Origin of the sequence: Variovorax boronicumulans (assembly GCF_009811375.1) — a bacterium.
Lineage (GTDB): Bacteria > Pseudomonadota > Gammaproteobacteria > Burkholderiales > Burkholderiaceae_C > Variovorax > Variovorax boronicumulans.
In genome coordinates, this window is the sequence record NZ_BKDH01000001.1 from 54,990 (window position 1) to 166,340 (window position 111,351).

A 111,351-nucleotide genomic window follows, 5' to 3' on the forward strand; every position below is an offset into this window, starting at 1 on the left:
TGGGCGACTACTACGGCCAGTGCCAGGAACTGTGCGGCAAGGAACACGCCTACATGCCGATCCACGTGAAGGTGCTGTCGGCTGCCGACTACACCGCCTGGGTCGCCACCAAGCGCAAGGAAGCCGCCGCCAAGCTCGACGACCCGACCAAGGTCTGGACGCTGCCCGACATGCTGGCACGCGGCGAGAAGGTCTACGCCGCCAACTGCGCGGCCTGCCACCAGGCCAACGGCAAGGGCGCAGGCCCGATCAAGCCGCTCGACGGCGCAGCCAAGGTGACCGATTCCGACCACAAGGTGCAGCTGCTGGTGCTGCTCAACGGCCAGAACAACGGTGCCATGCCTGCCTGGAAGCAGCTGAGCGACACCGACCTCGCGGCCGTGGCCACGTACACCAAGAACAGCTGGTCGAACAAGACGGGCCAGCTGGTGCAACCGGCTGAAGTGCTGGCCCTGCGCGGCAAGTGATCCGACGGCGCCCCGCGAAGAAGAAATTGCAAGGAACAACGACATGAGCGCAGTCCTCGACCCCCACGGTCACGCCCCCGGCGGCCACGCACACGACGACCATCACGATCACCACGCGCCCACCGGCTGGCGCCGCTGGGTGTTCGCGACCAACCACAAGGACATCGGCACGCTCTACCTGCTGTTCAGCTTCACGATGCTGATGATCGGCGGCGTGCTCGCCCTGCTGATCCGCGCCGAGCTGTTCCAGCCCGGCCTGCAGATGGTGAACCCCGAGCTGTTCAACCAGTTCACCACCATGCACGGCCTGATCATGGTGTTCGGCGCCATCATGCCGGCCTTCGTGGGCTTCGCGAACTGGATGATCCCGCTGCAGATCGGCGCATCCGACATGGCGTTCGCGCGCATGAACAACTTCAGCTTCTGGCTGCTGATCCCGGCGGCCATCATGCTGGCCGGTTCGTTCTTCATGCCCGGCGGCGCGCCCGCGGCCGGCTGGACGCTGTACGCCCCGCTCACGCTGCAGATGGGCCCCTCGATGGACGCCGGCATCTTCGCGATGCACATCATGGGCGCCTCGTCGATCATGGGCTCGATCAACATCATCGTCACCATCCTGAACATGCGCGCTCCCGGCATGACGCTGATGAAGATGCCGATGTTCTGCTGGACGTGGCTCATCACCGCCTACCTGCTGATCGCCGTGATGCCCGTGCTCGCAGGCGCCATCACGATGACGCTGACCGACCGCCACTTCGGCACCAGCTTCTTCAACCCCGCCGGCGGCGGCGACCCGGTGATGTACCAACACATCTTCTGGTTCTTCGGCCACCCCGAGGTCTACATCATGATCTTGCCGGCCTTCGGCATCATCAGCCAGGTCGTTCCGGCCTTCGCCCGCAAGAAGCTCTTCGGCTACGCATCGATGGTGTACGCCACCTCGTCGATCGCCATCCTGTCGTTCATCGTGTGGGCCCACCACATGTTCACGACCGGCATGCCGCTCACGGGCCAGCTGTTCTTCATGTACGCGACCATGCTGATCGCCGTGCCCACGGCCGTGAAGATCTTCAACTGGATCGCCACCATGTGGCAGGGCTCGATGACCTTCGAGACGCCCATGCTGTTCGCGGTCGGCTTCATCTTCGTGTTCACGATGGGCGGCTTCACCGGCCTCATCCTCGCGGTCGCGCCGATCGACACGCAGCTGCAGGACACCTACTACGTGGTGGCCCACTTCCACTACGTGCTGGTGGCCGGCTCGCTGTTCGCCATGTTCTCGGGCTTCTACTACTGGGCGCCCAAGTGGACCGGTGTGATGTACAACGAAACGCGCGGCAAGGTCCACTTCTGGTGGTCGCTGATCTCGTTCAACGTCACCTTCTTCCCGATGCACTTCCTGGGTCTGGCCGGCATGCCGCGTCGCTACGCCGACTACCCCATGCAGTTCGCCGACTTCAACGCCATCGCTTCGGTGGGTGCGTTCTTCTTCGGCTTCGCGCAGGTCTACTTCTTCCTGTTCATCGTGCTGCCTTCGATGCGCGGCAAGGGTGAAGCAGCAGCCCAGAAGCCCTGGGAAGCGGCCGAAGGCCTCGAGTGGGAAGTGCCGTCGCCGGCCCCGTTCCACACCTTCGAGAACCCGCCCAAGCTTGACGTGACCGCCACCAAGGTGATCGGCTGATCACCCGCGCACGCCGGACAAGCACCACGACCGCACGACGATGACGACGCCTGAACAAAGAAGGAACAACCGACGCATGGGGCTCACGCTGGCCTCCATCGCGGTGATCTTCTTCATCGGCTTCATCGTCCGCATGGTCTGGTTCAGCGGTCGCTGACCGCGCCGCATCGCACTCCCGAACGGAAGCAACAGCATGAGCCTCGGTCAACGCATCCGCCGCGCCAACGTCCGCATGGTCGGCAAGCTGGCCGTCGTGACCTGCGGCATGTTCGCCTTCGGCTACGCGCTGGTGCCGATGTACCGCGCCATCTGCGAGATGACCGGCATCAACATCCTCGCGCTCTCCGAGCTCCAGGTGCCGGGCGGCGCCAGTGGCGCCAAGAACGTGCGCGTGCCGGACAACACGCAGGTCGACATGACCCGCACGATCAAGGTCGAGTTCGACTCCAACGTGCGCGGTGGTCTCTGGGACTTCAAGCCGGCCGAGCGCTTCATCGAAGTGCACCCGGGCCAGCTGAACACGGTGATGTACGAGTTCCAGAACACGCAGAACCGCCGCATGGCCGCACAGGCCATCCCGAGCTACGCGCCGCAGCAGGCCGCGGCGCATTTCAACAAGCTCGAGTGCTTCTGTTTCAACCAGTACACGCTTGATGCGGGCGAGAAGAAGCAGTGGCCGGTCGCCTTCGTGATCGATCCGAAGATCTCGAAGGACGTCAAGACCATCACGCTGTCGTACACCTTCTTCGAGGTGGGCGGCAAGACGCCTCCGGCCCCGGTGGCCGCCGTTTCGCATGTTGTCGCCGATGAGCCGCGCTCGTGACCTCGCCGTTGCCGCCCGAAGCTCCGCGCCGCAAGCCCACGCTGTGGGACACGATGAAGGCGGTGGGCTGGTCGTTCTTCGGGGTGCGCCGCAACAGCGCCTACAAGGAAGACTTGGGCAAGCTCAATCCGCTGCACGTCATCGTGGTGGCGTTTGCCGCAGTGATCGTCTTCGTGGTCGGGCTGGTGCTGCTGGTGCGGCATGTGGTCGCGGCCGCCTGAGCGTTGCCTGTTGAGCCAAAGACAAAAAACCACGATCTCCAGAATCATTGAATCGAGAGAAGAAAGAAAGCCAGGAGCTGATATGAGTTCAACCACCCACGGCACCACGCCCTACTACTTCGTGCCCGGACCCTCGGCCTACCCGGTCGTGTCCGCGATCGGCTTGTTCTTCGTGATCCTCGGCGCGGGGCAATGGATCAACAGCCACCAGTGGGGCGCCTGGTCGCTGCTGCTGGGCATGGTGATCTGGCTCGGCACGCTCTTCGTGTGGTTCCGCGCTGCCGTCGGCGAGAGCGAGAGCGGCCAGTACGGCCACAAGATCGATCTCTCGTACCGCTGGAGCATGAGCTGGTTCATCTTCTCGGAAGTGATGTTCTTCGGCGCCTTCTTCACGGCGCTGTGGTGGGCCCGCACCCACGCGCTGCCGACGCTCGGCAGCCTGGACAACGCGATCCTCTGGCCCGACTTCAAGGCCGTGTGGCCCAGCGTCGCGGCCGGTGTCACCGGTTCGCCGGCCGGCATCATCGAGCCCTTCCAGACCGTCGGCCCGTTCTGGCTGCCGACCATCAACACCGCGCTGCTGCTGAGTTCGGGCGTGACGCTGACCATCGCCCACCACGCGCTGCGCGCCGACCACCGCGCCCAGTGCATCCGCTTCATGTGGCTCACCGTGCTGCTGGGCGTGATCTTCCTGGGCGTGCAGGGCTACGAGTACTTCCACCTGTACACCGAACTGAACCTCAAGCTCAGCTCGGGCACCTACGGTTCGACCTTCTTCATGCTGACCGGCTTCCACGGCCTGCACGTGTTCATCGGCATGCTGATGCTGCTGTTCATCACGCTGCGCCTGCAGAAGGGCCACTTCACCGCCGAGCGTCACTTCGGCTTCGAAGGCGCCGCCTGGTACTGGCACTTCGTGGACGTGGTCTGGCTGGGCCTGTACGTGCTGGTCTATTGGCTTTGAGCGAAGAACCTCACGGCATTCCAGAAAAAAGGCGCCGTAAGGCGCCTTTTTCATGGTTCTCGTGGAACGAGCACCATCTGTTACTTCCCGAGCGGGAGCCCGGTGGGCTGGATGTAGCCGAGTTTCCAGGCCAGCAGCATGCACAGGAACAAAAAGACCGACAGGCCGATCCGAAAGGTGAGGGCGCGGGCCATGCCGCCGCGCTTGTTCTGCCCGTCGCGACCGTCCTTCAGCATGAAGTAGAGCGCGAAAGCGAGGCTCGCGAAGATGCCCAGAAAGATCAGGGCGACGAAGTATTTCATGACCCGCATTATCGGCCGCACGCCCCGTCCGCTCCAGTGACCCCCGAGCTTCCCGAGTCCGTTGTTTCCCCCGCCACGCCGCGCCGCCGCGCGGGCCGGGGCCGTTTCCTGGTCGTGACGCTGGCGGCCGTGTTGGCGCTGGCCGCCACCGTGTCGCTGGGCCGCTGGCAGCTGTCGCGCGCCGCGCAGAAAGAAGCGCTGCAAGCCCGCATCGACGCGCAAAAGCAGAAAGCCCCGCTGTCCCAGGCCGAGTTCCTGGCGCTGGGCGAAGCCGCCGGCGAAATGCACCGGCCAGTACACCTGCGCGGCCTGTGGCTCACGGCGCAGACGGTCTACCTGGACAACCGCCAGATGCACGGCACGCCGGGCTTCTACGTGCTGACGCCGTTCGCACTCGAAGGCAGCGAGCAGGCCGTGATGGTCCAGCGTGGCTGGGTGCAGCGCAATTTCGTCGACCGCACGCAGCTGGGCGCGGTCGAGACGCCGCCCGGCATCGTCGAGCTCACGGCGCTGATTGAGCCGCCGCCGAGCCATCTGTTCGAACTCGGCGCGAAGGCTGCGGTCGCACCGGCGCCTGCGGCATCGGCCGCTGCGCCGGCCCCTTCGGCTGCCGGCGCCAGCGCTCCGGCACCGGGCATTCAGGGGTCTTCCCCCATCCGGCAAAATCTCGACCTGGAGGCATTCCGCGGCGAGACCCAGCTGCCGCTGCGCACCGACGTGTCGCTGCAGCAGAGCGGGCCGGCGTCCGAGGGCCTGCAGCGCGACTGGCCGGCCCCGGCGTTGGGCCTCGAGAGGCACTACGGTTACGCATTCCAGTGGTTCGGCCTGTCGGCCCTCGTTGTCATCCTCTATGTCTGGTTCCAATTCATCTCCCCCTTCCGGCGCGCGCGGCGCCGCGCACGCGATGGCCGCGGCCTCTGACGAGCCGCTGGGCCTGACCGTGCACTCGATGCCGTCGCCGGGCCAGGCGCTGGACGAGGCCGAGAACCGCCGCACCGTCCACGGGCGCTGGAAGATGATCGCCGTGCTGCTGATGTGCGCGGCGCCCGTGATCGCCTCCTACTTCACCTACTACGTGATCCGCCCCGAGGGCCGCAGCGTGTACGGCGAGCTGATCGATCCGCAGCACGAGATGCCCCGCCTCACGGCAACCGACCGCAGCGGCGCGCCGGTCGAGCTGGCCACGCTCAAGGGCCAGTGGCTGCTGGTGGCAGTGGCCGACGCGGCCTGCGACGCGCTGTGCGAGCAGCAGCTGTACCTGCAGCGCCAGCTGCGCGAGAGCCTGGGCCGCGAGAAAGACCGCCTGGACCGCGTCTGGCTCGTGAGCGACGCGGCGCCCGTGCCCGAGCGCCTGACCAACGGCCTGCACGGCGCGACCGTGCTGCGCGTGCCGGCCGACCAGTTGGCACGCTGGCTCGCGCCCGTGCAAGGGCACGCGCTGTCCGAGCACCTCTACGTGGTTGATCCGATGGGCAACTGGATGATGCGTTTCCCGGCTCGCATGGACGCCGCCGGCGCGAGCCGCGCCAAGCGCGACATCGACCGCCTGCTGCGCGCCTCGTCGTCGTGGGACGAAGCGGGCCGCTGAGCCCGCGCGAACAACCACCGCCTCATGGACACGAGCTCCCTCTACGACCTCACGCCGATCGCCTGGATGATGGGCGCCGGCGTGCTGCTCGCGCTCGGACCGCTGGTCTGGGTGTGGCGCCGCAACGCCGGCTCTGGCCCTGCGCGGCGGCTGCATGCGCTGACCGTGCTCACGCTGTTCCTCACCTTCGACCTCACGCTGTTCGGCGCCTTCACGCGGCTCACCGATTCGGGCCTGGGCTGCCCCGACTGGCCCGGCTGCTACGGCAACGCCAGCCCGGCCGGCGCGCGCCACGAGATCGCGATGGCGCAGGCGGCCCAGCCGACCGGCCCGGTGACGCACAGCAAGGCCTGGATCGAGATGGTCCACCGCTACCTCGCGACCGGCGTTGGGGTGCTGATCCTCACGCTGGCCGGCGCCACCTGGATCGTGCGCCGCCGCCAGCGGCGCCAGCCCGCGCCGCCGGTCGACAGCGCGCACCACCACGTCGTGCTCAGTGCCTGGTGGCCCGCGGCCACGCTGGTCTGGGTCTGCCTGCAGGGCGCCTTCGGCGCCATGACCGTCACCTGGAAGCTGTTCCCCGCCATCGTCACGATGCACCTGATGGGCGCCATCGTGCTGCTCGCGCTGCTGTGCATCCAGGCCGTGCGCTACCGCCAGGTGGCGGCGCAGCGCCTGCCCACGGCCGTGTCGCCGGCCCTGCGCAACGGGCTGATCGCCACGGCGGTGCTGCTGGTGCTCCAGATCGCCCTGGGCGGCTGGGTCAGCACCAACTACGCGGTGCTGGCCTGCACGCAGTTCCCGACCTGCCAGGACAGCTGGTGGCCGCCGATGAACTTCGTGCAGGGCTTCGAGATCTGGCGCCACCTCGGCGTGACCGGCGAGGGCCAGCCGCTCGACTTTTCCGCGCTCACCGCCATCCACTACGCGCACCGCCTCATGGCGTACGCCGTGTTCGTGGCGCTCGGCCTGCTGGCCTGGCGTCTGCGCCGCCTCGAGGCGCTGCGCGCGCAGGCGCACTGGCTGGCCGGCCTGGCGCTGCTGCAGCTGGCCACGGGCCTGGGCAACGTGCTGCTCGGCTGGCCGCTGGCCGCCGCCGTGCTCCACACCGGCGGCGCCGCGGCGCTGGCCGTGGTCCTGACCTGGGCGTTGTGCGAGAGCCGGCGCGAAAGTGCCGCCGCTGCACCGATTCCGCGCGCCGTCGACAATGCGCGCGGCACCCCCCAACCGAAGAAAGCCACCGCGTGAGCACCCCGATTCCTGTTCAGCACGCCAGCACCGCCAACGTGCTGCGCCAGTTCTACGCGCTCACCAAGCCGCGCGTGGTGCAGCTGATCGTGTTCTGCGCGCTCATCGGCATGGTGCTGGCCGTGCCCGGCCTGCCGTCGTGGGCCGACGTGCAGCGCGGCGTGCTGGCTTGCATCGGCATCTGGCTGGTGGCTGGCGCCGCCGCCGCATTCAACTGCCTGGTCGAGAAGGGCATCGACGCCAAGATGAAGCGCACCGCCTGGCGCCCCACGGCGCGCGGGCAACTCAGCGACATGCAGGCGCTGGTGTTCTCGGCGCTGTTGTGCGCGGCCGGCTCGGCGCTGCTGTGGTTCACGGTCAACCCGCTGACCATGTGGCTCACGTTTGCCACCTTCGTCGGCTACGCGGTGATCTACACCGTCATCCTGAAGCCGCTGACGCCGCAGAACATCGTGATCGGCGGCGCCTCGGGCGCCATGCCGCCGGTGCTGGGCTGGTCGGCCATGACGGGCGACGTCGGCCCCGAGGCGCTGATCCTGTTCCTCATCATCTTCCTGTGGACCCCGCCGCACTTCTGGGCGCTGGCGCTGTACCGCGTCGAGGACTACCGCAAGGCCGGCCTGCCGATGCTGCCCGTGACGCACGGCAACGAGTTCACGCGGCTGCAGGTGCTGCTGTACACCTTCATCCTGTTCGCGGCGTGCCTGATGCCCTTCATCTACGGCATGAGCGGCTGGCTCTACCTCGTGGTCGCCATCGGCGTGAGCATCGGCTTCACCGGCTATGCCTTCGCGCTGTGGCGCAACTACTCCGACACGCTGGCGCGCAAGACCTTCCGGTTTTCGCTCATCCACCTGAGCGTGCTGTTCGCGGCGCTGCTCGTCGACCATTACCTCCGCTGACCGGACCGTCTGCCCATGAACAAGCGCAATGCCCTGAAATCGATCGCCGCCACGGCCGGCTGGGTGGCCGCCTCGGCCACGCTGGGGCTGGGCCTTTCGGCCTGCAGCGAGCAGCCGAAGCAGAGCTTCCAGGCGGTCGACATCACGGGCGCCGACTACGCCAAAGACTTCTCGCTCACCGACGCCGACGGCAAGGTGCGCACGCTGGCCGACTTCAAGGGCAAGGCGGTCGTGCTGTTCTTCGGCTACGTGCAGTGCCCCGACGTCTGCCCGACCACCATGACCGAGATGGCGCAGGTCAAGCAGCAGCTCGGCGCCGACGGCAGCAAGCTGCAGGTGCTGTTCGTCACCGTCGATCCGGCGCGCGACACGCCCGAGGTGCTTAAGGCCTACATGGGCGCGTTCGACCCGAGCTTCGTGGCGCTCATTCCCACGCCCGAGCAACTGGCCGCCGTCGCGAAAGACTTCAAGGTCTACTACAAGAAGGTCGACGGCAAGACGCCGACCAGCTACGCCATGGACCACTCGGCCGCCAGCTACATCTACGACCCGCAGGGCCGCCTGCGGCTCTACGCGCGCTACGGCGCGGGCGTGCCGGCGATGGTGTCGGACCTGAAGACGCTGCTCGCGTCCTGAGCCGGGCACCCCGGGGCATGGACGCCGCATCGGTCGCGCACCTGAAGTCGCGCAAGGGCGCGTTCCGCATCGCGCTCATTCCGCCCGAGGTGCTGGGTGCGCTGAACGGCGGGCTGCTCGAGACCGTCAACCTCAACGAATTCCTCGCGCTCGAACTGCCGCTGCTCGCGCGCAGCGTGGCGGGCCATGTCGGCCTCGATGCGGCGCACGAACGGCTGGACGACACGCTCGCCATGCTGGCCGCCTTCAAGCCCATGCAGCGTCACAGCCACATCGCGCGGGCGCTGTACGACATGACGGCCGAACACGCCGAGCGCGACGCCGTAGCACACCGGCTGGCCACGCACGCGAGCGACGTGGCGCGCTGCTGGGCGGTGCAGTGGATCACGCTGTCGGGCCTGCCGCTGGCGGCCCAACTCGACGCCGTGCGCCGCTTTGCCGCCGACCCGCATTTCGGCGTGCGCGAGTTCGCCTGGATGGCGGTGCGCGACAGCGTCATCGACTCGCTCGACGAGGCGCTGGCGCTGCTGCAGCCCTGGGTGACCGATGCCGACCCGAACGTGCGCCGCTTCGCCAGCGAACTCACGCGCCCGCGCGGCGTGTGGTGCGCGCAGATCGAAACATTGAAGGCCGAGCCCTGGCTGGCGCTGCCGCTGCTGGAGCCGCTGCGCGCCGACGCGCATCGCTACGTGCAGAACTCGGTCGCCAACTGGCTCAACGACGCCAGCAAGACGCAGCCCGAGTGGGTCGAGACGCTGTGCACGCGCTGGGTGGCCGAGTCGCCGGTCGCCGAGACCCGCTACATCGCGAAGCGGGCGCTGCGCACGCTGACCAAGTCGACGCCCTGAAGCGCCCCTGAACGAAAAAAGCCCGGCACTGCCGGGCTTTTTCGTGGAGGAGGGCGGTCGCGACGCTTACGCGTACTCGGCCAGCGCCTTCTTCATCTTCTTCATCGCCGCCACTTCGATCTGGCGGATGCGCTCGGCGCTCACGCCGTACACCGCGGCCAGGTCGTGCAGCGTCATGCCGCCCGAACCGTCGTCGTTCACCTTGAGCCAGCGCTCTTCGACGATGCGGCGGCTGCGGTCGTCCAGCGCCTCCAGGGCGGTGGCGATGCCGTCGCTCGACAGGCGGTCGCGCTGCTGCGATTCGAGCAAAGCGGTCGGTTCCTGCGTGGCGTCGGCCAGGTAGGCGATCGGGCCGAAGCCTTCGTCGCCGTCATCGGACGGACCCGGATCGAGCAGCACGTCGCCGCCCGACAGGCGGGTTTCCATCTCGAGCACTTCCTCGGGCTTCACGTTCAGGCGCGTGGCCATCTGCGAGACCTCGTCGGGGCTCAGCGTCTCGCGGTGCGTGCCGTTGTCGGCCGCGGCCGAGTCGGCCTTGAAACCCTGCTTCATCGAACGCAGATTGAAGAACAGCTTGCGCTGGGCCTTGGTCGTCGCGACCTTGACCATGCGCCAGTTCTTCAGGATGTACTCGTGGATCTCGGCCTTGATCCAGTGCATGGCGTAGCTCACCAGCCGCACGCCCTGGTCGGGGTCGAAACGCTTCACGGCCTTCATGAGACCGACGTTGCCTTCCTGGATCAGGTCGCCGTGCGGCAGCCCGTAGCCCAGGTACTGGCGGGAAATGGACACGACCAGGCGCAGGTGCGACAGGATCAGCGCACCGGCGGCTTCGAGGTCGTTCTGGTCGCGCAACTTGCGTGCGAAGCCCTGCTCTTCTTCGAGCGTGAGCAGCGGCAGGCGGTTGGCGGCCGAAATGTAGGCATCCAGGTTGCCCAGCGGGGGGACCATCGACCAGGGGTTGGCGACGGCCAGCTGGTTGGCAGAGACTCCAGACAGCGTTGTCATCAGGGGAAACTCCTTTGTGGCGGTCATATTAGCACTCGGTTAGAGGGAGTGCTAAGCCAAGGGTTCCCTTGGGTTTCTATCGTTGCGATAGCTTTTGTCGCGATTTGTTGGATATTTGTATGCCGTTTGGCGTTTTTCAAGTCCTGGACGCTTGCCTCAGCAACCAGTCCTGGAATGCCAGGATGCGCGGGTCCCCAGCGCTGCCTTCCGGGTAGACCAGGTGGTAGGCGTAGCCCGCCGCCATGGGCACGCCGATGTCGAACAGCTGCACCAGCCGGCCCTGGGCGAGGTCGGCGCCGATCATGTCCAGGTCGGCCAGGCCGACCATGCCGCTCTCGGTGACGGCGCGCACCACGTCGCTCGAGTCGGCGAAGCCGATGCAGCGGCTGTCGTCGAAGCCCTCGATGCCCGCCGCGGCCATCCACATCGGCCAGTTCGGCCAGACCATGCCGTCGGTCTTCCAGTCGACGTAGCACAGCGTGTGCTGGAGCAGGTCGCGCGGCGTTGCCAGCGGGGGGCCGCTGGCGAGCAGCCTGGGGCTGCAGACCGGCACGATCACGGTGTCGAACAGGCGCTGTGCGCGCGTGCCCGGGTCTTGTCCATTGCCGAAGCGGATCGCCACGTCGATGTCGTCGGCGTCGAAATCCCGCAGCGCGTCGGAAATATCGAAACCCAGTTCCAGCCCCGGGTTCGCGGCGCGGAACTGCGGCAGCCGGGGCAGCAGCCAGTTGGTCGCGAAACGGGCGCTGGTCGACAGCCGCAGCGTCGCCGCCCCGCGCGCCATGCGCCGGGCGCGGCCGGCGGCGCGGCGCAGGGTGTCGAGCGCGTCGGCGGTGGCCTCGAACCACACGGCGCCGGCCGGCGTGAGGCGGATGCTGCGGCTGGTGCGCGTGAACAGCAGCACGCCGAGCTGGTCCTCGATCTCCTTGACCTGGTGGCTCACGGCCGCCGGCGTCAGCCCGACTTCTTCGGCGGCCCGCGTGAAGTTCAGGTGCCGCCCGGCGGCCTCGAAGGTGCGCAGGGCGCGGGTGCCGGGGAGCAGTCTGGGGTGCATCGATCTTCAAATGGTTTTTGATGATTTTCCAAAAACTATTCGTTTCTCTTGAGGAAGTCAACGCGGGATAGTTCAGGAACTTGATGATCCATCCCCTCCAGGAGCCACGAAACCATGTCCGCCAGCGTCCCTTCTTCTTTCTTTGTCGTGCAGCGCAACGGCCAGCCGGTGCCCGCCGCGGACCTGGCGCCGCTCGCCTTCGCCGGCCACGCCCACTTCACGGCCATGCAGGTGCGCGACGGCCGGGTGCGGGGCCTCGACCTCCACCTGGCGCGGCTGCGCTTCGCCTCGCAGACCCTGTTCGGCCAGGCGCTGCCCGACGACACGGTGCGCGCCCACCTGCGGGCCGCGCTCGCGGCCGGCCCGGCGGACCTGTCGCTGACGGCCACCGTCTACTCCCCGGCCGGTGAGTTCACCGCGGTCGACGCGGTGCCCGAGGTGCTGATCCGCACCGGCCCACCTTCCAACGGCCCCGCCGGCCCGCTGACCCTGGCCGCGATCGAACACGAGCGCTTCCTGCCGGCCGTGAAGCACATCGGCGAAGGCGCCAAGACCCAGCTGCTGCGCCAGGCCGTCGCGCAGGGTTTCGGCGACGCGGCCTTTCTCGACCGGCACGGCCGGCTCGGCGAGGCGTCGATCTGGAACCTGGCCTTCTGGGACGGCCAGGCGGTGGTGTGGCCCGAAGCCGAGGTCCTGGCCGGCACCACGATGGGCATCGTGCGCCGGCAGCTCGAACGCCTCGGTGTCCCGCAGCGCAGCCAGGTGCTGCGGATGGCCGACCTGCCTGCGCTGGCCGGCGCCGTGGTCATGAACTCGTGGACGCCGGGCGCGGCGGTGCACCGCATCGGCGACGTGGTGTTGCCGGCAGCGCCGGCTTTCGTGGAACTGCTGCACCGGGCCTATGAGGCCGAACCGCTCATGTCGCCTTGAAGGAACCCTCGCGCGCGGACGCTGCGCGCCAGATCACCCACCGACTACCAGCGGATGCCGAGCTTGACGAACAGCTTGGACAGCACGAACAGCGGGCCGACCCAGAGGTACTGGATGTCCTCGAAGAACGAAGGCTTCTTGCCTTCGATCTTGTGGCCGACGAACTGGAAGATCCACGCCACCACGAAGATCGCCGCCGACACCGGCGCCACCGCGGTGCCCATCGCATGCACCGCCACCAGCGCCAGCACCGTGAGCGCCAGCATCGTGATGAGGAAGGCCGGCGAGCGCAGCAGGGCGTAGTACACGAGGCTGGCCGCCACGAAGGCGTAGGCCACCCACGGATGGATCGCGAACAGCAGCCCGACGATGCTCAGCATGATCGCGGGAATGGCCACGAAGTGGATCAGCTCGTTGGTCGGATGGCGGTGGCTCTCCTCGTAGTGGGCGAGCAGGCGGTCGACCTTGCGCTCGCTGGTGGCGAGCGGGGCGGCGGCAGTGTGGGTCATGGCAGGTCTCCGGGGCGCCGTGCGTTGCGGCAAGACGTCCATGGTGCCCACGGCGCCGCGCCGTGGCAAGTGGCGCCAGCCCGGGTCAGGGCGCCATGACTTAGGGCACTGTCGCGCGGGGCGTGCGCCGCTAAGATCAAATCCGTGGCCTCTTTCGACTCCCCCTCCGCACCCCTGCCGCCCACCACCGACACCGGTGTGCCTGCCGGCGTGTCCGGCGCGATCCTGGTGGTCGACGACCACGACCTGCTGCGCCTGGGCGTGAGCGCACTGGTGCAGGCCCAGGCCGCCACCTCGGGCGCGCGCATCGCGGTGTTCGAGGCCGGCAACATCGCCGACGCGCTCGCGCTTTACGCGGCGAACGAGGCGGCCATCGGCCTCGTGCTGCTCGACCTCGCGCTGCCCGACACACACGGGCTCAGCGGCCTGGCCGAGTTCCGCTTGCGCTTTCCAGCGGCGCGCGTCGTGGTGCTCTCGGGCACCGCCAACAGCACGCTGGCGCAGGGCGCGCTCGCGCTCGGGGCCAGCGCCTTCCTGCCCAAGTCCGCCGACCTGAAGGAGATGGTGGGCTTCATCCGTGCCTGCGGCCTGTTCGAGGCCGACGGCACGCCGCAGCAGCCGCTGCCGCCCGCGTCGCTGCCCAAGTCGCTGTCGGGGTATGCGGAGTTCGCGCACGCCAGCGCCTGGCAGGAGCTCACGCCGCGCCAGATGCAGGTGCTGCAGTGGGTGCTCGAAGGCAAGGCGAACAAGGAGATCGCGCAACTGGCCAACCTGAGCGAGGGCACGGTGAAGAACCATGTCTCGACCATCCTCCTGCTGTTCGGCATGCGCTCGCGCGCCCAGCTGATCAGCATGCTGCGTTGAGCGGCGCCACGCTGGCGGGCCGCGGCGATGCCGCCGCCGGCCAGCTGCTGGGCCAGCGCGTGCTGCGCGAGCATGTCGGCTCGGTCTACGACACCTACGGCATCTCCACGCTGACCCACCTGGGCTTCGTGATCGTGTTCGGCTGCATCATCTATTCGCAGCTCAGCGATGCGCGCCTGCTGTTCTGGATGGCGGCGCTGGTGGCGGTCGACATCTACGTCTTCTTCACGCCGCGCTGGACGCCCGACAAGCCGGCCTCCGAGAGCCCGTACTGGGCGCGCAAGATCTCGCGCATGGTCACGCTGGTCAGCATGATCACCGCGGTGGTGCCCTGGTTCATCGTGCCGCACGAGAACCTGCCCATGACCTCGCTGCTGATGGCCGTGATCGTCGGCAGCTGCGCGCGCGCCGCGCAGTCGCTGTGGCCGCTCAAGCCCGCGCTGTTCGGCTACACGCTGCCCATGTCGCTGGGCATGATCATCGCGCTGGCCTGGCAGGGCGACGGCCTGCACCTGTTCCTGGCCGCGGCCGGCTCGGCCTACCTGATGCTCACGCTGCACGCCGGCGTGCGCCAGCACCGACTGCTGACCGACTCGCTCATGCTGCGCTTCGAGAACGAGGCGCTGGCCGCGCGCCTGGGCGAGCAGATCGCCGCCACCGAGCGCGCCAGCGAAGAAAAGACCCGCTTCCTCGGCGCCGCCAGCCACGACCTGCGCCAGCCGCTGCACGCCATCGCGCTGTTCGGCGCCGCGCTCGAGAACGAACTGCGCGGCCGCCCCGAGAGCCGCAACGCCGAGCGCCTGATGCGTGCCGTGAACGCGCTGGGGGCCTCGCTCGACACCATGCTCGACGTGTCCCGGCTCGACGCCGGCGTCATCACGCCGTCGCCGCAGCCGGTGGAGCTCGATGCGCTGTTCCTGCCGCTCAACCACACCTTCTCGGCGCAGGCGGAGCAGAAGGAGCTGCAGCTGCGCGTGCGCGCCAGCGGCCTGTGGGTGCGCAGCGATCCGCAGCTGCTGCACCGCATGCTGTCCAACCTGATGGACAACGCCCTCAAGTACACCGTGCAAGGCGGTGTGACCGTGACGGCGCGCGACCGCGGCGACACCGTCTGGATCGAGGTGCGCGACACCGGCATCGGCATCGCGCCCGAGCAGTCGCACCGCATCTTCGAAGAGTTCTACCAGATCGATAACCCGGGCCGCGACCGCGCGCGCGGGCTGGGCATCGGCCTGTCGATCGTGCGTCGCCTGTCGCGCCTGCTGGGCCATCCGGTGCAGATGCATTCGCGCCCGGGCCGCGGCACGCACTTCCGTGTCGTGCTGCCGACCGTGCCGCCGCAGGTCAGCGCGCTCGTGGGACCGTTCCCGGCCGGCAGTGTCGAACTGGCTGCACGTCGGCGCGCGGCCACGCTGCCCGGTCGCGTGCTGCTGATGGACGACGAGCTCGAAATCCGCGAGGCCATGACCGGCCTGCTGCGCTCGCACGCGATCGACGCACACGCCGTCGCCGACGAGGCCGCCGCGGCCGATGCGCTGCACCAGGCCCGCGCCGAGGGCCGGCCCTTCGGCCTGCTGATGTGCGACTACCGCCTGGCCGACGGCGTCGACGGCCTCGACGTGGGCCTGCGCCTGAGTCGGCATGCCGGCGCCGAACTGCCGCTGCTGCTCATCACCGGCGAGACCTCGCCCGACCGCCTGCAGCGCGTGCGCGAGTCGGGCGTGCCCGTGCTGTTCAAGCCCGTGGCGCCCGATGCGCTGCTGCAGGCCATGGCGGGGCTCGCAGCGGCGTCGTAGCGTCCCGTACACAGCTTGCGGTCGAAAGTGAATACGTTGTAGTTCATTGCGTGCCGATCGATTCGGATGGGCACACATGCAATGACTTTTGGCACTGCCGGGAACATCGGCCCCGTCGTAATTTCGGGTTTCCACGGCGTCGACGGACTGCGGTCCGCGTTGCCCCCGAACAAGAATCGACAAGGGAGTGCCCATGAATTTCAAACCTGCTGCAGTGGCCGCCGCGACGGCCGCGCTGCTGGCCCTGACGGCGTGCGGAGGTGGGGGCAGCGGCGGCGGTGGTGGTGGTGGCTTCGTGTTGCCGCCGCCCGCGCCGGCGCCAGCCCCGGCGCCTGCGCCCACACCAGCACCGGCCCCGGCACCGGCACCGGCACCGGCGCCGGCGCCGAATCCGGGCGCGACCACTTTCCTGTACGAGGGCTTGCCGGCTGCGACCACCGCGTCGGCCTTCTTCGACAGCCTCGCTGCGCAGGGCGCGCGCGGGTTCCGTTTCCTGAGCGGTTTTTCTTTCATGGTCAGCCCGACCACTGTCGATCAGGTTGATGGTTTCGTGAAGACCATCGATGCGACCTACAGCTACGAGAAGAAGCCGCAGGCCACCTCCAACGCGGACCTGCTGAACCAGCTGAACGAAGCTGGTGCGCGGGGCTTCCAATGGGCGGGCGAGTGGATCGTCGGTGGCGAGACCTTCTACTTCTACCGCAAGAGCAGCGCCGACACTGCCACCTACAGCTACCGTGTCGAGCTTGCGCCTAAGAGCAAGGCGGACTACCTGACACAGGCGAACACTCAGGGTGCGAGCGGTTTCTTCAACCGGACAGCCGAGTTCGGAACCGGAGATCCGGCGGGCATGGTCACCGTCTATGAGAAAAGCTCGGTCGGCAACGCCACCTTCGCTTATGAAATGGGCGATCCCATCAACGACCACGCTGACTACCTTGCGCAGTTCAACGAGCGCGGCGCCCGTGGCTTCCGCTTTCGGGCGGAGCTGATCTTTGCGGGGGGCAACGGTGTGCTCTACGCCAAGGACCTGTCGCAGTCGACGACCTTCAACTTCTATTCGCTTGCACCAGCCACCAACACCACAGCCCTCATCCAGCAGGCGAACGCCGAAGGGGCCAAGAAGGCAGCGCTGCTCGGCCACCTTGCGCTGAGCACCGGCGAGCAGAAGGCCTACTACTTCACACCGACCGACTGCAACGCCAGCCCGGTGTGCGGTCCGACGTCACTGTTCGGTTTCTGATTCCCGAAGAGGCACACACGCAGGGGGAAATACAAAGGGAGAAAAAAGAAAGACAGGGAGCTGACGGTCCCCGGCGCGAGTCGGGGACCGTTTTTTTTGACCGAAGCGAACGGCGGCGAAAGCGCCGGTCAGCCCAGGAGCGCCTGCGCGAACTCGCGGGCGTTGAAGGTCTCGAGGTCTTCGAGCTTTTCGCCCACGCCGATGAAGTACACCGGAATCGGCCGCTCGCGCGCGATGGCGCACAGCACGCCGCCCTTGGCGGTGCCGTCGAGCTTGGTGACGATGAGGCCCGTGAGGCCCAGGGTCTCGTCGAAGGCCCTGACCTGCGCCAGCGCGTTCTGGCCGGTGTTGCCGTCGATTACCAGCAGCACCTCGTGCGGCGCGGTGGCGTCGGCCTTGGTGACGACGCGCTTGATCTTCTTGAGCTCGTCCATCAGGTGCAGCTGTGTGGGCAGGCGGCCGGCCGTGTCGACCAGCACCACGTCCTTGCCGCGCGCCTTGCCGGCGTTCACCGCGTCGAAGCTCACGGCCGACGGGTCGCCGCCTTCGTTGCTTACGATCTCGACGGTGTTGCGGTCGGCCCAGACCAGCAGCTGCTCGCGCGCCGCCGCCCGGAAGGTGTCGGCCGCGGCCAGCAGCACCGAGGCGCCTTCGGTGGCCAGGTGCTTGGTGAGCTTGCCGATGGAGGTGGTCTTGCCCGCGCCGTTGACGCCGGCCACCATGATCACGGTGGGCGTGTACTCGCCGATGACCAGCGGCTTCTCCAGCGGCTTGAGCAGGTCGGTGACGGCGTCGGCCAGCAGGCGCTTGACCTGCGATGCGTCGGTGGCCATCTGGCGCTTGACGCGCCCCTTCAGGTCGTCGAGCAGGAACTCGGTGGCCTTGACGCCGGTGTCGGCCATGAGCAGCGCCGATTCGAGTTCTTCATACAGCGCGTCGTCGATCTGCGCGTTGACGAACACCGCCTGGATGCCGGTGCCGGTCTTGCGCAGGCCGGTCTTGAGCTTGTCGAACCAGCTCTTGCGCTCGGTGGCGATGGGGGCCGGTTCGGCGACCACGGCGACGGGCGCGGGAGGCGGTGCGGGCACGGGCGCCGGAGGGGGCGGCGGTGGCGCAATGACGGGAGCGGGTGCAGGAACGGGAGCAGGCGCTGGCGCAGGGATCGGCGCAGGTGCGGCGACCGGAACTGGCGCGGGCGCTGGCGCCACCACGGGCGTGGCCGGTGCCGGCTCGGGGGCCGGCGCAGGTGTGGGTGCAGGTGCGGGTGCAGGTGGGGGAACAGGCGCTTCCGCTGCCGGCTTCGACCCGAACCAGCTCGACGGCGAGAACACCGAGCGTGCCGGTGCGGGTTCCGCGGCCGGGGGCGGCGCGGGTTCGGCGGTCGGCGGCGGGGCCGGTGTCACCGGGGCATCGGCAGGTGGTTTTTTCTTGAAGAAACTGAACATCGGGAGCTTTTTACAATCCGACCCATTCTATGAAACACCTCTCGCCACGCCGCGCTGCGTCTGGTGCGGTGCTGGCCCTGGCGCTTTCGGCGCTGTGGACCGTGCCCGCGCAGGCCCAGTCCACCCCCGCTTCCGCCGCGTCGACCCCTGCCGCCGCGGCCCCGGGCCCCCAGCAATTCACCCTCGCCAACGGCATGACCGTGATCGTGCAGACCGACCGGCGCTCGCCGACCGCGGTGCAGATGGTCTGGGTGCGGGTCGGCTCCATGGACGAGGTCGACGGCACCACGGGCGTGGCGCACGTGCTGGAACACATGCTGTTCAAGGGCACGAAGAGCGTGCCGGCCGGCGAGTTCTCGCGCCGCGTGGCGGCGCTGGGCGGCCAGGAAAACGCCTTCACCATGCGCGACGCCACGGGCTACTACCAGCAGATCCCGGTCGGCAGCCTCGAGCAGGTGATGAAGCTCGAATCGGACCGCTTCGCCAACAACCAGTGGCCCGACGACGAGTTCAAGCGCGAGATCGAGGTGGTCAAGGAAGAGCGCCGCCTGCGCACCGACGACCAGCCGCGCGCCCTGCTCGGCGAGCAGCAGAGCGCGGCCGTCTTCACCGCGTCGCCGTACCGTCGCCCGGTGGTGGGCTGGATGAGCGACCTCGAATCGATGACGCCCGCCGACGCGCGCGCCTTCTTCCAGCGCTGGTACGTGCCGGCCAATGCCGTGCTCGTGGTGGCCGGCGACGTCGACGTGGCGCGCGTGCGCGCGCTGGCAGAGAAGTACTACGGCAGCATCCCCGCGCGCGCCGTGCCGGAGCGCAAGCCGCGCACCGAGCCCGCGCAGCGCGGCATCCGCCGCCTCGAGTTCAAGGCCCCGGCCGAGCAGGCATACGTGTCGCTCGCCTTCCGCGTGCCGCAGCTCACCAACATCGACGACGCCAACAGCGACGCCTGGGCGCTGGTGGTGCTCTCGGCCGTGCTCGACGGCTACGCCGGCGCGCGGCTCGACCGCGCGCTCACGCAGGGCCCCGGCCGCGTGGCCGATTCGGCCGGCGCGTACGCGGGCTTCATCGGCCGCGGTCCGCAGCTGTTCATGCTCGACGGCGTGCCGGCCGCCGGCAAGACCGCCGAGACGGTCGAGGCCGCGCTGCGCGCCCAGGTGGCGCGCGTGGCGAAAGAGGGTGTCGGCGAGGCCGAGCTGGCCCGCGTCAAGACGCAGTGGGTGGCGAGCGAGACCTACAAGCGCGATTCGGTGATGGCGCAGGCGCGCGAACTCGGCAGCAACTGGATCCAGGGCCTGCCGCTGGACGCCAGCGAGCGCATCGTCGCCCGGCTGCAGGCCGTGACGGCGGCGCAGGTGCAGGCCGTGGCCGCCAAGTATTTCGGCGACGACCAGCTCACGGTCGCCACGCTGCGGCCCCTGCCGCCCGAACCCAAGCGCGGCCGTGGCTTCGCAGCCCCTGCTGGCGAGATGCGCTGAAAGGCACCGGATTCCTCCATGAAGAACCTCAAGAAATTTGCAAGCACCGCCCTGCTGGCGGGCATCACCGCGCTGTTCGGCATGGGCAGCGCGCAGGCCGCGCTGCCCATCCAGCACTGGACGCTGGCCAACGGCGCGAAGGTGTACCTGGTGTCGACCAACGCATTGCCGATCGTCGACGTGCAGATCGATTTCGACGCCGGCAGCCGGCGCGACCCGGCCGCGCAGGCCGGGCTGGCCAGCACCAGCGCCGCGATGGTCGAGAAGGGCGTGCGCGCCGGGCGCAACGGCGAGCCCGCGCTCGACCAGAATGCGCTGGGCGAGGCCTGGGCCGACCTGGGCGCCAGCTTCGACGTGAGCGCCGGCACCGACCGCACCAGCTACACGCTGCGCACGCTGTCCGATCCGGCGCTGCTGACCAAGGCCGTGGCCCTGGCCGCACGCGAGATCGGCGAACCCTCGTTCCCTGACGACATCTGGTCGCGCGAACGCGAGCGCATCAACGCCGCCATCAAGGAAGCCAACACCAAGCCCGCCACCGTCGTCGGCCGCGCCTTCGCGCAGGCCGTGTACGGCACGCACCCCTACGGCCAGGAAGTGACCGAAGAGACGCTCGCGCGCATCGACACCGCCGCCATGCGCCAGCGCTACGAGCAGCTGATCCTGCCGTGCCGCGCCAAGCTCAGCATCGTGGGCGCGGTCACGCGCGCCGAGGCCGAGGCGCTCGCGACCACGCTGCTGTCGCGCCTGCCCAGCCCCGCCGCCTGCGCACCGCTGCCGGCCGTCGCGCCGGTGGTGGCGCTCACGGCGCCGAAGGACGAGCGCATTGCGTTCGACTCGGCGCAGGCCCACGTCTTCATCGGCCAGCCCGGCTACCCGCGCCAGGACCCCGACCACTTCGCGCTCACGCTCGGCAACTACGTGCTCGGCGGCGGCGGCTTTGTTTCGCGGCTGACCGAAGAGGTGCGCGAGAAGCGCGGCCTGGCCTACAGCGTGTACAGCGGCTTTGCGCCGGGGCTCGACGCGGGCGCCTTCCGCATCGGCTTCCAGACCCGGCCCGACCAGGCCGAGGCGGCGACGAAGGTCTCGCGCGACGTGCTCGCGAAGTTCGTGGCCGAAGGCCCGACCGAGAAGGAGCTGAAAGCCGCCAAGGACAACCTGATCGGCGGCTTCCCGCTGCTCTTGGACAGCAACCGCAAGCTGATCGGCAACGTCGCCAATATCGCCTGGTACGGCCTGCCGTTGGACTACCTCGACACCTGGACCGCGCGCATGAACGCGGTCACGGCCGCCGACATCCAGGCCGCGTTCGCCCGCAAGCTGCAGCCGCAGCGCATGGTGACGGTGGTGGTGGGCGGCAAGCAGGCCGCCGCAGCGCAGTAAGAAAAGTTCAGGCCAGCGCGTGCGGCCCGCTGCGCGCGGCCTCGCGCACCGCGGCACCGAGCTGCGCCAGCAGGCGCGGCGCCGCGCGGGCGTGCTGCCAGTACAGCGGCACCGGCAGCGTCGCGCCGGGCACCAGTTCCACCAGCGTGCCGTCGCGCAGCGCATCGGCCACCATGCTGGTCGGGTGCATGCCCCAGCCGATGCCGCGGCAGGCCGCCTCGACGAAGGCGGCGGGCGAGGGCACCCAGTGGCGCGGCGTCTGCACGTTGCGGTGGCAGATGCGGCGCACCCAGCGCGCCTGCAGCCGGTCCTTGCGGTCGAACACCAGGTTCGGCGCGGCGGCCAGCGTGCGCGCGCCCACGCCCTTGGCGAAATACCGTTCCACGAAACCGGGGCTCGCGGCGGCCACGTAGTGCACCGTGCCCAGCGCCTCGCTGTTGCAGCCCGTGACCGGCTGGGCCAGCGCGGTCACGGCTGCCAGCACCGCGCCGCTGCGCAGCCGCTCGGCCGTGTGGTCCTGGTCGTCGGCCGTGAGGTCGAGCAGGGCGTCGGGCGCCTGCGCCGCGAAGGCCGCGGCGCCCGCCATGAACCAGGTCGCGAGGCTGTCGGCGTTGACCGCCACCCGCACCGTGACCCGCTCGTGTGCCTCGCCGCTGCCCATGCCGAGCGCGGGCAGGGCCTCGCGCAGCTCGTGCTCCAGCATGCCCACGCGCTCGACGTGCCGGCACAGCTGCAGGCCAGCCTCGGTCGCCACGCAGGGCTGGCCGCGCACCAGCAGCGCGCCGCCGGTGCGCTCCTCGAGCAGCTTCACGCGCTGCGACACCGCCGAGGGCGTGACATGCAGCGCGCGGGCGGCGCGCTCGAAACTGCCTTCGCGCACCACGGCGGCAAGGGCGTGCAGGGCGGCGTAGTCGAGCATGGTTGTGAATGAAGTAAAACTGAATCGGCGTTAGAAAGTTTAGTTTGATTGAATCGCATGCGGACGGCAAGCTCGGACCATGACCGCCGTTCACGCCTCCACCGCTTTTCTCAACGGGCTCTTCATGAGCCTGGTGCTCATCGTCGCCATCGGTGCCCAGAACGCCTACGTGCTGCGCCAGGGCCTGCGCCGCGAGCACGTGAGCGCGGTGGTGCTGTTCTGCGCCGTCTGCGACGCGGTGCTGGTCGCCGCGGGCGTGGCCGGCATGGCGCAGGCGCTGAAGGGGCGGCCGATGCTGGCGACGCTGCTCGCGGGCTTCGGCGCGGCCTTTCTCTGCGGCTACGGCCTGCGCGCGCTGTGGCGCTCGCGCCAGCCGGGCGCGCTGCAGACGGTGTCGCAGGGCGCCTCGCGCTCGCGCGCCGCGGTGGTCGCGCAGGCCGCCGGCTTCACGCTGCTGAACCCGCACGTCTACCTGGACACCGTGCTGCTTGTGGGCACGGCCGGGGCGCAGTACCCGGGCCTGCTCAAGGCCTGGTTCGTGGTCGGGTCGACGCTGGCCAGCGTGCTGTGGTTCACCGCGCTGGGCTTCGGCGCGCGGCTGCTGGCGCCGGTGTTCGCACGCCCGCGCGCCTGGCAGATGCTCGATGCGCTCATCGGCGGCACGATGCTCGTGCTGGCCGCACTGCTGGCCCGTCGCGCGTTCATGGGCTACTGAGTGAAGGGGGGCCAGCCGCGGCGTTAAGCTCGCCGCATGCCCCAGAAGCCCCCGAAGAAGAACGCCGCCGCGCCCGTCTCGCGCGCCCCCGCCGCCAAGCGCCCGTCGCGGCCCAGCGAGGTCCGCATCATCGGCGGCGAATGGAAGCGCACCCGCCTGGCCGTGGCCGACAAGCCCGGCCTGCGCCCCACGCCGGACCGCGTGCGCGAAACGCTGTTCAACTGGCTCGCCAGCCTGGCCGGCGTGGGCGGCGGTGCGCTGCCGGGCTGGCACTGCATCGACGCCTTCGCGGGCACCGGTGCGCTCGGCCTCGAAGCCGCCTCGCGCGGCGCGGCCCACGTGCTGCTGTGCGAGCAGGACGCCGCGCTGGTCGCCCAGCTGCAGGCCGCCAAGGCCAAGCTCTCGGCCGAGGCCGTGCGCGTGGAGCGCGGCAACGGCGTCACCGCGCTCGAACGCGCGGCGGCGGGCAGCCTGCAGGCGGTGTTTCTCGATCCGCCCTTCGACAACCTCGCGCTGTACGAGCCGGCCCTGCGCGCCGCCGCGCGCGCGCTGCACGCCGACGGCGCGATCTACCTCGAGGCGCCGCGCCGCTGGGCCGCCGAGGAGCTCGCCGCGCTGGGCCTGGCCGAATTCCGCTACCTGAAGGCCGGCGCCGTGCATGCCCATCTGCTGCGCCGCGCTGTGTCCGTGCCTGCATAATCCGCCGGACAAGCCGCACCGGCAGCATGAGGAAGAAGCAACCATGGCCAGCAACGTGATCGCGGTTTATCCCGGCACTTTCGACCCCATCACCCTCGGTCACGAGGACGTGGTGCGGCGTGCAACCCAACTCTTCTCCAAGGTGATCGTCGCCGTCGCGGCGGGCCACCACAAGAAGGCGCTGTTCACGCTCTCCGAGCGCATGGACATGGCCCGCGAGGCCGTGAAGCCCTACAGCGACCAGGTGACGGTCGAGAGCTTCTCGGGCCTGCTGCGCGACTTCGTCGTCGCGCGCGGCGGCAAGGCCATGGTGCGCGGCCTGCGCGCCGTGACCGACTTCGACTACGAGTTCCAGCTCGCCGGCATGAACCGCTCGCTGATGCCCGACGTCGAGACCGTGTTCCTGACCCCGAGCGACAAGTACCAGTTCATCTCCAGCACCTTCGTGCGCGAGATCGCCATGCTCGGCGGCGAGGTCAACAAGTTCGTCTCGCCGAACGTCGAGCAGCAGCTCACGGCCAAGGTTCGCAGCCTCGGCCGTGAATAAGCACTCCCCCAGTCTTCGCGCACTTCGTGTCGCTTCGCCAACCCCCTCGCCGGGGGCAACACCAGCGGCCCGGCAAAGCCGGTTCCGCGGTGTTCCGCGAAGCGACCTGCGGCTCGCCGCGGCGAGTGTCGTGAGGTGAACAGCACCCCCTTGCCCCGCCTGCATCCGCTGGGCGATGCGGCGCTGGTGTGCGACCTGCCCGCGCCTGCCACGCTGGCGCAGCAGCAGCGCATCTGGGCGCTGGCCGCCGAGGTGCTGGCCTGGCCCGGCGTCGGCGAAGCCTTGCCGGGCATGAACAACCTCACGCTGACCTTCGACCCGACCGCCGTGGCGTTCGAGGAACTCGCGGCGCGCGTGCTCCAGGCCTGGCCGGGGCTCGCGGCCCATGCCGCCGAAGGGCGACGCATCGAGATTCCCGTGGCCTACGGCGGCGAGCACGGCCCCGACCTGGCCGACGTGGCGGCCCACACCGGGCTCTCGGTAGCCGAGGTGGTGCGACGCCACAGCGGCGGCGACTACGTGGTCTACCTGCTCGGCTTCCTGCCGGGCTTCGCCTTCATGGGCGGGCTGGCGCCCGAACTCGCGACACCGCGCCGCGCCGAACCGCGCACCGCCGTGCCGGCGCGCTCGGTCGGCATCGGCGGCGAGCAGACCGGCATCTACCCGCTGGTGTCGCCGGGCGGCTGGCAGCTCATCGGGCGCACGCCGCTCGAACTGTTCGATCCCTCGGCGGAATCACCCACGCTGCTGCGCCCCGGCGACCGCGTGCGCTTCGTCGTCGAAAGCCTGCAGACATGATCCTCGTGCGCAAACCCGGCGTGCATGCCTCGGTGCAGGACCTCGGGCGGCCCGGCCTGCGCCAGCTCGGCATCTGCCCGGGCGGTGCGCTCGATATGCTCGCGCTCACGCTGGCGAACCGGCTGGCCGGCAACGCCGACGCGGCGGCAGGCATCGAATTCACCATGGGCGGCTGCGAGCTGCAGTTCGAGACCGACACCCGCATCGCGCTCACCGGCGACGACTTTGGCGCCACGCTCGACGGCGTGCCGCTGTGGCCCTGCTGGAGCGTGCCGGTGCGTGCTGGCCAGACCTTGCGCCTGGCCGGTGCCAACGCGCCCGGCACGGCGAAGGCCGGCCTGCGCAGCTGGCTCGCGGTGGCCGGCGGCATCGACGTGGCACCCGTGCTCGGCTCGCGCAGCACCGACCTCAAGGCCGGCTTCGGCGGCCACGAGGGCCGCGCGCTGCGCAAGGGCGACCGGCTCGCGCTGGGCGCTTCGCGGCTCGGTGCAGACCAGAACGCGCGCCGTCCCTTCGGCCTGCGTGCGCCCGACTGGGGCACGGCCGAGCCCGACGGCGCCTTCGCGCTGCGCGTGCTGCCCGGCCCCGAGTTCGACCTGTTCACGCCCGACGCGCAGGCGCTGCTGTGGAACGAGCGCTGGCGCATCACGCCGCAGAGCAACCGCATGGGCAGCCGGCTCGCCGGGGCCGAGCTGCAGCGCAAGGCGGGCGGCGACATGCTGTCCTCGGGCGTGATCCCCGGCACGATCCAGGTGCCGCCTTCGGGCCAGCCGATCATCCTCATGGGCGACGCGCAGACCACCGGCGGCTACCCGCGCATCGGCGTGGTGATCCGCGCCGACCTCTGGAAGCTCGCGCAGGCGCCGCTGGGTGGCCGGCTGCGGCTGGTGCGCACCGACCTGTCGCACGCGCTCGCGGCCTGGGCTGCGCAGCAGCGCTACCTGGGGCAGGTGGCGCAGGGGCTCGCCGCTGCGGGCTGGCCCGGCGCGGCCTAGACTGTGGCCTGAAGCAGGTGGCTCCCGCACCTGCCCCCGAGACGGAGAACACCCCATGCAGATCGACCTGAACGCCGACCTCGGCGAAGGCGCCGGCAGCGACGAAGCGCTGCTCGGCCTCGTGAGTTCCGCCAACATCGCCTGTGGCTGGCATGCGGGTGACGCCAGGACCATGCAGCAGTGCGTGCGCTGGGCCATGGCCCACGGCGTGGCGATCGGCGCGCACCCGAGCTTTCCCGACCGCGAGAACTTCGGCCGCAGCACCATGCACCTGCCGCCCGAGGAGATCGTGGCGAACGTGCTCTACCAGGTCGGCGCGCTGGCCGCGATCGTCAAGGCCGAGGGCGGCCGGCTCGCGCACGTGAAGCCGCACGGCCAGCTCTACAACCAGGCGGTGAAAGAACCCGAGCTGGCCGAGGCGCTGTGCGAGGCGGTGCGTCGCTTCGACCCCTCGCTCAAGTTCTTCGGCCTGGCCGGCAGCAACATGATCGACGCGGCCCGCCGTGCCGGCCTGCAACCCGTTGAAGAAGTGTTCGCCGACCGCGGCTACATGCCCGACGGCAGCCTCGTGCCGCGCAGCCAGCCCGGCGCGCTCATCGAGAGCGAGGAGCAGTCGCTGGCGCAGACGCTGTCGCTGGTGCGCGACCACCGCGTGGTCGCCATCGACGGCAGCACCGTGCCCGTCAACGCCCAGAGCGTGTGTCTGCACGGCGACGGCGCGCATGCGCTGGCCTTCGCGCGGCGCATCCGCGAGCGGCTGCAGCAGGAAGGCATCGACGTTCGCGCGATGGCCTGAACAGGATGCCGGCGAAGCGCGCTTCTCCCAACGTCCTGCTGACGGGCTTCGAGCCCTTCGAGCAGGAGCTGCTCAATCCATCATGGGAGGCGGTGCGCACGCTCGATGGCTGGAAGTGCGGCCGCGCCACCGTGCATGCGCGCCTCGTGCCCTGCGTCTTCGGCGAGGCGCTCGCCGCGCTCGACCGCGCGATGGACGAGCTTCAGCCGACGCTGGTGATCTGCATCGGCCAGGCCGGTGGCCGCGCCGAGTTCACGCCGGAGCGCATCGCCATCAACGTCGACGACGCGCGCGTGCCCGACAACCTCGGCCGCCAGCCGATCGATGTGCCCGTGGTGCCCGGCGCGCCTGCCGCCTACTTCTCGAGCCTGCCCGTGAAGGCCATCGTGCGCGAACTGCGCGCGGGCGGCGTGCCGGCCTCGGTGTCGAACAGCGCGGGCACCTTCGTGTGCAACCACCTCTTCTACGGGCTGATGCACCGCATCGCGACGCACGCGGCGGCGAAGGGCGTGCGCGGCGGCTTCATCCATATTCCCTACCTGCCGGCGCAGGCGGCGCGTTTTCCGGGTGCGCCCAGCATGGCGCTCGAGACGCTGGTCGATGCGTTGCGCATCACCGTGAAGACAGCACTCGCCGTGAAGCAGGACGTCGCGGAAACCGGCGGCCAGTTGCACTGACCGGGGCTCTCAAGCGCTGGGGAAGTGCTTGCCCAGCCAGGCGTTGAGCGCCGTGTTGACGAACGCAGGCTTCTCCATCGTCAGCATGTGGCCGCACTGCGGCACCCACACCACCTCGGCGCGCGGCAGCAGCGCCGCCATCTCGCGGGTGCATTCGGGTGGCGCGAGGCGGTCGTCGTCGCCGCACATCAGCAGCACCGGCGCACGCAGCAGGGCCAGGTGCGTGCGCGCGTCGGGGCGGCGCATCACGGCGTGGTTCTGGCGGATGAGCTGGGCCGCGCCGGCGCCGAGCACGATGTCCAGGTAGCGCTGCACCAGCGCCGGGTTGGCGGCCTGCGCGGGATGGAAGGCGAAGGCGACGTTGGGCTCGATGATCTCGCGCACCTCGCCGCGCTCGAACCATTCGATGGCGCCTTCGCGCAGCGCGAACATGTCGGGCGTCTCGGGCCGTGCGCTGGTGCCCAGCAGCATCAACCCGGCGATGCGCTCGGGCGCCTGGCGCGCCGCCTCCATCGCGACCATGCCGCCCATCGAGGCACCGCACAGCACCAGCGGGCCGTCGTGCTCGCGCAGCGCGGCACTGGCCATGCCTTCGATGGTGTCGTGGCGCGTCTGGACGTCGCTCACGCGGGCGCCGAAGGCGGCGGGAAGTGCCGGCAACTGGGCCTCCCAGAGGCGTTCGTCGCAGGCAAGGCCGGGCAGCAGGACAAGATGAGGCATGCGCCGATTTTGCGCGATCGGACGCGCTCGGCGCACGGCCCGTATGCGGTGGCGACCGTGCAACAGCGGGTTGGCACGAAGCCGGCATGTCATGCACTCGGAGGACAATGCATGCAATGTCCACCACCACCCCCGACTCCGCCCCCACCGACCTCATCCTGATCCGCCACGGCGAAACCGCCTGGAACCGCGAGCTGCGCTTCCAGGGCCACGCGGACGTCCCGCTCAACGACATCGGCCACGAGCAGGCGCGCCGCCTCGGCCTGCGGCTCGCGGGCGAGACGGTACAGCACCTCATCAGCAGCGACCTCATGCGCGCCCAGCAGACCGCGGCGCCCGCGGCGCAGCAGCTGGCGCTGCCGGTCGTCACCTCGGTGGCGCTGCGCGAGCAGCATTTCGGCGTGGTCGAGGGCATGCGGGCCGACGAGATCCAGAGCCAGCATCCGCGCGCTTGGGAAGAGTGGCTGGAGTTCCGTGAAGACCATGCCATGCCGCAGGGCGAGAGCGCGCGCGAGTTCCATGCGCGCGTGATCGGCGCGCTCGGCGCCGTCGCCGCCGCGCACCGCGGCCAGCGCCTGATCGTCGTCACGCACGGCGGCGTGCTCGACATGGTGTGGCGCACCGCGCGCGGCCTGAGCCTCAGCGGCCCGCGCCAGAGCGAGATCCCGAACGCGGGCTTCAACCGCATCCGCATCGCCGACCCGGCCGCGCCGGACGCCATCGAGATCGTCGAGTGGGCCGACACGCGCCACCTCGCCGACTTGCCGCCGCAGCCCACCTACGACCAGCGCCGGCACCTCAAGAAAGACTGATGAGCCTTTGGCTCAGGCCGGGCAGCTGCCCGGCTTCGGCGTGCGCAGCAGCGGCACGCCGGCGCCCACGCCCGTGGGCTGGCCGCCGTCCACCGCGAGGCGACCGTTCACCAGCACCGTGACCACGCCCTCGGACAGCAGCGTCGGCTGCGTGTAGGTGGCCTTGGCCGCAAAGCGCTTCGGATCGAACACCACCACGTCGGCGTGGTAGCCGGGGCGCAGGTGGCCGCGCTGCACCAGCCCCAGCGTGTCGGCCGTGAACGAGGTGCTGCTGCGGATGAACTGCGCCAGCGAGATCGCGCGTTCCTTCACCACGTACTGGTCGTACTTGCGCGCGAAGGTGCCGTAGGCGCGCGGATGGCCCAGCGACGAGTCGGACGAGGTCATGACCCAGGGCCGCTTCATGAAGGCGCGCACGTCGTCGTCGCTCATGTTGAACGAGGCGATCATCAGGTCGCCGTCGCGCAGCACGGCGATGGCGGCGTCGACCGGGTCGGCGTTCGAGGCCTTGGCCACGTCGGCCAGCGTCTTGCCCACGTACTTCGTGCTGCCGGCCGAGAACAGGATGGCCTCGGGCCCGCCGCGCAGGCGCAGGTTCTCGCGCATGTCCTTGCGCAGGCGCTCCTGCTGCGCCGCATCGTCGAAGCGTTGCAGCGTCGCGGCGCGGCCGCCTTCGTTGGCCCAGGGCGGCAGCAGCGCGGCCGAGAAGCGCGTGCTCGACGCGGTCCAGGGGTAGTGGTCGGCCGTGATGTCCAGGCCCGCGGCGCGCTCCTTCTCGATGCGCCGGATGATGTCGCCGCTCTGGCCCTGCACCGCCACGCCCAGCGCCTTGATGTGCGCCACGTGCACCGGCAGCTTCGCCTCGTGGCCGATGCGGATCACCTCGTCGATCGAGCCCTTGAGGCCGACGTTGTACATCGACTCGTCGCGGATGTGGCTGTCGTACAGGCCGCCGTGCGCGGCCGCCACCTTCGCGAGTTCGATGACCTCCTCGGTCTTCGAGAAATTCTGCGGCGGGTAGAACAGGCCCGTCGACAGCCCGAGCGCACCGTCGCACATCGCGCGGCTCAGGTGCTGCTTCATCGTGTCCATCTGCGCGGGCGTGGGGGCGCGGTTGGCCTCGCCGAGCTGGCTGATGCGCAGTGGCCCGAAGCCCGCGTACATCGCGACGTTGGTGCCGACCGGCACGGCGCGCAGCTTCTGCGTCTGTGCCGCGATGTCGTAGCCGCCGAAGCCGTCGTTGCCGATCACGGCCGTGGTCACGCCCTGCGTGAGAAAGGGAATGTTCAGACGCTTGCGCGCGTCGCTCGAGAGCAGGTCGGCGTCGGCGTGCGTGTGGGCGTCGATGAAGCCGGGCGCCACCACGAGGCCGGTGGCGTCGATGGTGCGGCGCGCGCTGAACTGCGCCGGCATGGCGCGGCCCGCGAACACGATGCGGTCGCCCGCGATGCCGACGTCGCCGACCACGGGCGTGTCGCTGTCGCCCGTGTAGATGGTGCCGCCGCGCAGCAGCAGGTCGAGCGCGACGGGGGCTTCAGCGGCGGTGGTGGGGAAGGGCGAGGCGAGGGCCGCGAGAACGGCCAGCGTGACGAGGGAGCGCTGCATGGGCGAACGGGAGGAGAGCGGGAGGAGCGGCCAGTTTAGGAGTCGCTCCCGCGCAGCCGTTAATTCCTTTTGCGGCACGCCCCATGACCGGAAGGCATGGGTGGCGCCGCGCGCCGCTCAGCGCGCCGTGAGCTGCCTCAGCCCCAGCCGCGCGTAGACCGCGTCGGTCTGCCGCCGCAGCCGCAGCGATTCGGGCTGGCCGTTGAGCTGCTGCTGCAGCAGGCCTTGCGCGCCCGCCAGCGCGGACTCGGTGCCGGTGCGCACCAGCGCGTCGAGGTACAGCTGCTCGAACAGGTCGCGCTGCGCGTGGCTGCCGCCGATCTCGATCATGCGCGGCAGCGCGACGCCCAGGCCTTCGACCGCGCCCGCCACGTCGCCGCGCGCATGGGCCACGAGGCCGCGCGCGGCCGGCACGCACACGCGCTGCCACGCGGCGCGCGTGGACGCTGGCGCCACGGGCGCGAAGGCCTCGATGTTGTGCAGCAGCACCTGCGCCTCGGGCCGGCCAGCGCGCGCCAGGCCGTAGAGGTACTGCAGGTCGAGAAAGGGCAGCACGTGGTCGGCCTGGCGCTGCCGCAGGTGGTCGGCCACGTCGTCCCAGCGCGCGCCGACGTCGATGCCCGCCAGCTCGAGCCGCGCGAGGAGCGACACGGCGCCGATCTGGTCTTGCGAGTAGTCCTTCACCACGCCCCAGGCGTGCTCGTCGTACACCGCGAGCGCTTCGGCGTCGCGGCCCAAGTCGATGAGGAACAGCGCCACGTGCCACCAGTTGTGCGTGACCATGAAGGAGTTGAGCCCGGTCCAGGTGTCGCTCACGCCCTGCATGAACGCCAGCCCCTCGGCCAGCCGGCCTTCGGTGAGCATCACGTGCGCCAGCGCATGGTGCGCCCAGGGCTCCTTGCGGCACAGGCCGATGGCACGGCGCGCGCTGGCCTCGGCCTCGCGCAGCAGGTGGCACTGCTCGTAGCCGAAGGCCGCCATGCCGTGCACGTAGGGCACCTCGGCTGTGGCCGGCAGCGCCGCGAGCGCGAGCCGCAGCATGCCGGGGCAGTCGCCGGTGTTGAAGCAGTGGTACTGGCCCAGCTTCACCGACACCAGGTCGCGCGGATGCTCGCGCGCCTGCTCGGCATGCAGCGCGATGGCGCGTGCGATGTCGCCGTCGGTCCAGGCCTGGACGGCGGCGATGTAGCGCTGCTCGCGCGGCGTGGCGCGCGCCGCACCGGCGCGGGCCTTGTCGAGGAAGGGCTGCGCATTCGCTGCGGCCTCGCGCGATTCGGCGAACAGGTGCAGCGTCGCGCAATAGGCTTGCACGATCGGGCTGGCATCGCGCTCGGCCAGCGCCAGCAGGTTCACGGCGCGCGCCTCGGTCGAGAGAAAGCCCATGACGAAGTCGTCGACCAACGCGAGGCTGGCGGCGTCGTCGAGCGTGAGCGGATTGCCGAGGCTGTCGGCGGTGTGCGGGGTTCCGTGGGAGGGCATGGCGGCATGGTGCCACGCCCCCGGCGTCTTTCAAGTCCCTGTGAGAAGCCCTAGACACCCGCCTGCTGGTGGCGGTACTCCTGCGTCTGGCCGCCGTAGCCGTAGGCCGCGGCGCGCGCGTCGATCACGTGGACGTACGAGACCTCGTGCAGGTCGGGCCGCAGCCGCGCCATGGCCGCGTGCACCTCGCGCAGGTAGCGCGCCTTCTCGGCCTTGGTGTTGGTCTCGTCGGTCACGCTGATGTCCAGGTGGAAGGCCGACTTGCCGAGCTCGGCCAGCGACTGGCCGCCGATGAACCAGCTGTCGGCGGCGATGTACTGCACCGTGACGGCGATGACCGGCAGCGCCTTGCCGAGCACGCTCTGCGTGAGCTCGGCGACCGTGTCGACGGTCTTGCGGGTGAGGGCGGCGTCAGGCTGGCCGGAGAGGTGGACGACGATGTGGGGCATGGTGGACTCCTTTTTGCGTTGAAGAACGGGTGGTCGATGGGGTGATTGTGGGATTCCTCTCGTCATCGGAAAAGCGGGAAGATATGATGGAATCCATCGGATCAGCGAATGGATGGGCAGGCACCATGCAAGGCTTCGACCTCGAACAGTTGCGCACCCTGGTGGCGGTGGCCGACGCCGGCAGCCTCACGGCCGCGGCGCCGCGCGTGTACCTGTCGCAGTCGTCGGTGAGCGAGCAGATCCGCAAGCTCGAGGAGCGCGCCGGCCAGTCGCTGCTGACGCGCAGCAAGGCCGGCGTGGCGCCCACCGAGGCGGGCCTGCGGCTGCTGGGGCATGCGCGGCGCATCCTCGCGCTGAGCGACGAGGCCTTTCGCGACCTGCGCGGCGAAACCCTGCAGGGCGAGCTGCGGCTGGCCGTGACCGACTACTTCCGCCCCGGCGACCTCACCCGCCTGCTGGGCCGGCTCGGCGAGCGCTATCCGCAGGTGCGGCTGCACGTGACCATCCTGAAGAGCGACGCGCTGCGCACCGCCTACGCGCACGGCGATTTCGACGTGGGCCTGGCCATGAACATCGCGGGCGCCAATGCAGCAGCGGCGGGCAGCGGCGCCGTGCTGCGGCGCGAATCGCTGGCGTGGCTCGGCGCGACCGGCCTGCGCCTTGTGCGCGGCGAGCCGGTGCGGCTGCTGGCGCTGCCCGACACCTGTTCGCTGCACCAGTTCACCGTGTCCCTGCTGCGCCGCCGCCGCGTGCCCTACGTGCTGGCGCACGTCGCATCGGGGGTGGCGGGCCTGCAGTCGGCTTTGGCCGCAGGCCTGGGCGTGGCCTGCCTCAACGAATCGGCGATCGGGGAAGGCATCGCGCGGCTCGCGCCGCCCCATGGGCTGCCGGCGCTGCCGCGCGTGGCGTTCCAGTGGCTGCCCGCGCGGCGGGGTGAGACCGCGTTCGTGACGCGGGCGCGGGAGATGCTGTCGTTGCAGCTGGCCTGATGAAGGCCGTGCTCAGAGCTGCGGCCAGGGCCGTTGTACTTCCCGGATCTGCTCGAACGCACGCGCCACGCGCAGCACGCCGAGGTCGTCGAAGCGCTGTCCCGCGATCTGCAGCCCGATCGGCAAACCGCCGGCCGAGTACCCGCAGTTCACCGACGCCGCCGGCTGCTCCGACATGTTGAACGGCACCGTGAAGCCGATGTGCTCCAGCGGGCGCAGCGGGTCGTTGGTGGGCGAGGGCGCCTCGGCCGCTGCCGGCATGTTGGGCGACACGGGCGAGATCACGTAGTCGAAGCGGGCACAGGCGTTCACCGTGGTGACGCGCGTCGCATGGAACTGGCTGAAGCTGCGGAACACATGCTCGCCGCTGAACTCGGCGGCGCTCTCGGCCCATTCGCGGATGTAGGGCAGCACCTTGGCGCGCTGGTCGGGGCGCAGGGCCTTCAGGTCCACGAGCGAGCGCATGCGCCACAGGTGGTCCATGCCGTCGAGCAGGGCCTGCGACATGAAGGGCTGCATGGGCTCGACGATGGCGCCGGCCTTTTCGAACAGGCGCGCCGCCTGCTCGACCGCGGCCTGGATCTCGGGTTCCACTGCGAGGCCGCAGCCGGCGTCCAGCAGCAGCCCGATGCGCAGGCCGCGCAGGTGGTCGGGCGCGACGTCGAACGCGGCCCAGTCGATGTCCTGCGCGGGCAGGCTCATGCTGTCGCGCGCGTCGGGCCGGGCCAGCGCCTGCATCATGAGCGCGGCGTCGCCGACGGTGCGCGTCATGGGGCCGGCGGCGCGGCCCATGTAGGGCGGGTCGATCGGGATGCGCCCCAGGCTGGGCTTGAGCGTGAAGATGCCGCACCAGCTGGCGGGCAGCCGCAGCGAGCCGCCGATGTCGGTGCCCAGGTGCAGCGGACCGTAGCCCGCCGCCGCAGCGGCACCGGCGCCGGCACTGGAACCGCCCGGCGTGCGGCTCAGGTCCCAGGGGTTGCGCGCCAGCGTGTGAAAGCTCGACAGCCCCGACGACAGCATGCCGTAGTCGGGCATGGTGGTCTTGCTGACGATGACGGCGCCGGCCTCCTTCAGGCGCGCGGCCGGCGGCGCGTCGGCGGCGGCGGGCATGAGGTCGACGGCGGCGGTGCCCGCGGGCAGCGGGTCGCCGCGCGTGGCGATGTTTTCCTTGATCGTGGTCGGCACGCCGTCGAGCGGGCCGCGCGCGTCGCCGCGCTGCCAGCGCTGCTCCGAGGCGCGCGCCTGCTCCAGCGCGGCCTCGGGCCGGAACAGCCACGTGGCCTGCAGCCGGGGCTCGCAGTGCTCGATGCGCGCGATGACGGCGCGCGTCACCTCGACCGGCGACAGGCGCTTCTCGCGGTAGGCCGCGGACAGCTCCTGCGCCGACAGTTCGCTCAACGAAGGCAGGGAAGGGTCAGGCACTGCGGGGCTCATCCCCACGACAGGGCCGACAGGTCGTTCACGAAGATCGGGTTCTCTTTCCAGAGGCCCTTGACGTTCTTCTTGGCCACGGTCGGGAACTGCGGCTGGTAGAGGAAGCCGTTGGCCGCGTCGGTGGCCAGCAGCTTCTGCGCCTCGCCCAGCAGCTTGTTGCGCTCGGCCGCGTTGCCGGTGGACTTGATCTTGTCGAACAGCGTGTCGAAGGCCTTCGACTGGTAGCCCCAGTAGTAGTCGGGCTTGGCGTAGTTGCCCAGGTCGAAGGGCTCGACGTGCGAAATGATCGACAGGTCATAGTCCTTGTTGCCGTAGGTGCCGCTGAGCCACTGCGCCCACTCGACGTTCTGGATCTTCACGTTGATGCCGATCTTGGCGAGCTGGGCCACGATGACTTCGCCGCCCTGGCGCGCGTACGGCGGCGGGGGCAGGGTCATGCGCAGTTCGAGCGGGGTCTTCACGCCGGCTTCGGCGAGCAGCTTCTTGGCCTTCTCGATGTCGAAGGGGTTGATGCCCGTGGTGTCGATGTAGCCCGCGGCGCCCGGCACGTAATGGCTGCCGATCGGCACGCCCAGGCCGTCGGCCGCGCCCTCGATGAAGGCCTTGCGGTCGATGGCCGCGAGGATGGCGCGGCGCACGCGCACGTCGTCGAGTGGCTTCTTCTTGTTGTTGATCGAGAGGATGGTCTTGGCGCGCGAACCGGCCAGGATGGTCTGGAACTGCGGGTTGTTGCGGAACTGCGGCACGGCGCGCGTGCCGATGCGCGTGAACACGTCCACATCGCCCGAGAGCACGGCGGCGGCCTGCGCGGCGGTGTCCGAGATGAAGCGGAAGGTGACCTTGTTGATCTTCGCGACTGCGGGGGCGCGGAAGCCCTCCCACTTGCTCAGCGTGATCGACGAGCCCTTGGCCCAGTTGTCCAGCTTGTAGGGGCCGGTGCCGATCGGCTTGGTGGCGTTGCCCTCGGCGCTCTTGGGCTCGACGATGGCGGCCGTGGCCTGGCCCAGCACGAAGGGCAGGTCGGGGTCGATCTCCTTGTTGATGACCACGACCGTGTGCTCGTCGACCACCTGGGTGGCGAGGTTGGCGAAGGTGCGCTTGTCCTTGTTGGTGCTCTTCTCGCCGCCGGCGCGGTCGAACGCGAACTTGACGGTGGACGCGTTGAAGGGCTCACCGTTCTGGAACTTCACGCCCTTGCGCAGCTTGAAGGTGTAGGTCTTCAGGTCGGGCGAGATTTCCCAGCTCTCGGCCAAGAGCGGCGTGACGCTGCCGTCGACGTTGATCTTGGTCAGCGTTTCCAGGATGTTGTACTGCACGACCTCGGCGATGGCGGCGGCGGCGCCGGTGGTCGGGTCCAGGCCTGGCGGCTCCAGGGCCATGCCGATCACGATGGCGTCCTTGCGGCCCTGCGCCATGCCGGCCAGCGGGGTGGCCAGGGCGACGGTGGCGCCGGCGGTGGTAAGGAGCGTGCGACGGTTCAACATACGGGGTGATCTCCGGAAAACGGTCAGTGTCGAATGACTGCTTCGGCGCGCACCGTGCCCCAGGGGGAAGCGCAGCGCCACGAAAGAAAGACACACAGCACGAAAGATGCCACGTGCAGCGGATCATTCTCTCGCAGCAGGCCCTCCGGTGCGCGCCGGCGCGGGCGGTTTTTCCTCGGGACGTTCCCGGATGGGCGAGCGATCTTGCGCGAAGCCAACGGCTTGCGCCACCAGATGCTCATGACCGATCTGTCCGAGGCCGTGCCCCCGGCGACTTCAGGCCGCGCGCAGCGTGCCGCCGGGCGGCGTGTGCAGCACCGCCGACAGCAGGGTGCGGGTGTACGGATGCTGCGCGTGATGGAACAGCTCGGCGGGCGGCCCCTGTTCCACGATCTGGCCCTTGAACACCACGCACACGTCGTCGCACAGGTGGTTGACCACGGCGAGGTCGTGGCTGATGAGCAGGTAGCTGATGCCGAACTGCTGCTGCAGGTCCTGCATGAGGTTGAGCACCTGGGCCTGCACCGAAACGTCGAGCGCGCTCACGGGCTCGTCGGCGACGATGAGCTTGGGCCGCGTGATGAGCGCGCGTGCGATCGCGATGCGCTGGCGCTGGCCGCCGGAGAACTCGTGCGGGTACTTGTCGAGGTCGGTGGTGCGCAGGCCGACGGCGGCAAGCGCTTCGGCGGCGCGTTCGCGCTGCTCGGTGCGGCGCGTTTCGGCCAGCGCTTCGAGCGGTTCGGCGACGATGCGCGCGACGGTCTGGCGCGGGTCGAGCGAGCCGTACGGATCTTGGAAGACCATCTGGAAGTCGCGCCGCGCGGTGCGCAGATCGGCCTTCGAGAGCGTGTGCAGGTTGCGGCCTTCGAGCGCGACGCTGCCCGAGGTGGGCGTGTCCAGCGCCATCACGAGGCGCGCGATGGTCGACTTGCCCGAGCCCGATTCGCCGACGATGCCCACGCTCTTGCCGGCCTGCACGCTGAAGCTCACGCTGTTGAGGGCCTTCACGGTGGGCGGCGGGCCGAAGAGTTTTTCGCGCGGTAGGGCGTAGTGCCGCACGAGGTCGGTCACCTGCAGCAGCGGGGTCGATGGATTCATGGCGCAACAGCCTCCGCGGCTGCAATTTCTTCGAGACGCATGCAGCGCACCGCGTGGTCCGGCGGCAGCACCGTGGCGGACGGCCGCGTGGTGTGGCAGGCGTCGACCGTGTACGCGCAGCGGCCCGCGAACGGGCAGCCCGGCGGCAGGTCGACCAGCTCGGGCACGCTGCCGCGGATGGTCGCCAGGCGCAGGCCGCGCGGCGCACCGATGGCGGGGCGCGCGGCGAACAGGCCTTGCGTGTAGGGATGGGCGCGCTTGGCGAACACGGCGTCGGTGGGGCCGCTCTCGACCACGCTGCCGCCGTACATCACGAGCATCTTCGAGACCGTCTGCGAGATCACGCCGAGGTCGTGCGAGATCAGGATCAGCGCCATGCCGCGCTCGGCCACGAGGCCCTGGATGAGCTCCAGGATCTGCTTCTGGATCGTCACGTCGAGCGCGGTGGTGGGCTCGTCGGCGATCAGCAGGTCGGGCCCGCAGGCCAGCGCCATCGCGATGCCGATGCGCTGGCGTTGCCCGCCCGAGAACTGGTGCGGATACGCATCGAGGCGCGAGGCCGCGTCGGGAATGCCGACGCGGTCGAGCAGCGCGAGCACTTCCTTGCGCGCCTCGGCCTTCGACAGCCCGCGGTGCAGCCGCAGCGGTTCGCCGACCTGGCGCGCGATGGTGTGCACCGGGTTCAGCGCCGTCATCGGCTCCTGGAAGATCATGCCGATGCGATTGCCGCGGATCTGGCACATGTCCTTTTCGTCGCGCCCGACCAGCTCGGTGCCGTCGAAGCGGATGCTGCCCGTGACCTTCGCGGTCGCGGGCAGCAGGCCCATGAGCGACATCACGGTGATCGACTTGCCGCAGCCCGACTCGCCCACGATGCCCAGCGTTTCGCCGCGCTCCAGCGAGAAGGAAATGCCGCGCACGGCTTCGGCCGGGCCGCGCTGCGTCTGCAGGCCGATGTGGAGGTCGTTGACTTCGAGAAGTGCCATGACGTGCTTGTTTACCTCGCGCGCGCCAGGCGCGGATCGAGCAGGTCGCGCAGACCGTCGCCCATCAGGTTCAGGCCGAGCACCGCCAGGGCGATGGCCATACCGGGGAACACCGCGAGCAGCGGCTGCTGGAACATGAGGGTCTGGGCTTCGCTGAGCATGCGACCCCACGAGGGCTGCGGCGGCTGCGTGCCGAGGCCGAGGTACGACAGCGCAGCTTCGGCCAGGATCGCAATGGCGAAGCGGATCGTGATCTGCACGATCAGCACGGCGGAGATGTTGGGCAGCACGTGCTGCATGGTGATTGCGAAGCTGCCCTTGCCGCAGGCGCGTGCAGCAGCCACGTACTCGCGCGACCAGATCGCGTTGGCCGAGGCGCGCGTGATGCGTGCAAACGTCGGGATGTTGTAGATGCCGATCGCGATGATGGCGTTGACGATGCCGGCGCCGAACACGGCCGTCATCATGATGGCCGACAGGATGGCGGGGAAGGCGAGCGTGAAGTCCGACAGGCGCATCACCGCTTCTTCGACCCAGCCGCGTCTTGCTGCAGCGAGCAGGCCCAGCGCGGTGCCGACGACGAGGCCGATGCCGACGGCAATCACGCCCACGAGGATGGAGGCGCGCGCACCCACCAGCAGCAGCGAGGCCACGTCACGACCGAACGCGTCGGTGCCGAGCCAGTGCGTGGCCGAAGGGCCCTGCATCTTGTTCGCCATGTCCATCGCGTAGGGCGACCACGGCGTCCAGACGAAGGAGAGCAAGGCCGCCAGCAACAGCAGCAACGCGAACACGCCGCCGATGACGAAGCTGCGGTGCTTGACCGCGCGGCGCCAGAAGCCGGGCGCGAGGGGCGCGGCGGATGCGGGCACGGAGGAAGGGGAGAGGATGGCGCTCATATGTCGCTCGCCTTGATGCGCGGGTCGATGACGGCGTAGAGCACATCGACCACGAAGTTCACGATGACGACCATGGCCGCGAGCAGCATCACGCAGTTGCGCACCACGATCAGGTCGCGGTTGCTGATGGCCTGGAAGATCAGGCGGCCCAAGCCCGGCAGGTAGAACACGTTCTCCACCACGATGGTGCCGGCCAGCAGTTCGGAGAACTGCATGCCCATGACGGTGATGACGGGGATCATCGCGTTGCGCAGCACGTGGGTCCACAGCACCATGCGCTGCGACACGCCCTTGGCGCGCGCGGTGCGCACGAAGTCTTCGCGCATCACCTCGAGCACTGCGGAGCGCGTGATGCGCGCGAGGATCGCGGCCTGCACCACTGCGAGCGACAGCGCGGGCAGAAGCAGGGACTTGAGCCCCGCGAAGATGCCTTCGCCCCAGCCCTCGAAGCCGCCGGCGGAGAACCACTGCAGCTGCACCGAGAACACGAGGATCAGCAGGATCGCGAACCAGAAGTTGGGAATGGCGATACCGACCTGGGCCATGCCCATGAGGCCGACGTCGCCGAGCTTGTTGTGGCGCGCCGCAGCCGTCACGCCCACGAGCAACGCGATGACGACGGTGAGGGCCATCGCCATCACGGCCAAGGGCACGGTGAGAGCCAAACGTTCGAGGATCAGGTCAATGACCGGCGAGCTGTAGGCGTAGCTGTCACCGAGGTTGCCGGTGAGCAGGCCACCGATCCAGTGCCAGTAGCGCGTCCACGCGGGCTGGTCCAGGCCGAGCTTGGAGGCCAGGGCGGCGACGGCGTCGGGCGAGGCGTCGGGGCCCATGAGCATCTGCGCGGCGTTGCCGGGCAGGATCTCGAGGACGAGGAAAACGATGACCGAGGCGCCGATCAGGGTGCCGATCAGCGTGGCGATGCGCTTGAATAGAAACAGACTCATGGGGCGGGCCGCAGCATAACTGACTGGTGCAACAACCGTGCCTCGACTGTGAACTTTGTCGCTCCTCGCCGGACCGCCCTGACGCTGGCGGGGGCTCCGCAGGGTCTGCTGGGAGGCCTTCGTCCGGTCCGCCGATAATCGGGGGATGGCCCTCATGATCACCGACGAATGCATCAACTGCGATGTCTGCGAGCCCGAGTGCCCGAACGATGCGATCTACATGGGCGTCGAGTTCTACGAGATCGACCCGCACAAGTGCACCGAGTGCGTCGGCCACTTCGACGAGCCGCAGTGCGTGCAGATCTGCCCGGTGGCCTGCATCCCGGTGAACCCGGACCATGTGGAGACCCGCGAGACGCTGATGCAGAAGTACGTGCGCCTCACGGCGGACAAGGCGGCAGCGCCAGCTTCGGATGCCGCCTCTCCGTCGTCGTCAGCCGGCGCCCTCTGAGCCGGACGGTTTCTTCTTCTTTTTCTTCTTGCCTGTGTCCTTCGGCGCCTCGTCGCCGGTCGACGGGCTGTTGAAGCGCGCGCTCGTCGGGCGGGGCTCGGCCGTGTGCTTGCGCTGGCGGGCCTGGGCGGCCTGTTCTGCGGGCGTGAGCGGTTGCTCGCTCGTGGCGAAGCGCCCGGCATCGAAGGTCGTGGGACTGCGCCGGCCGAGCGCCTCCCGCTCCTGCGACTCTCGGTGGCGTGCCAGCCGACCCGCGCTGCGTTCGTTGCGGCGCGTGGCATCTTCCGATGCCTTGCGGTCCGCATCGTTGCGCCGATCGTCCACCTTCACGGTCCGCCCACCTTCGCAGGGCTGGTCGGAATAGGTGTTGCCGCATCGCCAGGTCTGGGCCGAAACGCCCATGGAGACGGCGGAAAGTGCTATTGAAAATATAGCAATTGCCGCTGTGCCTGCTGTCTTCTTGTTCTTCGTCGTCGTTCTTCTTTTTCTCATTTTTTGTTTGCTCTCCCTCCCTGCACTCCCGTGGCCGGCTAGGTGGCGGCAGGCGTCGTGCCTCCGTCGCCGGGCTCCCGCCTCGGCGGCTTGGGCCGCGGCGGTTTGCTCGTGTGAATCATCAGCGTGGCCTTTTCCATCTCGCCGGCCACCAGGGCGGGGGCGGCGTGCAAGGTGCGCACGATGGCGTCTTCGATCGCTTCACGTTGTTCCTTGAGCGGCTTCTTGAGCACCCAGTTGACGACCTCCGACTTCACGCCGGGGTGGCCGATGCCCAGCCGCAGGCGCCAGTAGTCGCCGGTGCCGAGTTGCGCGTGGATGTCGCGCAGGCCGTTGTGGCCTGCGTGGCTGCCGCCGAACTTGAGCTTGGCCTGGCCGGGCACCACGTCGAGCTCGTCGTGCACCACGAGGATTTCTTCGGGCGCGATCTTGAAGAAGCGCGCCAGCGAGGCCACCGACTTGCCCGACAGGTTCATGAAGGTCTGCGGCTCCAGCAGCCAGATGCTCTGGCCGCCGATGTTCGCGCGTGCCGCGAGGCCGTGGTAGCCGCGCTCGGGCACGAGGTTGAGCTTCCAGTCGCGCGCGAGGGCGTCGATCCACCAGAAGCCGGCGTTGTGGCGCGTGGCTTCGTACTCAGGGCCCGGGTTTCCGAGGCCGACAAACAGCTTGATCATGGCGGGAATTATCTCGCCGCCCCCCAAAGCAAAAGGCCCGCACGAGGCGGGCCTTCTGTTCGCGGACGGAAAGAAAGAGGATTACTTCTTCTTGGCCGTCTTGGCGGCGGGCTTGCCAGCGGCAGCAGCAGCAGCAGCGCCTTCGGCAGCAGCGCCTTCGGCGGCCGGTGCGGGCTCTTCCGAGACCAGCGGCGGTACGGCCGACACGATGACCGGGTTGGTCTTGCCGTGGCTCACGAACTTCACGCCCTTGGGCAGCTTGATGTCGTTGACGTGCAGCGTTGCGTTCTTCTTCAGGCCCGAGAGATCGATCTCGATGAATTCAGGCAGATCGCTGGGCAGGCAGTTGATTTCCAGCTCGGTCATCACGTGGTTCACGAGGTTGTGATCCAGCTTGACGGCGTCGGACTCTTCTTCACCCTTGAAGTGAAGCGGCACCTTCATGTTCATGCGGGTCTTGGCATCGACGCGTTGGAAGTCGATGTGTTGCACCAGCTGACGGAACGGGTGGTATTGCACGTCGCGCAGCAGCACCTTGGTGACGGCGCCGGCGAGGTCCATTTCGAGGATCGACGAGTGGAAGGCTTCCTTCTTCAGGGCGTGCCACAGCGCGTTGTGATCGATTTCGATCAGTTGCGGCTGGGTGTCACCACCGTAGACGATGCCCGGGGTCTTGCCCGTGATGCGGAGACGGCGGCTCGCACCCGTGCCCTGCTTTGCGCGCTCATAAGCGACGAATTTCATAACTAGCTCCTGTGAGAGTCCACCGCGACCAGTGCGACTCCGGTTCAAAAAGGCCTCCGAAGGAGGCCTGCTTTTTCGCTCTCAGCTCAGAACAGGTTGTCCTGGTCCGAGAACAAACTCATCACCGACTCGCCCTTGGCAATGCGCTGGATCGTTTCGGCGATCAGCGGTGCCACGGAGAGCTGGCGGATCTTTCCGCACGCGACGGCCGCGTCGGAAAGAGGGATGGTGTTGGTGACGACCACTTCGTCCAGGGCCGTGCCCTTGGAGAGGCGTTCGATGGCCGGGCCCGAGAAGATCGGGTGCGTGCAATAGGCGTACACGCTCTTGGCGCCGCGCTCCTTCAGCACTTCGGCCGCTTTGACCAGCGTGCCGGCCGTGTCGATCATGTCGTCCATGATCACGCAGTTGCGGCCGTCGATCTCGCCGATCACGTTCATGACTTCGCTGACGTTGGCCTTCGGGCGGCGCTTGTCGATGATGGCGAGGTCGCAGTTCAGTTGCTTGGCCAGCGCACGGGCGCGGACCACGCCGCCGACGTCGGGCGAGACCACGATCAGGTCTTCGTAGTTCTTCTGACGCAGGTCGCCCAGCAGCACGGGCGAGGCGTAGATGTTGTCGACCGGAATGTCGAAGAAGCCCTGGATCTGGTCGGCGTGCAGGTCCATGGTGAGCACGCGCTCGACGCCCACGGTTTCCAGCAGGTTGGCGACCACCTTGGCCGAGATCGGCACGCGGCTCGAGCGCGGGCGGCGGTCCTGGCGGGCGTAGCCGAAGTAGGGAATCACGGCGCTGATCCGCTCGGCCGAGGCGCGCTTGAGCGCGTCGACCATGATCAGCAGTTCCATCAGGTTTTCGTTGGTCGGCGCGCAGGTCGACTGCACCACGAACACGTCGCGCGCACGGACGTTCTGGTTGATCTCGACGGTGACTTCGCCGTCGGAGAAGCGACCGACGCGTGCTGCGCCCAGCGAGGTGCCGAGGTTGTGCGCGATTTCTGCAGCAAGGCCGGGATTGGCGTTGCCGGTGAAAACCAAGAAGTCAGGGTGATTGGCCTGCATGAGCGCGTCCGGGCAGTGCAAATGGGCTTGCGGGAAAGCCGCCAAAGGTTTCGAGTCGTGGCGGCCTGTGTGGGCCGCCGATTATTGCAGCCGGTGGACTGCAAAAGAAGCACTGCGGCCATCAGGCCGCAGTTTGAGAGATTTGGCAGGGGAGAAAGGATTCGAACCTTTGCATGCTGGAATCAAAATCCAGTGCCTTAACCAGCTTGGCGACTCCCCTACACAGGTTGATGGTTTGCACCATCCACCGATATATGTCGCATCGAACCGCAGAGCGTTCCGATTATCTCTTCAGGCTGCCCATCCCCAGAGTGGATGAACTGCCAGATTGTCGCATTGTCGAACCTGCCATCCCCGGGGGGCTTCGAGCAGTTCCGCTTCCTGCGGCAATTGCGGCATCTTCGCGAACACCGAACTTCCGGAGCCGGTCATCCGGGCCTTCAAACCTTGCAGTCCGAGCCATTCGATGGCGTCGGTGACTGCGGGGCAAAGCCGTTGGGCAACCGGCTGCAGGTCGTTGTGACCGAAGTCGTAAACCCCGTTGCCGAGGTTTGTGGCTTCTAGCTGTTCGCTATCTGCAGCAAAGCCTGAGATTATAGCAACAGGAGTTGCCCGTTCCAAATCATCCGCAGAAAAAATTAATCGGGTATCGAGTCCCTCGGGTGGTTTGGCCACCACGAAGCGTGCCGGCGGCAGGTTGACCGGGGTGATCTCCTCGCCGATGCCCTCGACCCAGGCGTTGCGTCCGCCGAGGAAGAAAGGCACGTCCGCGCCCAGCTTCAACCCGATCTGCGCCAGGCGCGACAGCGGCAGGTTCAGGTTCCAGAGGCGGTTGAGCGCGAGCAGGCAGGTGGCCGCGTCCGACGACCCGCCGCCCATGCCCGCCTGCGCCGGCACGTGCTTGGCGATGCCGATGTGCGCGCCCCGGCCCGGCGCGGCATGCGCCTGCAGCGCACGGGCGGCGCGCAGCACGAGATCGTCGGCCGGCAGCGGCGTGGTGAGGTCTTCGCGGCTCAGTTGGCCGTCGTTGCGCAGCTCGACGTGGAGCGTGTCGCACCAGTCGATCAGCATGAAGACCGACTGCAGCAGGTGGTAGCCGTCGTCGCGCCGCCCGGTAATGTGCAGAAACAGGTTCAGCTTGGCCGGCGCGGGAAGGTCGTAGATCGCCTTCATGAGCGTTCGAACACGATGCGCAGGTCCGCCCGAGGCGCCGGGGATTCGCGGGTGGCCTGCAGGCGGCCGTTCGACAGCTGGCCAAGGTCGGCGCGCCAGCCGGGCACGGGGTCGGCGCGGCCATCGAGCCAGCCGAACAGGGCGCCCACCGGAATGGCGGCGCCGGTGGCGGCTTCGATCAGTGCGTCGACGGAGTCGTAGCGGCGGGTCTCGCTGCCGTTCTTCAGCAGGGCTTCACCCGGCGCCCAGTGCAACTGGGCCAGCGTGCTGCCGATGGGCGTGGTCAGCGTCAGGTCGCCGGTTTCGGCCGAGCCGCGCAGCTCGAACAGGGCGGCAAAGGTCTGGACCGGTTCGCTGTCGATGCGCAGCGACATGCGCCCGCTCCAGCTGGCCGAACGTCCGGGCGCGGCAGCGGTGCCGCCCGAGAGCTGGGCGCAGCCCGAGAGCCACAGCAGCAGTGCGCCGCCGCCCGCGCCAAACGCCGCGCGGCGGGTGAGGGACTCATCGCCCCGCGCGGGAGCCGTGTGCGTGATCGATGCCATTCAGGGTTTGACGCGCAGGCGCTTGAGGGTTTCCTGCAGCGTCTCGTTCTCGGCGTCGGTCAGCAGCGATTCTTTCCAGATCGCGACCGCGCGGTCCTTCTGGCCGACCGACCACAGGACTTCGCCGAAATGCGCGCCGATCTCGGGGTCGGGCCGCGTCTTGTAGGCCGCCTCGAGGATGCGGATCGCCTCCGCCGTGTTGCCGAGCCGGAACTCGACCCAGCCCAGGCTGTCGGCAATGAACGGGTCTTCGGGCGCGAGCTGCACGGCCTTCTGGATGAGCGTGCGGGCCTCGTCGAGCCGGATCTTGCGATCGGCAAAGGAGTAGCCCAGCGCGTTGTAGGCGTTCTGGCTCTCGGGCTTGAGCGTCATGAGGCGGCGCAGCAGCCGCTCCATGTCGTCCAGGCGATTGAGCTTCTCGGCCATCATGGCTTGGTCGTAGACGAGGTCGCCGTCGTCCGGCGCGGCGGCCGAGGCCTGGGCCAGCAGGTCGTAGGCGGCCTGGTATTGCTTGGCTTCGCGCAGCAGCTGGGTTTCGGCCAGCAGTTTCTGCTTGCGTTCCTCCGCCGTGCGCTCGGGCAGCGCGCGCAGCAGCTCGCGGGCCTGGGGCAGCTTGCCCTGCTTGGCGAGCAGGCTGGCGCGGCGGCCCTGGATGGCGCTCTGGTTGTCAGTGCTGTCGATGCGCGTGATCCAGCGGTCGGCCGCCTGGAAATCCTTGCGCCGCTCGGCCAGCTGCGAGAGCACGAGATACGCCTGCGTCAGCCCGCGCTTGCGGTCGGCGACGTCACCGGCGTCCTGGCTCTGGCCCGGCGCTGTCATCAGGTCGACGTAGCGCTTGAGCGAGGTTTCGGCCGCCGCTTCCTGGCGGGCCTGCATCTGCAGGCTGCCGAGCAGCAGCCAGGGCTCCGCGAGTTCGGGGCGCGCGGCGGTCAGGGTCTGCAACTGCGTGGTGGCGTCGCTGAAGCGGCGGTTCTCGACCAGCGTGCGCGCATAGGCGATGCGCAGGTCGGGCGAGGCCTTGGGGTTGTTCGCGAGGTAGCGCGTGACGATCGGCTCGGCCAGCGGCTGGCCCGGGTCGATGAGCTCGAGCGCCAGCGCCGAGGGCGCCTCGGACGACGGATCGATGGCTTGTCCCTTGCGCGCGGCGTCCAGCGCCCCCGAGGGGTCGCCGGCGTTCAGGCGCAGGCGGCCCACGGTGGCCCAGGCCAGTCCGCCGGTGGTCGGGCTCTTGAGTTCATCGACCAACGCCTGCTCGACCACCGAGGCGGCCAGCTTCTTGTCGGCGGCGCGGCCGTAGGTGCGCGCGATCACCGCCATCAGCAGGGGGCGTTCGATCTGCGAGGTGGCGGCCACTTCGGCGCGCAGCGGTTCGACGGTTTCGCTGATGCGGTTCAGCGCGATCAGGATCTGCAGCTCGATGCGCCGGGCATCGCGTGAATTGGGCAAGGCTTCCTGCCAGGCGCGCGCCGCGGAGATCGCGGCGTCGCCGGAGCGCGACTGCAGCGCGATTTCGACCGCGCGCTGGAACAGCTTGCCGTCGCGCAGGCGCCGGGCGGCGTCGAGCACCAGCGAATAGCCGGAGCCGGGGTCGCCGGAGCGGGCGGTGATCTCGCCCATGAGAATTTCATAGAACAGGTCGGCCGTCAGCGCCGACGGCTGCGCGGCTTCCGCGGCCGGCTTGGCGGCGGCAGGGGTCGTCCGGGGGCGCGCCGGCGGCTTCGGCGGTGCCGTGCGCTCGATGGCGGGAGGCGGGTTGCCGGCGGCGGTGGGTTCGAGAGATTGTGCGTGCGTTGTGTAGGCAAGCAGCACGAGAGACGCGGCCGCCGCAAGGCGGTGACGGCGGGGCGATGGGTTCATCTGACCATAATAATCCAGCCATTTGAACGAGCGCCGCATGGGGCTTCGTCGCTGCCGGAGTTTTACTTTTCATGCCTGAACTACCCGAAGTCGAAGTCACCCGGCGCGGCTTTGCCGACCGCATCGCCGGCGCGCGCATCGAGTCCGTGCGCATCGGCAAGCCGCTGCGCTGGGCGCTGATGGTGGTGCCGCAGGCGCTGGTCGGGCGCCGCGTGCGCGAGGTGCGCCGCCGCGGCAAGTACCTGCTGATCGACCTGGACCGCGGGCTGCTGCTGCTGCACCTGGGCATGTCGGGCAGCCTGCGTTTCGACATCCACCTGCCGGAGCCCGGCGTGCACGATCACTTCGACCTCGTCACCGAACTCGGCACCCTGCGGCTGAACGACCCGCGCCGCTTCGGCGCCGTGGTCTACGTGGACGACGAAGAGGCGCCCTGGGCCCTCAAGCTGCTCGGCGGACTGGGCATGGAGCCGCTGGGCGATGCCTTCGACCTCGACGCCTTCCATGCCGGGCTGAAGAAACGCCGCACGGCCATCAAGCAGGTGCTGCTCGCGGGCGACGTGGTGGTGGGGGTGGGCAACATCTACGCGTCGGAGGCGCTGTTCATGGCCGGCATCCGGCCGACCCTGTCGGCGGCGCGCATCAGCCGGCCGCGCGCGGCGAAGCTGCATGCGGCGGTGCGCGACATCCTGGCGCGGGCGGTGGAGAAGGGCGGCAGCACCCTGCGCGACTTCTCCAACGTGGACGGGCAAAGCGGCTACTTCCAGCTCGAAGCGACCGTCTACGGCCGTGCGGGCGAGCCGTGCCGGGTGTGCGGCACGCCGATCCGGCAGTTGAAACAGGGGCAGCGCTCTACTTATTACTGCCCCCATTGCCAGAAATCCTAGGGAAGGCGGGCCCCGTGGCGGCTGCTTCGGGGCAAACTCCTGCCGGTACCCCGTTCGCCATGTGGCGATGTTATATTTGTAAATTCTTACTTACATCTTCCCCTTGAGCCGCTCTTTCAACCAACAGCTCGATCAGCACGGCGCCTGGCGGAGCAACTTCGCCCGCCGCCTTCAGTGGCTGTCCCGTTGGCTGACCGACAACGAGCTGCTCGACCAGGCCGTGGCCGAACGGCTGCGCGCCCTCGAAGACCAGATCCGCACCAGCAAGGTCATGGTGGCCTTCGTGGCCGAGTTCTCGCGCGGCAAGTCGGAACTGATCAACGCGATCTTCTTTGCCGGCTACGGCCGGCGGATCATGCCGGCCAGCGCCGGGCGCACCACGATGTGCCCGACCGAGCTGGGCTACGACGCCGCACTGGCGCCCAAGCTGCGCCTGCTGCCCATCGAAACCCGCCTGGAACCGCATTCGCTCGCCCACTGGCGCGAGCGGCCCACGCGTTGGACCGAGCTGCCCATCGAGGTGGGCGACGCCGAGCAACTGGCCCGCGCCATGGGCAAGGTGGCCGAAGTCCGATGGGTGAGCAAGGACGAAGCCCGCGCGCTCGGCTTCTGGAACCCCGAGACGCCCGACGACAACCCGGTGCAGGACGCCGAAGGCCGCGTCGAGATTCCGCGCTGGCGCCATGCGGTGCTCAACATGCCGCATCCGCTGCTCGAGCAGGGCCTCGTGATCCTCGACACGCCCGGCCTGAACGCGATCGGTGCCGAGCCCGAACTCACCGTGAGCCTGATCCCGCAGGCGCATGCCGTCGTCTTCATCCTGGGCGCCGAAACCGGCGTGACCCGCTCCGACCTGTCGATCTGGCGCGAGCACCTGATCACCGGCGACGACAGCCACGACACGCGCTTCGTGGTGCTCAACAAGATCGACACGCTGTGGGACACGCTGAGCACCCCGGCGCAGATCGCGCAGCAGATCGAGCGCCAGCGTGAAGGCGCGGCCCGGCTGCTCGAAGTGCCGCTGGCGCAGGTGCTGCCGGTGTCGGCGCAGAAGGGCCTGCAGGCCAAGATCGGTCATGACGCGGCCCTGCTCGACGCCAGCCGGCTGCCGGCGCTCGAGGCGCTGCTCGGTGAAGGCGTGCTCGGCAAGCGCGAAACCATGCTGCGGCTCGCGGTCGATGCCGGCATGACCGCGCTGCGCACCGAGGCCGAGCGCCTGTTGAAGGTGCGCCAGCGCGACCTGTCGGAGCAGGCGCTCGAACTGCAGGGCCTGCGCGGCAAGAACGTGTCGGTGATCCGCCACATGCGTGCGCGCATCGACCAGGAACACGCTGAATTCGAGGGCAGCAACACCCGCATCCTGGCGCTGCGCTCGGTACAGGGCAAGCTGCTGCGCGAGGTGTACGCGGTGCTCGGGCGCACGGCGCTCAAGGCCGACATGGTCAAGCTGGCCGCGGCGCTCAAGCGTCCCGGCGTCAAGTTCAACGTGCGCAAGGTGTACGGCGAAACCTTCGATGCGCTGCGCAACAACCTGCGCGAAGTGCAGGCGACCACGGCCGAGATCCAGTCGATGCTGCACGCCACCTTCCGCCAGCTCAACGCCGAGCAGGGCTTCACGCTGCAGGCGCCGGCCGAGCCCGACCTGAGCGGCTTCGAGCAGGAGCTGGGCCAGATCGAGCGCAGCCACATCCACTACCTGGGTGTGGGCAACCTGATCAAGCTCGCGCAGGCCGACTTCTGCGACAAGCTGGTGCGTGCGCTGGCCAGCCGGCTGCGGCTGGTCAACGAAGCCGCCATGACCGAGGTCGAGCGCTGGAGCAAGGGCGCGAGCGCGCAGATCGATGCGCAGCTCAAGGAGCGCCGCCGCAACTTCAGCAAGCGCATCGAGGCGATCGAGCGCATCCAGAACGCCGCGGGCAGCCTCGACGACCGGCTGGCCGAGATCGCCGCGCAAGAAAGCCACCTGGCCGCGCTGCAGGAGCGGCTGCACGAGTTCACCTCGCTGATCGCGCAGCACGGCAGCCAGCCGCCTGTCGCGGCCGCCGCCATCGCGGGCGAGCAACTGCGTGCGGCCTGAGCGCACCGCCGCGCGGGCGGCCGTCTCCCCACCTCCGCCGCTGCCTCCCGAATTCGCCGCACAGATCGTGCGCTGGCAGCGCAGCCACGGGCGCAGTGAGCTTCCGTGGCAGAACACGCGCGATCCGTACCGCGTCTGGCTCTCGGAAGTGATGCTCCAGCAGACCCAGGTCACGACCGTGTTGGGCTACTTCGCACGCTTTCTCGAACGTTTTCCCGACGTGGCGGCGCTGGCCGCCGGCACCGAGGACGAGGTGTTCGGCCTGTGGAGCGGGCTGGGCTACTACAGCCGCGCGCGCAACATGCATCGTTGCGCGCAGGAGGTGGTCGCGCGCTTCGGCGGCGCCTTTCCGCACACCGCCGCCGAACTCGTGACCCTGCCCGGCATCGGTCGTTCGACGGCGGCCGCCATCGCGGCCTTCTGTTTCGGCGAGCGCGTGGCCATCCTCGACGGCAACGTGAAGCGCGTGCTGACGCGCGTGCTCGGCTTCGACGGCGACATGTCGTCGGCGGCGCAGGAGCGCGCGCTGTGGGACCTCGCCACGCAGCTGCTGCCGCCGGACGGCCAGCGCGAGGCGGTGGCGAGCTACACGCAGGGCCTGATGGACCTGGGCGCCACGGTCTGCCTGCCGCGCAAGCCCAGTTGCATGATCTGCCCGGTGAACGCGAGCTGCGTGGGCCTGCGCCAGGGCGCGCCCGAGCGCTACCCGGTGAAGACGCGCAAGCTCAAGCGCAGCGCCCAGTCGCTGTGGGTGCTGCTGGCGCGCGATGCCCAAGGGCGCGTGTGGCTGGAGAAGCGGCCCGCCAAGGGCATCTGGGCGGGGCTGCATTGCCTGCCGGTGTTCGACAGCCACGACGACCTGCTCGCGGCCCTGCCGTCGGGCGCGGCGCACGACACGCAGGAACTGCCACCCTTCGTGCACGTGCTCACCCACAAGGACCTGCACCTGCACCCCGTGCTGCTGCAGGGCGTCCAGCCGCAAGGCGAGGGCGCGCGCTGGGTCGAGGCGCAGGAGTGGAGCCGGCTGGGGCTGCCCGCCCCGATGCGCAAGCTGCTGGAAACCGCCGAGGCCTGAGCGGCCTCCGCCGTTAGGCGTCGAGTTCGCGGTGGCGCTTGAGCGCGCCCCAGCGCGCACCGAAGGCGCGTGCCAGTTGCTCGACCAGGAACACCGACCGGTGCTGCCCGCCCGTGCAGCCGATGGCCACCGTCACGTAGCTGCGGTGGTCGCGCGCCAGTGCGTCGAGCCAGTGCGTCAGGAACTGCTCGATGTCGTCGAACATGCGCGCCACATCGTCGTGCTCGCGCAGCCATTCGATCACCGGCTCGTCGCGGCCCGTCAGCGCGCGCAGCGCCGGCACGTAGTGCGGGTTGGGCAGCATGCGCACGTCGAACACGTAGTCGGCATCGAGCGGCACGCCGCGCTTGAAGGCGAACGACTCGAACACCAGCGTCAGCGCGTTCTGCGGCGCCGAGATCAGCCCCTTGATGTAGCTCTGCAGCTGCGCGGGGCGGATGAGGCTGGTGTCGATCACGTCGGCGCCATCGCGCAGGTCGGCCAGCAGCTCGCGTTCGAGTTCGATGGCCTGCACCAGCACGCGATGCTGTTCGGGCACGTCGGTGCGGCTTTCCTGGCGCGAGAGCGGGTGGCGCCGGCGCGTTTCCGAATAGCGGCGCAGCAGCGCGTCGGTGGTCGCGTCGAGGAACAGCGAGCGCAGCGAGACGCCGTCGGCGCGCAGCGCTTCGAGCTGCTGCGGAACGATCGGCAGCGACACGCCGCTGCGCACGTCCATCGCGATCGCCACGCGCGTGGCTTGCTGTTCGTGCTGCAGCGCGATGAAAGCGGTGAGCAGTTCGGGCGGCAGGTTGTCGACGCAGTAGTAGCCGGCGTCTTCCAGCGCGTGCAGCGCCACCGACTTGCCGGAACCCGACATGCCGGTGATGAGGACGAGGTCGAGATTCATGTTCATGGGGCGGTCGCCGGCGTCTTGTGGCCCAGCATTTCGCGCGCATGGGCCAGCGAGGTGGCCGACACTTTTTCGCCGCCCAGCATGCGGGCGATTTCGCGGGCGCGATCGTCGGCCGCGAGGCGCGACACGCCGCTTTCGGTGCGCGGGCCGTCCGTGCCGGCCGCCGTGGTCTGGCGCTTGGCGACCACGAGGTGGTGGTCGGCGCAGGCCGCCACCTGGGGCAGGTGGGTCACGGCGAGCACCTGGCGGTCGCGGCCGAGCTGCTTCATGAGGCGGCCCACGGTTTCGGCCACCGCTCCGCCCACGCCTGCATCGACCTCGTCGAAGATCAGCGTCTGCGCGGCGCCCAGTTCGCTGGTCGTCACGGCGATGGCCAGCGCGATGCGCGAGAGCTCGCCGCCCGAGGCCACCTTGCCGATGGCGCGCGGCGTGCTGCCGGCGTGGCCGGCCACCAGGAACGAAATTTCTTCGAGGCCGGCGCGGCCGGGCTGTGCCAGCGGCTGCAGTTCGACGTCGAAACGCCCGCCCTGCATGCCCAGGCCCTGCATCGCATGCGTGACGGCCTGGGCCAGGCGCGGCGCGGCCTGCTTGCGGATCTTGCCGAGGGCCTTGGCTTCCTTCATGTAGGCCTGCTGGGTGTTCTGCTCGGCGCGCTCCAGACCTTCGAGGTCGCTTTGCGCGTCGAGCGCCTGCAGCTCGGCCTGCCAGCCGGCCAGCAGCGCGGGTAGCTCGGCCGGCGTGCGCTTGTAGCGGCGCGCGAGCGACATCCACAGGCCCATGCGCTCGTCGAGTTCGGCGAGGGTCTTGGGATCGGTGTCGGTGTCGCGCAGGTAGCCGTGCAGCGAGTGGGCCGCGTCCGAGGCCTGCGCCACGCAGGAGGCCAGCACCTCGCCCAGCGTACGGAATTCGGGCTCGATGTGCTCGCAGTTCTGCAGCAGCGTCGCGGCGCGCGTGAGGGCGGCGAGGGCGCCGTTGTCGTCGTCTTCGAGTGCCTGGCTCGCGCCCTGGGCGGCGTCGATGAGCGCCTGCGCGTTCGAGATGCGCGAGTGATGGGCCGAGAGTTCGTCCCACTCGTCGGCGCCCGGCGCGAGCTTGGCGACTTCGGAGATCTGCCATTGCAGCCGTTCGCGCTCGCGCTGCAGCGAGTCTTGCGCCGAGCGTGCGTGCTCGAGTGCCGAGAGCGCCTGGCGCCAACTCTGCCAGGCGGCGTCGAGCGCGTCGGTGCGCGCGCCGGCGTAGGCGTCGAGCAGGCCGCGCACGGCCTCGGGGCGGGTCAGGCTCTGCCAGGCGTGCTGGCCGTGGATGTCGAGCAGGCGGTCGCCGAGTTCGCGCAGCTGCGTGGCGGTGGCGGGGCTGCCGTTGATCCAGCCGCGGCTGCGTCCCTGCAGGTCGACCGTGCGGCGCAGCAGCAGGCCGTCGCCCGCCTCGAAGCCGCCTTCGTCGAGCCAGCCGGCCAGCGCCGGGTCGGCGTCGAACTCGGCGCTCACGTCGAGCCGCTCGGCGCCTTCGCGCACGGCGCCGGCGTCGGCGCGGTTGCCCAGCGCCAGCTGCAGCGCGTCGATCAGGATGGACTTGCCGGCGCCGGTTTCCCCGGTCAGCACCGTGAAGCCGGCAGACAGGTCGAGTTCAAGGGACCGCACGATCACGAAGTCGCGCAGTGCGATGCGTCGCAAAGCCATCTCAGTTCGTCCTCAAGCTGGGGGCGTGGTCCTTCATCAGGAGCCCCCTTCGTTCCAATGGAGTTTTTTCCGCAGCGTGTCGAAGTAGCTCCAGCCGCGCGGGTGCAGGAAGCGCACCCGGAAGTCGGAGCGGCGCACCACCACGCGGTCGCCGATGGCGAGCGAGGCGAGCGACTGCATGTCGAAATTGGCGCTGGCGTCGCGCCCGCTCACCAGCTCGATCACGATCTCGTCGGCGTCGGGCAGCAGCACGGGGCGGTTGGACAGCGTGTGCGGCGCGATCGGCACCATCACCCAGCCCGGCACCGCCGGATGCAGCAGCGGCCCGCCGGCCGACAGCGCGTAGGCCGTCGAGCCCGTGGGCGACGCGATGATCAGCCCGTCGGCGCGCTGGTTGGCCACGAAATGGCGGCCCACCGACACGCGCATCTCGACCATGCCCGAGGTGGCGCCGCGGTTGACCACCACGTCGTTCATCGCGAGCGCGTCGAACACCACGGCCTCGTCGCGAAGCACCTGCGCGTGCATCAGGCTGCGGTGGTCTTCTTCGTATTCGCCGGCCAGCATCGGGATCAGCGTGGCCTGGTAGTTGTCCAGCGGAATGTCGGTGATGAAGCCCAGCCGCCCGCGGTTGATGCCGATCAGCGGGATGCCGTAGCACGCGAGCTGCCGGCCGATGCCGAGCATGGTGCCGTCACCGCCGACCACGAGGCCGAGGTCGCAGCGCTGGCCGATTTCTTCGACCGACAGCGCCTGGTAGCGCGGGTGGGGCGGGGCGTCGGTGTCCTCGCAGGACGAACGCTCCACGAACACCGTGCAACCCTGCGATTCGAGGAAGGCGCCGATGCCCTCCATCACGCCGTCGCGCGCATCGGCTTGCGCCCGGGCGCCGGAAGCCTGGTATTTGCCGATCAGGGCGACGTGACGAAAGCGTGAGGTCATAGCTCACAAATTACAACACTAAAATCTTGCAATGCTGGACGACCGTGCCAAGTTGCTGTTGAAGACGCTGGTCGAGCGTTACATCGCCGATGGGCAACCCGTCGGATCGCGCACGCTCTCGCGTTCGGCGGGGCTGGATCTCTCGCCCGCGACCATCCGCAACGTCATGTCCGACCTCGAGGCGCTGGGGCTCATCGCCAGCCCTCACACCTCGGCCGGACGCGTGCCGACCACGCGCGGCTACCGGCTCTTCGTCGACACCATGCTGACCGCGCAGCGCGAGCAGATGAGCACGCCAAGCCTGGCGGCCGACCAGCCGCAGAAGGTGATCGCCAATGCCGCGCACCTGTTGTCGAACCTGTCGCAGTTCGTGGGCGTCGTGATGGCGCCGCGGCGCGTCTCGGTGTTCAAGCAGATCGAATTCTTGCGTCTGTCGGAGCGGCGGCTGCTGGTGATCATCGTCTCGCCCGACGGCGACGTGCAGAACCGCGTGATCTTCCCGGAATCCGACTACTCGCAGTCGCAGCTGGTCGAGGCCTCGAACTACATCAACGCGCACTTCGCGGGCCTGACGATCGAGCAGGTGCGTGATCGCCTGCAGTCCGAGGTCGAAAAGCTGCGGGGCGAAATCGCCGCGCTGATGCAGGCGGCGGTGCAGGTCAGCTCCGAAGTGCTCACCGATGCGCAGGCCGACGACGTCGTGATTTCGGGCGAGCGCAACCTGCTGTCGGTGACCGATTTTTCCAGTGACATGGGGCAGCTGCGGCGCGCCTTCGATCTGTTTGAAGAGAAGGCGCAGCTGATGCGGCTGCTCGACGTGTCGAGCAAGGCCGAGGGCGTGCGCATCTTCATCGGCGGCGAAAGCCAGGTCGTGCCCTTCGAGGAGCTGTCCATCGTCAGCGCCAACTACGAGGTCGACGGCCAGGTGGTCGGTACGCTAGGCGTGATCGGCCCGACCCGCATGCCGTACGACCGCATGATCCAGATCGTCGACATCACGTCGCGGCTGGTGAGCAACGCGCTGAGCCACCGCAAGTAAGCGGCCGCGCGCGGCGCATAGAATCGGGCCCGCGTGGGCCGTTAGCTCAGTTGGTTAGAGCAGCGGACTCATAATCCGTTGGTCGAGTGTTCAAGCCACTCACGGCCTACCACCACACATTCCCCCTCTGTAGACACTCCGACGAAGGCCGCATTGCGCGGCCTTTTTCCTTGCAGCTGTGAGGGCGCGAGCGAGGCCTGCGGCCGCCGCCGATTTCACCTACGGCAAACACAGGATTCCTTCAGGTTGCAATGCAACATCGAAGGCAGAATGCACCATTTGAGTGCAAATGTAACGAGCCGGGTGATCCCTGCGCGCGCCGCACTGCGATTCCCGATGGCCATGACCCCGCTTTTCAAGCTCCTGCTTCCGATGTCCCTGCTCGCGCTCGCTGCATGCGGCGCCAAGCAGGCCTCCACCACCGATGACGCGCCGCCCGAAGTCGGCGTGGTGGCGCTGCACGCCAGCGACGTGGCCGTGCACACCGAGCTCGCGGGCCGCACGGCCGCCTACCGCGTCTCCGAGGTGCGGCCGCAGGTCAACGGCATCGTGCGCAAGCGGCTGTTCGAAGAGGGCGGCATGGTCCGCGCGGGCCAGGTGCTGTACGAGATCGAGCCCGGCCCGTTCGAGGCCGCGCACGAGCAGGCGCAGGCCGCGTTGGCCACCTCGCAGGCCACCATCGCCAGCCTGCGCGGCAAGGCCGATCGCTTCGGTGAACTGGTCAAAGCCAATGCCGTGAGCAGGCAGGAGCACGAAGAGGCGCAGGCGGCGCTGGTGCAGGCGCAAGCCGGCGTGAAGGCCGCGCAGGCGGCCGTGAAGGCGGCGCGCATCAACCTCGACTTCACGCGCATCACCGCGCCCATCGCGGGACGCATCGGCCGCTCCGCCGTGACCGAAGGCGCGCTCGTGGCGCCGGGCCAGACGATGGCGCTGGCCACGATCCAGCGGCTCGACCCGATCTACGTCGACGTCGTGCAGTCGAGCCTGGCGTTGACGAAGCTCAAGCGCCGCTTCATTTCGGGCGACATGGCGCCGGCCAGCACCCAGGTCCGCCTGCGCATGGAAGACGGCCTGCCTTACCCGCATGCCGGCACGCTGAAGTTCTCCGAAGTGGCCGTCGACGAGGCCACCGGCTCGGTCACGCTGCGCGCGGAATTCCCGAACCCGCAAGGGCTGCTGCTGCCGGGCATGTACGTGCGCGCGCAGGTCGAGTCCGGCGTGGAGCGCCAGGCCATCCTGGCGCCGCAGCGCGGCGTGGCCCGCAACGAGAAGGGCGAGCCGACCGCGCTGGTGGTGGCGGCCGACAACAAGGTCGAGCTGCGCGCGCTCGAAGTGCGCAGCACCGAGGGCGAGCACTGGGTCGTGACCCGGGGCCTGCGCGAGGGCGACCGCCTGGTGGTCGACGGCCTGCAGCGCGCGCGCCCGGGCGAAAAAGTGAAGCCGGTGCCGGTGTCCACGGCGGGCGCATCGTCCGCTGCTGCGCCTTCTCCGGCCGATTGACGAGAAACCGCAAGCTCCCGTGATCGCTCATTTCTTCATCCAGCGGCCCGTCTTCGCATGGGTCATTGCCATCCTCATCATGCTGGCCGGCGGCGTGGCCATTCGCACGCTGCCGGTGTCGCAGTACCCGGACATCGCGCCGCCGACCGTGGTCGTGTCGGCCAACTACCCCGGCGCCTCGGCGCAGGCGGTGGAAAACAGCGTGACGCAGGTGCTCGAGCAGCAACTCAAGGGCATCGACGGCCTGATGTACTTCAAGTCGACCAGCAGCGCAGCCGGCTGGGCCGAGATCAACGTCACCTTCCGCCAGGGCATCGACCCCGACACCGCACAGGTGCAGGTGCAGAACAAGGTCAGCCAGGCCACCAGCCGCCTGCCGCAGGCGGTGCAGCAGCAGGGCGTGACGGTCGCCAAGTCGCAGAACAACTTCCTGCTGATCGTGGCGCTCTACGACGAGACCGGCCAGCGCACCGACACCGACATCGCCGACTGGATGGCCAGCAACCTGCGCGACCCGATCAGCCGCGTCGACGGCGTGGGCTCGGTGCAGGCCTTCGGCGCGGCGTACGCCATGCGCATCTGGCTCGACCCGCACCGGCTGGCCAGCTACCAGCTGATGCCGTCCGACGTCACGGCTGCCATCACCGCGCAGAACACGCAGGTGTCGGTGGGCGAGATCGGCGCGCGGCCGTCGGCGCCGACGCAGCACCTGAACGCCACCGTCACCGCGATGTCGCGGCTGCAGACGCCCGACCAGTTCAAGGCCATCGTGCTCAAGACGCAGGCCGACGGCGCCGTGGTACGGCTGGGCGACGTGGCACGCGTGGAGATCGGCAGCGAATCGTATGCCGAGACCACACGCCTGAACGGGCACCCGGCCGCGGGCTCGGCCGTGATGCTGGCGCCCGGCGCCAACGCGCTGACCACCGCCCGCGCGGTGAAGGCGCGCATCGCCGAGCTCGAACGCTCGCTGCCCGCCGGCTTGCGCGTGGCCTACGCGGAAGACACGACGCGCTTCGTCAAGATCTCGATCCAGTCGGTCATCCGGACGCTGCTGGAGGCCATCGCGCTGGTGGTGGTCGTGATGTTCCTCTTCCTGCAGAACTGGCGCGCCACGGTCATCCCGGCCATCACCGTGCCGGTGGTGCTGCTGGGCACCTTCGGCGTGCTGGCGGCCTTCGGCTACTCGATCAACGTGCTCACGCTGTTCGGCATGGTGCTGGCCATCGGCCTGCTGGTGGACGACGCCATCGTGGTGGTGGAGAACGTCGAGCGCGTGATGCACGAAGAGGGGCTCGATGCGAAGGCCGCCACGATCAAATCGATGAAGGAAATCACCGGCGCGCTGGTCGGCATCGCGGTGGTGGTGTCGGCGGTGTTCCTGCCCATGGCCTTCTTCGGCGGCTCGGTGGGGGTGATCTACCGGCAGTTCTCGGTGACCATCATCGCGTCGATGGTGCTGTCGGTGGTGGTGGCCATCGTGCTCATCCCGGCGCTGTGCGCGCGCTTCCTGAAGGCCGGCGTGCCGCCGCGCACGCGCGGCTTCCTGGGCGCGTTCAACCGCCGCTTCGACGCCGCGCAGGGCCGCTACGTGGGCGTGCTGGGCCGCATCCTGCGCAAGCCGCTGCGCTTCACGGCGGTGTACGTCGCCATCGTGGCCGGCATGGGCCTGCTGTACCTGAGCCTGCCCGGCGGTTTCCTGCCGGAAGAGGACCAGGGCAGCGTGATGGTGATCGCGACGCTGCCGGCCGGCGCCACTTCGGGCCGCACCGACGAAGTGAACCGCGCCATCGAAAAGCACTTTCTCGAGACCGAGAAGGACACGACCGACACCATCTTCACGCTTACCGGCTGGAGCTACAGCGGCTCGGGGCAGAACATGGGCATGGCGTTTGTCTCGCTGAAGGACTGGTCCGAGCGCGCCAGTGCGGACAAGCGTGCGCACGCCATCGTCGAGCGTGCCGGCAAGGCGCTGGCCAAGCAGCAGCGCGACGCCGAGGTCTTCGGCATGGTGCCGCCGCCCATCGAAGGGCTGGGCGAGTCCAACGGCTTCGAGTTCTGGCTGCAGGACACCTCGGGCATGGGCGCCGAGCGGCTGTTGCAGGCGCGCGAAAAGCTGGTGCGCGAGGCCAACAAGGACCCGCGCCTGCAGTCGGTGCGCGCCAACAGCGTGGCCGGCACGCCGCAGCTGCAGGTCGACATCGACCAGCTGAAGGCCTCGGCGCTGCGGCTGTCGCTGGACGACGTGAACACCACGCTGGGCATTGCCTGGGGCGGTAGCTACGTCAACGACTTCATCGACCGCGGCCGCGTGAAGCGCGTGTACGTGCAGGCTGATGCGCCGTACCGCTCGGCGCCGGACGACATCGGCCAGTGGTTCGTGCGCGGCAGCACGGGCGCGATGACGCCGTTCTCGGCCTTCGCCACCACGCGCTGGTCGCAGGGCGCCTCGCAGCTGGAGCGCTACAACGGCCTGTCCGCGGTGCAGATCCAGGGCGCGGCCGCGCAGGGCACCAGCTCGGGCACGGCCATGGCGGCCATCGAGACCCTCGCGAAGAAGCAGAGCGGCACGGGCCAGGCCTGGAGCGGCCTGTCGTACCAGGAGCGGCTGTCGGGCGGGCAGGCGCCGCTGCTGTTCGCGCTGTCGATCCTCGTGGTCTTCCTGTGCCTGGCGGCGCTGTACGAGAGCTGGTCGGTGCCGGTGTCGGTGATGCTGGTGATTCCGCTGGGCGTGCTCGGCGCGGTGATCGCGGCAGCGCTGCGCGGGCTGTCGAACGACATCTACTTCCAGGTCGGCCTGCTCGCGACCATCGGGCTGTCGGCCAAGAACGCGATCCTGATCATCGAGTTCGCGGAGGCCGCGCTGCGCCGTGGCGTGCCGCTGCTCGAAGCGGTGGCCGAAGGCGCGCGCCTGCGGCTGCGGCCGATCCTGATGACCTCGCTGGCCTTCTTGGCGGGCGTGATCCCGCTGGCGGTGGCCACCGGCGCGGGCTCGGGCAGCCAGGTCGCGATCGGCACCGGCGTGTTCGGCGGCGTGCTCGCGGCGACAGCACTGGGCATCTTCTTCGTGCCGCTGTTCTATCTGCTGGTGAAGCGCGTGGCCGCACGGCTGATGGGGCACAAGGCGGGCGGCGAACAGGTGGCTTGAGGCCATCGCATCGCAAGGCCGTGAAGCTTTTTTGAAGGCCTCGCCGGAACAGCGCTTTCGGCGGGGTAGAATTCAAGGCTGCGCGGCTGTAGCTCAGTTGGATAGAGTACTTGGCTACGAACCAAGGGGTCGTGGGTTCAATTCCTGCCAGCCGCACCATCTCTCGAATAGCCTGGAAGAGTTTCTCTTCCAGGCTATTTTCGTTTGGGGCCCTCGCACAGAGGGTTTTGCTGCCCGCATTCGCTGCGCGGCAAGCGCCCACAAAAAAGCCGCCCGAGGGCGGCTTTTTGACGTCGATACGGACAGCTGCCAGGCCAGACCTGCGCAGCGTCGCATCAAGCGTCTTACTTCTTCTTGGCGACGGCCTTCTTGGCGGGAGCCTTGGCGACGACTGCCTTCGAGACAGCAGCCTTGGTGACAGCAGCTTTCTTGGGAGCGGCGGCCTTCTTGGCAGCGGGTGCAGCAGCGGCCTTTTCAGCCTTGCGCTTGGCGGCCTTCGGGTCGATGGCGGCCTTGAAGGCAGCGCCGGCGACGAACTTCGGCACCTTGGTGGCGGCGATCTTGATCTTGGTGCCGGCCTGGGGGTTAAAGCCCGAGCGTGCAGCGCGTGCGACTTGCTTGAAAGTACCGAAGCCGACCAGCTGGACCGAATCGCCCTTCTTCACGGCAGCGACGACGCTGCTGGTGATCGTTTCGAGGACGCGTGCGGCCTCGGCCTTGCTCAGGTTGTGGGTGGTGGCGATCTTCTCGACCAGTTCGATGCGGTTCATTCAGTATTCCTTGGATGGTATGGCGCCGTGTTGCCTACGGCGGCCCAGGCTTATTCCGGGCGGGGCGGAGTGTACCGGGTCGGAAGGGCCTCTTTGAAACGGCATGGGCCGGATGCGTTGCAACAAGCCCCATTGCAGGCTGCCGTCGTCCGTATTTTCAGCTTTCGATCACAAAGGTTGGGGAGGGCGAAAAAACACGCTATAATCGAAAGCTGTGCGGCTGTAGCTCAGTTGGATAGAGTACTTGGCTACGAACCAAGGGGTCGTGGGTTCAATTCCTGCCAGCCGCACCACTCTTCAAGGGTTAGCTCGTTTTTCGAGCTAACCCTTTTTCTTTGGCCGGTCATTGCGCCGCGCTCGCATCAAGGTCGCGTCGGTCGCGCGTCTTTCCAGAGGCCTGCCCGCTTGGCCTTCGCTTCTTCCTCCGCGAATTCGTACTGCCCGCGTTCCTGGGGTGACAGGCGTTGTGCCTGTACGGGCTGCCAGCGTGCCAATCCGACGGTCAGCAGTGCCAGGCCTGGGTCGAGCGTTCGTGGGCCATGGGGTGCCGAATCCGGCGTCACCATCACGCGGCAGATGCGCTCGCGGGCATGGGACGTGGAAGCGTCGCAGTCGACGTCCGCTGGCTTCAGGCGAACCATGTCGTGCATCTTCTGCCGGGCCTGCTCGGCGAAGGGCTGCCCGGGCTTCGGCGCCTCGATGCCCTGCAGGCGCACGCGGCGCCACGCACTGGCGCTGGCCGCGTCGCCGCAGCGGGCGGTGAGGGTGTCGCCGCTGTGGATGCTCACGACAAAGCAGGTCTGCGTCCTGGCGTGGGTGTCGAAGGGAAGAAAGCCCAGTGCGGCAGCAAGGACCGCGAGAGCGTACAAATGAAGCCCCGCCGAAGCATGGCGACGGCAGGGGAAATGTCCGGTGGCGATCACGGGGGCTCCTGTCTCCTAGCATTGCGGTTGCGGCAAACTCACCGGCTTGTAGGGCGCGGCAAGGGCGCCCAGTATTTCCGATTTGAAGGGCTCTGCATTGAACAAGGCATTCACCAAGGAGTCGGACGCCGATGCGGACGACGACGATGACGGCGCAGGCGGCGCCGCACCCGCGCTGCCGGCGGGCAGCAAGAACTACATCACGCCCGAGGGCTACGCGCGCCTGCGCGACGAGCTTCTGCAGCTGATGGACGAGGAGCGCCCCAAGGTCGTCGAGGCCGTGCACTGGGCCGCGAAGAACGGCGACCGCTCCGAGAACGGCGACTACCTCTACGGCAAGAAGCGCCTGCGCGAGATCGACCGGCGCATCCGCTTCCTCGGCAAGCGGCTCGAGATCGCGGAGATCACCGACCCGTCGGTGCACCACGGGCGCGACCAGGTCTTCTTCGGCGCCACGGTCCGCTATGCCGACGAGACCGGCGAGGAGCGCAGCGTCACGATCCTCGGCATCGACGAGGCCGAGAGCGCCAAGTCGGAGGTCAGCTGGATTTCCCCGATCGCGCGTGCGCTGCTCAAGGCGCGCGAGGGCGACGTGGTGAAGCTCGTGACGCCCGGCGGGGCGCACGAGGTGGAGATCCTGTCGGTGAGCTATCCGGCGCCGCGCACGCCGGCGAACTGACGAAGAAGGTCAGGGCGCCGGAATCGTCCGCGCCGCGGTCAGCACCGACGCAGTCCGGCGCGCGGCGCGCAGCACGGCATCGAGGTGCGTGCGGTCGCGCACCGCGATCACGAAGCGCAGGTCGGTCGAATCCTGCGGGGTCTCGTCGGCCATTTCCACGTGCGTGATGTCGGCCTCGGCATCGGCCAGGGTGGCCGCCACGCGGGCCAGCACGCCCTTGTCGTTGCGCACGGTGATGACCACGCCGGTCTCGAAGGCGCGCGTGGGTTCGTCGGCCCATTCGACCGCGAAGAAGCGCTCGCTGTCCTTGTTGCGCAGGCGCTGGCCCACGCCGCAGTCGTCGGTGTGCACTACAAGCCCTTCGCCGTGCCCTAGGTAGCCGACGATCTGGTCGCCGGGAATGGGTCGGCAGCACTGGGCGAAGCGCACGGAAGAGTTCTCGCTGCCATCGAGCGTCACCGCGCCTTGCGACACCGCCTCGTGCGAGGTGAAGCGCTCGCGGCTCAGGAGGAGGGCGTCGGGGCGCTCGCCGATCTCGGCCAGCAGCGCCATGAGCCGCTTGGCGACGATGCTCGCGATGCGCTTGCCCAGGCCGATGTCGGTCAGCAGCTCGGCGCGGGTGCGGTTGCCGGTGAAGCGCAGCAGCTTCTCCCACAGCGCCTGGTGTTCGTCGTCTTCCTCGGGCAGCTTGCCCAGGCCTTCGGCGCGCAACGCCTGCGCCAGCAGTTTCTCGCCCAGGCCTTCGGACTCGGCATGCGCCAGCGTCTTCAGGTAGTGGCGAATCTTGGAGCGTGCCCGGCCGGTGCGCACGAAGCCCAGCCACGCGGGGTTGGGCGTGGACACGGGCGCGGTGATCACTTCGACCACGTCGCCATTCTTCAGCTCGGTGCGCAGCGGGACCTGGTCACCGTTGATGCGCGCGGCCGAGGTGTGGTCGCCGATGTTGCTGTGGATGGCGTACGCGAAGTCAACCACCGTGGCGCCACGCGGCAGCGCCATGATCTGGCTCTTGGGCGTGAAGACGTAGACGGCGTCGGGGAACAGGTCGACCTTGACGTGGTCCCAGAACTCGGCGGCGTCGCGTGTCTCGTCCTGGATGTCGAGCAGCGACTGCAGCCACTTGGTGCCCAGCCGGTCGTTGCTCGCGGCATTGGGCTCGGCGGCCTTGTAGAGCCAGTGCGCCGCCACGCCGGATTCGGCCACGACGTGCATGGCCTCGGTGCGCAGCTGGAACTCCACGCTCACGCCCGCAGGGCCCACCAGCGTGGTGTGCAGCGACTGGTAGCCGTTGAGCTTGGCGATCGCGATGTGGTCCTTGAACTTGCCCGGCAGCGGCTTGTACATCTGGTGCAGGATGCCCAGGCCGGTGTAGCAGGCGATCACGTTCGGCACGATGAGCCGGAAGCCGTAGATGTCGGTGACCTGCGCGAAGCTCAGGTGTTTTTCTTCCATCTTGCGGTAGATGGAATAGAGCGTTTTCTCGCGGCCTGCGATGCGCAGCGTCATGCCGGCGGCGGAGAAGGCCGTCTCGACCTCTTTCTGCACCTTCTGGATCAGGTCGCGTCGTCGTCCGCGGGCCTTGGCGACGGCCTTGGCCAGCGTGGCATAGCGCCAGGGCTTGAGATGGCGGAACGACAGGTCCTGCAATTCACGGTAGGTCTGGTTCAGGCCCAGCCGGTGCGCGATGGGGGCGTAGATCTCGAGCGTTTCACGCGAGATGCGGGCCCACTTTTCACGTGGCGCATCGGCCAGCGTGCGCATGTTGTGCGTGCGGTCGGCCAGCTTGACCAGGATGACGCGCACGTCGCGCGCCATGGCCAGCAGCATCTTGCGGAAGGACTCGGCCTGGTTTTCTTCGCGCGTGTTGAATTGCAGCTTGTCGAGCTTGGTGAGCCCGTCGACCAGCTCGGCAACCGGGGCGCCGAAGCGCTCGATGAGTTCCGGCTTGGTGACGCCGCAATCTTCGATGGCGTCGTGCAGCAGCGCGGCCATGAGCGCCTGGGCGTCGAGCTTCCATTCGGCGCACTGCGCCGCCACGGCGATGGGGTGGGTGATGTACGGCTCGCCGCTGTTGCGCAGCTGCCCGAGATGGGCCTCGTCGGCGAAGCGGTAGGCCCGGCGCACCAGCTCGGTGTCTTCGGGGCTGAGGTAGTCGAGGCGGGCCGTCAGCGCGGCAAAACTCGCGGCGGCCGCGTTCAGCGCCGCCGGACTCGGTTTCGGCGTGGGGGACGGAGGTTTGGCGACCGCGCTCATGGCTACCACTTTAGCGTGACCGCTCTGTGGACGCGTCCAGACGTAAAAAAAGCACCGCAATGCGGTGCCTTTTCGTTGCAGGGCTGCGTCAGAAGATCAGCCCGGCACTTTCTTGAGCATCTCGATGCCGATCTTGCCTTCGGCGATTTCGCGCAGGGCCGTGACGGCGGGCTTGTTCTTGCTCTCGATCTTGGGTGCGTGGCCTTGGCTCAGCATGCGCGCACGGTACGTGGCGGCGAGAACGAGCTGGAAACGGTTCGGGATCTGAACGAGACAATCTTCGACGGTGATGCGGGCCATGATGAATTCTTTCGGTCGGTGAGCGGGGATTTCAAGGGATGTTCAGTGCGGCGAACGTATCGGCACGTGCTCTGCGCTGTGCGGAATACCGGAGCCTCTGCGCGTGGACGATCGCCTTGAGATCGAAGAGTGCGCGCTCAAATAACTCGTTGATTATAACGAAATCGAATTTTCCGGCCTGGGCCATCTCTTCGGCCGCGTTTTTCAGGCGCAGTTCGATCACCGCCGCGCTGTCTTCGCCGCGCCGTTCCAGGCGGGAGCGCAGCTCTTCCCAGCTGGGCGGGAGGATGAAGATCATGACCGCGTTGGCAAAGGTCTTGCGGATCTGCAGCGCGCCCTGGAAGTCGATTTCGAGGATCACGTCGGTGCCCAGGGCCACCCGCTCCTCGACCGCCTTCTTCGACGTGCCGTAGCGGTGGCCGTGCACATGGGCCCATTCGACGAAGCCGTCGGCCGCGATGAGGGCATCGAACTCGCTCGGGGAGGCGAAAAAGTACTCCCGGCCGTGCTTTTCCTGCCCGCGCGGGGGGCGCGTGGTGTGGGAGACCGAGGGCTGAACGGCCGAGTCGAGCTCCATGAGCGCCTTGACCAGGCTCGATTTGCCAGCGCCGCTGGGTGCGGCGACCACGAAGATATTGCCGGGGTAGTCCATGGGTAGGCTCGTCGTCATTCGATGTTCTGCACCTGCTCGCGCATCTGCTCGATGAGGACCTTCATGTCCACGCCGATGCGCGTGAGTTCCAGGGCTGCTGACTTGGAGCCCAGGGTGTTGGCTTCGCGGTGCAGTTCCTGGATCAGGAAATCCAGCCGCTTGCCGATCTCGCCGCCCTTCTTGAGCAGCCGCTCGATCTCGTCGAGGTGCGAGTTCAGCCGGGTGAGCTCTTCCGCCACGTCGATGCGGATCGCGAAGGCGGTGGCCTCGGTCAGGGCGCGGTCCTGGGCGGCTTCGGGCAGCGTGCCGCCCGTGCTGGCGGTAAGGCCCATGGCCTCCTGCCAGCGCTCCAGGAAGCGGGTGCGCTGCTGTTCGACCAGCTGCGGCACCAGCGGGCCAGCCTGCTGCACCAGGGTGCGCAGCTGCGCCAGGTGCGCTTCGAGCATCTTGGCCAGCCGGGCGCCTTCGCGCTGACGGGCGGAGATCAGGGCTTCCAGGGCCTTGCCTGCCACGTCGAGCAGGTCGGGGCCCCAGTCGCCGCGCGTGGCGCCGTCGCCGCCGGCCAGGCGCAGCACGTCGGCCACGCTGAGCTCGCGGGCGCCGGGCAGCCAGGCACGGATGCCGTCCTGCACGCCGTTCAGCCGCTGAAGCAGCTTGACGGAGGGCTCGACCACGCCCGCCTGGGACGTGTTCTCGATGGCTGCGCGCACCTCGACCTTGCCGCGCTTGAGCTTGCCCGTGAGCAGCTCGCGCAGCGCGGTCTCATGCTGGCGCAGCTCCTCGGGGAGCTTGAAGGTGAGGTCGAGAAAGCGGCTGTTGACCGAGCGGATTTCGACCCCGAGCCGGCCCGCGGCGGAGGGCCGTGCATCGGCTTCGGAGTGGCTGCCTGCGGGGCCGTTCTGGCCGCTGGCGTAGCCGGTCATGCTGTAAACTGGCATTGCGCCTCACTGTGGTTTTGCTTGCAAGCACCGAGGCGTCGGTACAGCGTTCGCTTGCCGCACCATCGCCTTCGGGCGAAACTCCCGGATTATGTCAAAGGTCAAGCCTACGCCCCTGTTGCCCGATACGGTCATTGGCGGATATCGCGTTGTTCGCCGGCTTTCCGCGGGCGGTTTCGGCGTGGTCTACCTCGCGATCGACCCGAACGGCCAGCAAGTCGCCGTCAAGGAATACCTGCCTTCGTCGCTCGCCACCCGGGGCCCCGGCGAGCTGGCGCCGCAGGTGCCGCCCGAGAAACTGTCGCTGTACCGCCTGGGGCTCAAGAGCTTCTTCGAAGAAGGCCGCTCGCTCGCGCAGATTTCGCATGCGTCGGTGGTCAGCGTGCTCAATTTCTTCCGCGAAAACGAGACCGTCTACATGGTCATGAACTACCTGGAGGGCGCGACCCTGCAGGATTTCGTGGTCACGGCGCGCGACCTGAAGCGGCAGAAGGTGTTCCGCGAATCGACCATCCGTTCGCTGTTCGACGAAATCCTGCGCGGCCTGCGCATCGTCCATCAGTACAAGATGCTGCACCTGGACATCAAGCCCGCCAACATCTTCGTCACCGACGACGACCGCGCCGTGCTGATCGACTTCGGCGCCGCGCGCGAAGTGCTCAGCAAGGAAGGCATCTTCATCCGCCCCATGTACACGCCCGGCTTCGCCGCCCCCGAGATGTACCGGCGCGATTCGTCGATGGGCCCCTGGACCGACATCTACGCCATCGGCGCCTGCATCTACGCCTGCATGCAGGGCTATCCGCCCAACGACGCGCCCCGGCGCATCGAGAAAGACCGCCTGAGCCTGTCGCTCTCGCGCCTGCGCGGTGTGTACTCCGACAACCTCATCGAGGTGGTCGAGTGGTGCATGTCGCTCGACCCGCTCTCGCGCCCGCAGTCGGTGTTTGCGCTGCAAAAGGAGCTCAGCCGCGAAGGCGAGCGCCGCTACACCAAGCTCACGGTCGGCGAAAAGGTGCGCCTGTCGATCGACAACATCCGCTCCTTCGACAAGAAGAGCCTGCCGCGCGCTGCCGCGCCCACCACCCGACCGGCCTGAGCGACATGAAGTTCTCCGTGTTCCAGGTCAGCCGCAAGGGTGGCCGTCTCAAGAACGAAGACCGCATGGGCTACTGCTACACGCGGGAGTCGGGTCTGTTCGTGCTCGCCGACGGCATGGGCGGCCATCCCGAAGGCGAAGTGGCGGCCCAGCTGGCGCTGCAGACCATCGCCGCGCTGTACCAGCGCGAGGCCCGCCCCACCGTGAAGGACGTGAAGGCCTTCCTGGCCGAATCGGCCATGTCGGCGCACCAGCAGATCATGCGGTACGCCAGCCACAAGGCGATGCTCGACACGCCCCGCACCACCGTCGTCGCGGCCGTGCTGCAGAACGCCACGGCCACCTGGCTGCATTGCGGCGACTCGCGTCTGTACGTCGTGCGCGATGGCCGCCTGCTGACCCGCACGCGCGACCACTCGCATGCCGAGCGCCCCAAGCCTCACGGCGCCACCGACGCGCCCGTCAACCGCAACCTGCTGCTGACCTGCCTGGGCTCGCCCACCACGCCGCTGTTCGACGTGTCGGCACCGCTGCCGCTGCAGCGTGGCGACCGCCTCATGCTGTGCTCCGACGGTGTCTGGGGCGTGCTCGACGACGCCGTCATCGTGCACACCCTCTCGTCCGGCAAGCCCGTGTCCGACGCCGCGCCCGACCTCGCCGAAATGGCGCTGCGCAAGGGCGGAGCCCACAGCGACAACGTGACGCTGATCGCGCTCGAGTGGGAAATGCCCGAGACGCCCGGCGACGACCGGGGCGTGTCCACCGAAACCATCGACGACGGCGTGTTCGCCTCGACCATCCAGGCCGGCATGCCGTCCGACAGCGAGATCGACGACCTCGACGAAGACGCCATCGAGCGCTCCATCGCCGAGATCAACGAAGCCATTCGCCGCTCTGCCGCCCGCAAGACCTGAGCGCGCAGTTTCCCTTTTCTTCTTTCGGTTTTCTCTTTCAAAAAATGACTGCTTTCACACGAAGCGGCGGCCGTGCCGCCGACCAGCTGCGCTCCGTGCGCATCACCCGCGGCTTCACCATCCACGCCGAAGGCTCCGTGCTCATCGAGTTCGGCCAGACCCGCGTGCTGTGCACCGCCTCGGTCGAAGAAAAAGTGCCACCGCACAAGAAGGGCAGCGGCGAAGGCTGGGTGACGGCCGAATACGGCATGCTGCCGCGCGCCACCCACACCCGCAGCAGCCGCGAGGCCGCCAAGGGCAAGCAGACCGGCCGCACGCAGGAAATTCAGCGCCTCATCGGCCGCTCGATGCGCGCCGTGTTCGACCTCGCCGCTCTGGGCGAACGCACCATCCACCTCGACTGCGACGTGCTGCAGGCCGACGGCGGCACGCGCACCGCGGCCATCACCGGCGCCTTCGTGGCCGCACAAGACGCCGTCGACAAGCTGCTGGCCTCCGGCGCACTCAAGACCTCGCCCATCAAGGGCCACGTGGCCGCCATCTCGGTGGGCATCGTCGAAGGCACGCCGCTGCTCGACCTCGAGTACACCGAAGACTCGGCCTGCGACACCGACATGAACGTCGTCATGACCGGCGCCGGCCACTTCGTCGAAGTGCAGGGCACGGCCGAAGGCGTGGCCTTCACGCGCGAAGAAATGAACCTCCTGCTCGGCCTGGCCGAGAAGGGCATCGGCGAGCTCGTGAGCCTGCAGCAGCAGGCCCTGCTTTCGAACTGAACGAACGACGACCACAACCACTAGCTACTGGCGCCCGTTCATTCATCGGGCGCCACAGCCATCTTTGACTTTCCATGAAACTGGTTCTGGCTTCCAACAACGCGGGCAAGCTCGCCGAACTCCAGCAGCTGTTTGCCGAGCTGTCCGTCACCCTGGTGCCGCAGTCGGCACTCGGCGTGGGCGAGGCTGAAGAACCCTTCCGCACCTTCGTCGAGAACGCGCTGACCAAGGCGCGCCACGCCAGCGCCGCCACCGGCCTGCCGGCCATTGCCGACGACGCCGGCCTGTGCGTCGATGCTTTCGGCGGCCTGCCGGGTGTCGACACCGCCTACTACGCCACGCAGTTCGGCTACGCCAAGGGCGACGCCAACAACGTGAAGGCGCTGCTCGAACAGCTCGACGGCGTGGTCAACCGCCGCGCCGCGCTCGTGAGCACGCTGGTCGCGCTGCGCCGCCACGACGACCCCGAGCCGCTCATTGCCGTCGGCCGTGTGGTCGGCGAGATCGCGCCCACGCCCATCGGCGACAACGGCTTTGGCTTCGACCCCGTCATGTACCTGCCGACTTTCGGCAAGACCTTCGCCCAGCTGCCGCCCGACGTGAAGAACGCCAACAGCCACCGCGGCCGCGCCGCGCAGGCCATGCTCGCCCTGATGCGCGAGCGCTGGTTCTGACCCATGGCCACCGTCTTCCCGATCCAGCCCGCCCAAGCCGGCGGCGCCCCCCAGGCCAATGACGTGCTGCACTGGATGCGCCCCGGCCCGCTGCAACTCGCCGCACTGCCGCCGCTGTCGCTGTACATCCACCTGCCGTGGTGCCTGCGCAAGTGCCCCTACTGCGACTTCAACTCGCACGAGTGGCGCGCCACCAGCGAGGCCGACATCGACGGCCTCCCCGAAGCCGCCTACATCGACGCGCTGATCGCCGACCTCGACGCCGCGTTGCCGCTGATCTGGGGCCGCACCGTCCACACCATCTTCATCGGCGGCGGCACGCCCAGCCTGTTCTCGCCGCAAGCCATCGACCGGTTGCTGGGCGACGTGCGCGCGCGCCTGAAGCTCGCGCCCGAGTGCGAGATCACGCTCGAGGCCAACCCCGGCACCTTCGAGCGCAACCGCTTCCGCGCCTACCGTGCGGCCGGCGTCACGCGCCTGTCGGTGGGCGTGCAGAGCTTCAACGACGAGCACCTGACGGCGCTGGGCCGCGTGCACGACCGCGCCCAGGCCATCGCCGCGGTCGAAGAGGCCGCGAGCGCCTTCGACACCTTCAATCTGGACCTGATGTACGCCCTGCCGGGCCAGACCATGGAAGGCCTCGACGCCGACCTGACCCAGGCCTTGGCGCTTGCGCCGCCGCACATCTCGATCTACCACCTCACCATCGAGCCCAACACCTGGTTCGCCAAGTTCCCGCCCACGCTGCCCGAGGACGACATCGCCTACGCCATGCTCGACCGCATCACCGAGCGCACGGGCGCGAGCGGGATGTCGCGCTACGAGGTCTCGGCCTATGCGCGCGACGGGCACCAATGCGCGCACAACCTCAACTACTGGCAGTTCGGCGACTACCTCGGCATCGGCGCCGGCGCGCACAGCAAGCTCAGCTTCGCGCACCGCATCGTGCGGCAGGTGCGTTATCGCGAACCGCGCCTGTACATGGAGAACGCGCGCGCCGGCATGGCTGTGTCGCAGAGCGACGAAGTGGCGCTGGCCGACCTGCCGTTCGAGTTCATGCTCAACGCGCTGCGGTTGAAGCAGGGCTTCACGCTGCCCCAGTTCAGCGAACGCACGGGCCTGGCGATGACGTCGATCCAGCGCGGCCTGGAAGAGGCCGAGCGCAAGGGGCTCGTCGCGCGCGACCTGTTCCGCGTGTGGCCCACCGAGCGCGGACTCGACTTCCTGAGCGACCTGCAGACGCTGTTCCTGCCCGATGACGAATAAGGCTGCGCCGTCGGCATAAAATCGACGGTTCCGGAGAGTTGGGTGAGTGGTTTAAACCAGCAGTCTTGAAAACTGCCGACGTGAAAGCGTCCGTGAGTTCGAATCTCACACTCTCCGCCATCAGCCTGCTGTTCATGCGGGCTCGCGATCGGGGGCAAGCCATTTGCCCCCTCACGCAACCTACCTCCCCGACCCGTACCGCCGCACCAAAATGCGCGTTCCTGCCGCAGCCTCAAACTGCTGCCAAGCCAGCACCGCATTCCCCACTTCATTCATCGCCAGATCCGGCGAAGTAGCAATTTCGTCCGTGCCTTCCTGAGCCACCGGCGTCCCCCAGCCATTCGCCAGCGTGTGCCGAGCCGCATAGAGATCGCTGGTCCCCACCCCATTCCCCTGCGCCCACGCCACCAGTGCATTGGTCGCATCGTCCACGCCCAGTGCAGGCAAGCTCGCCAAAGCCTGCGAAGCCGCCGCCCGCACCACACGGTCCGCGCCGAACGCCGCCCCCGGTGCCGCCGTCGCCGCCATGAGCGCGTTATCCAGCCGCCCCCAACTCACGACCGCCGCACCCCCCGCATTCATGCGCAGCACGGGCGTGCTCAACAACGCCTGCGTGGCGACGAACGGTGCGCCCACCCGTGCAGTGCCGCCCTGCCACGCGCCCGCCGAGAAGCGCTTGAACCACACGGCGCTCTCCCACTGGTTGCTGCCGCCGGGCAGGTCGGCCTGGCCCCAGGCGAGCAGTGCGTTGCCGGCGGCGTCGATCGCCAGGTCGTGGGCGCCGATGGAGTGGCCGGTGCCGGTGTCGGGCACGAGTTCGGTGGCCGTGGCCCAGGTGCCGCTTGCGTTGGCGCGGTTGGTCCAGAGCGAGGCGCTGCTGCCGTCGGAGCGCTTCCACACGGCGACCGATTCGCCGGACCCCGCGACCACGACGGCCGGGTCGCCGTCGACGCTGCCCACGACCTCGTTGGTCTCGATGAGCGCGGCGGTGCCCCAGCCGCCAGCCGGGGTGTAGCGGTTGGCGTAGATGCTGAAGCGTGTGGCCGGCCCGATCTGCGACCACACGGCGACGGCGTTGCCGTTGGCGTCGATGCCCACGCTGGCGTTGCCGACGATGCCGGTGCCGGTTTCCAGCAGCGCGGGGCTGCCCCAGCCGCCCGTGGGGTCGACGGGCAGCGCCCACAGGTCGTAGCCGGTGACGGAGCTCAGCTGGGTCCACAGCACGACGGCGCGGCCGCTGGGCTTGTCGATGGCGATGCGGATGTCGCGCACGCCGCCGGCGTTGGCCTCGATGCGCTGCGGCGCGGTCCAGCCGCTGCCGGGCAGGTAGCGGCTGCCCCACAACCGATCCACTTGGGGGTTGCCTTCGATCTGGCGCCACACGACCAGTGCGCGCCCTTGCGCATCGATCGCGGTCTTCGGCAGGCTGGCGCCGCCGGCCGACAGCGCCGACGCATCGCCCCAGCCGATCACGGGCGGTGCGGCGACGAAGGTGGCCGTCACGCCGAGCGCTGCGCCCATCCGCACGCTGCAGGTGCTGCCGTTGCCGCTGCATGCGCCGCCCCAACTGCCGAGCACCTGTCCCGCAGCCGGCGTGGCCGCGAGGACGACCTCGGTGCCCGCGCTGAAATCGGCACTGCAGTTATCGGTGCAGTCGATGCCCGCGGGCTGCGATCCGACGCGGCCGTTGCCGGTGATGCCGACCTCCAGGCGATGGGTCACTGGCGCCGGCGGTGGTGGGGGCGGGAAGAGGCCCAGGGGCGGCAACGCGCCGCCGCCCGATCCGCCACCACCGCCACAGGCCGCCAGCAGGGCCAGCGCCCCTGCGCACACCATCCTCCGTCCGTAGCTGCTCGTCTTCGTCATGTCTGTGTTCCTCCTCATCCGCTGGCGCCGGGGCCCGGCGCCTTCTGTGCTTGTTCGTTCAAGAGGGCCGGATCGTAGGGACGGCCCCGCGTGCGGCCCATAGCACCTTCGGGCACCTGCCCGAAGGTGCTATGGGCCGTTCCAAGATGTCCCGATAGGCTGCTGGCATGACCTCTTCACGCACGCTCTTCTGCCTGCCCTGGCTTCTCATGGCTGCCGTTCTGGCGGGTGGCTGCGCTTCGCACGCCGTGACCGACGACGCCATCGTCACGAACACCTCGCGGGCGCTGGGCCTGCCGCCGCAGGCGTTCACGATCTCGAACCGGGCCGACAGCGGTGTGCAGACGACCTTCCAGGCCCGCACCGACGGCGGACGGGTCTACAGCTGCTACGTGGAGGGTTCGGTGTCGGTCGTGGGCCGGGTGGTCAGCGATGCCATCTGCCAGGAGATGCGCCAGAGCGACGCCCCCGCGTCCGCGCGCCGCTCCGCCACGCGGCCGGCGACCAGCCCCGCGCCAGCCTGCAATGCGCTGCTGCGCGCGGCGGGCCGTTGCAACTGAGGCTTCGCGAAAGCCGGCGTGGCACCGACGCGCCGGCGTAGACAACAATGGCGCCCTACGAGGAGAGGGCGCGGGCCGGGCCCGCACCCGAGGATCACGGCACCATGAAACTCCTGCTTGTCGACGATCACCCGCTGTTCGGTGTCGGCTTTGCGCATGCACTGACGCACGCCCGCCCCGACTTCGAAGTGCAGACCGCGCTCTCGCTGGCCGAGGGCGTGGCGCGGGCCTCGCAATGTGCGCCCGACATCGTGCTGATCGACTACCGCCTGGGCGGTGAAGACGGCCTCGAAGGCCTGCGTCTCTTCGGCGCCCGGCATCCCCTCGTGTCGCGCCTGATGATCTCGGGCGACGAAGAGCCGGCACTCGCCGCGCGCGCACGCGCCGCGGGAGCGGCCGGCTTCATCGGCAAGTCGCGCTCGGTGGCGCACATCGCCGCGGCGCTGGACGAGGTGGCCGCGGGTGGCGAGTCTTTCGATGTGCTGCCCTCGCGCACCGGCCTGCCGGTCGCAAGCCTCACGCCGCGTCAGCTCGAAGTGCTGCTGCTGGTGGCGCAAGGCCGCCAGAACAAGCAGATCGCCGCCGAGCTGGCGATCGCGGAGCGCACGGTCAAGCTCCACATCACGGCGCTGCTCGACACGATGGACGCGCGCAACCGCACCCACCTGCTGGTCCAGGCGCGGCGCGCAGGGCTGCTGCTGGAGCCGCGATGAAGCCTTCGGTGCCTGCCGCTCTCGCATCCCCGCTGAAAGCGCCGCGCGACCCCGGTGTGCGTGGCCTCATCGCCGCGTGCCTGCGCTTCTCGGACCTCCAGCTGCAGCAGGTCGAGCAGATGATCCGCACCACGCCCTGGGCGTGGATGTTGGCCGCGCTCGGCGGGTACCTGTGCTACCGCGAATACGCGACGGGCGTGGACGGCGCGCGCATGCAGGCGTGGTTCGCCGTTTACTGCTTTCTCGTGGCCGTGCGGGGCGGCATCTGGGTGGCATGGGCGCTGCGGCCCGGCCTTCGATCGAACCTCGCGGCGATGGCACTGCCCCTCATGGCCAGCAGCCAGAGCCTCGCCTTGTCGTGGGGCGTCTTGTGCGTCCTGCTGCAGAACGACGGGCCGGCGCAGGCCGAGGCCATCCTTCACATCACGATGGTCACCGTCTCGCTCGGTGGGGCGATCCGGCTCTCGACGATGGAGCGGTCGGCCATCGTCTATGTGGGTCTCATCCTCGGCCCGCTGGTGCTGCGCGACATCTGGTTCGGCGGCAGCTACCACCTGGCCATGGCAATGATCGTGACGCTGATCGGCGTCTACACGCTGCTGAGTTCCAGGGAACTCTCGCGCGCGCTGCACGAGATCCAGGCGCAGCGCCGGCGCAATGCCGAACTGGTGACCGCGCTGAGCGCCGAAAACGAGCGCAGCCGCTCGGCCCGCCAGACCGCCGAAGAAGCCGTGGCGGCGCGCATGCGTTTCTTCGCCTCGGCCAACCACGACCTGCGCCAGCCGCTCAACGCGATGGCGCTGCTGGCGCAGACGCTGCACACGGTCAGCACGCAGCCGCAGGTGCAGGCGCTCTCCGAGCAGTTGGTGGCCTGCGCCGACGGCATGACCGACGTGGTGGACGACCTGCTCGACATCACGCGCGCCGATGCCGGATCGATCAGCCCGCAATGGTCGCTCTTCGCCATCGACGAGTTGCTGCGCGACTGCTGCCGGCCGCACCAGGCCGTGGCCGCGGCCAAGGGGTTGAAGTTCGAGATGACGATCGATGCCGCCACCGTCCGCAGCGACCGCGCCTTGCTCACGCGCGTCGTCACTAACCTGCTGGCGAATGCCATCCGCTACACGCACAAGGGCACCGTGCGGATCGGTGGCCGGGTCGACAACGGCCGGCTGCGCCTGGCCATCGAAGACACGGGCGTTGGCATCGCGCCCGAACACCTGCCGCACATCTTCGACGAGTTCTATCAAATCGATAACCCGGCGCGCGACCGCCGCCTGGGCTACGGCCTGGGCCTTGCGACGGTCAAGCGATTGAGCGAACTGCTCGACCTGCGCGTGACCGTGCGCTCGCAGCCGGGGCAGGGCAGCGTATTCGACGTGCAGGTGCCGCTGGCCGATGCGGCCGAGGGCGGCCGGGCTGACGATGCCGAACGGCTCGTCGCGTCATCGACCGCCGCGCTGGCGGCGCGCGTGCTCGTGCTCGATGACGACCAGAGTTCGTTGCAGGCGCTGCAAGGGCTGCTGGCCTCCTGGGGCGCGGAGGTCCGCGCCGCGAGCGACATGGCGAGCGCACTGGCGTGCCTGCAGGCGGGCTTCCGGCCCGATGCGCTGGTGGTGGACCTGCGGCTTGGCCTGCAGGCGAGCGGCCTGCAGGCCATCGCGGACCTGCGCCTTGCGTTGAACGAAGCCGACCTGCCCGCGTTGATCGTGACCGGCGACGTCGGCGGCGATTCGCTGGCGGCGGCACGCGAGGCCGGCCTGCCGGTGCTCGTCAAGCCGGTGCGGCCTTCGCAGCTTCGCGCCTTCCTGGGCCATGCGCAGGCCTGGAGGCGGGAGCACGCGCCCGACTGAACGCGGGATCAGCGGCTCTCGACCGCGTGCCCCGCAATCGCATCGATCACCGGCGCCCACGTCACCTTCGGCAGCGCGTGCCCCATGCCCTCGATGGTCACCATCCGCGCGCCGGGCACGTGGCGCGCCACGTCCTTCCCGCATTCGATCGGCACCAGCGGATCGACATCGCCATGGATCACCAGCGTCGGCGCCTTCAGCGACGCCAGCCGCTCCCTGCGGCTGCCTGACGCGATGATGGCCGCGAGCTGGCGCGCGTAGCCGGCCGGGTGCAGGCCGCGTTCGAAACTGCGTTCCGCGCGCGCGGCATCGAGCGCCTCTTCGTCCGGATGCGAACCTGCGCGCAGCACCTTCATCACCTGCTGCTGGCGCGCGATGTAGCCGTCGCGGTCCAGCGGCGTGGGCGTGAGCAGCACCTGCAGCGCCTGCGGTTGGGGCGGCGGCAGGTCGGGGGCGCCGCTGGTGGCCATGATCGACACCAGCGTGCGCACGCGCGCCGGATGGCGCAGCGCGATCTCCTGGCCGATGGCGCCGCCCATCGAGGCGCCGACGATGTGGGCGCGATCGATGCCCAGCGCGTCGAGCAGGCCGACCGCATCGTCGGCCATGTGAGCCAGCGTGTACGGCACCTGGCTCGCGCTCACCGGCACGCCGGCCAGCGCCTGCCCGAGCAGCTTGGCCACGTCGGGAATACCCGCGGCGCTCAGGCGCGTGGACTGTCCGATGTCGCGGTTGTCGAAGCGGATGACGCGGTAGCCGCGACCGGCCAGGCGCTCGCAGAAGGCCTCGTCCCACGCAATCATCTGCGTGCCCAGGCCCATGATGAGCAGCAGCGGTGGCGCCGCCGGATCGCCGAAGCAGTCGTAGGCCAGCTCGATGCCGTTGGACGAAGCGAACGAAGGGGAGGAGGGGTCGCGTTGCATGGGGCGTGGCGGTGAAAAGGAAGGGGAGAGAAAGCAAGAGAAGCGAAAGGCAACCGTCGCGCGTTGCGCTTTGTGGCCTGCGGCCGGGACGGTGTTTCGTGGACGATCTTTCCGTGGGGCACCAGCGCGAGAAAGGTTCGTTCAGACCAACCGGGAGTGACTTCGGGACAATTTGGCGCTATCGGGAAACTCCGAGTCTGCGCGTGCAGAACGCTTCGATATCCTGCGACGACCTTGGAGTGCGAGGCCAGTGGCGGCCCGCCATCGAAGGCATGTGTTCTGAAGGGATTGAATCGTCGTGCATCGTTCGCCACCCGACTTCGCGTCACGCGTCTACGGACCCCAGCGCGTCGCAGCCATCGTCGCCACCCTGGTCGAAGAAGGCATCGCACCGGAACAAACCCTGAGCGGAAGTGGCCTGACGGAAGACCAGCTGCGCGCACCGGCGACGCGGATTTCCTACGAGCAGGCGGCCGTGGTCTTCCGCAACGCGGTGCGTCTGGCGCCCGGTCCCAGCATCGCCTTTCGCGCGGGCATCCGCATGCACCTCACGGCCTACGGCATGTACGGCTACGGGCTGCTGAGCAGCCCCACGCATGCCGACCTGATGGACTTCACCATCAAGTACAACCGCGTCATGGGTCCCGTGGCCGGGCCGGTGTCGTACACCTGCAGCGGCGGCACCGCGGTGCTGCCCTACGAGGTGCTGCTGTCGTCCGACCCGCAAGACCCGCTGTACCGCTTCGCGCTCGAGTTCGCCTTCGCGGTGCACCTTCGACTGGGGCGCGATCTCTTCGGTCCGTCGTTCGGTCTTTCCGCACTGCACGTGCGCTTTGCCGAGCCCGAAGATTTGAGCGCCTACCGCACGCTGTTCTGCTGCCCCGTGGCGTTCGGCCAGCCGCGCGACGAACTGCATGTGGGCTCGCCGTGGGTGGGCCATCCCTCGCGGCTGCCCGACTCGGTCACGCATGCGATGGTGAGCGAGATGTGCCAGCAGGTGCTGGCCGATCTGCCGCGCTCGGGCGGTGTCTCGTCGGTGGTGCGGCGCACGTTGATCGACCACATGCCCTGGCGCTTTCCGACCATCGAGCCGATGGCCTCGGAGCTGTCGATCCATCCGCGCACCTTGCGCCGCAGGCTCGAGACCGAAGGCACGACCTACCGCGGCATCCTGGCCGACGTGCGCCGCGTGCTGGCCATCGAGTACCTGCGCACCACGCGCATGACCACCGAGGAAATCGCCGAGCGGCTGGGCTACAGCGACGCCTCGAACTTCCGCCACGCCTTCGTGCGCTGGACCGGCCGCAGCCCGCAGGACTACCGCGCGGCGAAGGCCTGAGCCACGCCTGCGCGATGCCGCATCGGGCATCGTGAACCACCGCTGATTCGCACGCGCGCGCCTTCGTGCGGCGTTCGCGTGGCCGTCGATCCACACATCTGTTCGCAGTTGTGAGTCGCGCCTGCGCGGCGTTCAAATGCGCGTCCCGAAATCACCGCGAAGTGGTCGCATCGCACCTTTTCTTGTCGACGTCGCCGCGAAAAGATGGCGCCCAGAGCAACGACAACAAAGTGCCCGATCCGAGCCTCGCTGAAGGCCCGGACGAGGCCGACAGGAGACAACACATGGATGCACCTCGCGCGTGCCGGCATGCCCGGCACGGACTGGACGTACGCGGCGGGTTCACACCATGCATGCGTGCCGCCGCACAGGCCGGGCGCCGCCGTTGCGCGGCACCTTCACCCCTTTTCCCCGACCTCGATCCTCTCTCGAACGACCGCCCGACCGGGTAGCCGTGTGCATCGCGTCTGCACGTCGGGCTTTTTCTTCGCCTCTCTTTTTTTTCTTTTCCCTTTCCCTCCACTCCCGAGATGATCATGACCGAATCTTCTTCGATGGCCCCGCCGTCCCGCCGCCTGCTGATGCTCGAGTGGCGCGCCGTGGCGGAGCTGTCCGCGTTCTTCACCATGGCCCCGATGCTGCGCATGGCGCCCGCGGGCGACGGGCATCCCGTGCTCGTGCTGCCCGGCCTCTCGGCGAGCGATGCCTCGACGCAGCCGCTGCGCGCCTTCCTGCGCGACCGCGGCTACCGCGCGCACGGATGGAAGCTCGGCCCCAACTTCGGCCCGCGCCCCGGCGTGGAAGACCAGATGCAGGAGCGCCTGGCCGAGCTGCACGAGCGCTACCAGCGCAAGGTGAGCATCGTCGGCTGGAGCCTGGGCGGCGTGTTCGCACGCGAGCTGGCACGGCGCGCGCCCTCGCAGGTGCGCAGCGTCATCACGCTCGGCAGTCCGTTCGCCGGCGAGCCGCGCGCGAGCAACGCGTGGCGGCTGTACGAGATGGTGAGCGAGCGCAAGGTCGAGGACTGGCCCGAGCGCGAACGCATGCGCACGCCGCCGCCCGTGCCGGCCAGCGCCATCTACAGCCGCAGCGACGGCATCGTGGCCTGGCAGGGCTGCCGCGAACGCGAGACCGCGACCTCGGAAAACATCGAGGTCGAGGGCAGCCACTGCGGCCTCGGCCACAACCCGGTGGTGCTCTACGCCATCGCCGATCGGCTCGCGCAGCCCGAGGGCCAGTGGAAGCCGTTCCGCCGCGAAGGCCTGCGCCGCCTGCTGTACCTCGATCCGCACCGCGACGTGCGCAAGGCCGCCTGATGCGCTGCATCACCCACCCGTTCACTTCCTGGAGACGCACATGAACAGCAAGCCCTGGCTGGCTTCCTACCCCGAAGGCGTGGCGTGGGACCACGCGATCACGCCCACCTCGGTCCAGCAGATCCTGGCCGACGCCGTGGCCGGTTTTCCCGACCGGCCGGCCATCGACTTCATGGGCAAGCGGCTGAACTACCGCGAGCTCGGCGCGCTGGTCGACCGCGCCGCCAAGGGCTTGCAGGCCCTGGGCGTGCGCCCCGGCGTGCACGTGGGCCTGTTCCTGCCCAACACGCCGCACTACCTGGTCGCGCTGTTCGGCGTGCTGCAGGCGGGCGGCACGGTGGTCAACTACTCGCCGCTCGATGCCGCGAAGGTGCTCGAGCACAAGATCGAGGACAGCCAGACCGACTTCCTCATCACGCTCGACCTGGCCGCGCTCTACCCGCAGATGGCCGCCATGCTCGGCAAGACGCGGCTGAAGAAGCTCATCGTCGGCAACCTCGCCGAGATGACGGGCGCGCCCGAGCAGGTGGCCGCGCAGATGAAGGCGAAGAACGAAACGGTCGAGATCTCCGGCGACGAGCACCACCTGCGTTTTTCCGAACTGCTCGACAACGACGGCCGCTACACGCCGCACCCCATCGGCGACCCGCGCGAGGCGCTGGCCATCCTGCAATACACGGGCGGCACCACCGGCCTGCCCAAGGGCGCGATGCTCACGCACGCCAACCTGTCGTCGGCCTGCGAGCAGGTGGTGATCACGCAGTCGGGCACGCCGCCCGTGCTGCAGATGGGCACCGAGCGGCTGCTCGCCGTGCTGCCGCCGTTTCACATCTACGCGCTCACGGTCAACCTGCTGCTGGGCGTGCGCCTGGCGGCCGAGATCGTGCAGCACCTGCGCTTCGACCCCAAGGCCGCGCTGCGCGACATCGCCGAGAAGAAGCTCACCACCTTCTGCGGCGTGCCCACCATGTTCACCGCGGTGATCGGCGACCCCGACACGCCGCAGTACGACCTGCACTCGCTCAAGCTGTGCAACTCGGGCGGTGCGCCGCTGCCGATGGAGGTCGGCGAGCGCTTCCGCGCCATCACCGGCACCTGGCTGGCCGAAGGCTGGGGCATGACCGAGACGTCGCCCACCGGCACCTTCTCGCCCGCGCACGGCCAGCGCAAGGCGGGCTCGTGCGGCATTCCGCACCCGGGCGTGGTCATCAAGATGCTCGACCTCGAAGACCCCACGCGCTACGTGCCGCTGGGCGAGAAGGGCGAGATGTGCATCCAGGGCCCCAACGTGATGAAGGGCTACTGGAACAAGCCCGAGGCCACGGCCGACAGCACCACCTTCGACGGCTTCTTTCGCACCGGCGACGTGGGCTACATGGACGAGGACGGCTTCGTCTTCATCGTCGACCGCTGCAAGGACATGCTGCTGTGCAGCGGCTACAACGTCTATCCGCGCGTGCTCGAAGAGGCCATCTACCAGCACCCGGCCGTGCATGAGGTGGCGGTGATCGGCGTGCCCGACGAATACCGCGGCCAGTCGCCCAAGGCCTTCGTCACGCTCAAGCCCGGCGCCGAGGCCTTCGACATCAAGGCCCTGCAAACCTTCCTCAAGGAACGCGTGGGCAAGCACGAGATGGTGCAGGCCCTGGAGATCCGCGCTGCGCTGCCCAAGACGGCGGTGGGCAAGCTCTCCAAGAAAGACCTCGTGGACGAAGAGCTGCGCAAGCAGGCCGTCGCCGCGGCCACCGCCTGAGCGCACCCCTTCCCGAACTCCCACCGATCCCACCGACGAAAGAGGCCACGCCATGGACCACCTGAGCAGCATGGACGCGTCGTTCCTGCACCTTGAAACCCCCGAGACGCCGATGCACGTCGGCAGCCTCATGCTCCTGGACCTGCCCGAGGGCTACCGGGGCGACTACTACGAAGACGTGAAGGGCATGCTGGGCAAGCGGCTGCACCTGGCGTCGGTGCTCACGCGCAAGCTCGCGCAGATGCCCTTCGAGCTGGCCGAGCCGGTGTGGATCGACGACGACGACATCGACCTGGACTACCACGTGCGCAGCCTCACGCTGCGCCGCCCCGGCACCATGGAGCAGCTGCACCACCTCGTGGCGCGCCTGCATTCCAGCCTGCTCGACCGCAGCCGCCCGCTGTGGGAGATGTACGTCATCGAAGGCCTGGAGAACGGCCAGGTGGCCTTCTACACCAAGGCCCACCACAGCGGCGTCGACGGCAAGGCCGGCACCGAGCTGGCCAAGGTGCTCTACGACACCACGGCGCAGATGCGCGAGGTGCCGCCCGCGCGCCGCAAGCGCGGCAGCGGCAGCCACTACCAGCTCGGCGTGGCCGAGCTGCTGCAGGCGGCGGTGTCCAACTCGGCGCGCCAGTACCGCAAGCTCGCCGAGCTGCTGCCGGCGGCCGCGCGCGCCCTCACGGCGGCCGGCAGCGTGCTGGCGAGCCAGCAGACCGGCAAGGGCGAGCGGCGCCTGAGCCTGGGCATGGCGCCCAAGAGCATGTTCAACGACGCCATCACCAACCAGCGCTCGTACAGCACGATGTCGCTGCCCTTCGACGAACTGAAGGCGCTGGGCAAGCGCGTGGGCGGCACCGTCAACACCATCGTGATGGCGATGTGCAGCGAGGCGCTGGCCCGCTTCCTGAAGGAGCGCAACCTGCTGCCGAAGGAAGCGCTGATCGCCGGCGTGCCCGTGAGCCTGCGCGCCGAGGGCGACGACTCGATGAACAACCAGGTGTCGATGGTGCGCGTGGACCTGGCGACCGACATCGGCGACGCGGCCGAGCGCTTCAAGGCGATCCATGCCTCGTCAGAGGCGGCCAAGGCCGTGGTGCGCGAGCTCAAGCCCGTGCTCGGCGTCGACATGCCGATCACCGGCTCGCCCTGGCTCATGACCAGCCTGGCCTCGCTGTACGGCCGCTCCAACCTCGCGCGCCGCGTGCCGCCCGCGGCCAACGTGCTGATCTCGAACGTGCCGGGCCCGGGCGCCACGCTCTATGTGGCGGGCGCGCGGATGATGCACTTCTACCCCGTGTCGATCCCGTACCACGGCAGCGCGCTGAACATCACGGTGCAGAGCTACGCGGGCTCGCTCGACTTCGGCCTCACGGCCTGCCGCCGCATCCTGTCGCAGGAAGAGTCGTACGAGCTGATCGGCCACCTGCGCGCGGCGCTGCGGCAGATCGAGCGGCTGCCCAGCGTCGAGAGCGCGGCCAAGCCGGCGGTCGCGAAAGAGGCGCAGGCCGAGGCCGTGCCCGCCAAGGCCCCGCGCCGCGCGAAGGCGCCGGCCGCCGCCAAGCCGCGCGTGGCTGCTGCGGCTGCCGCGCCCGCCAGCAAGAAGCCCCGCGCGCCGCGCAAGCCGGCCGCTCCCCCCAAGGGCAAGCGCGCCGCGGCCGCTGCCTAGCCTTCCCGCCGATTCCTTCACCGACCGACCCTCAAAGGAAAGCAAGACCATGACCCCCACTTCTGCGCAGGTCCCCGCCCGCGCGCCGTACAACGCGGCGGACGAGGCTTTGTTTTCGAAAGTCAGCTGGCACCTGCTGCCGCTGTTGATCCTCTGCTACATCGTCGCCTTCATCGATCGCATCAACATCGGCTTCGCGCAGCTGCAGATGAAGCAGACGCTGGCCTTCAGCAACGAGGCCTATGCGCTGGGCGCGGGCATCTTCTTCATCGGTTACTTCCTCTTCGAGGTGCCCAGCAACCTCATGCTCGAGAAGATCGGCGCGCGCAAGACGCTGCTGCGCATCATGTTCTGCTGGGGGCTCGTGGCCTCGGCCATGATGTTCGTGGAGACCACCACGCAGTTCTACGTGCTGCGTTTCCTGCTGGGCGCGTTCGAGGCGGGCTTCTTCCCGGGGATCATCCTGTACCTCACCTACTGGTACCCCTCGGCGCGGCGCTGCAAGGTGATCTCGATCTTCATGACGGCCACGGCCATCGGCTACCTGCTGGCCGGCCCGCTGTCGGGCTGGATCATGAAGTACATGAACGGCCTGGGCGGCCACCATGGATGGCAGTGGCTGTTCGTGGTGCAGGGGCTGCCGGCCTCGGTGCTGGGCATCGTCGCGTTCTTCTACCTGAAGGACAAGCCCGAGCAGGCCGGCTGGCTCACGCCTTCGGAGAAGCTCGCGCTGCGCCATCACCTGGACAACGAGCCGCATGCGGTGGAGACCGCCTCGCACGGTTCGTTCTGGGCGCTGCTGCGCGACCCGAAGGTGTTCACGATGGCCTTCGTGTACTTCCTGTTCCTCGGCGCCAACTACACGCTGGTGTTCCTGGTGCCCACGCTCATCAAGAACTGGGGTGTGGGCGACGTGTTCATGGTCGGCCTGCTGTCGGCCATCCCGGCGGTCTTCGGCGCCATCGGCATGGTGTTCGTCGGACGCAGCTCCGACAAGCACCTGGAGCGGCGCAAGCACTTCTTCTTCTGTGTGGCGCTGGCCTCGGCGGGCCTGCTGGTGGCCGTCTTCAGCGGCGGCAACCTGGTGCTGGCGCTGGCGGGTCTCGCGGTGATGAGCATCGGCCAGTCGGCCAACACGCCGATCTTCTTCGCGGCCATCAGCGAGTACCTGCCGCGCAAGTCGGCGGCCGGCGGCATCGCGCTGATCAGCAGCCTGGGCAACCTCGGGCCCGCCGTGATGCCGGTGATCACCGCGTGGATCACCACGGCCACCGGCAGTTCGGACAACAGCATGTTCCTGGCGATCGGGCTGTGGCTGCTGTCCGGCGTGGTGCTGCTGCGCGTGATGCGGCCCGCCGCCGCCGGGCGCACGCAGTTCGCGCCGGCCTGATTCCCTGTTACTCGTCATTTCATTCACACAAGGAGATTCGATCCATGGCAACCAGCAAGACCGCAGCCAACGCCAACCCGCTCTTTCCCACGGCGCTGCCGTCGATGGAAGACTTCAGCAAGCTGATCGAGCAGCTCAAGCTGCCCGGCGTGGACGTCGGCGCGCTCGTGGAGTGGCAGCGCAAGGACATGGAGGCGCTGGCCGAGGCCAACCGGCAGGCCTACGAAGGCATCCAGTCGCTGGCGCAGCGGCGCGGCGAGATCCTGCGCGACACGCTGGCCCAGTGGCAGGACGCGCTGAAGGACGCCACCGGCAAGGACGCGATCTCCAAACAGGCCGAGGCCGCGCAGCGCGGCGTGCAGCAGGCCGTCGACAATTTCCGCGAACTGGCGCAGCTGGAAGCGCAGGCGCGCAACAACAGCTGGAAGGTGGTGCAGGACCGCCTGAACGAGAACATGGCCAACCTGCAGCAGCTGCTGCAGCCGAAGAAATAGGGGCGCTCCCGCGGACGCAATGTCCGCGCAACGACTGCTGGTAGCCTTGCCGGATTGTTCAGGCGCGCCTCGCCCCGCGAGGTCGCGCGATCCGGATGAATCAGAAAGGACTCAGCGCGTGGTTGTGACAGGGAGAAGATGGGGCGCGTGCGCCGCGTTGACGGCGGCATTGCTGGTGGGCGCATGCTCCACCACGCCCAGCACGCCGGTGGCGGGCCCCGGCGAGTACGTCGTGCAGACGGGCGACACGCTCTACCGCATCGCGCAGCGGCACGGCCGGACGACGGCCGAGATCGCCCGCTGGAACCAGATCAAGGACCCCGACCAGCTCGAAGCCGGGCAGGTGCTGCGCGTGGTGCCGCCCGGCGGCGCCGCGACCGGGGCGGCCACGCCTCCGCCGCGCAGCAGCAGCGGTGGCGGCAGTGCCGAAAAAGCCAAGCCCGCGCCCGCACCCCGCGAGCGCGACCCCGTGGTGCCGCCCGCCTCGCGGCGCAGCGACTGGGGCTGGCCGACGCAAGGCGCGGTCATCGCCGGCTTCAACGGCAACAGCAACAAGGGCCTGGACATCGGCGGCAGCAGCGGCGAGCCCGTGCACGCGATCGGCGCCGGCTCGGTGGCCGCGACGGAGACGATGCGCGGCTACGGCAGCGTCATCATGGTCGACCACGGCGGCTCCTACATGTCGATCTACACCAACGTGGGCACCGTGGGCGTGAAGCAGGGCCAGCGCGTGCAGCGCGGCCAGAAGATCGCCGAGATCGGCCCGGCGGAGGGCGGCCGCGCCAAGCTGCACTTCGAGATCCGCTACCGCGGCAAGGCCGTCGATCCGCGCCTGTACCTGCCGGCGAAGTAAGCGGAGCGGGCCCTCAGCCCTGCGGCCGGGTGAGCAGGTCGAGCTCGGCCCGCAGGCGGCGCACCGCCACTTCATGGCGCCGCGTCTGCGGCCCGCGTCCGTGCGTGCCGGCCTTCAGGATGAGCCGCAGCTGCTCGCGCTGCAGCTGCGCCTTCAGGCGCCGGGCGCGCTTGCCGAATTCCTTGCCCATGTCGCGGCGCACGCGGTAGCGCAGCAGCGGCGCGCCCAGGCGCACCCATTCGTCGTCGCGGATCAGCTCGCGCTCGGGCACGAAGTAGGCCGCCAGCGCGTGCAGGTAGGTGCCGTTCTCGCGCGCGGCGGCGCGCCAGACGAAGGCGGCGGCGATCACCACCGGAATGCCCTTGACGATGAGCAGCAGCGCGATGCCGACAAAGCCGTCGTCGAAGCGGTCCTCGAGCAGCGGCGAGTTCCAGATGAAGTGCATGGCCCACGCCAGCGCGAAGTAGAAGAGGGCGCAGCCGATGCGCGCCGCCATCGAGCGCTGCGGGTTCAGCAGGAACCACGCCACGCCGAACGAGGCGATGGTCGTGTAGGCCGCATGGCTCCACAGCCCGCTCAGCAGCCCGCGCATCAGCAGGTGGTAGAGCACCGGGTACACCTGGTTCTCGAGCGGGAAGTTCACGGCGCTGTTCACCGTGTAGCTCAGGTTCTCGATCACCTGGAAGCCCAGCCCGGCCATGGCGCCGACGATCAGCACCGACAGGTACGTTTCGAACTGGTTGCGCGCAATGAGCACCAGCAGGATCACGCCCGCGAGCTTCAGGAATTCTTCGGTGATCGGCCCCGCGATGGCCGGCCCCCAGGCCGCCACGAACTCCGGCGACACCAGCTTGGCGCACAGGCTCTGGATGGCGATGTTGGCCGGCGCCGCGAAGTACACCGCGCCCAGCCCGCCCCACGCAAAGGCCAGCACGTAGGCTTCGGGCGGGTGCTGCTCCAGCAGGTCGAGCGTGCGGAAAAACAGCACGAAGGCCGCCGTGTAGCCGCCCCACACCAGCAGGCCCAGCAGCGCGGTGACGGGCACCACGCGAAAGCCCAGCGAGAACATCGACACGGTATAGAACAGCCCGTTGAGGATCAGCGCTGCCAGCAGCCAGAACGCGGCGCGCTGCGGCTGGAAGAACGAGTCGGTGCCGATGGGCCAGTCGGCGTCTTCCTGGGTCGCGACGGGAGCTTCGGTGGCGGTGCTCACAGCGGTGCCTCCAGGTCCATCGAGTCGAGCATCTTGCGGGCGTCGGCCAGCGCTTCGTTGAAGCCGTCGGTGGGGCCGTACACGTCGATCTGCACCAGCGAGCGGCGCGGCGTGTCGACCACCTGCCAGAAGCGGCCGGCGAGCTTGGCGCCGTAGTAGGCGAAGGTCTTGCCCTGCAGGCCCCAGCCGGTGACGAAGTCGGACACGTCGCCTTCGACGGTCAGGCCCTGGCCGCGCTCCATGAGCCGCTGCTGGCGCACCATCGGGCCGTCGGGCCCGCCCATCCACAGGCGCGTGGTCACGAGGAACTTGTGGCCGCCCTTGAAGAGCATGAGCGACTGGCCGGCCTTGGAGCGCGACACGTCCATCTGCCAGCCCGGCGCGGGCTCGAAGCGCGCGTGGGCGACCGACACCGTCTCGCCCGCGGGCAGCGGCCGGCTGCCGGGCGTGTGGTTGTTCCAGAAGGTGAGGCCGCCGACATACGCGGCAATGGCCAGGAGGATCGCGAGCGCGCCCGGCCAGGTGCGGTACGGGATGCGGCGGGACGGTTGAAGCATCCGTGGATCGTGCCACACCGAAGCGACGGCGCGGGGGCGCCGCCGCTGTCGTCAACCGCTCAGAACGCCATGCGAATACCAACGTCGTAGCCCAGCGCCCGGTGCGGCTGCATGCCGTTCGTGGTCGCGTAGGCCGGCTGCGGGAAGATCGCCGGCAGGCTCAGCACCAGCGGCGTCACGCCCATCACCGTCGGGTTGTTGCGGCCGTTGGCGATGTGGATGCGCGCCACCGAGGCATACAGCGCCGTGCGCTTGGAGAGGTTGTGCACGTAGCCCAGCGCCAGCTTGTTCACCGACGAATTGCCGTCGGGCAGGCCCAGCCCGTTGACGAAGCGCACGCGCGCATACGAGGCGCGCACCACGCCCGCGCCCAGCGGCACGTTCACGCCGGCCATGAGGCCGTCGTAGCGGTCGCTCAGGCGCAGCGTGCCGTTGGCGAAGGGCGTGGCGCTGTGGCGAACGTCACGCACGCGCGACCATTCGCCGAACACCTTCACCACGCCGAAGTCGTACGAGGCGCCGAGGTTCAGGCTCTTGATCTTCTCGCTCTGCGCGGCGGCACTGGCCAGCGTGCTCTCGCCGTAGCCCAGCGCCACGTCGGCCGGGCCGCTGGCCCAGCCGATGCGCCCGCCCACGTAGCGTCCGCGCTGCGAGGGGCTGTCGGGCGTGTTGCTGACCTTGGTGTTCTCGTGCAGCGCGTACTGCACCTGGCCGTAGAAGCCGCCCAGGTTCGGCGGCAGGAAGTAGCTGATGGCGTTGCTGGTGCGCAGGTAGCTGTCGGTGCCGGCCGAGAGCCCGCCGTTCAGCAGGCCGCCCGTGGCCAGCGCGCGCGAGGCCGCGATGTTGCTGTTGACCACCGCGATCAGGTTGGTGCCCACGCCGTTGACGCTGAAGGGGTCGAACACCGCGTCGTTCCAGAACGAGGCCGTGTAGTCGCGGCCCAGGCGCACTTCGCCGAAGGGGCCGCTGAGGCTCAGCGTGGAGCGGCGTCCGAAGTTCGTGATGCCGCTGCCCGTGTCGTTGCTCAGCGGCGCCTCCAGCCAGAAGCTCGCGGCCAGCCCGCCGCCCAGGTCCTCGGTGCCGCGAAAGCCGATGCGGCTGGACGCATTGCCCGAGGGCGACAGCACGGTCTGGCTCTGGCGCAGCTCGGCCGGGCGCAGCGGGTTGTACGAACTGCTGGTGGTGCGGTAGTGGCTCACGCCCGCGTCCATCACGCCGAACAGCGTGAGCGAGGACTGGGCGAGGGACGCGCCGGCCGCGAGGGTCGCGGCCGCGGCGGCGATGAGGGTCTTCTTCTTCATGGTCTTGTCTCCTGGTTGTTGTAGGTGTGTGTCGTCGTCGGGATTCGAAACGCGTGTCAGGGCGCCCAGCGCAGCAGCGCGAGCACCAGCGCGGCGATGAAGACGGTTTCACCGACCATCAGCACCACCGGCTTGAGGCCCACGTCGACCAGCTCGCGCAGCTGCGTCTTCATGCCGATGCCGGCCATGGCCGCCACCAGGAACCAGCGCGACAGGTCGCTGCCCGCGGTGGTGAGCACGGGCGGCAGCCAGCCCGTGCTGTTGAGTGCCACCAGCGCGGCGAAGGCCACCGCGAACCACGGCAGCAGCGGCGGGCGCTGGCCGCCCACGGCCTTGCCGGTGGCGCGCGTGAACATCACGGCGAACAGGATCACCGGCAGCAGCGCCGCCACGCGCATCAGCTTGACCAGCGTGGCCGTGTCGCCCGTGGCCTGCGACATGCCGTAGCCCGCGCCCACCACCTGCGCCACGTCGTGGATGGTGGCGCCCAGGAACACGCCGGCCGTGTGTTCGTCCATGCCGAGGGCGCGCGCGATCAGGGGGTAGGCGATCATCGTGAGCGTCGACAGCGCCGACACGCCCACCACCGTGAACAGCGTGGCGCGTTCCTTCAGCGGATGCGGCGGCAGCGCCGCGGCCAGCGCCAGCGCGGCCGAGGCGCCGCAGATCGCGGTGGCGCCGCCGCTGAGCAGGCCGAACAGCACGTTGAAGCCCATCAGCCGCGCCACGACCATCGACACGCCGATGGTCAGCACCAGCGACACCGCCACCAGCAGTACGGGGTGCCAGCCCAGCGCCACCACCTGCGCGGCCGTGATGCGCAGCCCGAGCAGCGCCACGCCCCAGCGCAGCACGTGGCGCGCGGTGAACTCGATGCCGGGCTTGCACGGGCCCTCGGCCGAAAGAAAGTTCATCGCCATGCCGAGGATGAGCGCGAACAGCATCACCGGCGCACCGTAGTGCTGCGACAAGAAGGTGGACGCGGCGGCGACCACCGCGCAGGCGAGCACGCCCGGAAAGAGCAGGCGGCCGCGCGCCGGCCATGCGGCGACAGACAAGGCGGTCATGAAAACCTCAGGGCACGAGCACGGTGGCGCCGGTGGTCTTGCGGCCTTCGAGCGCGCGGTGCGCTTCGGCCGCGTCGGCCAGTGCGAAGCTCTGCTGAGGCTCGCTCACGATGCGGCCGGCCAGCACGTGGTCGAACAGCTCGTCGGCCATGCTGAGCATGTGCGGGCGCGGATGGATGTAATGCACCATCGCGGGCCGCGTGAGCCAGATCGAGCCCTTGGCCGCCAGGACCTGCGAATCGACGACCACGGCGCCCGACGAGGTGCCGTTGCTCACCAAAGTGCCGCGCGGCTGCAGGCAGTTGAGCGAAGCCTCGAGCGTGTCTTTCCCCACCGAGTCGTAGACCACGGGCACGCCCTTGCCGTCGGTGATCTCGCGCACGCGCTGGGCGATGTTCTCGCGCGAAGTCACGATGGTGTGCGTGCAGCCGTTGGCCTTGGCGACCGCAGCCTTCTCGTCGGTGCTCACGGTGCCGATCATCGTGACGCCCATGGCGCGTGCCCACTGGCAGGCGATGAGGCCGACACCGCCTGCGGCTGCGTGGTACAGGATCGTCTCGCCACCCTTCAGTGGATAGACCTGCCGGAACAGGTACTGCGCCGTCATGCCCTTCATCATCAGCGTGGCGGCCGTGCGGTCCGAGATGCCATCGGGCAGCGGGATCAACACATCGGCCGGCATCACACGCACCTGCGAGTACGCCCCCTGCGGCCCGATGAGGTAGCCCACGCGATCGCCCACGCGGATGTCGGTCACGCCCGGCCCCACGGCTTCGACCACACCCACAGCATCGGAACCGAGCCCGTTGGGCAGTGCGAGCGGATAGCGCCCGGTGCGGAAATAGATGTCGATGAAGTTGACCGCGATGAGGCTGTGGCGCACGCGCGCCTGGCCGGGGCCGGGCTCGCCGACCTCGACGTGTTCGAGCTTGAGCACGTCGGCGCTGCCGGTCTCGTGGAAGCGGATGGCTTGGACCATGGGAATTTCTTTCGGTAGGAAGGGCGGGCAGAAAGGCTCAGTCCGCCGAGAGTTCGTCGATGAAGGCCTGCGCGCCCGGCCATTCGCCGTAGCCCGAAGCGGGGTTGAGGTGGCCGACCTCGCCGAGGTCGACCAGGCGGCTGCCCCAGCCCTGCGCCATCTGCACCACGCGATCGAAGGGCGCCAGCGGGTCGTTGCGGCTGGCCGCCACGATGCTCGGGAACGGCAGCGGCCCGGTCGGCACCGGCAGCCAGCCGCCGGCGCGCAAGGCCTCGACGCTGGGGTAGCCCTCGGGCATCGGCCGCTCGAAGTCGGGCGGCGTGGCCAGCAGCGCGCCGCGCACCGGCCGGCGCGTGCGCTGCGCCCAGTGCGCCAGCATCACGACGCCGCCGCTGTGCGCCACGACGACCAGCGGCCCCTCGACCGCCTGCGCCTCGCGCTCGATGGCCGCCACGCGCGCGGCGCAGTCGAGGTCGTCGCGGCCCATGGGCGGCACCGCGCGCACGCGCGGCAGGCGTGCGGCGAGCAGGGTCTGCCAGTGGCTGGCGACGGCGTCGCGCAGGCCGGGAACGATGAGGACGGTGGGAGCGGTCATGTCGGCCTGCGCCCTCACTGGTTGAGCTGGATGTTGTAGGTCTTGACGATCCGCGCGTTGCGCTCGTACTCGTCATGCGTGATCTTCGCGAGCTGCTCGGGGCTCTCGCTGGTCATCGGCACGAAGTTCTGCGCGATGAGCCGCTCCCGCACCTTCGGCGAGGAGGCGGCCTTCGTGAGGACCGCATTGATCCGCTTCACGAGGTCGTCGGGCATCTTTGCCGACACGATGGCGCCGGCCCAGTTCGAGAAGTCGATCTCGTCGAAGCCCTGCTCGGCCATCGTGGGCACGTCCGGCAGCTGCGCCAGCCGGGTCTTGGCCCCGACCCCGAAGACCTTCACCTTGCCGGCCTTGATCAGCGGCAGCGACGTGACGATGCCGTCGAACAGGATGTCGACCTGGCTGCCCATCAGGTTCTGCAGCGCCGGCGGCGAGCCCGGGAACGGCACGTGCTGCAGGTCCAGCCCCGCCTTGCGGGCAAAGATGGCGCCGGCGTAGTGCGAGCTGGTGCCCGCGGAGTACGAGGCGTAGCTGCCCGGGCTGCCCTTGCCGGTCTTCAGGTAGGCGATAAGGCCTTTCAGGTCGTTGGCTGGCACCGACGGCGCGCTCACCAGCACCATCGCCGAGCGCGCCACCATGGTCACCGGCTTCACGTCCTTGACCGGGTCGAAGCTGGTCTTCATCACCAGCGGAATCTCGGTGAGGATGTTGCTGACCATGAACATGATGGTCTGCCCGTCGGGCGGCGCGCTGTTGAGCGCCTGCACCCCGATGGCGCCACCGGCGCCCGGCTTGTTGTCGACGATCACCGGTTGCCCGATCTCGGCCGAAATGGCGTCGGACAACACGCGGGCCACGACGTCCATGGTGCCGCCCGCGGGCGCCGGCACCACGATCCGCACCGGCTTGGTGGTCCAGGCATGGGCGAGCAGGGGCGCGGCGGCCAGGGCGGCTGCCCAGGGCTTCAGGCGGCGAAGGATGTTGTGGGTTTTTTTCATCGCGATGTCTCCAGGTGTTCTGGTGCCGGGGGTGGGGGGTGCTCAGGCCGCCTTGCGCAGGAAGCCCTGCTGCGCGCCGTTGCGGTTCGGCGCGAAGCCGTTGGCGGCCAGCGATTCCTCGACGGTGTCGTAGAACACGCCGATCTTGGAAATCTCGCGCGCCTGCTTGGCGGTGGCGATGGGGCGGCCGAATTGGCGCGAGATGGCCACCAGCTGCTCGACCTGCGCCACCGTGCCCATCTTGGCGGAGCGCGACTGGTTCCAGAGGTTGTCCTCGATGCCGCAGCGCACGTGCAGGCCCATGGCAATGCCCATCATGTTCACCGGCAGCACGTTGCGCATGGAGCTTTCCACCGTGAGCACCGCGCCGTCGGGCACGGCGCGCACGAAGTTGGCCAGGCTGTAGATGTTGGGCACGTCCATGCCGCCGCCGATGGCCACCCAGTTCATGACCAGCGGGCCCTTGTAGACGCCGCGGCGCATCAGCCGCTCGACCGAGTCGAAGCTGTTGATGTTGTAGCACTGGAAGGCACTCTGGATGCCGGCCTTGGTGAGGCGGCGGATGTGCTCTTCGGCCCAGCCCGGCTGCGCGGGCACGGTCATTTCCTTGTAGGCGCGGTAGACCTCGGGGTCTTCCATCGAGGTGCCCCGGGTGTCGGCGTCGTCCCAGTGCTCGACCACGTTCATCTGCGAGGTGTTGATGGTCACCGTCACCTGGTCGGGCGTGGGCTCCAGCTCGGCCAGCATGTGGCGCGTGTCGTCGCTCAGCCACTTGGCCGCGGCACCCTCGCTCTCGGGTGCGAAGCTGATCGAGCCGCCCACCTGGATGATCATTTCGGGCACGGCCTTGCGCACGCCAGCGATCAGCTCGTTGAACTTCGACAGCCGCTTGCTGCCCTTGCCGTCGAGTTCGCGCACGTGCAGGTGCAGCACGGTGGCGCCGGCGTTGTAGCAATCGACCGCCTTCTGGATCTGCTGCTCCATGGTGACGGGAATGTCTTCCGGAAAGTCGGCGGGCACCCACGACGGTGCGTAGGGCGCGGCGGTGATGACCAGCGGCTGCTGGTTTTCGGGGAACAGATGGCCGTCGAGAAAGTTCATGGCAGGACCTCGGGAGAAAGGAAGAAGGAAGGGAGAGGGCGCAGGACGTGCCCGCTCAGAAGACCGCGTCGCCGACGATGCCGGCGCGTTCCATCTTTCGATGGCAGGGCGGGTAGTCCATGACCGCGTAGTGCTGGGTCGATCGGTTGTCCCACATGGCCACGTCGCCCGGCTGCCAGCGCCAGCGCACCTGGTACTCGGGGATCTGCACCTGGCTCACGAGGTAGGCCAGCAGCAGGGCGGCGCCGGGCTGGTAGTCCTGCCCGTAGCGCACGTTGGCCGGCGTGTGGAAGTTGGTGAAGTGGGTCGTGAAGCCGTTGACGAACAGGATCTTCTCGCCCGTGTCGGGGTGCGTGCGCACCACCGGGTGCTCGGCATCGGGAAACTGGGCCTTCAGCGCCAGGCGCTTCTCGATCGGCATCGCGGCGCCGAAGGTGGCCTCGATGCTGTGGCGCGCGCGCAGCCCGGCGATCTGCTGCTGGATGTGCGCGGGCAGCTTCTCGAAGGCCAGCGCCATGTTGGCCCACATGGTGTCGCCACCCACCGGCGGGCACTCGACGCAACGCAGCACGCAGCCGAAGGGCGGCTTCTCGCGCCAGGTGGCGTCGGTGTGCCAGCTGTTCTCGTAGCGGTCGACCGGCGTTTCGGGGTTCTTGTAGATGCGCACCAGGCCCGGGTGCTCGGGGTCGCTGCCGACCACGGGGTGGTCCTCGAGCTCGCCGAAGTGGCGGGCGAAGGCGACGTGCTCGGCGCGCGTGAGTTCCTGCTGGCGGAAGAACAGCACCTTGTGCTGCACCAGCAGTGCGCGGATCTCGGCCGCCAGGCCGGCGTCGCGCGAGGCTTCGGCCAGCGACACGTGGCGCAGCTCGGCGCCGATGGCGCAGGTCACGGGGTGGACCTGGATGCCGCGCGTGTGCACGGCGGGGGCCCCGTTCGAGAGGCCTGGCTGGATCGTGGAACCCATTGTCTTGTCTCCTGTGCCGGTCGGGGAGTGCCGCTGTGTCTTTGCGGCGGTGACCGTGCTGGAAGCAAGAATAGGTCGGGGCCCCTGCGCGCGCCCCCTCCTCGCAGGAGGGGGAGACGGCCCTGGAGGGGAGGGAGAAACCCTCGGTGCCTGGCTGCGAGCCCTCAGTGCCCGGCGGCGAGCAGCCCCAGGATGCGCGCGCGTTGCACCACCTGCGTGCGCGTGCCGGCGTCGAGCTTGGCGAACAGGTTCTTCACATGCCACTTGACGGTGGTCTCGCCCACCTGCATGGCGCGCCCGATTTCCTTGTTCGACAGGTTGCGCGCCAGCAGCACCAGCACCTCGCCCTCCTTGGGCGTGAGCACGGCGCCGGGCGACGCTGGTGTTGCCGGCGCGGGTGCCGGCGGCACGGCGGGCGCAAGGGGCGCGACCGCGATCTCGGCCTGCGCGCCCTCGGCCGCCAACGTGCCGACCCAGGCACCCAGCTCGGGGTGCGCGTCGGAGAACACGCGCTGCAGCCCGTAGGCGCGCGCCAGGTCCATGGCCTCGCGCAGCAGCGCCTGCGCCGGCTGGCCGCAGCGCTCCAGCGCCAGCGCGCGCAGGCCCAGCAGCTCGATGTGCAGGCCGCCCTGCTTGCGCTGGCGCGCCTGTTCGTCGGCACGCGCCAGCTTCGCGAGGGCGTCGGGCCAGTCGCGCGCGGCGATGGCCGCGTGGGCGCGCGCCACGTCGCGCAATGCTTCCACGCTGCGCCGCCACAGCGGGCCCTGCGGCAGCGCGGGGTCGGCCAGTTGCGCGTCGATGCGCTCGCACAGTTCGCGGCAGGTCTGGGCGCGGTGGCGCTGCGCATGCAGGCGCACCTGCTCGGCCAGGCTGGCGATGCGCAACCGCGGCAGGCGCCGCGCGGCGCCGGCCGCGTCCAGCGCGTCCAGCAGTTCCAGCGCGCGGTGCTCGGCGCCTTCGGCCGCCGCGATGCGCGCCGCCGTGCGGTAGGCCTGCAGCAGCGATTCGGGCAGGCCACTGTGCTCCAGCACGTCGAGGCGGTCGGCCAGCAGCGTGGCGGCGTCGCCCGGCAGGTCGCGCTCCCAGGCCACCGACGCGAGCAGCGCGGCCAGGTTGCAGCTGAAGCGGTGGCGCCGACCCATCTCGGCCTCGGCGCCGGCCACGGCGGGGCGCAGCAGCTGCTCGGCCAGCAGCACCTGGCCTTCCCACGCATAGCTCAGGCCGATGACCAGCTCGCTCCAGCGCCGGATGTAGTCGACGCCGTGGCCCGGGTGCCCGCGCAGGGCCTGCTGCTGGCGCAGGCGCGCGAGCGCCGGCTCGCCCTCGAGCAGCGCGCGGTAGGCCATGCGATTGGCATGCGACTGCAGCAGCAGCGGGTCGGTCAGCGGCACGGCCTCGGTCCAGGGCGCGTGCAGTTCGACGAAGCGGTCGGGGTCGTCCGCGAACACGGCGGCGCCGCCGAGGATCAGTGCGCATTCGCAGCGCAGCGCGTCGCTCACATCGGGTTGCGCCAGGATGCGCGCCACGAAGCGGCCGGCTTCTTCATGCCGCTCGCTCGATGCCAGCGTCCATGCCGCGGCCAGCAGCAGGCGCGGGCGGCGGTCGAGTTCGTCGGCCGGCATCTGCGCCATCCATTCGAGCACCGTGGCCTGCCGGCCGCGCCGCATGAGCGATTCGTACAGGCTGCGCTCCGCGAGCTCGTAGGCGGTCTGGTGCTGGCCCGCGCTCAGCGCGTGGTGGGCGGCCTCGTCGAGCAGCTCGTGCGCGGCCAGCCACTGCGCCGCGCGCGCATGCGCCGCCACCTGCTCGGCGGCGTCGAGCGCGGCAAAACGCTGGCGCAGCACGTCGCGCGCCAGCGCATGCATGCGCAGCCACTCGCCCCCTTCGGCGGCGGCGAACACCGGCGTGTCGTTGCTCAGCCGCGCCAGCCGCGCCGCGGCGTCGTCGACGCCGGAGACCGCGCGGCACAGCTCGGGGTGCAGCAGGTCGAGCACGGCGATGCGGGCCAGGAAGTCGCGGTCGTCGGGGTCGAGGTTGACCAGCAGCAGCCGCACCAGCTCGCCCTGCAGCTCACCAGCGGCGGCCGTCATGTCGCCCAGCACCGTGTGCGCGGCGTGCGCGTCGGCCCCGCGCGCGATGATGGTCGTGGCCAGCTGCAGGCCCAGCGGCCAGCCTTCGGTCAGCTCGTGCAGCCGGGCGGCGGTGTTGCGGTCGACGCGCGCGCCGAAGCGCGCCTGCACCAGCTGCAGCGTCTCGTCGAGGCTGAACTTCAGCAGCGCCGGGCCGATCTCCACGCACTGCCCGTAGGCCACGAGGTCCTCGATGTCGAGCCGGCCGTCGGGGCGCGTGGCAATGAGCGTGCGCACGTTGGGCGGCGCGTTGCGCAGCAGGTAGGCCAGCGCCTCGCGCGAGGCCGGCGGCAGGCGGTCGGCCTCGTCGATGACCAGCACCACGGTCAAGGCCGCCTGCGCCAGCTCGGCCAGCAGCGCCGTGACGCTGCCGAGCGTGCCGGGCCGGTCGTCCTGGAACAGGCTGCGCCCGAACGCGGGGCGCCCCATGGCGACGCGCAGCGCCAGCGCCAGGCTCTGCACCAGCCGGCCCGGGTCGTCCTGGCTCTGCGCCGAGACCCAGCCGACCGGCACGCCCAGGCCCAGGTACTCCAGCCGCCATTGCGCCAGCAGCGAGGTCTTGCCGAAACCCGAGGGCGCCTGCACCACGCACACCGCGTGGTCGCGCAGCGCGTCGGCGCTCGACAGGAGCCGCGCGCGCGAGACCAGGTGACGCGGGACACGGGGCGGCGTCACCTTGAGCAGCAGGTCGCGCGGGGCGCCGCTCGCATCGGGGGGCGGGAAAGTGGCCAAGGCTCGTTCGTGCTCGTGGAGGGAAGAACGGGCCCGATTCTCCACGTCAATCGCGCGAGGCCGAAGCGCGGCGCGGCGCCCCCCGCCGCGCGCGGCTGGCCTTCGCGCTGCAGCCGTACTGCGCATGGAACCAGCGCGACAGCCCGCTGGGCGCGCAGAAGCCCAGCAGGCCCGCGACCTCGGCCAGCGGGCGGTCGCCCTCCAGCACATGGCGCACGGCGAGCTCCTTGCGCACGTCGTTGACGATGGCCGAGAAGCTCTGGCCGTCGTCCGCCAGCCGGCGCTGGATCGTGCGGCATTCCACGCCCACGTGCGCCGACACCTGCGCGATGCTGCAGCGCCCGCTGGGCAGGAGCAGCAGCACCGCGCGCCGCACGTCGCCCGGCAGCGCGTCGCCGGGCGCAGGCGCTGCCGCGTCGAGCAGTTGCCGCGCATAGCGCGCCATGGCCGGGTCGGCCGCGGGGTTGGGCGCGTCCAGGTCGTCGCGCGCGCAGACGATGCCGTGGAAGTCCTGGTCGAAGGCGACGGCCGCGCCCAGCACGCGGTGGTGCGTGCGCAGGTCGCGCGGCGCGGGGTGCGCCAGGCACACGCGCCGGGGCTGCCAGTCGGTGCCGAGAAACTGCCGCAGCAGGCGCAGCATCACGCCCAGCGCCAGTTCGATGCGCTGGCGCGTGGCGCGGTGCGCCTTGCCGGGCTGCACTTCCTCGCGGATGACCACCACCTGGCCGAAGGCCTCGACCATCAGCGACAGCGAGCCGTTGAGCAGCGGCTGGTAGCGCATCAGCACGTCGAGCGAATCGCGCAGCGTCGGCTGCTCGCGCACCAGCAGGCCGACGGCCCCGAGGTTCGACAGCCGCCGCCCCTCGGCCATGCACAGCCCGAAGCTGTCGTTGCCCGAACGCTCGGCCGAAGCCTGCAGCAGCGCGGCGACGCGGTCGACCGGGATCATCAGGTCGGGCTCGTCCAGCACGCGGGGGCTCAGGCCGGCGTCCAGGAGCATGCGGGTCGGGTCGAGGCCGCTGGCGCGGGCGACTTCGCGGTAGTGGGTGAGGCTTGCCGCGCGGACCAGGGAGGACATCGCAAGTCCGCACGTGGCAGTTCTCAGGGCACGAGCACAGTGGCGCCGGTGGTCTTGCGGCCTTCGAGCGCGCGGTGCGCCTCGGCCGCGTCGGCCAGTGCGAAGCTCTGCTGGGGCTCGCTCACGATGCGGCCGGCCAGCACGTGGTCGAACAGTTCGTCGGCCATCGACAGCATGTGCGGGCGCGGGTGGATGTAGTGCACCATCGCCGGCCGCGTGAGCCAGATCGAGCCCTTCGCCGCCAGCAGCTTGGTGTCGAGGACCACGGCGCCAGAAGACGTGCCGTTGCTCACGAGCGTGCCGCGCGGCTGCAGGCAATCGAGCGAGGCCTCCAGCGTGTCTTTCCCCACCGAGTCGTAAACGACGGGAACGCCCTTGCCGTCGGTGATCTCGCGCACGCGCTGGGCGATGTTCTCGCGCGAGGTCACGATGGTGTGGGTGCAGCCGTTGGCCTTGGCGACGGCGGCCTTCTCGTCGGTGCTGACGGTGCCGATCATCGTGACGCCCATCGCCCGCGCCCACTGGCAAGCGATGAGGCCAACACCACCCGCGGCTGCGTGGTACAGGATCGTCTCGCCACCCTTGAGCGGATAGACCTGCCGGAACAGGTACTGCGCCGTCATGCCCTTCATCATCAGCGTGGCGGCGGTACGGTCCGAGATGCCGTCGGGCAGCGGGATCAACACATCGGCGGGCATCACACGCACTTGCGAATACGCCCCCTGCGGCCCGATGAGGTAGCCCACACGATCACCCACGCGGATGTCGGTCACACCCGGCCCCACGGCCTCGACCACGCCCACGGCATCGGAACCGAGCCCGTTGGGCAGCGCCAGCGGATAGCGCCCGGTGCGGAAATAGATGTCGATGAAGTTGACGGCGATGAGGCTGTGGCGCACGCGCGCCTGGCCCGGGCCGGGCTCGCCGACCTCGACGTGTTCGAGCTTGAGCACGTCGGCGCTGCCGGTCTCGTGGAAGCGGATGGCCTGGTTCATGGTGCGTCTCCTGGGGTGTGTGGGGCTGTATGGAACGGATTCTTGCGGCGCGTGGCGGCGGCGGGAAGCGTGGTCTTGGCGATGTCCCAAATTGGCAAATCGATGCCCCAATAAAGCAAGAAATGCGGGCGGGGTGCGCCGGATACTGACGGCATCGGCCCACCGAGGCCTGCAAGACAACAACCGGAGACACCCCATGAAACTGCTGCAATTTGGACGCGCCGCCGCCGTGGCGCTGGTCGGATGCTCGATGGCCCTCGGGGCCTGGGCGCTGGGCGACAAGCCCGTCAAGCTCATCGTTCCCGCGCCGCCGGGCGGCACGATGGACATCGTGGCCCGCGTCGTCGGGCAGCAGATGGCGCTGGACATCGGTCGCCCCGTGATCGTCGAGAACCGACCCGGCGCGGGCGGCTCCATCGGCCTGCAGGCCATGCTGCAGGCACCGGCCGACGGCAACACCATCGTGATGGCCGCGAGCAACGTGCTGGCCGAGACACCGCAGGTCGTGAAGATGCCCTTCGATCCGCTGAAGGACGTGGTGCCCATCGGCTCGGTGGCACGCTCGGGCGTGGTGCTCGTCACGGCCGCGAACTTCCCGGCCAAGGACTTCCAGGGCCTCGTCGCCGAGCTGAAGACGCGCAAGGGCAAGGCCAGCTTCGCCAGCTACAGCCCCGGCACCGTGTCGCAGTACGCGGGCCTCATCCTCAGCGACCGTGCCGGGCTCGACCTGCAGCACATCGGCTACCCCGGCTCGCCGCCTGCGCTGCAGGACCTGCTGGGCGGCCAGGTCGACCTGATGTTCGACGGCATGCTCACCTCGATGCCGCTCATCAAGGCCGGCAAGCTGCGCCCCTATGCCTTCACCGGCAAGACCCGCTCGCGCTTCCTGCCCGACTTGCCCACCACCACCGAGCTGGGCTACCCCGACCTGCAGTTCCGCGGCTGGGTCGGCTTCATCGGTTCGGCCAAGCTGCCGGCCGACGTGATGGCCAGGCTCCATGCCGCGATCGAGAAGGCCGGCCAGGCGCCCGCCGTGCAACAGAAGCTGCTCGACGTGGGCCTGGAGCCCGAGCTCAGCGTCGACACGCCCGCGCTCATCGCCGAGACCCGCGCGCTGTCCGAGCGCAACGCCGCCATCGTCAAGAAGTACCGCATCCAGGCGAACTGAGCGGCACGCGCCATTCCATCGGAGACCTCTCATGAAGATCAGACCCCTCACACCGTCCATCGGCGCCGAAATCTCGGACGTCCATTTGGGCGAGGCCTCGCGCGACCCCGAGTGCTTTGCGTCGATCCGCGCCGCGTTGCTCAAGCACAAGGTGCTTTTCTTTCGCGGCCAGGACATCGAGCGCGCCGAGCACGTCGCCTTCGCACGCTGCTTCGGCGAACTGGAAGACCACCCCGTGGTCGGCAGCGACCCCGAGCACCCGGGCCTCGTGCGCATCTACCGCAGCGACAACAAGCACAGCTACGAGAACACCTACCACTGCGACGGCCTGTGGCGCCAGAGCCCCGCCATGGGCGCGGTGCTGCGCTGCATCGAGTGCCCCGAGGTCGGCGGCGACACCATCTGGGTGAACATGGTGCAGGCGCACGACGAGCTGCCCGACGAGATCAAGCACAAGATCGGCAAGCTGCGCGCCAAGGCCAGCATCGAGCATTCGTTCGGCGCCGTGATGCCGATGGAAGCGCGCCTCAAGCTGGGCCAGGACCATCCGCCCGTGGAGCACCCCGTGGTGCGCACGCACCCCGAGACCGGCGAGAAGGTGCTCTACGTGGGCAGCTTCACCACCCACTTCGTGAACTACAGCACCCCCGAAAACGTGCGTCACGGCATCGACAAGACACCGGGCGCGGCGCTGCTGCTGAACTACCTGCTCAGCCGCGCCACCATTCCCGAGTACCAGGTGCGCTGGTCGTGGCAGCCGGGCGACGTGGTCGTCTGGGACAACCGCAGCACGCAGCACTACGCGCTGAACGACTACTGGCCCGCGCCGCGAAAGATGGAACGCGCGGGCATCGTCGGCGACGTGCCGTACTGAACATCGCCGCCGCATCCGCCCCCCGCCTCGCCACCTGACAGACGCACGCCATGAACTTCCTCGACGGCCACCTCTTTCCCGAAAACCAGCAGCCGCTGATCATCACCGCCGCGCCCTATGCACCGGGCTGGCTGCCTTCCGACTTCCCGGGCGAGATCCCGGTCACGATGGAAGAGCAGATCCAGAAGGCGGTCGACTGCTACAACGCCGGCGCCACCGTGCTGCACCTGCACGTGCGCGAGCTCGACGGCAAGGGCAGCAAGCGCCTCTCGAAGTTCAACGAGCTGATCGCCGGCGTGCGCGCGCGTGTGCCCGAGATGATCATCCAGGTCGGCGGCTCGATCAGCTTCGCCCCCGAAAGCGAAGGCGCCGCCGCCAAGTGGCTGAGCGACGACACGCGCCACATGCTGGCCGAACTGGAGCCCACGCCCGACCAGGTGACGGTGACGGTCAACACCTCGCAGATGAACGTCACGGAGCACGCCGAGCTGGCGGACTTCAAGGGCACCTCGCGCGAGATCCCGGCCATCTTCGAGGCCTACAAGGAGATGACGGTGCCGGCGCAGCCGGGCTGGGTCGAGGAGCACATCCGCCGCCTCACCAAGGCGGGCATCCAGAGCGCCTTCCAGTGCTACAACATCAACAGCTTCGAGTCGGTCGAACGGCTCATGCGGCGCGGCGTCTACAAGGGCCCGCTGGTGATGAACTGGGTGGCGATCAGCGGCGGCATGGACGCGCCGAACATCTACAACCTGGCCAACTTCGTGCGCGCCGTGCCCGACGGCGCCGTGCTCACGGTGGAAAGCTCGGTGCGCAACGTGCTGCCGGTGAACATGATGGGCATCGCCATGGGCCTGCACGTGCGCTGCGGCACCGAGGACGTGCTGTGGAACCAGACGCGCACCGCCAAGATCGGCACGGTGGCGCAGATCGAGCAGCTGGTGGCCATCTCGCGCCAGTTCGGCCGCCCCATCGCCACGGCGCAGCAGGCGCGCGAGATCTCGAAGATTGGCGTGTTCTACGAGACGGCCGAAGAATCGCTCGCCGCCAACGGCTTCGCGCCGAACCGCAACGGGGGCAACCAGGGCTTCCTGCGCAAGGCGGCCTGAGAAGAAAGACGATGGCGATGACGAGGCGTTTCACGCGCGCCGCCTGGTGCCTGCTGGAGGGCATCGCGCATGCCCTGCGCCACGAAGACCTGGTTCAGAACGCGCGCACCGCGCCCTGAGCCACCGCGCCGGCCGTCTGCTTGCTCCATTGCGAGGCGCTGCAGCCGAAGTGGTGGCGGAACCAGTGGCTGAAGCTGCTGGGCCCCGAAAACCCCAGCAGCTCGGCCACCTCGCTCAGCGGCAGGTCGCTGTCGCGCAGGTGGCGCTTCACGAGGTCGGAGCGCACGTCGTCGAGCAGGCGGCTGAAGGTGAGGCCTTCGGCCTCGAGCCGGCGGTGCAGCGTGCGGCGGTCCACGCGCAGGTGCCGCGCCACTTCCTGCGCGGTGCAGCCACCGCCGGGCATGAGCGCCAGGATGAGTTCGCGGCAGGCTTCGCGCGTGCTCTCGCCGCGGTCTTTCAGTGCGGCTTCGAGGTACTCGCGCGCGAAACGCGCCACGCCCTGGTCGCCCGATTCGCGTGGCTTGCGCAGGTCGGCCGCCAGGCACACGAGGCCGTTGAAATCCTGGTTGAACTTGACGTGGCGGCCGAAGAAGGCGCGGTGCGCCGCCATGTCCGCCGGCGGGCGGTGCGTGAAGCACACCTGCTGCGGGCGCCACTGCGGATCGATGAGCTCGCCGAGGATGCGGAACATGATGCCCACGGCCAGCTCCATCGACTGGCGCATCGGCAGTCCGGGGCTGGGCAGCAGGTCTTCCTGGATGATGACCATGTCGCCCGTGTCCTCGAGGCGAAAGCTCAGCGAGGCGTTCACCAGCTTCAGGTAGCGGCCCAGCGTGTCGAGCGCGTCGCGCGGCGTGGGCTCTTCCTTGAGCACGACGCTGATGGGGCCCAGCGCCGAGAGCTTGCGCTGCGCCGCCAGCCGCAGCGCGAAATCTTCGGTGCGCGTGGCGCGCGCGGTGATCTCGAGCAGCTCGCGCACGGCGTCGCCCGGGATCAGCGTCTCGGGGTGCTCGAGCAGCTGCGCCTTCAGCCCCACGGTGCGCATGAAGGCATGCGGGTCGCGGCCGAGCGACTGCACCAGCTCCACGTAGCCGCTGAGGCTCGCGCTGCGCATCAGTCGACCGAGGTGCTTCATGGTGGCTGTGGGAAGGGCCCCGTGTTCACTCGGGGCTGATCTTGAGTTGCAGTTTCTCGATGATGGCCCGATTGTGGGCGGTCGTGGCGTCCAGCGTCTGGCGCAGCTGCTGCAGCGACATCTCTCGGGGCGGATCGTAATTCTGCGCGAGCAGCGCCTCGCGGAACTTCGGCGCCTGCACGGCCCGGGCCACCTCGGCGCGGATTTTCTCCTGCAGCGCCGGCGGCATGCTGCTGAGCACGAACACGCCCACGCTCGCGTCGGGCATCACGAAGTCGGGCAGGCCCAGCTCGCCGAAGGTGGGCACGTCGGGCAGGAAGCGCGAGCGTTTCGACGACGCCACGGCCAGCGCCTTGATCTTGCCGCTGCGGATCAGCGAAGTGACGTTGCTCACCACCTCGAAGGTCAGCTGCACCTGGTTGCCCATGAGGTCGACCAGCGCCGGCGCCGAGCCCTTGTACGGCACCACGAGGATGTCGTTGCCGCTGCGCGCGCGCAGCATCTCGCCCAGCAGGTTGGAGCGCGTGCCCGTGCTCAGGTTGGCCACGCTGACCGAGCGCGGATGCGCCTTGGCATGTGCCAGCAGGTCGTTCACCGTGTTCGGCGGGAAGCCGGCGTTGGCCACCAGCACATGGAACATGCCCGTCACCTCGCCGACGTAGGTGAAGGTCTTCAGCGGGTCGAAGGGCGTCTTCACCGTGAGCGGAATGTCGGACAGCACGCTCGACGGCCCGACCATCAGCGTGTAGCCGTCGGCCGGCGCGGCGATCAGCGCGCGCTCGGCAATGACGGCGGAGCCGCCCGGCTTGTTGTCCACCAGCACGGTCTGGCCGAGGTTCGTGCGCAGCTGTTCGGCGAGCAGCCGCGCCGCCGCGTCGGAGATGCCGCCCGGCGGCGCGGGAACGATCAGCCGGAGGGGCTTGTCAGGCCAGGCCTGGGCCGAGGCCGTGCCGCAGCACAGCGCGGCCAGGAAGAGAAGGGAGGCTCGCAGCAGATGCAGACACATGGTTCGTCCTCAGGTGGAAGAGACAAGAAGGGCGTGCGGATTCTGTGGCGCCACCGCTGCTGGATGCTTGGCGCCACGCGTCGGCCACTTACCGGATCGCGACAGCGAACCCTGTCTTTGCACGCGCCGTTCCAATGCCCCAGAAAGACAAAACCGCGCCCCCGATGAGCAAGAAGTTTTCGCAGCTGCGCCAGAAACTTTGGCTGCAAGCGCAACCTTTTCACCGGAGACAACCCCATGAACTTCCTCGACGGCCACCTGTATCCCGAGAACCAGCAGCCCCTGATCATCACGGCCGCGCCCTATGCACCGGGCTGGATTCCCGCCGACTTTCCGGAAGACATTCCGGTCACGATGGAAGAGCAGATCCAGAAGGCGGTCGACTGCTACGAGGCCGGCGCCACCGTGCTGCACCTGCACGTGCGCGAGGCCAACGGCAAGGGCAGCAAGCGCCTGTCGATGTTCAACGAACTGATCGCCGGCGTGCGCGCGCGCGTGCCCGAGATGATCATCCAGGTGGGCGGCTCCATCAGCTTCGCGCCCGAGGACGACGGCGCCGCCGCCAAGTGGCTCAGCGACGACACGCGCCACATGCTGGCCGAGCTCACGCCCAGGCCCGACCAGGTCACGGTGACCGTCAACACCACGCAGATGAACGTGACCGAGCACGCGGGGCTGGACGACTTCAAGGGCCTGTCGCGCGGCGACCCGCGGCTGTATTCGACGTACCGGGACATGATCGTTCCCTCGAACCCCAGCTGGGTGGAAGAGCACATCCGCCGCCTCACGGCCGCGGGCATCCAGAGCGAGTTCCAGTGCTACAACATCAACAGCTTCGAGACCATCGAACGCATGATCCGCCGCGGCGTCTACAAGGGCCCGCTGGTGATGAACTGGGTGGCCATCAGCGGCGGCATGGACCAGGCCAACATCTACAACCTGGCCAACTTCCTGCGCGCCGCACCCGACGGCGCGGTGGTCACCGTGGAGAGCTCGGTGCTCAACGTGCTGCCCGTGAACATGATCGGCATCGCCCTGGGCCTGCACGTGCGCTGCGGCATCGAGGACGTGCTGTGGAACCAGACCCGCACCGGCAAGATGAGCTCGGTCGAGCAGATCAAGCAGCTCGTGCGCATCGCGACCGAGTTCGGCCGCCCCATCGCCACCGCACAGCAGGCGCGCGAGATCATGAAGATCGGCGTGTTCTACGAAACCACCGAAGAGACGCTGCAGGCCAACGGCTTCGCGCCCAACCGCAATGGGGCGCAGCAGGGCTTCCTGCGCAAGCCGGCCTGATACCGCTTCCACCGCTGTCTCGGGGGCGGTTGACGTACCGACTGGTCAGTCGGTAGACTGGGCTGATCGCGCAGCTCGCCGGGCTGCATCGCATCGAACCGAAAGCCCCCCGATGAGCGAGAACTTCGCAGCCGAACTCCATCGCCGAGCGACCACGGCCCTGCAGGCCGGGCGCGCCGACGCGCAAGGGGAGGGCGACCGCGTGCCGGTCGGCCAGTACACCGACGAGGCCATCGCACGCGACGAGCGGCGGCTGCTGCAGCGGCATCCGCAGCCGGTGGCCGCCAGCGCCTCGCTCGCCTCGCCGGGCGCGTGGCTGTCGCTCACGCACACCGGCGTGCCGCTGCTGCTGGTGCGCCAGGAGAACGGGCAGGCGCAGGCCTTTCTCAACGTGTGCCGCCACCGCGGCGCGCGCGTGGTGCCCGAAGGCAGCGGCAGCGAGGCGCGTGCCTTCGTCTGCCCGTACCACGCATGGACCTACAAGCCCGACGGCGCCTTGCGCGGCGTGCCCGAATCCTTCGGCTTTCCCTGCCTGAAGCAGGACGAGTCGGGCCTGCGCCGGCTGGCCACGGTCGAGCGCGCGGGCGTGGTCTGGGTCGTGTGCGATCCGTCGCAGGCGGACAGCGACCCCGGTGCGCACTTGGGCGCGCTCATGGACAACCTCGAGTCGCTGGCCGGGCTGCGCGCGCCCGTGGCCTATGCGCCACGCACGTACGAGGTCGCAGCCAACTGGAAGCTGCTGGTCGACGGTTCCTTCGAGGCCTACCACTTCAAGGTGGCACACCGCGAGACCATCGCCCACATGTTCCTGCACAACCTGCAGGTGATCGACGAGTTCGACCTGAACCGGCGCCTGTACCTGCTCAAGGCGAAGTTCCAGGAGCACCGGCCCGATGCGGCCGGTTTCGATCCGCGCCGCTACGGCAACCTGACCTACTTCTTCTTTCCCAACACGACCATCCTGGTGCAGCCCGACCACGCGCAGCTCAGCATGCTGGAGCCGCTGGGCGCCACGCGCACGCGCGTGCACGAGCTCACGCTGATTCCCGAGGCGCCGGCCTCGGAGAAGGCGACCGCGCACTGGGACGCCAACGTCGCGCTGTACCGGCGCACGCTCGCGGAAGACTACGCGCTGGCCGAGTCGATCCAGGCCGGGCTGGCGTCGGGCGCGAACGACGCGCTCAGCTTCGGCACCTTCGAGTACAGCGCACCGCGTTTCCATGCGCAGCTCGCGCAGCAGGTGGCGGCCATGCCGGCCACACGCTGACGCGCGAGGGTGTCGCGCGTGCAACAACCAGACCACAAGACACAAGAAAGAATGGCGCGCATCGCGTCTGATCGCCGGTCGCGTCTTCGCGGCATGCGCTCGTCTGCGTGACGCAATCCAGAACCGCCCGATGGCCACCCTTGCCCCTTCCCGTAAAGAAACGATCCTCGCGCGCGCCGAGCAGCACTTTGCCGACCACGGCTTCCAGGGCGCGTCGTTGTCGGCCATCGCGCGCGACTGCGAGGTCGGCAACCCGGGGCTGCTGCATCACTTCCCGAGCAAGGAGGTGCTGTACCGTGCCGTGCTCGAAAAGCAGGCCGAGGACCTGACGGCGCGCATCTGCAAGCGCGTCGAGGCGGCCCCCGACCTGCCTGCGCGGCTGCAGGCCTTCGTCGCGCTGCAGGTCGAGTGGATGCACGCGCGGCCCACGGGCTTCAAGCTGGTCACGCGCGAACTGCTCGACAACGCCGAGCGCATCCAGCATGCGCAGACCCGGCCGCTCGAAGGCTTCCTGCAAGCCAGCCTGGGCCTGGTGGCCGCGGCGCAGGCGGCCGGCCTCGTGCGCGACGACCTGTCGGCCGTGGTGGTGCTCACGCTCATCTTCGGCACGCTGAACTACGCAAAGATGGCACGACCCACGTTCGCGAAGACCTTTGCCGAGCCTGCGCTGAAGAGCGACACGGCCTGGATGAAGGCGATGGCGCGCGACGTGCTGCGCGTCATCTCGCCGCCCTGATTTTTTCTTTCTCTCTTTCCTTCCCAGCAACCCCGACCAAAGGACGTTCTCTTGAAAACCCGCATCACCGAACTCTTCGGCATCCGCCACCCCATCATCCAGGGCGGCATGCACTACGTCGGCTTCGCCGAGCTGGCCGCGGCCGTCTCCAACGCCGGTGGCCTGGGCATCATCACGGGCCTCACGCAGAAGACGCCCGAGCTGCTGGCGCGCGAGATCGCGCGCTGCCACGAGATGACCGACAAGCCCTTCGGCGTGAACCTCACCTTCCTGCCGACCTTTGCCTCGCCGCCGTACCCCGAGTACATCGCGGCCATCGTCGAAGGCGGCATCAAGGCCGTGGAAACCGCGGGCCGCAGCCCCGAGGCCTACATGCCGGCGCTGAAGGCCGCGGGCATCAAGGTGATCCACAAGTGCACCTCGGTGCGCCACGCGCTCAAGGCCGAGCGCATCGGCTGCGACGCCGTGAGCGTCGACGGCTTCGAGTGCGGCGGCCACCCCGGCGAGGACGACGTGCCCAACATGATCCTGCTGCCGCGCGCGGCCGAGGAACTGAAGATCCCGTTCGTCGCCTCGGGCGGCATGGCCGACGGCCGCAGCCTCGTGGCCGCGCTCGCGCTGGGCGCCGAGGGCATGAACATGGGCACGCGCTTCATCGCGACCAAGGAAGCGCCGGTGCACGCCAACGTGAAGCAGGCCATCGTCAACGCCTCGGAGCTCGACACGCGCCTGATCATGCGTTCGCTGCGCAACACCGAGCGCGTGATCAACAACGCGGGCGTGGAGCGCCTCATGGAGATCGAGCGCGCCAAGGGCGACGCGCTGAAGATCGACGACATCATGGACCAGGTCGCCGGCATCTACCCGAAGGTGATGACCGAGGGCCACATGGACGCCGGCGCCTGGAGCTGCGGCATGGTGGCCGGGTTGATCCACGACGTGCCCAGCTGCGCCGAGCTCATCGACCGCATCATGGCGCAGGCTGACGAGCTCATCGCCAAGCGCCTGGCGGGCATGCTGCGCGGCTGAGCTTTCAGTAGGTCACCGTCACGGTGATCGTGCTGCTGTAGGGGCCCGGCGCCACGTACTGGCCGGGCGGAATGCGGCCGTAGACGGTGTAGTTTTTCGACACCGTCGTGCCCAGCACGGAGGCCGTGATGTTGTAGCTGTCCGAGACGTTGCTGGCGTTCCAGACAGTACCGTGCGTGTTGGAGGTGTAGAGGTTGTAGCCCAGCGGCGTGCTGCTGACCGGGCCCACCATCTGCCGGCTGGTGATGGCGCCGGCCGAGCCCGCGTCGAGGCCGATCGTGTAGGACAGGTTCACCAGCAGGGCGACCAGGGAAGTGACCTTGCCGACGACGGTGATGGTCGTGGTGTTGTCCTTGGGCGTTGCAACGGCGGGATCGTAGTTGCCGAAGGCCAATGGCGTTGCTGCAGTGACCGTGACAGTGCAGGTGAACACTCCCAGGCCCGTGCACGCGGCCCGCGACGCGCCCGGGGCCAGCAGCCCCGCCAGCGCCAGCACGACCGTCAGCGCGGGGACGAGGACACGGGTTCGCATCGGTAGGGGCCCATTGAAGGCAAGGCGCCGGCGGCGCGGTCGGGCGCGCCGAGCGTGAAGCGGCAATGCCCGCGCTTCCATCGCGCCTCGAAGCGTTCGTTCGGCTGCGGGTCGTCGACCGACACCAGCCCGTTGAAGCCCGACAGCAGCGAGGTGCCGCGCGCCGGTCGCATCACGTCGATGCCCGGCGGCAGCGGGCTGCCGTCGGGCAGCAGCACCGTGACGTTCGCGATCGCGTCGCGCGCGATGTCGAAGCTGGCCTGCGCCACGCCCTTGTAGCGCGGCACCACGCGCAGCACGTCGCTGCGCACCTGTGCCTCGATCGGCAGGTCGCCGTTGTCGATGCTGATGTGGTTGGGCTCGTAGGCGCGCAGGCCGGAGACGACGGCGCGGCCTTCGCTGTCGGTGGTGGTCCAGGGCTGGTTCTCGCGGTACACCTTCACGCCGGCGGCGCCGGGCACGGTCACGAGCGCGAAGGCGTCGTCCGACTGGCGGGTGGCAAAGCCCACGCCGCCCGCGAAGCCCACGGCGCCGCTGGCGCGCAGGCGCACCGCGGTCTGGCCCTGGGCGCGCGCAGCTTCGGCCGTCAGCATGCCGTAGCGACCGCGCCAATCGACCGCAGCTTCGCTGCGCGCGTTCTCGCCGTCGGCGGCGCGCAGCCGGTAGCCCCAGCCGGTGTCGTTGGGTGGCTGCTGCACCCACTCGGCCACGGCCGAGTGGCCGCCCGGCTTCTGATGCTGCACCGAGAGCGTGGCGTGCTGGCGCTCGCCGAGCGTGAAGCTGAGGCTGACATTCACCGAGGTGATGGAGCGCTTGCCGTCCTGGCGCGTGTGGGCCACCGAGGTGCCG

General features: G+C 69.1%; 107 protein-coding genes and 5 tRNA genes (2 of these 112 running past the window's edge). 61 read left to right on the forward strand and 51 right to left on the reverse strand.

The window, feature by feature from the left end; all coding sequences use genetic code 11:
- The 6 genes from coxB to VHAB30_RS00295 form a co-directional block, all read left to right on the forward strand.
- Positions 1-467, forward strand: partial view of a cytochrome c oxidase subunit II gene (coxB, locus tag VHAB30_RS00275; RefSeq protein ID WP_062481354.1) — the 3' portion only. Its footprint begins 712 nt before the window's first position; the window shows 467 of its 1,179 coding nt (coding positions 713-1,179); the start codon falls outside the window, past its left edge; its stop codon occupies positions 465-467.
- A gap of 43 nt (positions 468-510) precedes the next feature.
- Positions 511-2,148, forward strand: a complete 1,638-nt coding sequence (gene ctaD / locus VHAB30_RS00280; RefSeq protein ID WP_062481356.1) for a cytochrome c oxidase subunit I — start codon at positions 511-513, stop codon at positions 2,146-2,148.
- A gap of 40 nt (positions 2,149-2,188) precedes the next feature.
- The gene (locus tag VHAB30_RS31020) at positions 2,189-2,305 is read left to right on the forward strand and encodes a cytochrome oxidase small assembly protein (protein ID WP_216360125.1); all 117 of its coding nucleotides are present in this window, start codon (positions 2,189-2,191) and stop codon (positions 2,303-2,305) included.
- Between the two features lie 36 nt (positions 2,306-2,341).
- Positions 2,342-2,971 (forward strand): cytochrome c oxidase assembly protein, encoded by a 630-nt coding sequence (locus tag VHAB30_RS00285; protein WP_095950886.1) that lies wholly within the window; start codon positions 2,342-2,344, stop codon positions 2,969-2,971.
- A gap of 53 nt (positions 2,972-3,024) precedes the next feature.
- The gene (locus VHAB30_RS00290; RefSeq protein ID WP_082818316.1) at positions 3,025-3,192 is read left to right on the forward strand and encodes a DUF2970 domain-containing protein; all 168 of its coding nucleotides are present in this window, start codon (positions 3,025-3,027) and stop codon (positions 3,190-3,192) included.
- Between the two features lie 82 nt (positions 3,193-3,274).
- Positions 3,275-4,156: a cytochrome c oxidase subunit 3 gene (locus tag VHAB30_RS00295; protein WP_062481365.1), complete on the forward strand. Its 882-nt coding sequence runs from the start codon at positions 3,275-3,277 to the stop codon at positions 4,154-4,156.
- Between the two features lie 80 nt (positions 4,157-4,236).
- Here VHAB30_RS00295 and VHAB30_RS00300 read toward each other — a convergent pair whose 3' ends face one another.
- Positions 4,237-4,467 carry a twin transmembrane helix small protein gene (locus VHAB30_RS00300; RefSeq protein ID WP_062481367.1) on the reverse strand — a complete coding sequence of 77 codons (231 nt, stop codon included), beginning with the start codon at positions 4,465-4,467 and terminating at the stop codon, positions 4,237-4,239.
- A 27-nt stretch (positions 4,468-4,494) separates the two neighbouring features.
- On the opposite strand from VHAB30_RS00300, the gene VHAB30_RS00305 reads away from it, so the two are divergent.
- Genes VHAB30_RS00305 through VHAB30_RS00330 form a run of 6 tightly spaced genes read left to right on the forward strand, consistent with a single transcriptional unit; the run spans position 4,495 to position 9,680 of the window.
- Positions 4,495-5,379, forward strand: a complete 885-nt coding sequence (locus tag VHAB30_RS00305; RefSeq protein ID WP_235926360.1) for an SURF1 family protein — start codon at positions 4,495-4,497, stop codon at positions 5,377-5,379.
- Positions 5,363-6,046 (forward strand): hypothetical protein, encoded by a 684-nt coding sequence (locus VHAB30_RS00310; protein ID WP_159275428.1) that lies wholly within the window; start codon positions 5,363-5,365, stop codon positions 6,044-6,046. The genes VHAB30_RS00305 and VHAB30_RS00310 overlap by 17 nt, the downstream gene beginning before the upstream one ends.
- Before the next feature lie 24 nt (positions 6,047-6,070).
- Positions 6,071-7,294, forward strand: a complete 1,224-nt coding sequence (locus VHAB30_RS00315; protein ID WP_159272987.1) for a COX15/CtaA family protein — start codon at positions 6,071-6,073, stop codon at positions 7,292-7,294.
- Positions 7,291-8,196 carry a heme o synthase gene (gene cyoE / locus VHAB30_RS00320; protein WP_095950890.1) on the forward strand — a complete coding sequence of 302 codons (906 nt, stop codon included), beginning with the start codon at positions 7,291-7,293 and terminating at the stop codon, positions 8,194-8,196. Before VHAB30_RS00315 ends, cyoE begins: the two co-directional genes overlap by 4 nt.
- Positions 8,197-8,211: 15 nt before the next feature.
- A complete protein-coding gene (locus VHAB30_RS00325) occupies positions 8,212-8,832 on the forward strand; it encodes an SCO family protein (protein ID WP_095950891.1) in 621 nt (206 codons plus the stop codon).
- 17 nt (positions 8,833-8,849) lie between these two features.
- Complete coding sequence (locus VHAB30_RS00330; protein ID WP_159275429.1) at positions 8,850-9,680, forward strand: DNA alkylation repair protein; 831 nt, start codon at positions 8,850-8,852, stop codon at positions 9,678-9,680.
- Positions 9,681-9,746: 66 nt separating this feature from the next.
- On the opposite strand, the gene rpoH is transcribed toward VHAB30_RS00330, so the two are convergent.
- Entirely contained in the window at positions 9,747-10,688 is a 942-nt protein-coding gene (rpoH, locus tag VHAB30_RS00335) for an RNA polymerase sigma factor RpoH (RefSeq protein WP_056577975.1), read from the reverse strand.
- A gap of 136 nt (positions 10,689-10,824) precedes the next feature.
- Positions 10,825-11,742: a LysR substrate-binding domain-containing protein gene (locus VHAB30_RS00340; protein ID WP_159275430.1), complete on the reverse strand. Its 918-nt coding sequence runs from the start codon at positions 11,740-11,742 to the stop codon at positions 10,825-10,827.
- Positions 11,743-11,856: 114 nt separating this feature from the next.
- Here VHAB30_RS00340 and VHAB30_RS00345 point away from each other — a divergent pair, with 114 nt between their 5' ends.
- Positions 11,857-12,672, forward strand: a complete 816-nt coding sequence (locus VHAB30_RS00345) for an aminotransferase class IV family protein (protein ID WP_159275431.1) — start codon at positions 11,857-11,859, stop codon at positions 12,670-12,672.
- Between the two features lie 44 nt (positions 12,673-12,716).
- Here the strand turns inward: VHAB30_RS00345 and VHAB30_RS00350 are convergent, their stop codons facing one another.
- Positions 12,717-13,181: an Mpo1 family 2-hydroxy fatty acid dioxygenase gene (locus VHAB30_RS00350; protein ID WP_070061973.1), complete on the reverse strand. Its 465-nt coding sequence runs from the start codon at positions 13,179-13,181 to the stop codon at positions 12,717-12,719.
- Positions 13,182-13,325: 144 nt separating this feature from the next.
- On the opposite strand from VHAB30_RS00350, the gene VHAB30_RS00355 reads away from it, so the two are divergent.
- From VHAB30_RS00355 to VHAB30_RS00365, 3 genes are all read left to right on the forward strand, one after another.
- On the forward strand, positions 13,326-14,045 hold the full coding sequence (locus VHAB30_RS00355; RefSeq protein WP_159275432.1) for a response regulator transcription factor: 720 nt from the start codon (positions 13,326-13,328) through the stop codon (positions 14,043-14,045).
- Complete coding sequence (locus tag VHAB30_RS00360) at positions 14,042-15,841, forward strand: hybrid sensor histidine kinase/response regulator (RefSeq protein ID WP_235926362.1); 1,800 nt, start codon at positions 14,042-14,044, stop codon at positions 15,839-15,841. Before VHAB30_RS00355 ends, VHAB30_RS00360 begins: the two co-directional genes overlap by 4 nt.
- Before the next feature lie 193 nt (positions 15,842-16,034).
- The gene (locus tag VHAB30_RS00365) at positions 16,035-17,084 is read left to right on the forward strand and encodes a hypothetical protein (protein WP_159275433.1); all 1,050 of its coding nucleotides are present in this window, start codon (positions 16,035-16,037) and stop codon (positions 17,082-17,084) included.
- A gap of 128 nt (positions 17,085-17,212) precedes the next feature.
- On the opposite strand, the gene ftsY is transcribed toward VHAB30_RS00365, so the two are convergent.
- Positions 17,213-18,529, reverse strand: coding sequence for a signal recognition particle-docking protein FtsY (gene ftsY / locus VHAB30_RS00370; RefSeq protein WP_174250197.1), 1,317 nt, complete (start codon positions 18,527-18,529; stop codon positions 17,213-17,215).
- A gap of 29 nt (positions 18,530-18,558) precedes the next feature.
- On the opposite strand from ftsY, the gene VHAB30_RS00375 reads away from it, so the two are divergent.
- Both VHAB30_RS00375 and VHAB30_RS00380 read left to right on the forward strand, forming a co-directional pair.
- Complete coding sequence (locus tag VHAB30_RS00375) at positions 18,559-20,004, forward strand: M16 family metallopeptidase (RefSeq protein ID WP_159275434.1); 1,446 nt, start codon at positions 18,559-18,561, stop codon at positions 20,002-20,004.
- Between the two features lie 18 nt (positions 20,005-20,022).
- Positions 20,023-21,387, forward strand: a complete 1,365-nt coding sequence (locus tag VHAB30_RS00380) for a M16 family metallopeptidase (RefSeq protein WP_159275435.1) — start codon at positions 20,023-20,025, stop codon at positions 21,385-21,387.
- A gap of 7 nt (positions 21,388-21,394) precedes the next feature.
- Here VHAB30_RS00380 and VHAB30_RS00385 read toward each other — a convergent pair whose 3' ends face one another.
- Positions 21,395-22,306 (reverse strand): LysR family transcriptional regulator ArgP, encoded by a 912-nt coding sequence (locus VHAB30_RS00385; RefSeq protein ID WP_159275436.1) that lies wholly within the window; start codon positions 22,304-22,306, stop codon positions 21,395-21,397.
- A gap of 79 nt (positions 22,307-22,385) precedes the next feature.
- On the opposite strand from VHAB30_RS00385, the gene VHAB30_RS00390 reads away from it, so the two are divergent.
- The 7 genes from VHAB30_RS00390 to pcp all read left to right on the forward strand — a co-directional run bounded on the left by VHAB30_RS00390 (position 22,386) and on the right by pcp (position 27,533).
- Positions 22,386-23,021 carry a LysE/ArgO family amino acid transporter gene (locus VHAB30_RS00390; protein ID WP_095746682.1) on the forward strand — a complete coding sequence of 212 codons (636 nt, stop codon included), beginning with the start codon at positions 22,386-22,388 and terminating at the stop codon, positions 23,019-23,021.
- A gap of 36 nt (positions 23,022-23,057) precedes the next feature.
- A complete protein-coding gene (locus tag VHAB30_RS00395; protein WP_159275437.1) occupies positions 23,058-23,720 on the forward strand; it encodes an RsmD family RNA methyltransferase in 663 nt (220 codons plus the stop codon).
- 43 nt (positions 23,721-23,763) lie between these two features.
- Positions 23,764-24,267 carry a pantetheine-phosphate adenylyltransferase gene (gene coaD / locus VHAB30_RS00400; protein ID WP_062481439.1) on the forward strand — a complete coding sequence of 168 codons (504 nt, stop codon included), beginning with the start codon at positions 23,764-23,766 and terminating at the stop codon, positions 24,265-24,267.
- Between the two features lie 150 nt (positions 24,268-24,417).
- Entirely contained in the window at positions 24,418-25,065 is a 648-nt protein-coding gene (gene pxpB / locus VHAB30_RS00405) for a 5-oxoprolinase subunit PxpB (RefSeq protein WP_062481459.1), read from the forward strand.
- Positions 25,062-26,060, forward strand: a complete 999-nt coding sequence (locus tag VHAB30_RS00410) for a 5-oxoprolinase subunit C family protein (RefSeq protein WP_159275438.1) — start codon at positions 25,062-25,064, stop codon at positions 26,058-26,060. The genes pxpB and VHAB30_RS00410 overlap by 4 nt, the downstream gene beginning before the upstream one ends.
- Positions 26,061-26,115: 55 nt before the next feature.
- A complete protein-coding gene (pxpA, locus tag VHAB30_RS00415) occupies positions 26,116-26,856 on the forward strand; it encodes a 5-oxoprolinase subunit PxpA (RefSeq protein ID WP_070061982.1) in 741 nt (246 codons plus the stop codon).
- Positions 26,857-26,861: 5 nt separating this feature from the next.
- The gene (gene pcp / locus VHAB30_RS00420) at positions 26,862-27,533 is read left to right on the forward strand and encodes a pyroglutamyl-peptidase I (protein WP_159275439.1); all 672 of its coding nucleotides are present in this window, start codon (positions 26,862-26,864) and stop codon (positions 27,531-27,533) included.
- Positions 27,534-27,542: 9 nt separating this feature from the next.
- Here the strand turns inward: pcp and VHAB30_RS00425 are convergent, their stop codons facing one another.
- The gene (locus VHAB30_RS00425) at positions 27,543-28,253 is read right to left on the reverse strand and encodes an alpha/beta fold hydrolase (RefSeq protein WP_174250198.1); all 711 of its coding nucleotides are present in this window, start codon (positions 28,251-28,253) and stop codon (positions 27,543-27,545) included.
- Between the two features lie 116 nt (positions 28,254-28,369).
- Here VHAB30_RS00425 and VHAB30_RS00430 point away from each other — a divergent pair, with 116 nt between their 5' ends.
- On the forward strand, positions 28,370-29,065 hold the full coding sequence (locus tag VHAB30_RS00430) for a histidine phosphatase family protein (protein ID WP_159275440.1): 696 nt from the start codon (positions 28,370-28,372) through the stop codon (positions 29,063-29,065).
- Between the two features lie 12 nt (positions 29,066-29,077).
- On the opposite strand, the gene VHAB30_RS00435 is transcribed toward VHAB30_RS00430, so the two are convergent.
- The 3 genes from VHAB30_RS00435 to VHAB30_RS00445 form a co-directional block, all read right to left on the reverse strand.
- Entirely contained in the window at positions 29,078-30,670 is a 1,593-nt protein-coding gene (locus VHAB30_RS00435; RefSeq protein WP_159275441.1) for an N-acyl-D-amino-acid deacylase family protein, read from the reverse strand.
- A 117-nt stretch (positions 30,671-30,787) separates the two neighbouring features.
- Positions 30,788-32,149 carry a tetratricopeptide repeat protein gene (locus VHAB30_RS00440; RefSeq protein WP_159275442.1) on the reverse strand — a complete coding sequence of 454 codons (1,362 nt, stop codon included), beginning with the start codon at positions 32,147-32,149 and terminating at the stop codon, positions 30,788-30,790.
- Positions 32,150-32,199: 50 nt separating this feature from the next.
- Positions 32,200-32,598: a tautomerase family protein gene (locus VHAB30_RS00445; protein ID WP_159273004.1), complete on the reverse strand. Its 399-nt coding sequence runs from the start codon at positions 32,596-32,598 to the stop codon at positions 32,200-32,202.
- Between the two features lie 125 nt (positions 32,599-32,723).
- Between VHAB30_RS00445 and VHAB30_RS00450 the strand changes: the two genes are divergently transcribed.
- Positions 32,724-33,587 (forward strand): LysR family transcriptional regulator, encoded by an 864-nt coding sequence (locus VHAB30_RS00450; RefSeq protein WP_159275443.1) that lies wholly within the window; start codon positions 32,724-32,726, stop codon positions 33,585-33,587.
- Between the two features lie 12 nt (positions 33,588-33,599).
- Here VHAB30_RS00450 and VHAB30_RS00455 read toward each other — a convergent pair whose 3' ends face one another.
- From VHAB30_RS00455 to VHAB30_RS00480, 6 genes are all read right to left on the reverse strand, one after another.
- Complete coding sequence (locus VHAB30_RS00455; protein ID WP_235926365.1) at positions 33,600-35,009, reverse strand: amidase; 1,410 nt, start codon at positions 35,007-35,009, stop codon at positions 33,600-33,602.
- A gap of 8 nt (positions 35,010-35,017) precedes the next feature.
- The gene (locus tag VHAB30_RS00460) at positions 35,018-36,505 is read right to left on the reverse strand and encodes an ABC transporter substrate-binding protein (protein ID WP_159275445.1); all 1,488 of its coding nucleotides are present in this window, start codon (positions 36,503-36,505) and stop codon (positions 35,018-35,020) included.
- A 276-nt stretch (positions 36,506-36,781) separates the two neighbouring features.
- On the reverse strand, positions 36,782-37,603 hold the full coding sequence (locus VHAB30_RS00465; protein ID WP_159275446.1) for an ATP-binding cassette domain-containing protein: 822 nt from the start codon (positions 37,601-37,603) through the stop codon (positions 36,782-36,784).
- Positions 37,600-38,589, reverse strand: a complete 990-nt coding sequence (locus tag VHAB30_RS00470) for an ABC transporter ATP-binding protein (RefSeq protein WP_159275447.1) — start codon at positions 38,587-38,589, stop codon at positions 37,600-37,602. The genes VHAB30_RS00465 and VHAB30_RS00470 overlap by 4 nt, the downstream gene beginning before the upstream one ends.
- Before the next feature lie 11 nt (positions 38,590-38,600).
- On the reverse strand, positions 38,601-39,488 hold the full coding sequence (locus tag VHAB30_RS00475) for an ABC transporter permease (RefSeq protein ID WP_159275448.1): 888 nt from the start codon (positions 39,486-39,488) through the stop codon (positions 38,601-38,603).
- On the reverse strand, positions 39,485-40,435 hold the full coding sequence (locus VHAB30_RS00480; RefSeq protein WP_159275449.1) for an ABC transporter permease: 951 nt from the start codon (positions 40,433-40,435) through the stop codon (positions 39,485-39,487). Before VHAB30_RS00480 ends, VHAB30_RS00475 begins: the two co-directional genes overlap by 4 nt.
- A gap of 145 nt (positions 40,436-40,580) precedes the next feature.
- Between VHAB30_RS00480 and VHAB30_RS00485 the strand changes: the two genes are divergently transcribed.
- Entirely contained in the window at positions 40,581-40,886 is a 306-nt protein-coding gene (locus tag VHAB30_RS00485; RefSeq protein WP_159275450.1) for a YfhL family 4Fe-4S dicluster ferredoxin, read from the forward strand.
- Here the strand turns inward: VHAB30_RS00485 and VHAB30_RS00490 are convergent.
- The 8 genes from VHAB30_RS00490 to VHAB30_RS00525 all read right to left on the reverse strand — a co-directional run bounded on the left by VHAB30_RS00490 (position 40,869) and on the right by VHAB30_RS00525 (position 47,429).
- Positions 40,869-41,288: a hypothetical protein gene (locus VHAB30_RS00490; protein ID WP_159275451.1), complete on the reverse strand. Its 420-nt coding sequence runs from the start codon at positions 41,286-41,288 to the stop codon at positions 40,869-40,871. The two genes, VHAB30_RS00485 and VHAB30_RS00490, sit on opposite strands and share 18 nt — an antisense overlap.
- Positions 41,289-41,416: 128 nt before the next feature.
- Complete coding sequence (pth, locus tag VHAB30_RS00495; protein ID WP_101488766.1) at positions 41,417-42,052, reverse strand: aminoacyl-tRNA hydrolase; 636 nt, start codon at positions 42,050-42,052, stop codon at positions 41,417-41,419.
- An 81-nt stretch (positions 42,053-42,133) separates the two neighbouring features.
- Positions 42,134-42,796 carry a 50S ribosomal protein L25/general stress protein Ctc gene (locus tag VHAB30_RS00500; protein WP_159275452.1) on the reverse strand — a complete coding sequence of 221 codons (663 nt, stop codon included), beginning with the start codon at positions 42,794-42,796 and terminating at the stop codon, positions 42,134-42,136.
- An 86-nt stretch (positions 42,797-42,882) separates the two neighbouring features.
- The gene (locus VHAB30_RS00505; RefSeq protein ID WP_062476346.1) at positions 42,883-43,857 is read right to left on the reverse strand and encodes a ribose-phosphate pyrophosphokinase; all 975 of its coding nucleotides are present in this window, start codon (positions 43,855-43,857) and stop codon (positions 42,883-42,885) included.
- A gap of 143 nt (positions 43,858-44,000) precedes the next feature.
- A tRNA-Gln gene (locus VHAB30_RS00510) sits at positions 44,001-44,077 on the reverse strand.
- A gap of 71 nt (positions 44,078-44,148) precedes the next feature.
- Positions 44,149-45,030: a 4-(cytidine 5'-diphospho)-2-C-methyl-D-erythritol kinase gene (gene ispE / locus VHAB30_RS00515; protein ID WP_159275453.1), complete on the reverse strand. Its 882-nt coding sequence runs from the start codon at positions 45,028-45,030 to the stop codon at positions 44,149-44,151.
- Positions 45,027-45,572 carry a lipoprotein insertase outer membrane protein LolB gene (locus tag VHAB30_RS00520; protein ID WP_159275454.1) on the reverse strand — a complete coding sequence of 182 codons (546 nt, stop codon included), beginning with the start codon at positions 45,570-45,572 and terminating at the stop codon, positions 45,027-45,029. The genes ispE and VHAB30_RS00520 overlap by 4 nt, the downstream gene beginning before the upstream one ends.
- Positions 45,573-47,429, reverse strand: a complete 1,857-nt coding sequence (locus VHAB30_RS00525; RefSeq protein ID WP_159275455.1) for a tetratricopeptide repeat protein — start codon at positions 47,427-47,429, stop codon at positions 45,573-45,575. It lies immediately after the preceding gene.
- Between the two features lie 71 nt (positions 47,430-47,500).
- On the opposite strand from VHAB30_RS00525, the gene mutM reads away from it, so the two are divergent.
- The 3 genes from mutM to mutY all read left to right on the forward strand — a co-directional run bounded on the left by mutM (position 47,501) and on the right by mutY (position 51,468).
- Complete coding sequence (gene mutM / locus VHAB30_RS00530; protein WP_095949174.1) at positions 47,501-48,316, forward strand: bifunctional DNA-formamidopyrimidine glycosylase/DNA-(apurinic or apyrimidinic site) lyase; 816 nt, start codon at positions 47,501-47,503, stop codon at positions 48,314-48,316.
- Between the two features lie 103 nt (positions 48,317-48,419).
- Positions 48,420-50,393, forward strand: a complete 1,974-nt coding sequence (locus VHAB30_RS00535; protein WP_095949175.1) for a dynamin family protein — start codon at positions 48,420-48,422, stop codon at positions 50,391-50,393.
- Positions 50,394-50,433: 40 nt separating this feature from the next.
- The gene (mutY, locus tag VHAB30_RS00540; protein WP_159278243.1) at positions 50,434-51,468 is read left to right on the forward strand and encodes an A/G-specific adenine glycosylase; all 1,035 of its coding nucleotides are present in this window, start codon (positions 50,434-50,436) and stop codon (positions 51,466-51,468) included.
- 13 nt (positions 51,469-51,481) lie between these two features.
- On the opposite strand, the gene rapZ is transcribed toward mutY, so the two are convergent.
- From rapZ to VHAB30_RS00555, 3 genes are read right to left on the reverse strand one after another with little or no spacing between them, the layout of a single operon-like run.
- Positions 51,482-52,354 carry an RNase adapter RapZ gene (gene rapZ, locus VHAB30_RS00545; protein ID WP_062476353.1) on the reverse strand — a complete coding sequence of 291 codons (873 nt, stop codon included), beginning with the start codon at positions 52,352-52,354 and terminating at the stop codon, positions 51,482-51,484.
- A 2-nt stretch (positions 52,355-52,356) separates the two neighbouring features.
- Positions 52,357-54,039 (reverse strand): DNA repair protein RecN, encoded by a 1,683-nt coding sequence (recN, locus tag VHAB30_RS00550; RefSeq protein WP_159275456.1) that lies wholly within the window; start codon positions 54,037-54,039, stop codon positions 52,357-52,359.
- A gap of 36 nt (positions 54,040-54,075) precedes the next feature.
- Positions 54,076-54,981, reverse strand: coding sequence for an NAD kinase (locus tag VHAB30_RS00555; RefSeq protein WP_062476290.1), 906 nt, complete (start codon positions 54,979-54,981; stop codon positions 54,076-54,078).
- 31 nt (positions 54,982-55,012) lie between these two features.
- On the opposite strand from VHAB30_RS00555, the gene hrcA reads away from it, so the two are divergent.
- The 5 genes from hrcA to VHAB30_RS00580 all read left to right on the forward strand — a co-directional run bounded on the left by hrcA (position 55,013) and on the right by VHAB30_RS00580 (position 60,827).
- Complete coding sequence (gene hrcA / locus VHAB30_RS00560; RefSeq protein ID WP_062476292.1) at positions 55,013-56,020, forward strand: heat-inducible transcriptional repressor HrcA; 1,008 nt, start codon at positions 55,013-55,015, stop codon at positions 56,018-56,020.
- A gap of 35 nt (positions 56,021-56,055) precedes the next feature.
- A tRNA-Ile gene (locus VHAB30_RS00565) sits at positions 56,056-56,132 on the forward strand.
- Positions 56,133-56,392: 260 nt separating this feature from the next.
- Positions 56,393-57,520: an efflux RND transporter periplasmic adaptor subunit gene (locus VHAB30_RS00570; RefSeq protein WP_235926369.1), complete on the forward strand. Its 1,128-nt coding sequence runs from the start codon at positions 56,393-56,395 to the stop codon at positions 57,518-57,520.
- Positions 57,521-57,539: 19 nt separating this feature from the next.
- Positions 57,540-60,668: an efflux RND transporter permease subunit gene (locus tag VHAB30_RS00575; protein ID WP_159275458.1), complete on the forward strand. Its 3,129-nt coding sequence runs from the start codon at positions 57,540-57,542 to the stop codon at positions 60,666-60,668.
- An 82-nt stretch (positions 60,669-60,750) separates the two neighbouring features.
- Positions 60,751-60,827: transfer RNA gene (locus tag VHAB30_RS00580), tRNA-Arg, on the forward strand.
- A gap of 185 nt (positions 60,828-61,012) precedes the next feature.
- Here VHAB30_RS00580 and VHAB30_RS00585 read toward each other — a convergent pair.
- The gene (locus tag VHAB30_RS00585) at positions 61,013-61,438 is read right to left on the reverse strand and encodes an HU family DNA-binding protein (protein WP_159275459.1); all 426 of its coding nucleotides are present in this window, start codon (positions 61,436-61,438) and stop codon (positions 61,013-61,015) included.
- A 216-nt stretch (positions 61,439-61,654) separates the two neighbouring features.
- Between VHAB30_RS00585 and VHAB30_RS00590 the strand changes: the two genes are divergently transcribed.
- Positions 61,655-61,731: transfer RNA gene (locus VHAB30_RS00590), tRNA-Arg, on the forward strand.
- Between the two features lie 69 nt (positions 61,732-61,800).
- Here VHAB30_RS00590 and VHAB30_RS00595 read toward each other — a convergent pair.
- A complete protein-coding gene (locus tag VHAB30_RS00595; RefSeq protein WP_235926371.1) occupies positions 61,801-62,361 on the reverse strand; it encodes a thermonuclease family protein in 561 nt (186 codons plus the stop codon).
- Positions 62,362-62,458: 97 nt separating this feature from the next.
- On the opposite strand from VHAB30_RS00595, the gene greB reads away from it, so the two are divergent.
- The gene (gene greB, locus VHAB30_RS00600) at positions 62,459-63,040 is read left to right on the forward strand and encodes a transcription elongation factor GreB (RefSeq protein ID WP_062476302.1); all 582 of its coding nucleotides are present in this window, start codon (positions 62,459-62,461) and stop codon (positions 63,038-63,040) included.
- A 9-nt stretch (positions 63,041-63,049) separates the two neighbouring features.
- On the opposite strand, the gene VHAB30_RS00605 is transcribed toward greB, so the two are convergent.
- The 4 genes from VHAB30_RS00605 to VHAB30_RS00620 form a co-directional block, all read right to left on the reverse strand.
- Complete coding sequence (locus VHAB30_RS00605) at positions 63,050-65,293, reverse strand: RelA/SpoT family protein (protein ID WP_095746649.1); 2,244 nt, start codon at positions 65,291-65,293, stop codon at positions 63,050-63,052.
- 96 nt (positions 65,294-65,389) lie between these two features.
- The gene (rpoZ, locus tag VHAB30_RS00610; RefSeq protein ID WP_013543330.1) at positions 65,390-65,593 is read right to left on the reverse strand and encodes a DNA-directed RNA polymerase subunit omega; all 204 of its coding nucleotides are present in this window, start codon (positions 65,591-65,593) and stop codon (positions 65,390-65,392) included.
- Positions 65,594-65,624: 31 nt separating this feature from the next.
- Positions 65,625-66,245: a guanylate kinase gene (gmk, locus tag VHAB30_RS00615; protein ID WP_062476362.1), complete on the reverse strand. Its 621-nt coding sequence runs from the start codon at positions 66,243-66,245 to the stop codon at positions 65,625-65,627.
- A gap of 14 nt (positions 66,246-66,259) precedes the next feature.
- Positions 66,260-67,183 (reverse strand): YicC/YloC family endoribonuclease, encoded by a 924-nt coding sequence (locus tag VHAB30_RS00620; RefSeq protein WP_159275460.1) that lies wholly within the window; start codon positions 67,181-67,183, stop codon positions 66,260-66,262.
- A 91-nt stretch (positions 67,184-67,274) separates the two neighbouring features.
- On the opposite strand from VHAB30_RS00620, the gene VHAB30_RS00625 reads away from it, so the two are divergent.
- The 6 genes from VHAB30_RS00625 (at position 67,275) to VHAB30_RS00650 (ending at position 72,032) form a co-directional block, all read left to right on the forward strand.
- Positions 67,275-68,282: a serine/threonine protein kinase gene (locus tag VHAB30_RS00625; RefSeq protein WP_056573330.1), complete on the forward strand. Its 1,008-nt coding sequence runs from the start codon at positions 67,275-67,277 to the stop codon at positions 68,280-68,282.
- 5 nt (positions 68,283-68,287) lie between these two features.
- Complete coding sequence (locus VHAB30_RS00630) at positions 68,288-69,196, forward strand: PP2C family protein-serine/threonine phosphatase (protein WP_062476311.1); 909 nt, start codon at positions 68,288-68,290, stop codon at positions 69,194-69,196.
- A gap of 44 nt (positions 69,197-69,240) precedes the next feature.
- Entirely contained in the window at positions 69,241-69,972 is a 732-nt protein-coding gene (gene rph / locus VHAB30_RS00635; protein ID WP_159275461.1) for a ribonuclease PH, read from the forward strand.
- 74 nt (positions 69,973-70,046) lie between these two features.
- Complete coding sequence (locus VHAB30_RS00640) at positions 70,047-70,646, forward strand: non-canonical purine NTP pyrophosphatase (RefSeq protein WP_159275462.1); 600 nt, start codon at positions 70,047-70,049, stop codon at positions 70,644-70,646.
- A gap of 3 nt (positions 70,647-70,649) precedes the next feature.
- Positions 70,650-71,912 carry a radical SAM family heme chaperone HemW gene (gene hemW / locus VHAB30_RS00645; protein WP_062476321.1) on the forward strand — a complete coding sequence of 421 codons (1,263 nt, stop codon included), beginning with the start codon at positions 70,650-70,652 and terminating at the stop codon, positions 71,910-71,912.
- Between the two features lie 32 nt (positions 71,913-71,944).
- Positions 71,945-72,032, forward strand: a tRNA-Ser gene (locus VHAB30_RS00650).
- Positions 72,033-72,092: 60 nt separating this feature from the next.
- Here VHAB30_RS00650 and VHAB30_RS00655 read toward each other — a convergent pair.
- Positions 72,093-73,634, reverse strand: coding sequence for an InlB B-repeat-containing protein (locus VHAB30_RS00655; RefSeq protein ID WP_159275463.1), 1,542 nt, complete (start codon positions 73,632-73,634; stop codon positions 72,093-72,095).
- Between the two features lie 311 nt (positions 73,635-73,945).
- Between VHAB30_RS00655 and VHAB30_RS00660 the strand changes: the two genes are divergently transcribed.
- From VHAB30_RS00660 to VHAB30_RS00670, 3 genes are all read left to right on the forward strand, one after another.
- Complete coding sequence (locus VHAB30_RS00660) at positions 73,946-74,338, forward strand: hypothetical protein (protein ID WP_159275464.1); 393 nt, start codon at positions 73,946-73,948, stop codon at positions 74,336-74,338.
- A 104-nt stretch (positions 74,339-74,442) separates the two neighbouring features.
- On the forward strand, positions 74,443-75,051 hold the full coding sequence (locus VHAB30_RS00665) for a response regulator transcription factor (RefSeq protein WP_159275465.1): 609 nt from the start codon (positions 74,443-74,445) through the stop codon (positions 75,049-75,051).
- Positions 75,052-75,059: 8 nt separating this feature from the next.
- Entirely contained in the window at positions 75,060-76,904 is a 1,845-nt protein-coding gene (locus tag VHAB30_RS00670) for an ATP-binding response regulator (protein WP_159275466.1), read from the forward strand.
- 8 nt (positions 76,905-76,912) lie between these two features.
- Here VHAB30_RS00670 and VHAB30_RS00675 read toward each other — a convergent pair whose 3' ends face one another.
- The gene (locus VHAB30_RS00675; protein ID WP_159273035.1) at positions 76,913-77,827 is read right to left on the reverse strand and encodes an alpha/beta fold hydrolase; all 915 of its coding nucleotides are present in this window, start codon (positions 77,825-77,827) and stop codon (positions 76,913-76,915) included.
- A gap of 298 nt (positions 77,828-78,125) precedes the next feature.
- Between VHAB30_RS00675 and VHAB30_RS00680 the strand changes: the two genes are divergently transcribed.
- The 7 genes from VHAB30_RS00680 (at position 78,126) to VHAB30_RS00710 (ending at position 86,641) form a co-directional block, all read left to right on the forward strand.
- The gene (locus tag VHAB30_RS00680) at positions 78,126-79,166 is read left to right on the forward strand and encodes an AraC family transcriptional regulator (protein ID WP_159275467.1); all 1,041 of its coding nucleotides are present in this window, start codon (positions 78,126-78,128) and stop codon (positions 79,164-79,166) included.
- A 536-nt stretch (positions 79,167-79,702) separates the two neighbouring features.
- Complete coding sequence (locus VHAB30_RS00685) at positions 79,703-80,482, forward strand: esterase/lipase family protein (RefSeq protein WP_095948796.1); 780 nt, start codon at positions 79,703-79,705, stop codon at positions 80,480-80,482.
- Between the two features lie 40 nt (positions 80,483-80,522).
- Positions 80,523-82,235, forward strand: a complete 1,713-nt coding sequence (locus VHAB30_RS00690) for a long-chain-fatty-acid--CoA ligase (RefSeq protein WP_159275468.1) — start codon at positions 80,523-80,525, stop codon at positions 82,233-82,235.
- Positions 82,236-82,287: 52 nt separating this feature from the next.
- Positions 82,288-83,904: a wax ester/triacylglycerol synthase family O-acyltransferase gene (locus VHAB30_RS00695; RefSeq protein WP_159275469.1), complete on the forward strand. Its 1,617-nt coding sequence runs from the start codon at positions 82,288-82,290 to the stop codon at positions 83,902-83,904.
- A 49-nt stretch (positions 83,905-83,953) separates the two neighbouring features.
- Entirely contained in the window at positions 83,954-85,294 is a 1,341-nt protein-coding gene (locus VHAB30_RS00700; RefSeq protein WP_159275470.1) for an MFS transporter, read from the forward strand.
- A 44-nt stretch (positions 85,295-85,338) separates the two neighbouring features.
- A complete protein-coding gene (gene phaP / locus VHAB30_RS00705) occupies positions 85,339-85,788 on the forward strand; it encodes a TIGR01841 family phasin (RefSeq protein ID WP_139702675.1) in 450 nt (149 codons plus the stop codon).
- 175 nt (positions 85,789-85,963) lie between these two features.
- On the forward strand, positions 85,964-86,641 hold the full coding sequence (locus VHAB30_RS00710; protein ID WP_235926374.1) for a peptidoglycan DD-metalloendopeptidase family protein: 678 nt from the start codon (positions 85,964-85,966) through the stop codon (positions 86,639-86,641).
- Between the two features lie 13 nt (positions 86,642-86,654).
- Here the strand turns inward: VHAB30_RS00710 and VHAB30_RS00715 are convergent, their stop codons facing one another.
- From VHAB30_RS00715 to VHAB30_RS00770, 12 genes are all read right to left on the reverse strand, one after another.
- Positions 86,655-87,854, reverse strand: a complete 1,200-nt coding sequence (locus VHAB30_RS00715) for a PrsW family intramembrane metalloprotease (protein ID WP_159275471.1) — start codon at positions 87,852-87,854, stop codon at positions 86,655-86,657.
- Positions 87,851-88,411 carry a hypothetical protein gene (locus VHAB30_RS00720; RefSeq protein ID WP_095746625.1) on the reverse strand — a complete coding sequence of 187 codons (561 nt, stop codon included), beginning with the start codon at positions 88,409-88,411 and terminating at the stop codon, positions 87,851-87,853. Before VHAB30_RS00720 ends, VHAB30_RS00715 begins: the two co-directional genes overlap by 4 nt.
- 59 nt (positions 88,412-88,470) lie before the next feature.
- On the reverse strand, positions 88,471-89,712 hold the full coding sequence (locus tag VHAB30_RS00725) for a porin (protein WP_159275472.1): 1,242 nt from the start codon (positions 89,710-89,712) through the stop codon (positions 88,471-88,473).
- A gap of 56 nt (positions 89,713-89,768) precedes the next feature.
- Complete coding sequence (locus VHAB30_RS00730; RefSeq protein ID WP_159275473.1) at positions 89,769-90,779, reverse strand: YeiH family protein; 1,011 nt, start codon at positions 90,777-90,779, stop codon at positions 89,769-89,771.
- A 7-nt stretch (positions 90,780-90,786) separates the two neighbouring features.
- Positions 90,787-91,758, reverse strand: a complete 972-nt coding sequence (locus tag VHAB30_RS00735) for a quinone oxidoreductase family protein (protein WP_159275474.1) — start codon at positions 91,756-91,758, stop codon at positions 90,787-90,789.
- A gap of 37 nt (positions 91,759-91,795) precedes the next feature.
- A complete protein-coding gene (locus tag VHAB30_RS00740) occupies positions 91,796-92,353 on the reverse strand; it encodes an RBBP9/YdeN family alpha/beta hydrolase (protein ID WP_159275475.1) in 558 nt (185 codons plus the stop codon).
- Between the two features lie 14 nt (positions 92,354-92,367).
- A complete protein-coding gene (locus VHAB30_RS00745) occupies positions 92,368-93,351 on the reverse strand; it encodes a tripartite tricarboxylate transporter substrate binding protein (protein WP_070062061.1) in 984 nt (327 codons plus the stop codon).
- Positions 93,352-93,393: 42 nt separating this feature from the next.
- A complete protein-coding gene (locus VHAB30_RS00750) occupies positions 93,394-94,452 on the reverse strand; it encodes a BKACE family enzyme (RefSeq protein ID WP_062482971.1) in 1,059 nt (352 codons plus the stop codon).
- Positions 94,453-94,507: 55 nt separating this feature from the next.
- Complete coding sequence (locus VHAB30_RS00755) at positions 94,508-95,356, reverse strand: TauD/TfdA dioxygenase family protein (protein WP_159278246.1); 849 nt, start codon at positions 95,354-95,356, stop codon at positions 94,508-94,510.
- 224 nt (positions 95,357-95,580) lie between these two features.
- Complete coding sequence (locus VHAB30_RS00760) at positions 95,581-98,277, reverse strand: helix-turn-helix transcriptional regulator (RefSeq protein WP_159275476.1); 2,697 nt, start codon at positions 98,275-98,277, stop codon at positions 95,581-95,583.
- Positions 98,278-98,323: 46 nt separating this feature from the next.
- Positions 98,324-99,355, reverse strand: coding sequence for an AraC family transcriptional regulator (locus tag VHAB30_RS00765; protein WP_159275477.1), 1,032 nt, complete (start codon positions 99,353-99,355; stop codon positions 98,324-98,326).
- A 23-nt stretch (positions 99,356-99,378) separates the two neighbouring features.
- On the reverse strand, positions 99,379-100,350 hold the full coding sequence (locus VHAB30_RS00770; RefSeq protein ID WP_159275478.1) for a quinone oxidoreductase family protein: 972 nt from the start codon (positions 100,348-100,350) through the stop codon (positions 99,379-99,381).
- 196 nt (positions 100,351-100,546) lie between these two features.
- Between VHAB30_RS00770 and VHAB30_RS00775 the strand changes: the two genes are divergently transcribed.
- From VHAB30_RS00775 to VHAB30_RS00785, 3 genes are read left to right on the forward strand one after another with little or no spacing between them, the layout of a single operon-like run.
- Entirely contained in the window at positions 100,547-101,518 is a 972-nt protein-coding gene (locus VHAB30_RS00775) for a Bug family tripartite tricarboxylate transporter substrate binding protein (RefSeq protein ID WP_159275479.1), read from the forward strand.
- Positions 101,519-101,549: 31 nt separating this feature from the next.
- Positions 101,550-102,392, forward strand: a complete 843-nt coding sequence (locus VHAB30_RS00780) for a TauD/TfdA dioxygenase family protein (protein ID WP_159273050.1) — start codon at positions 101,550-101,552, stop codon at positions 102,390-102,392.
- Between the two features lie 50 nt (positions 102,393-102,442).
- Positions 102,443-103,501 (forward strand): BKACE family enzyme, encoded by a 1,059-nt coding sequence (locus tag VHAB30_RS00785; RefSeq protein ID WP_070062068.1) that lies wholly within the window; start codon positions 102,443-102,445, stop codon positions 103,499-103,501.
- 94 nt (positions 103,502-103,595) lie between these two features.
- Here the strand turns inward: VHAB30_RS00785 and VHAB30_RS00790 are convergent, their stop codons facing one another.
- Both VHAB30_RS00790 and VHAB30_RS00795 read right to left on the reverse strand, forming a co-directional pair.
- On the reverse strand, positions 103,596-104,636 hold the full coding sequence (locus VHAB30_RS00790; protein WP_159275480.1) for an AraC family transcriptional regulator: 1,041 nt from the start codon (positions 104,634-104,636) through the stop codon (positions 103,596-103,598).
- Between the two features lie 25 nt (positions 104,637-104,661).
- A complete protein-coding gene (locus VHAB30_RS00795) occupies positions 104,662-105,642 on the reverse strand; it encodes a Bug family tripartite tricarboxylate transporter substrate binding protein (RefSeq protein WP_159275481.1) in 981 nt (326 codons plus the stop codon).
- 237 nt (positions 105,643-105,879) lie between these two features.
- Here VHAB30_RS00795 and VHAB30_RS00800 point away from each other — a divergent pair, with 237 nt between their 5' ends.
- The 4 genes from VHAB30_RS00800 to VHAB30_RS00815 all read left to right on the forward strand — a co-directional run bounded on the left by VHAB30_RS00800 (position 105,880) and on the right by VHAB30_RS00815 (position 109,970).
- Entirely contained in the window at positions 105,880-106,938 is a 1,059-nt protein-coding gene (locus tag VHAB30_RS00800) for a BKACE family enzyme (RefSeq protein ID WP_139702525.1), read from the forward strand.
- Positions 106,939-107,050: 112 nt separating this feature from the next.
- A complete protein-coding gene (locus VHAB30_RS00805) occupies positions 107,051-108,205 on the forward strand; it encodes an aromatic ring-hydroxylating oxygenase subunit alpha (RefSeq protein ID WP_159275482.1) in 1,155 nt (384 codons plus the stop codon).
- A gap of 130 nt (positions 108,206-108,335) precedes the next feature.
- A complete protein-coding gene (locus VHAB30_RS00810; RefSeq protein WP_095948777.1) occupies positions 108,336-108,941 on the forward strand; it encodes a TetR/AcrR family transcriptional regulator in 606 nt (201 codons plus the stop codon).
- 51 nt (positions 108,942-108,992) lie between these two features.
- Positions 108,993-109,970 (forward strand): NAD(P)H-dependent flavin oxidoreductase, encoded by a 978-nt coding sequence (locus VHAB30_RS00815; protein WP_062477251.1) that lies wholly within the window; start codon positions 108,993-108,995, stop codon positions 109,968-109,970.
- A 4-nt stretch (positions 109,971-109,974) separates the two neighbouring features.
- Here the strand turns inward: VHAB30_RS00815 and VHAB30_RS00820 are convergent, their stop codons facing one another.
- The gene (locus VHAB30_RS00820) at positions 109,975-110,502 is read right to left on the reverse strand and encodes a Csu type fimbrial protein (RefSeq protein WP_159275483.1); all 528 of its coding nucleotides are present in this window, start codon (positions 110,500-110,502) and stop codon (positions 109,975-109,977) included.
- Positions 110,472-111,351, reverse strand: the 3' end of a protein-coding gene (locus VHAB30_RS00825; RefSeq protein WP_159275484.1) for a fimbria/pilus outer membrane usher protein. Its footprint extends 1,442 nt past the window's final position; the window shows 880 of its 2,322 coding nt (coding positions 1,443-2,322); the start codon falls outside the window, past its right edge; it ends in the stop codon at positions 110,472-110,474. The genes VHAB30_RS00820 and VHAB30_RS00825 overlap by 31 nt, the downstream gene beginning before the upstream one ends.

Bases quoted from the DNA above. Each gene is read 5' to 3' on its own strand.
- ctaD (WP_062481356.1), top strand. From the start codon at position 511: ATGAGCGCAGTCCTCGACCCCCACGGTCACGCCCCCGGCGGCCACGCA.
- VHAB30_RS31020 (WP_216360125.1), top strand. From the start codon at position 2,189: ATGACGACGCCTGAACAAAGAAGGAACAACCGACGCATGGGGCTCACG.
- VHAB30_RS00285 (WP_095950886.1), top strand. From the start codon at position 2,342: ATGAGCCTCGGTCAACGCATCCGCCGCGCCAACGTCCGCATGGTCGGC.
- VHAB30_RS00290 (WP_082818316.1), top strand. From the start codon at position 3,025: ATGAAGGCGGTGGGCTGGTCGTTCTTCGGGGTGCGCCGCAACAGCGCC.
- VHAB30_RS00295 (WP_062481365.1), top strand. From the start codon at position 3,275: ATGAGTTCAACCACCCACGGCACCACGCCCTACTACTTCGTGCCCGGA.
- VHAB30_RS00300 (WP_062481367.1), bottom strand. From the start codon at position 4,467: ATGCGGGTCATGAAATACTTCGTCGCCCTGATCTTTCTGGGCATCTTC.
- VHAB30_RS00310 (WP_159275428.1), top strand. From the start codon at position 5,363: ATGGCCGCGGCCTCTGACGAGCCGCTGGGCCTGACCGTGCACTCGATG.
- VHAB30_RS00315 (WP_159272987.1), top strand. From the start codon at position 6,071: ATGGACACGAGCTCCCTCTACGACCTCACGCCGATCGCCTGGATGATG.
- VHAB30_RS00325 (WP_095950891.1), top strand. From the start codon at position 8,212: ATGAACAAGCGCAATGCCCTGAAATCGATCGCCGCCACGGCCGGCTGG.
- VHAB30_RS00330 (WP_159275429.1), top strand. From the start codon at position 8,850: ATGGACGCCGCATCGGTCGCGCACCTGAAGTCGCGCAAGGGCGCGTTC.
- rpoH (WP_056577975.1), bottom strand. From the start codon at position 10,688: ATGACAACGCTGTCTGGAGTCTCTGCCAACCAGCTGGCCGTCGCCAAC.
- VHAB30_RS00340 (WP_159275430.1), bottom strand. From the start codon at position 11,742: ATGCACCCCAGACTGCTCCCCGGCACCCGCGCCCTGCGCACCTTCGAG.
- VHAB30_RS00345 (WP_159275431.1), top strand. From the start codon at position 11,857: ATGTCCGCCAGCGTCCCTTCTTCTTTCTTTGTCGTGCAGCGCAACGGC.
- VHAB30_RS00350 (WP_070061973.1), bottom strand. From the start codon at position 13,181: ATGACCCACACTGCCGCCGCCCCGCTCGCCACCAGCGAGCGCAAGGTC.
- VHAB30_RS00365 (WP_159275433.1), top strand. From the start codon at position 16,035: ATGAATTTCAAACCTGCTGCAGTGGCCGCCGCGACGGCCGCGCTGCTG.
- ftsY (WP_174250197.1), bottom strand. From the start codon at position 18,529: ATGTTCAGTTTCTTCAAGAAAAAACCACCTGCCGATGCCCCGGTGACA.
- VHAB30_RS00375 (WP_159275434.1), top strand. From the start codon at position 18,559: ATGAAACACCTCTCGCCACGCCGCGCTGCGTCTGGTGCGGTGCTGGCC.
- VHAB30_RS00380 (WP_159275435.1), top strand. From the start codon at position 20,023: ATGAAGAACCTCAAGAAATTTGCAAGCACCGCCCTGCTGGCGGGCATC.
- VHAB30_RS00385 (WP_159275436.1), bottom strand. From the start codon at position 22,306: ATGCTCGACTACGCCGCCCTGCACGCCCTTGCCGCCGTGGTGCGCGAA.
- VHAB30_RS00390 (WP_095746682.1), top strand. From the start codon at position 22,386: ATGACCGCCGTTCACGCCTCCACCGCTTTTCTCAACGGGCTCTTCATG.
- VHAB30_RS00395 (WP_159275437.1), top strand. From the start codon at position 23,058: ATGCCCCAGAAGCCCCCGAAGAAGAACGCCGCCGCGCCCGTCTCGCGC.
- coaD (WP_062481439.1), top strand. From the start codon at position 23,764: ATGGCCAGCAACGTGATCGCGGTTTATCCCGGCACTTTCGACCCCATC.
- VHAB30_RS00410 (WP_159275438.1), top strand. From the start codon at position 25,062: ATGATCCTCGTGCGCAAACCCGGCGTGCATGCCTCGGTGCAGGACCTC.
- pxpA (WP_070061982.1), top strand. From the start codon at position 26,116: ATGCAGATCGACCTGAACGCCGACCTCGGCGAAGGCGCCGGCAGCGAC.
- pcp (WP_159275439.1), top strand. From the start codon at position 26,862: ATGCCGGCGAAGCGCGCTTCTCCCAACGTCCTGCTGACGGGCTTCGAG.
- VHAB30_RS00425 (WP_174250198.1), bottom strand. From the start codon at position 28,253: ATGCCTCATCTTGTCCTGCTGCCCGGCCTTGCCTGCGACGAACGCCTC.
- VHAB30_RS00430 (WP_159275440.1), top strand. From the start codon at position 28,370: ATGTCCACCACCACCCCCGACTCCGCCCCCACCGACCTCATCCTGATC.
- VHAB30_RS00435 (WP_159275441.1), bottom strand. From the start codon at position 30,670: ATGCAGCGCTCCCTCGTCACGCTGGCCGTTCTCGCGGCCCTCGCCTCG.
- VHAB30_RS00440 (WP_159275442.1), bottom strand. From the start codon at position 32,149: ATGCCCTCCCACGGAACCCCGCACACCGCCGACAGCCTCGGCAATCCG.
- VHAB30_RS00445 (WP_159273004.1), bottom strand. From the start codon at position 32,598: ATGCCCCACATCGTCGTCCACCTCTCCGGCCAGCCTGACGCCGCCCTC.
- VHAB30_RS00450 (WP_159275443.1), top strand. From the start codon at position 32,724: ATGCAAGGCTTCGACCTCGAACAGTTGCGCACCCTGGTGGCGGTGGCC.
- VHAB30_RS00460 (WP_159275445.1), bottom strand. From the start codon at position 36,505: ATGTTGAACCGTCGCACGCTCCTTACCACCGCCGGCGCCACCGTCGCC.
- VHAB30_RS00465 (WP_159275446.1), bottom strand. From the start codon at position 37,603: ATGAATCCATCGACCCCGCTGCTGCAGGTGACCGACCTCGTGCGGCAC.
- VHAB30_RS00470 (WP_159275447.1), bottom strand. From the start codon at position 38,589: ATGGCACTTCTCGAAGTCAACGACCTCCACATCGGCCTGCAGACGCAG.
- VHAB30_RS00475 (WP_159275448.1), bottom strand. From the start codon at position 39,488: ATGAGCGCCATCCTCTCCCCTTCCTCCGTGCCCGCATCCGCCGCGCCC.
- VHAB30_RS00480 (WP_159275449.1), bottom strand. From the start codon at position 40,435: ATGAGTCTGTTTCTATTCAAGCGCATCGCCACGCTGATCGGCACCCTG.
- VHAB30_RS00485 (WP_159275450.1), top strand. From the start codon at position 40,581: ATGGCCCTCATGATCACCGACGAATGCATCAACTGCGATGTCTGCGAG.
- VHAB30_RS00490 (WP_159275451.1), bottom strand. From the start codon at position 41,288: ATGGGCGTTTCGGCCCAGACCTGGCGATGCGGCAACACCTATTCCGAC.
- pth (WP_101488766.1), bottom strand. From the start codon at position 42,052: ATGATCAAGCTGTTTGTCGGCCTCGGAAACCCGGGCCCTGAGTACGAA.
- VHAB30_RS00500 (WP_159275452.1), bottom strand. From the start codon at position 42,796: ATGAAATTCGTCGCTTATGAGCGCGCAAAGCAGGGCACGGGTGCGAGC.
- VHAB30_RS00505 (WP_062476346.1), bottom strand. From the start codon at position 43,857: ATGCAGGCCAATCACCCTGACTTCTTGGTTTTCACCGGCAACGCCAAT.
- ispE (WP_159275453.1), bottom strand. From the start codon at position 45,030: ATGAAGGCGATCTACGACCTTCCCGCGCCGGCCAAGCTGAACCTGTTT.
- VHAB30_RS00520 (WP_159275454.1), bottom strand. From the start codon at position 45,572: ATGGCATCGATCACGCACACGGCTCCCGCGCGGGGCGATGAGTCCCTC.
- VHAB30_RS00525 (WP_159275455.1), bottom strand. From the start codon at position 47,429: ATGAACCCATCGCCCCGCCGTCACCGCCTTGCGGCGGCCGCGTCTCTC.
- mutM (WP_095949174.1), top strand. From the start codon at position 47,501: ATGCCTGAACTACCCGAAGTCGAAGTCACCCGGCGCGGCTTTGCCGAC.
- rapZ (WP_062476353.1), bottom strand. From the start codon at position 52,354: ATGAATCTCGACCTCGTCCTCATCACCGGCATGTCGGGTTCCGGCAAG.
- recN (WP_159275456.1), bottom strand. From the start codon at position 54,039: ATGGCTTTGCGACGCATCGCACTGCGCGACTTCGTGATCGTGCGGTCC.
- VHAB30_RS00555 (WP_062476290.1), bottom strand. From the start codon at position 54,981: ATGACCTCACGCTTTCGTCACGTCGCCCTGATCGGCAAATACCAGGCT.
- hrcA (WP_062476292.1), top strand. From the start codon at position 55,013: ATGCTGGACGACCGTGCCAAGTTGCTGTTGAAGACGCTGGTCGAGCGT.
- VHAB30_RS00570 (WP_235926369.1), top strand. From the start codon at position 56,393: ATGTCCCTGCTCGCGCTCGCTGCATGCGGCGCCAAGCAGGCCTCCACC.
- VHAB30_RS00585 (WP_159275459.1), bottom strand. From the start codon at position 61,438: ATGAACCGCATCGAACTGGTCGAGAAGATCGCCACCACCCACAACCTG.
- VHAB30_RS00605 (WP_095746649.1), bottom strand. From the start codon at position 65,293: ATGAGCGCGGTCGCCAAACCTCCGTCCCCCACGCCGAAACCGAGTCCG.
- rpoZ (WP_013543330.1), bottom strand. From the start codon at position 65,593: ATGGCCCGCATCACCGTCGAAGATTGTCTCGTTCAGATCCCGAACCGT.
- gmk (WP_062476362.1), bottom strand. From the start codon at position 66,245: ATGGACTACCCCGGCAATATCTTCGTGGTCGCCGCACCCAGCGGCGCT.
- VHAB30_RS00620 (WP_159275460.1), bottom strand. From the start codon at position 67,183: ATGCCAGTTTACAGCATGACCGGCTACGCCAGCGGCCAGAACGGCCCC.
- VHAB30_RS00625 (WP_056573330.1), top strand. From the start codon at position 67,275: ATGTCAAAGGTCAAGCCTACGCCCCTGTTGCCCGATACGGTCATTGGC.
- VHAB30_RS00630 (WP_062476311.1), top strand. From the start codon at position 68,288: ATGAAGTTCTCCGTGTTCCAGGTCAGCCGCAAGGGTGGCCGTCTCAAG.
- rph (WP_159275461.1), top strand. From the start codon at position 69,241: ATGACTGCTTTCACACGAAGCGGCGGCCGTGCCGCCGACCAGCTGCGC.
- VHAB30_RS00640 (WP_159275462.1), top strand. From the start codon at position 70,047: ATGAAACTGGTTCTGGCTTCCAACAACGCGGGCAAGCTCGCCGAACTC.
- hemW (WP_062476321.1), top strand. From the start codon at position 70,650: ATGGCCACCGTCTTCCCGATCCAGCCCGCCCAAGCCGGCGGCGCCCCC.
- VHAB30_RS00660 (WP_159275464.1), top strand. From the start codon at position 73,946: ATGACCTCTTCACGCACGCTCTTCTGCCTGCCCTGGCTTCTCATGGCT.
- VHAB30_RS00665 (WP_159275465.1), top strand. From the start codon at position 74,443: ATGAAACTCCTGCTTGTCGACGATCACCCGCTGTTCGGTGTCGGCTTT.
- VHAB30_RS00675 (WP_159273035.1), bottom strand. From the start codon at position 77,827: ATGCAACGCGACCCCTCCTCCCCTTCGTTCGCTTCGTCCAACGGCATC.
- VHAB30_RS00685 (WP_095948796.1), top strand. From the start codon at position 79,703: ATGACCGAATCTTCTTCGATGGCCCCGCCGTCCCGCCGCCTGCTGATG.
- VHAB30_RS00690 (WP_159275468.1), top strand. From the start codon at position 80,523: ATGAACAGCAAGCCCTGGCTGGCTTCCTACCCCGAAGGCGTGGCGTGG.
- VHAB30_RS00695 (WP_159275469.1), top strand. From the start codon at position 82,288: ATGGACCACCTGAGCAGCATGGACGCGTCGTTCCTGCACCTTGAAACC.
- VHAB30_RS00700 (WP_159275470.1), top strand. From the start codon at position 83,954: ATGACCCCCACTTCTGCGCAGGTCCCCGCCCGCGCGCCGTACAACGCG.
- phaP (WP_139702675.1), top strand. From the start codon at position 85,339: ATGGCAACCAGCAAGACCGCAGCCAACGCCAACCCGCTCTTTCCCACG.
- VHAB30_RS00720 (WP_095746625.1), bottom strand. From the start codon at position 88,411: ATGCTTCAACCGTCCCGCCGCATCCCGTACCGCACCTGGCCGGGCGCG.
- VHAB30_RS00725 (WP_159275472.1), bottom strand. From the start codon at position 89,712: ATGAAGAAGAAGACCCTCATCGCCGCCGCGGCCGCGACCCTCGCGGCC.
- VHAB30_RS00730 (WP_159275473.1), bottom strand. From the start codon at position 90,779: ATGACCGCCTTGTCTGTCGCCGCATGGCCGGCGCGCGGCCGCCTGCTC.
- VHAB30_RS00735 (WP_159275474.1), bottom strand. From the start codon at position 91,758: ATGGTCCAAGCCATCCGCTTCCACGAGACCGGCAGCGCCGACGTGCTC.
- VHAB30_RS00740 (WP_159275475.1), bottom strand. From the start codon at position 92,353: ATGACCGCTCCCACCGTCCTCATCGTTCCCGGCCTGCGCGACGCCGTC.
- VHAB30_RS00745 (WP_070062061.1), bottom strand. From the start codon at position 93,351: ATGAAAAAAACCCACAACATCCTTCGCCGCCTGAAGCCCTGGGCAGCC.
- VHAB30_RS00750 (WP_062482971.1), bottom strand. From the start codon at position 94,452: ATGAACTTTCTCGACGGCCATCTGTTCCCCGAAAACCAGCAGCCGCTG.
- VHAB30_RS00765 (WP_159275477.1), bottom strand. From the start codon at position 99,355: ATGTCCTCCCTGGTCCGCGCGGCAAGCCTCACCCACTACCGCGAAGTC.
- VHAB30_RS00770 (WP_159275478.1), bottom strand. From the start codon at position 100,350: ATGAACCAGGCCATCCGCTTCCACGAGACCGGCAGCGCCGACGTGCTC.
- VHAB30_RS00775 (WP_159275479.1), top strand. From the start codon at position 100,547: ATGAAACTGCTGCAATTTGGACGCGCCGCCGCCGTGGCGCTGGTCGGA.
- VHAB30_RS00780 (WP_159273050.1), top strand. From the start codon at position 101,550: ATGAAGATCAGACCCCTCACACCGTCCATCGGCGCCGAAATCTCGGAC.
- VHAB30_RS00785 (WP_070062068.1), top strand. From the start codon at position 102,443: ATGAACTTCCTCGACGGCCACCTCTTTCCCGAAAACCAGCAGCCGCTG.
- VHAB30_RS00790 (WP_159275480.1), bottom strand. From the start codon at position 104,636: ATGAAGCACCTCGGTCGACTGATGCGCAGCGCGAGCCTCAGCGGCTAC.
- VHAB30_RS00795 (WP_159275481.1), bottom strand. From the start codon at position 105,642: ATGTGTCTGCATCTGCTGCGAGCCTCCCTTCTCTTCCTGGCCGCGCTG.
- VHAB30_RS00800 (WP_139702525.1), top strand. From the start codon at position 105,880: ATGAACTTCCTCGACGGCCACCTGTATCCCGAGAACCAGCAGCCCCTG.
- VHAB30_RS00805 (WP_159275482.1), top strand. From the start codon at position 107,051: ATGAGCGAGAACTTCGCAGCCGAACTCCATCGCCGAGCGACCACGGCC.
- VHAB30_RS00810 (WP_095948777.1), top strand. From the start codon at position 108,336: ATGGCCACCCTTGCCCCTTCCCGTAAAGAAACGATCCTCGCGCGCGCC.
- VHAB30_RS00820 (WP_159275483.1), bottom strand. From the start codon at position 110,502: ATGCGAACCCGTGTCCTCGTCCCCGCGCTGACGGTCGTGCTGGCGCTG.